At 35.8% G+C, this 99508-nt stretch carries 82 protein-coding genes and 4 pseudogenes; 43 read left to right on the top strand and 43 right to left on the bottom strand.

Going from position 1 to position 99508, the window contains the following annotated elements; genetic code table 11:
* Both B9T35_RS15250 and B9T35_RS15255 read right to left on the bottom strand, forming a co-directional pair.
* A pseudogene (locus B9T35_RS15250) lies at window positions 1-159 on the bottom strand (IS5/IS1182 family transposase); the annotation flags it as partial.
* Window positions 160-224: 65 nt separating this feature from the next.
* Window positions 225-1430 (bottom strand): annotated as a pseudogene (locus tag B9T35_RS15255) (phage late control D family protein); the annotation flags it as partial.
* Window positions 1431-2188: 758 nt separating this feature from the next.
* Here B9T35_RS15255 and mutS point away from each other — a divergent pair.
* The 4 genes from mutS to B9T35_RS15275 all read left to right on the top strand — a co-directional run bounded on the left by mutS (window position 2189) and on the right by B9T35_RS15275 (window position 7221).
* Window positions 2189-4843, top strand: coding sequence for a DNA mismatch repair protein MutS (gene mutS, locus B9T35_RS15260; RefSeq protein ID WP_086191956.1), 2655 nt, complete (start codon window positions 2189-2191; stop codon window positions 4841-4843).
* Between the two features lie 366 nt (window positions 4844-5209).
* The gene (fdxA, locus tag B9T35_RS15265) at window positions 5210-5533 is read left to right on the top strand and encodes a ferredoxin FdxA (protein ID WP_086191957.1); all 324 of its coding nucleotides are present in this window, start codon (window positions 5210-5212) and stop codon (window positions 5531-5533) included.
* A gap of 136 nt (window positions 5534-5669) precedes the next feature.
* The gene (locus B9T35_RS15270; protein ID WP_086191958.1) at window positions 5670-6389 is read left to right on the top strand and encodes a D-Ala-D-Ala carboxypeptidase family metallohydrolase; all 720 of its coding nucleotides are present in this window, start codon (window positions 5670-5672) and stop codon (window positions 6387-6389) included.
* Window positions 6390-6555: 166 nt separating this feature from the next.
* On the top strand, window positions 6556-7221 hold the full coding sequence (locus B9T35_RS15275; protein WP_086191959.1) for an O-methyltransferase: 666 nt from the start codon (window positions 6556-6558) through the stop codon (window positions 7219-7221).
* A 363-nt stretch (window positions 7222-7584) separates the two neighbouring features.
* Here B9T35_RS15275 and B9T35_RS15280 read toward each other — a convergent pair whose 3' ends face one another.
* From B9T35_RS15280 to B9T35_RS15295, 4 genes are all read right to left on the bottom strand, one after another.
* Window positions 7585-8427, bottom strand: coding sequence for a universal stress protein (locus B9T35_RS15280; protein WP_086191960.1), 843 nt, complete (start codon window positions 8425-8427; stop codon window positions 7585-7587).
* A 131-nt stretch (window positions 8428-8558) separates the two neighbouring features.
* Entirely contained in the window at window positions 8559-9176 is a 618-nt protein-coding gene (locus B9T35_RS15285; RefSeq protein WP_086191961.1) for an acyltransferase, read from the bottom strand.
* On the bottom strand, window positions 9169-9765 hold the full coding sequence (locus B9T35_RS15290) for an IMPACT family protein (RefSeq protein ID WP_086191962.1): 597 nt from the start codon (window positions 9763-9765) through the stop codon (window positions 9169-9171). Before B9T35_RS15290 ends, B9T35_RS15285 begins: the two co-directional genes overlap by 8 nt.
* Window positions 9766-9881: 116 nt before the next feature.
* A complete protein-coding gene (locus B9T35_RS15295) occupies window positions 9882-13754 on the bottom strand; it encodes a GA-like domain-containing protein (RefSeq protein WP_086191963.1) in 3873 nt (1290 codons plus the stop codon).
* Between the two features lie 631 nt (window positions 13755-14385).
* Between B9T35_RS15295 and B9T35_RS15300 the strand changes: the two genes are divergently transcribed.
* Together B9T35_RS15300 and B9T35_RS15305 are read left to right on the top strand one after the other, a co-directional pair.
* Entirely contained in the window at window positions 14386-14781 is a 396-nt protein-coding gene (locus B9T35_RS15300; RefSeq protein ID WP_086191964.1) for a transposase family protein, read from the top strand.
* 21 nt (window positions 14782-14802) lie between these two features.
* Window positions 14803-15198: pseudogene (locus tag B9T35_RS15305) on the top strand (transposase); the annotation flags it as partial.
* Between the two features lie 575 nt (window positions 15199-15773).
* Here B9T35_RS15305 and B9T35_RS15315 read toward each other — a convergent pair.
* Entirely contained in the window at window positions 15774-17981 is a 2208-nt protein-coding gene (locus B9T35_RS15315) for a TonB-dependent receptor (RefSeq protein ID WP_086191966.1), read from the bottom strand.
* A gap of 381 nt (window positions 17982-18362) precedes the next feature.
* On the opposite strand from B9T35_RS15315, the gene B9T35_RS15320 reads away from it, so the two are divergent.
* Window positions 18363-19379, top strand: coding sequence for an AI-2E family transporter (locus B9T35_RS15320; RefSeq protein ID WP_086191967.1), 1017 nt, complete (start codon window positions 18363-18365; stop codon window positions 19377-19379).
* Between the two features lie 63 nt (window positions 19380-19442).
* A complete protein-coding gene (locus tag B9T35_RS15325) occupies window positions 19443-19715 on the top strand; it encodes a hypothetical protein (protein ID WP_086191968.1) in 273 nt (90 codons plus the stop codon).
* Window positions 19716-19799: 84 nt separating this feature from the next.
* Here the strand turns inward: B9T35_RS15325 and B9T35_RS15330 are convergent, their stop codons facing one another.
* The gene (locus B9T35_RS15330) at window positions 19800-21503 is read right to left on the bottom strand and encodes an AMP-binding protein (RefSeq protein ID WP_086191969.1); all 1704 of its coding nucleotides are present in this window, start codon (window positions 21501-21503) and stop codon (window positions 19800-19802) included.
* A gap of 551 nt (window positions 21504-22054) precedes the next feature.
* Here B9T35_RS15330 and B9T35_RS15335 point away from each other — a divergent pair.
* Window positions 22055-22255 (top strand): annotated as a pseudogene (locus B9T35_RS15335) (enoyl-CoA hydratase); the annotation flags it as partial.
* An 80-nt stretch (window positions 22256-22335) separates the two neighbouring features.
* Here the strand turns inward: B9T35_RS15335 and rapA are convergent.
* Together rapA and B9T35_RS15345 are read right to left on the bottom strand one after the other, a co-directional pair.
* The gene (rapA, locus tag B9T35_RS15340) at window positions 22336-25173 is read right to left on the bottom strand and encodes an RNA polymerase-associated protein RapA (RefSeq protein WP_086191971.1); all 2838 of its coding nucleotides are present in this window, start codon (window positions 25171-25173) and stop codon (window positions 22336-22338) included.
* Window positions 25174-25316: 143 nt separating this feature from the next.
* Window positions 25317-25961: an RluA family pseudouridine synthase gene (locus B9T35_RS15345; RefSeq protein ID WP_086191972.1), complete on the bottom strand. Its 645-nt coding sequence runs from the start codon at window positions 25959-25961 to the stop codon at window positions 25317-25319.
* A 294-nt stretch (window positions 25962-26255) separates the two neighbouring features.
* Between B9T35_RS15345 and B9T35_RS15350 the strand changes: the two genes are divergently transcribed.
* Together B9T35_RS15350 and B9T35_RS15355 are read left to right on the top strand one after the other, a co-directional pair.
* Window positions 26256-26957 (top strand): hypothetical protein, encoded by a 702-nt coding sequence (locus tag B9T35_RS15350; protein WP_086191973.1) that lies wholly within the window; start codon window positions 26256-26258, stop codon window positions 26955-26957.
* Between the two features lie 148 nt (window positions 26958-27105).
* Window positions 27106-27900, top strand: coding sequence for an APH(3') family aminoglycoside O-phosphotransferase (locus B9T35_RS15355; protein ID WP_086191974.1), 795 nt, complete (start codon window positions 27106-27108; stop codon window positions 27898-27900).
* A gap of 130 nt (window positions 27901-28030) precedes the next feature.
* On the opposite strand, the gene B9T35_RS15360 is transcribed toward B9T35_RS15355, so the two are convergent.
* The 4 genes from B9T35_RS15360 to B9T35_RS15375 all read right to left on the bottom strand — a co-directional run bounded on the left by B9T35_RS15360 (window position 28031) and on the right by B9T35_RS15375 (window position 31137).
* Entirely contained in the window at window positions 28031-28447 is a 417-nt protein-coding gene (locus tag B9T35_RS15360; protein ID WP_086191975.1) for a GlcG/HbpS family heme-binding protein, read from the bottom strand.
* Window positions 28448-28535: 88 nt separating this feature from the next.
* Window positions 28536-29840 carry a glutamate-1-semialdehyde 2,1-aminomutase gene (gene hemL / locus B9T35_RS15365; RefSeq protein WP_086191976.1) on the bottom strand — a complete coding sequence of 435 codons (1305 nt, stop codon included), beginning with the start codon at window positions 29838-29840 and terminating at the stop codon, window positions 28536-28538.
* Between the two features lie 153 nt (window positions 29841-29993).
* Window positions 29994-30620 (bottom strand): thiamine phosphate synthase, encoded by a 627-nt coding sequence (gene thiE, locus B9T35_RS15370; RefSeq protein WP_086191977.1) that lies wholly within the window; start codon window positions 30618-30620, stop codon window positions 29994-29996.
* A gap of 133 nt (window positions 30621-30753) precedes the next feature.
* Entirely contained in the window at window positions 30754-31137 is a 384-nt protein-coding gene (locus B9T35_RS15375) for a DUF962 domain-containing protein (protein ID WP_086191978.1), read from the bottom strand.
* Window positions 31138-31384: 247 nt separating this feature from the next.
* Here B9T35_RS15375 and B9T35_RS15380 point away from each other — a divergent pair, with 247 nt between their 5' ends.
* Window positions 31385-32845: a CYTH domain-containing protein gene (locus B9T35_RS15380; RefSeq protein WP_086191979.1), complete on the top strand. Its 1461-nt coding sequence runs from the start codon at window positions 31385-31387 to the stop codon at window positions 32843-32845.
* A gap of 119 nt (window positions 32846-32964) precedes the next feature.
* On the opposite strand, the gene B9T35_RS15385 is transcribed toward B9T35_RS15380, so the two are convergent.
* Together B9T35_RS15385 and B9T35_RS15390 are read right to left on the bottom strand one after the other, a co-directional pair.
* Window positions 32965-34668: an ATP-binding cassette domain-containing protein gene (locus tag B9T35_RS15385; RefSeq protein ID WP_086191980.1), complete on the bottom strand. Its 1704-nt coding sequence runs from the start codon at window positions 34666-34668 to the stop codon at window positions 32965-32967.
* A 148-nt stretch (window positions 34669-34816) separates the two neighbouring features.
* A complete protein-coding gene (locus tag B9T35_RS15390; RefSeq protein ID WP_086191981.1) occupies window positions 34817-35449 on the bottom strand; it encodes a hypothetical protein in 633 nt (210 codons plus the stop codon).
* Between the two features lie 96 nt (window positions 35450-35545).
* Here B9T35_RS15390 and B9T35_RS15395 point away from each other — a divergent pair, with 96 nt between their 5' ends.
* The 3 genes from B9T35_RS15395 (at window position 35546) to B9T35_RS15405 (ending at window position 37577) form a co-directional block, all read left to right on the top strand.
* Entirely contained in the window at window positions 35546-35920 is a 375-nt protein-coding gene (locus B9T35_RS15395; protein ID WP_086191982.1) for a DUF3144 domain-containing protein, read from the top strand.
* A gap of 54 nt (window positions 35921-35974) precedes the next feature.
* Window positions 35975-36373 (top strand): DUF3144 domain-containing protein, encoded by a 399-nt coding sequence (locus B9T35_RS15400; protein WP_086191983.1) that lies wholly within the window; start codon window positions 35975-35977, stop codon window positions 36371-36373.
* A gap of 139 nt (window positions 36374-36512) precedes the next feature.
* Window positions 36513-37577, top strand: coding sequence for an amidohydrolase family protein (locus tag B9T35_RS15405; RefSeq protein WP_086191984.1), 1065 nt, complete (start codon window positions 36513-36515; stop codon window positions 37575-37577).
* A 182-nt stretch (window positions 37578-37759) separates the two neighbouring features.
* Here B9T35_RS15405 and B9T35_RS15410 read toward each other — a convergent pair whose 3' ends face one another.
* Together B9T35_RS15410 and B9T35_RS15415 are read right to left on the bottom strand one after the other, a co-directional pair.
* Complete coding sequence (locus B9T35_RS15410) at window positions 37760-40525, bottom strand: M16 family metallopeptidase (protein WP_086191985.1); 2766 nt, start codon at window positions 40523-40525, stop codon at window positions 37760-37762.
* A gap of 172 nt (window positions 40526-40697) precedes the next feature.
* On the bottom strand, window positions 40698-41519 hold the full coding sequence (locus B9T35_RS15415) for a sulfite exporter TauE/SafE family protein (protein ID WP_086191986.1): 822 nt from the start codon (window positions 41517-41519) through the stop codon (window positions 40698-40700).
* Window positions 41520-41611: 92 nt separating this feature from the next.
* Between B9T35_RS15415 and B9T35_RS15420 the strand changes: the two genes are divergently transcribed.
* Window positions 41612-42382 carry an AraC family transcriptional regulator gene (locus tag B9T35_RS15420; protein WP_086192031.1) on the top strand — a complete coding sequence of 257 codons (771 nt, stop codon included), beginning with the start codon at window positions 41612-41614 and terminating at the stop codon, window positions 42380-42382.
* A 292-nt stretch (window positions 42383-42674) separates the two neighbouring features.
* Here the strand turns inward: B9T35_RS15420 and B9T35_RS15425 are convergent, their stop codons facing one another.
* Together B9T35_RS15425 and B9T35_RS15430 are read right to left on the bottom strand one after the other, a co-directional pair.
* Complete coding sequence (locus B9T35_RS15425; RefSeq protein WP_086191987.1) at window positions 42675-43496, bottom strand: PhzF family phenazine biosynthesis protein; 822 nt, start codon at window positions 43494-43496, stop codon at window positions 42675-42677.
* A 175-nt stretch (window positions 43497-43671) separates the two neighbouring features.
* The gene (locus tag B9T35_RS15430) at window positions 43672-45063 is read right to left on the bottom strand and encodes an L-cystine transporter (RefSeq protein ID WP_086191988.1); all 1392 of its coding nucleotides are present in this window, start codon (window positions 45061-45063) and stop codon (window positions 43672-43674) included.
* A 233-nt stretch (window positions 45064-45296) separates the two neighbouring features.
* Here B9T35_RS15430 and B9T35_RS15435 point away from each other — a divergent pair, with 233 nt between their 5' ends.
* Both B9T35_RS15435 and B9T35_RS15440 read left to right on the top strand, forming a co-directional pair.
* Window positions 45297-45878, top strand: a complete 582-nt coding sequence (locus B9T35_RS15435) for a flavin reductase family protein (RefSeq protein WP_086192032.1) — start codon at window positions 45297-45299, stop codon at window positions 45876-45878.
* A gap of 155 nt (window positions 45879-46033) precedes the next feature.
* A complete protein-coding gene (locus tag B9T35_RS15440; RefSeq protein ID WP_086191989.1) occupies window positions 46034-47203 on the top strand; it encodes a YbfB/YjiJ family MFS transporter in 1170 nt (389 codons plus the stop codon).
* A 99-nt stretch (window positions 47204-47302) separates the two neighbouring features.
* Here the strand turns inward: B9T35_RS15440 and B9T35_RS15445 are convergent, their stop codons facing one another.
* Both B9T35_RS15445 and icd read right to left on the bottom strand, forming a co-directional pair.
* The gene (locus tag B9T35_RS15445) at window positions 47303-49537 is read right to left on the bottom strand and encodes an NADP-dependent isocitrate dehydrogenase (RefSeq protein WP_086191990.1); all 2235 of its coding nucleotides are present in this window, start codon (window positions 49535-49537) and stop codon (window positions 47303-47305) included.
* Between the two features lie 403 nt (window positions 49538-49940).
* Window positions 49941-51194 carry an NADP-dependent isocitrate dehydrogenase gene (icd, locus tag B9T35_RS15450; protein ID WP_086191991.1) on the bottom strand — a complete coding sequence of 418 codons (1254 nt, stop codon included), beginning with the start codon at window positions 51192-51194 and terminating at the stop codon, window positions 49941-49943.
* A 201-nt stretch (window positions 51195-51395) separates the two neighbouring features.
* On the opposite strand from icd, the gene B9T35_RS15455 reads away from it, so the two are divergent.
* Window positions 51396-52184 carry a pseudouridine synthase gene (locus B9T35_RS15455; RefSeq protein ID WP_086191992.1) on the top strand — a complete coding sequence of 263 codons (789 nt, stop codon included), beginning with the start codon at window positions 51396-51398 and terminating at the stop codon, window positions 52182-52184.
* A 3-nt stretch (window positions 52185-52187) separates the two neighbouring features.
* Here the strand turns inward: B9T35_RS15455 and B9T35_RS15460 are convergent, their stop codons facing one another.
* Both B9T35_RS15460 and B9T35_RS15465 read right to left on the bottom strand, forming a co-directional pair.
* The gene (locus B9T35_RS15460) at window positions 52188-53561 is read right to left on the bottom strand and encodes a heavy metal sensor histidine kinase (RefSeq protein ID WP_086191993.1); all 1374 of its coding nucleotides are present in this window, start codon (window positions 53559-53561) and stop codon (window positions 52188-52190) included.
* Window positions 53558-54229 (bottom strand): heavy metal response regulator transcription factor, encoded by a 672-nt coding sequence (locus tag B9T35_RS15465; protein WP_086191994.1) that lies wholly within the window; start codon window positions 54227-54229, stop codon window positions 53558-53560. The genes B9T35_RS15460 and B9T35_RS15465 overlap by 4 nt, the downstream gene beginning before the upstream one ends.
* 120 nt (window positions 54230-54349) lie before the next feature.
* Between B9T35_RS15465 and B9T35_RS15470 the strand changes: the two genes are divergently transcribed.
* Both B9T35_RS15470 and uraH read left to right on the top strand, forming a co-directional pair.
* Window positions 54350-54832, top strand: a complete 483-nt coding sequence (locus tag B9T35_RS15470) for a GlcG/HbpS family heme-binding protein (RefSeq protein ID WP_086191995.1) — start codon at window positions 54350-54352, stop codon at window positions 54830-54832.
* Window positions 54833-54847: 15 nt separating this feature from the next.
* On the top strand, window positions 54848-55246 hold the full coding sequence (uraH, locus tag B9T35_RS15475) for a hydroxyisourate hydrolase (RefSeq protein WP_086191996.1): 399 nt from the start codon (window positions 54848-54850) through the stop codon (window positions 55244-55246).
* Window positions 55247-55322: 76 nt separating this feature from the next.
* On the opposite strand, the gene B9T35_RS15480 is transcribed toward uraH, so the two are convergent.
* A complete protein-coding gene (locus B9T35_RS15480; protein WP_086191997.1) occupies window positions 55323-57026 on the bottom strand; it encodes a M61 family metallopeptidase in 1704 nt (567 codons plus the stop codon).
* Between the two features lie 183 nt (window positions 57027-57209).
* Here B9T35_RS15480 and B9T35_RS15485 point away from each other — a divergent pair, with 183 nt between their 5' ends.
* The 4 genes from B9T35_RS15485 (at window position 57210) to B9T35_RS15500 (ending at window position 62083) form a co-directional block, all read left to right on the top strand.
* Window positions 57210-58478, top strand: a complete 1269-nt coding sequence (locus tag B9T35_RS15485) for a D-alanyl-D-alanine carboxypeptidase PBP6B (RefSeq protein WP_171264303.1) — start codon at window positions 57210-57212, stop codon at window positions 58476-58478.
* A gap of 149 nt (window positions 58479-58627) precedes the next feature.
* Window positions 58628-59914: an NAD(P)/FAD-dependent oxidoreductase gene (locus B9T35_RS15490; RefSeq protein ID WP_086191999.1), complete on the top strand. Its 1287-nt coding sequence runs from the start codon at window positions 58628-58630 to the stop codon at window positions 59912-59914.
* Window positions 59915-60051: 137 nt separating this feature from the next.
* Entirely contained in the window at window positions 60052-60534 is a 483-nt protein-coding gene (locus tag B9T35_RS15495) for an FKBP-type peptidyl-prolyl cis-trans isomerase (RefSeq protein WP_086192000.1), read from the top strand.
* A 109-nt stretch (window positions 60535-60643) separates the two neighbouring features.
* The gene (locus tag B9T35_RS15500) at window positions 60644-62083 is read left to right on the top strand and encodes a cryptochrome/photolyase family protein (RefSeq protein WP_086192001.1); all 1440 of its coding nucleotides are present in this window, start codon (window positions 60644-60646) and stop codon (window positions 62081-62083) included.
* 2 nt (window positions 62084-62085) lie between these two features.
* Here the strand turns inward: B9T35_RS15500 and B9T35_RS15505 are convergent, their stop codons facing one another.
* The gene (locus tag B9T35_RS15505; protein ID WP_086192002.1) at window positions 62086-62709 is read right to left on the bottom strand and encodes a metal-dependent hydrolase; all 624 of its coding nucleotides are present in this window, start codon (window positions 62707-62709) and stop codon (window positions 62086-62088) included.
* A gap of 27 nt (window positions 62710-62736) precedes the next feature.
* On the bottom strand, window positions 62737-63516 hold the full coding sequence (yaaA, locus tag B9T35_RS15510) for a peroxide stress protein YaaA (RefSeq protein WP_086192003.1): 780 nt from the start codon (window positions 63514-63516) through the stop codon (window positions 62737-62739).
* Between the two features lie 124 nt (window positions 63517-63640).
* On the opposite strand from yaaA, the gene B9T35_RS15515 reads away from it, so the two are divergent.
* Window positions 63641-64273 (top strand): alpha/beta hydrolase, encoded by a 633-nt coding sequence (locus B9T35_RS15515; RefSeq protein ID WP_086192004.1) that lies wholly within the window; start codon window positions 63641-63643, stop codon window positions 64271-64273.
* A gap of 311 nt (window positions 64274-64584) precedes the next feature.
* On the opposite strand, the gene rtcR is transcribed toward B9T35_RS15515, so the two are convergent.
* Window positions 64585-66195: an RNA repair transcriptional activator RtcR gene (gene rtcR / locus B9T35_RS15520; RefSeq protein WP_086192005.1), complete on the bottom strand. Its 1611-nt coding sequence runs from the start codon at window positions 66193-66195 to the stop codon at window positions 64585-64587.
* Window positions 66196-66427: 232 nt separating this feature from the next.
* On the opposite strand from rtcR, the gene B9T35_RS15525 reads away from it, so the two are divergent.
* The 7 genes from B9T35_RS15525 to rtcA all read left to right on the top strand — a co-directional run bounded on the left by B9T35_RS15525 (window position 66428) and on the right by rtcA (window position 72458).
* A complete protein-coding gene (locus B9T35_RS15525; protein ID WP_086192006.1) occupies window positions 66428-67405 on the top strand; it encodes a ribonuclease Z in 978 nt (325 codons plus the stop codon).
* A 206-nt stretch (window positions 67406-67611) separates the two neighbouring features.
* Window positions 67612-67875, top strand: a complete 264-nt coding sequence (locus tag B9T35_RS15530) for a hypothetical protein (protein WP_086192007.1) — start codon at window positions 67612-67614, stop codon at window positions 67873-67875.
* A gap of 763 nt (window positions 67876-68638) precedes the next feature.
* The gene (locus B9T35_RS15535) at window positions 68639-69901 is read left to right on the top strand and encodes an RtcB family protein (RefSeq protein ID WP_086192033.1); all 1263 of its coding nucleotides are present in this window, start codon (window positions 68639-68641) and stop codon (window positions 69899-69901) included.
* A 3-nt stretch (window positions 69902-69904) separates the two neighbouring features.
* Window positions 69905-70465, top strand: a complete 561-nt coding sequence (locus B9T35_RS15540) for a hypothetical protein (RefSeq protein WP_086192008.1) — start codon at window positions 69905-69907, stop codon at window positions 70463-70465.
* Window positions 70462-70923, top strand: a complete 462-nt coding sequence (locus B9T35_RS15545) for a DIP1984 family protein (protein WP_086192009.1) — start codon at window positions 70462-70464, stop codon at window positions 70921-70923. The genes B9T35_RS15540 and B9T35_RS15545 overlap by 4 nt, the downstream gene beginning before the upstream one ends.
* Window positions 70924-71167: 244 nt before the next feature.
* Window positions 71168-71422 (top strand): CPCC family cysteine-rich protein, encoded by a 255-nt coding sequence (locus tag B9T35_RS15550; protein WP_086192010.1) that lies wholly within the window; start codon window positions 71168-71170, stop codon window positions 71420-71422.
* Window positions 71423-71426: 4 nt separating this feature from the next.
* Window positions 71427-72458: an RNA 3'-terminal phosphate cyclase gene (gene rtcA / locus B9T35_RS15555; RefSeq protein WP_086192034.1), complete on the top strand. Its 1032-nt coding sequence runs from the start codon at window positions 71427-71429 to the stop codon at window positions 72456-72458.
* 154 nt (window positions 72459-72612) lie between these two features.
* Here rtcA and B9T35_RS15560 read toward each other — a convergent pair whose 3' ends face one another.
* The 4 genes from B9T35_RS15560 to pheA all read right to left on the bottom strand — a co-directional run bounded on the left by B9T35_RS15560 (window position 72613) and on the right by pheA (window position 77204).
* On the bottom strand, window positions 72613-73194 hold the full coding sequence (locus tag B9T35_RS15560; RefSeq protein ID WP_086192011.1) for a GAD-like domain-containing protein: 582 nt from the start codon (window positions 73192-73194) through the stop codon (window positions 72613-72615).
* A 28-nt stretch (window positions 73195-73222) separates the two neighbouring features.
* Window positions 73223-73594: a hypothetical protein gene (locus B9T35_RS15565; RefSeq protein WP_086192012.1), complete on the bottom strand. Its 372-nt coding sequence runs from the start codon at window positions 73592-73594 to the stop codon at window positions 73223-73225.
* A 207-nt stretch (window positions 73595-73801) separates the two neighbouring features.
* Window positions 73802-76048, bottom strand: a complete 2247-nt coding sequence (locus tag B9T35_RS15570; RefSeq protein WP_086192013.1) for a bifunctional prephenate dehydrogenase/3-phosphoshikimate 1-carboxyvinyltransferase — start codon at window positions 76046-76048, stop codon at window positions 73802-73804.
* Window positions 76049-76094: 46 nt separating this feature from the next.
* On the bottom strand, window positions 76095-77204 hold the full coding sequence (gene pheA / locus B9T35_RS15575) for a prephenate dehydratase (protein ID WP_086192014.1): 1110 nt from the start codon (window positions 77202-77204) through the stop codon (window positions 76095-76097).
* Between the two features lie 269 nt (window positions 77205-77473).
* Here pheA and B9T35_RS15580 point away from each other — a divergent pair, with 269 nt between their 5' ends.
* Window positions 77474-77992 carry a DJ-1/PfpI family protein gene (locus B9T35_RS15580; RefSeq protein ID WP_086192015.1) on the top strand — a complete coding sequence of 173 codons (519 nt, stop codon included), beginning with the start codon at window positions 77474-77476 and terminating at the stop codon, window positions 77990-77992.
* A gap of 162 nt (window positions 77993-78154) precedes the next feature.
* Here B9T35_RS15580 and B9T35_RS15585 read toward each other — a convergent pair whose 3' ends face one another.
* A complete protein-coding gene (locus B9T35_RS15585) occupies window positions 78155-79297 on the bottom strand; it encodes an acyl-CoA dehydrogenase family protein (protein WP_086192016.1) in 1143 nt (380 codons plus the stop codon).
* Window positions 79298-79542: 245 nt separating this feature from the next.
* Window positions 79543-80889: a dicarboxylate/amino acid:cation symporter gene (locus B9T35_RS15590; protein WP_086192035.1), complete on the bottom strand. Its 1347-nt coding sequence runs from the start codon at window positions 80887-80889 to the stop codon at window positions 79543-79545.
* A 431-nt stretch (window positions 80890-81320) separates the two neighbouring features.
* Between B9T35_RS15590 and B9T35_RS15595 the strand changes: the two genes are divergently transcribed.
* Window positions 81321-82325, top strand: coding sequence for a glycosyl transferase family protein (locus B9T35_RS15595; protein WP_086192036.1), 1005 nt, complete (start codon window positions 81321-81323; stop codon window positions 82323-82325).
* A 73-nt stretch (window positions 82326-82398) separates the two neighbouring features.
* Here B9T35_RS15595 and B9T35_RS15600 read toward each other — a convergent pair whose 3' ends face one another.
* From B9T35_RS15600 to B9T35_RS15610, 3 genes are all read right to left on the bottom strand, one after another.
* Window positions 82399-82800: a hypothetical protein gene (locus B9T35_RS15600; RefSeq protein WP_086192017.1), complete on the bottom strand. Its 402-nt coding sequence runs from the start codon at window positions 82798-82800 to the stop codon at window positions 82399-82401.
* A gap of 214 nt (window positions 82801-83014) precedes the next feature.
* Complete coding sequence (locus B9T35_RS15605; RefSeq protein WP_086192018.1) at window positions 83015-83281, bottom strand: YeaC family protein; 267 nt, start codon at window positions 83279-83281, stop codon at window positions 83015-83017.
* A gap of 2 nt (window positions 83282-83283) precedes the next feature.
* Complete coding sequence (locus B9T35_RS15610) at window positions 83284-84189, bottom strand: NAD(+) kinase (protein WP_086192019.1); 906 nt, start codon at window positions 84187-84189, stop codon at window positions 83284-83286.
* Between the two features lie 186 nt (window positions 84190-84375).
* Between B9T35_RS15610 and mrcB the strand changes: the two genes are divergently transcribed.
* Window positions 84376-86775 (top strand): penicillin-binding protein 1B, encoded by a 2400-nt coding sequence (gene mrcB / locus B9T35_RS15615; protein ID WP_086192020.1) that lies wholly within the window; start codon window positions 84376-84378, stop codon window positions 86773-86775.
* Between the two features lie 35 nt (window positions 86776-86810).
* Window positions 86811-87368, top strand: a complete 558-nt coding sequence (locus B9T35_RS15620) for a tetratricopeptide repeat protein (protein ID WP_416202454.1) — start codon at window positions 86811-86813, stop codon at window positions 87366-87368.
* Between the two features lie 90 nt (window positions 87369-87458).
* On the opposite strand, the gene B9T35_RS15625 is transcribed toward B9T35_RS15620, so the two are convergent.
* Complete coding sequence (locus tag B9T35_RS15625) at window positions 87459-88358, bottom strand: NUDIX domain-containing protein (RefSeq protein WP_086192022.1); 900 nt, start codon at window positions 88356-88358, stop codon at window positions 87459-87461.
* 141 nt (window positions 88359-88499) lie between these two features.
* Here B9T35_RS15625 and hemP point away from each other — a divergent pair, with 141 nt between their 5' ends.
* Window positions 88500-88670, top strand: coding sequence for a hemin uptake protein HemP (hemP, locus tag B9T35_RS15630; RefSeq protein WP_086192023.1), 171 nt, complete (start codon window positions 88500-88502; stop codon window positions 88668-88670).
* 154 nt (window positions 88671-88824) lie between these two features.
* Here the strand turns inward: hemP and B9T35_RS15635 are convergent, their stop codons facing one another.
* Complete coding sequence (locus B9T35_RS15635) at window positions 88825-90582, bottom strand: GspE/PulE family protein (protein WP_086192024.1); 1758 nt, start codon at window positions 90580-90582, stop codon at window positions 88825-88827.
* Window positions 90583-90761: 179 nt separating this feature from the next.
* Entirely contained in the window at window positions 90762-92030 is a 1269-nt protein-coding gene (locus B9T35_RS15640; RefSeq protein ID WP_086192025.1) for a hypothetical protein, read from the bottom strand.
* Between the two features lie 569 nt (window positions 92031-92599).
* Here B9T35_RS15640 and B9T35_RS15645 point away from each other — a divergent pair.
* On the top strand, window positions 92600-93661 hold the full coding sequence (locus B9T35_RS15645) for a hypothetical protein (RefSeq protein WP_086192026.1): 1062 nt from the start codon (window positions 92600-92602) through the stop codon (window positions 93659-93661).
* 121 nt (window positions 93662-93782) lie between these two features.
* Here the strand turns inward: B9T35_RS15645 and tsaA are convergent, their stop codons facing one another.
* Window positions 93783-94508: a tRNA (N6-threonylcarbamoyladenosine(37)-N6)-methyltransferase TrmO gene (tsaA, locus tag B9T35_RS15650; protein ID WP_171264304.1), complete on the bottom strand. Its 726-nt coding sequence runs from the start codon at window positions 94506-94508 to the stop codon at window positions 93783-93785.
* A 105-nt stretch (window positions 94509-94613) separates the two neighbouring features.
* Between tsaA and B9T35_RS15655 the strand changes: the two genes are divergently transcribed.
* Entirely contained in the window at window positions 94614-95393 is a 780-nt protein-coding gene (locus B9T35_RS15655) for a ferredoxin--NADP reductase (RefSeq protein ID WP_086192027.1), read from the top strand.
* 362 nt (window positions 95394-95755) lie between these two features.
* On the opposite strand, the gene B9T35_RS15660 is transcribed toward B9T35_RS15655, so the two are convergent.
* Window positions 95756-96385, bottom strand: coding sequence for a cation transporter (locus tag B9T35_RS15660; protein WP_086192028.1), 630 nt, complete (start codon window positions 96383-96385; stop codon window positions 95756-95758).
* Between the two features lie 77 nt (window positions 96386-96462).
* Here B9T35_RS15660 and B9T35_RS15665 point away from each other — a divergent pair, with 77 nt between their 5' ends.
* The 3 genes from B9T35_RS15665 to B9T35_RS15675 all read left to right on the top strand — a co-directional run bounded on the left by B9T35_RS15665 (window position 96463) and on the right by B9T35_RS15675 (window position 98602).
* The gene (locus B9T35_RS15665; protein ID WP_086192038.1) at window positions 96463-96867 is read left to right on the top strand and encodes a Cd(II)/Pb(II)-responsive transcriptional regulator; all 405 of its coding nucleotides are present in this window, start codon (window positions 96463-96465) and stop codon (window positions 96865-96867) included.
* Window positions 96868-96949: 82 nt separating this feature from the next.
* Complete coding sequence (gene yegQ / locus B9T35_RS15670; protein ID WP_086192029.1) at window positions 96950-98335, top strand: tRNA 5-hydroxyuridine modification protein YegQ; 1386 nt, start codon at window positions 96950-96952, stop codon at window positions 98333-98335.
* A gap of 15 nt (window positions 98336-98350) precedes the next feature.
* A complete protein-coding gene (locus tag B9T35_RS15675) occupies window positions 98351-98602 on the top strand; it encodes a YfhL family 4Fe-4S dicluster ferredoxin (protein ID WP_086192030.1) in 252 nt (83 codons plus the stop codon).
* Window positions 98603-99243: 641 nt separating this feature from the next.
* On the opposite strand, the gene B9T35_RS15680 is transcribed toward B9T35_RS15675, so the two are convergent.
* Window positions 99244-99508 (bottom strand): FAD-dependent oxidoreductase (locus B9T35_RS15680; protein WP_171264302.1); only part of this gene is annotated, 265 nt, incomplete at its 5' end.

The raw sequence follows: 99508 nt of genomic DNA on the forward strand, positions 1-99508 counted from the left end.
ATCGGAGTAGGTTTGATTTCGACCTTTTTTGCCTTGTGATTGTGCATACCACTGTGTCTTTGGATTAAACCAAATGGAAATATTGCCTCGGTTAATTAAGGCTTGATTATAGGAGGACCAATTGGTTGTACGATAAATTTTAGGTATAGGCTTATTCATTTTGAAATTATATTGCTGAATAAGCCTTCCATGCTAGATTTGTGCAACAAAGCCGTTCTGGCTTGCCACTGACTTTGGCTTAAAAGTTGATTAACCTGATCTGTCAGATCTTTTGGTAAATTGTTTTGATTATAAAAAGACTTAGAAATAACTAAAAATTCTTTATCAGATCCACTATGTTGATCAATTTCAGGGTGGTCTTTAAATTCAAACCAATATCCGACTTGAATATCACGGACTGTACTTTTTGCAACGAATTTCTTCGCTTGAGTATCAAAATAACTTTTCCAATTTTTATTCAATTTTTCAATTTGCTTATTATTCGATGCTGTTACGCCATCTTCACCTTTCAGGTCTTGTATCCAAGCTGGACTCACATTCCATGCCTGCTCTAAACCTAAGCTCACATTGTCATAATTTTCACTGTGCTTATGCTTACTATGAATAGTTCCACTACCTTCCTCTTGTACTAAAGCATCAGCCTGCCACCGTTGCACATGAACAGCGGTTGATTGCAAAGAACGCTTTCCAATAAAACTGGTAATGCTGTCTTGTTTTTCTGTAGCACTCGAACGATGGTAGCGGATATTTCGACGAGTCAGTGCTTGAAATTGGTTATTGTTATCAATCAATCTTAATTTTTGTGGTTGAATTTCAGCTGTCACATTCAGTACAAAAAGTACAGCTTCATCAATAAGCCAATTAATTCCTTCGCTACGCATTAAGCGTGTTAAAAAGTCAAAATCTGTTTCATTCATTTGCATTACAAATGGACGAACATCGTAATTATTTTGTAAACCTGCTAAATCTAAACTTAAACTCGCCGCTAGAATTGAACTCCTTTCTTGCCATTCACTGAAGAGTGTTTGAATAATTTCAACCACAGATTTATTCATGAATACTCGACTATTGCGACGCTTATGCCACAATGACGTAGGATCTTCTAAAATAAATTTATATAAAGTTAATGATCCATCACTTTGTCCCTGACTTGCTTCTGTAATAATTCCTGTTGTTCTAAAAAGTAGACCTTTATCTGTAACTTGATCAATTGAAGCTTGGCAACCAATGAATTTTTTTAATGATATTGTTGCATCAGTAGATAGACAAATGAGCTCAATTCTCAATCCTTTATTTAGGCTATGCTGACCATCAATGCGTTGCAGAAATACTTGGCTATTTAAAGTAGCATTCGAGAATTGAATATGAATTGCACGTTTTTGTGCTGACAAGCCTAGTTGCTCTAAAGCGGATTGAATATTATTAAGCATTTTTATGACCAATATTTATTAGAAAAATAATTTAAAAAACAAAGAATAAAATGTATCAATTTTTTAATATTAGATAAATTATAATATTAACCACGTACAATTTTCAATCAAAAGTTGAATGAAAACTTTTAAAATATTAAAAATCTCAACCTTAAATTATTAATATTTGTTTAAAATCAAATATTTAATAAATTTTATATATCAAATATTCATTAAAAACCTATTTTCAAACAACGTCATTAGATGAAATTGAAAAATGTGGAAGTTATTACAATAAAAGCCAAACAGCTATACCTTATCAAAAGTGTTGAGTTATTTATAGAATTTACAATGAGCGTTTGATATTTCTTGGAAAGAGCCAAGAACTAGTAATAAGTTCACAAGCTATTCAAGCATTATTTTTTGCTTGATGATGTTTACAATAAGGACATAACGAAAATATCGAGTCTCTGCCAAACAATGCATCAAGAATTTATGATTACATTTTAGTTTCCATAGAAAAATTTAGATAAAATAAATGTAATTTTTAAGTAAGTATTCTTTATCTTAAAAACTTTTTTTACTACACCTAAATTTGCTAGTATTAGCCTTCAAAGAAATGATGTTAATGAGTCATATTGTCTCAATCATTTTGATACAACATCTTTTATATATTTTTTGAACATTTAACATCGTTCCTTTGAATAAACAATGAAACTGGTTAATAACCAAAATTTTATTCATTTATATTTTTTGTTAAAACATAAGGGTTTAACACAATGCATATGCAAGAAATCACGGCTGATCTCTCCTCTCATACGCCGATGATGCAACAATTTTTAAAAATAAAAATGCAGCATCCTGATTCTTTATTATTTTATCGAATGGGTGATTTCTACGAGCTATTTTTTGATGATGCACGTAAAGCAACAAAACTATTGGGCATTACACTCACGCATCGTGGTAAAGCCGATGGTGAACCTATTCCAATGGCAGGCGTGCCTTATCATGCCGCAGAAGGGTATATAGCACGTCTTGTAAAAATGGGCGAAGCTGTGGTGATCTGTGAACAAGTCGGTGAAGTGACTGGTAAAGGTCCTGTAGAACGTGCTGTTGTGCGAATTATTACACCGGGAACTTTAACAGATGATGCTTTGCTCACAGCGCATCAAAGTTCAAATTTAGTAGCGCTATGTTTCCAACAAAATCAAATTGGTATAGCCCTGCTTGATTTAAGTGCAGGTATTTTCAAAGTTCAGCAACAAGAGTTTAAAACTGAACAACTTGCAATTGAATTATCACGTTTAATGCCAAGTGAACTTTTAGTTGATGAAAATATTGTTGATCCTAATATTATTGAGCAAATTAAAAAACAAATTGATTGTCCGATTACCAAGCGACCGAATGTCGATTTCAACCTCAATAATGCACAAAAAACCTTATGTGATCAGTTTGCAGTATCTACCCTTTCAGGCTTCGGGATTGATCATTTACCTTTAGCCAAAGCTGCTGCAGCAGCACTCATCCACTATGCCAAAGAAACGCAAAAAACAGCTTTACCGCATATACGCTCGATTAAATTAGAACAAAGTAGTGACTTTATTGCACTAGACCCTGTCACTCGTCGTAATTTAGAAATCATTGAGCCTTTATTTGAGCACGGTACATCATTATTTTCTTTAATCAATGACTGCCAAACTGCAATGGGCGGACGCTTACTCAGTCGTACGCTGATGCAACCGATTCGTGATACTGCATTATTAGAAAATCGCTTAGATGCAATTGATGCTTTACTTAAAGGCTATCATGAGTCTCCTGTTCGGTTAGTTCTGAAAGAAATTGGTGATATTGAACGTGTTCTCAGCCGTATTGCATTAGGCAGTGCCCGTCCCCGTGATTTAGTTCAGTTACGCCAAGCATGTGCAAAAATCCCCTTTTTACGTCATGCAATTCAACCGATTATTCATGCAAAACAATCAAAACTTATTCAAGAATTAAATGAAGAGTTGGGTGATTTTAATGGTTTGCATCAACATTTAATATCTGCAATTGTCGATAATCCGCCTGTATTACTGCGTGATGGTAATGTTATTGCAGAAGGTTTTGATGATGAGTTAGACGAGCTACGTAAAATTCGTGATCATGCAGGTCAATTCCTGATTGATCTAGAAATTCAAGAACGTGAACGTACAGGCGTTAATACTTTAAAAATCGGCTATAACCGTGTCAGTGGCTATTATATTGAATTAACCCGTGCTCAAGCGGAACAAGCACCTGATCATTATATTCGTCGTCAAACATTAAAAAATGCTGAACGTTATATCACCCCAGAATTAAAATCATTTGAGGATAAAGTCCTATCAAGTGAATCTCGTGCTCTCGCACGTGAAAAAATGTTGTTTGAAAAATTGCTTGAACAGCTTCGTGCTGATATAGGTAATTTGCAAATGATGAGCAGTGCGATTGCTCAAATTGATTTGGTGGTGAACTTTGCTCATCAAGCACGTTTAAAAAATTGGGCACGACCTGAATATAGCCCTGAAATAGGAATACAAATCATAGCAGGTCGCCATCCTGTGGTTGAAGCACTGATTAAAACCCCATATACCCCGAATGATACGCATCTTGATTTTAACCATCGTATGGCGATTATTACAGGTCCCAATATGGGCGGTAAATCAACGTTCATGCGCCAAACAGCGTTGATCAGCCTTCTAGCATATTGCGGTTGTTTTGTTCCGGCTCAATCAGTCAAACTTGGACCGATTGACCGTATTTTTACCCGTATTGGTTCAGCAGATGATTTATCTTCTGGCAAATCAACCTTTATGGTGGAAATGACGGAGACATCGCAAATTTTGCATCATGCGACCAACCAATCATTAGTATTGATGGATGAAGTTGGACGAGGAACCAGTACCTATGATGGTTTATCTTTAGCTTGGGCATGCGTACTCGATTTAACCAAACGTATCAAATGCTTATGTTTATTTGCCACACATTACTTTGAATTAACAGAATTAAGCAAAGAAACAGCAATTGATAATTACCATGTGACAGCCAAAGAATTGAATGGTAATTTAATTTTATTGCATAAAGTTCAACAAGGTCCAGCAAGTCAAAGTCATGGTTTACAGGTTGCTAAACTTGCGGGAATCCCAGCAAGTGTGATTAAAGAAGCGCAAAAGCGTTTACGTATTTTGGAAAAGCAACAGCAGCAGCAATTGCAATCTGTGGTGCAAAATGATTTATTCGCGGAAGTACAACTTGAGCCTGAACTTATTGAATCAGAAATGATTGAAACTATTGTCGAAATTGAGAAAGCTTCACCTGTATTAGATGCACTGGCTGATTTAGATGTCGATGATCTGACGCCTCGCCAAGCATTGGAACAATTGTATCAACTTAAGCAACTTTTAAAAATCAAAGCCTAAATAGATAGGATCTAAGTCCGTCATATAAATACAGACTTAGATCCTATTTTTATTGTTATTTAGTTCCGTAAACATTTTTTATTTAAAACTTGTGCTATTTCTAAATTATAAAAAAAGATAAGCTTATTACACATTCGACAACAATCTTGTCTAAACAAAGACGGTTACATCTTACACGGTCTAAATAGAGTCTCAATTTCATAAAAAATGCAAAATCCATCACATTTTCAAACATGCAAGTATAAATAAAATTGATTCAGTAGGATCATCTATATTAAATATCAATAAAAGGAATTGTTAGTTGCACGGGTTTTCCCTAAAATACAGCATTATTCATTAGAACCGTATTTTTAGGTAGCTGACGCCATGACCTTTGTTGTCACTGAAAATTGTATTAAGTGTAAATATCAAGACTGCGTAGAAGTTTGCCCTGTCGACTGCTTCTATGAAGGCCCTAACTTTCTTGTCATCAACCCAGATGAATGTATTGACTGTGCATTGTGTGAACCTGAATGCCCTGCAAATGCAATTTTCTCAGAAGATGAGTTACCAGAAGGCCAGGAAGTCTTTATTGATCTCAATACCGAACTTTCACAGAAATGGCCGAATATCACGCAAATTGGTGATCAACCTGCTGATCGTGAAGAATGGAATGGCAAACCAGATAAGCTTCAGTATTTAGAAAAATAATATTGGAAAAGATCAGCTTATGCTGATCTTTTCTTTTGTTCCGCACTTAAAACGTACATTTTTTTGCAATTTATACTAAATTCATCCTTAAATTTAGACTAGAATAAATCGTTATTTATATCAGCACATATTTAAAATGAAAGATATTTTGAAGAGTTTACTGACTCTCAGTGTAATTCCGCTGGTGATGATTGGATGTACCTCTTCCCCTCAAAAAGGTAAAACTATTTCGACACCCAATGGTCATCGAATTTTTATTCCACAAGAAAAAATTGCAATAGAACATCCGATTCCACAAAAAGTAATGCCTAATTCATATCGAAATTGGTTAATTGACATCGATAACCAAGCACGTGCGCGTGATTATGAACGTTTTTTAGAAAAAAATAGTGTCGGAAATATTATTCCCAGTTTTGAATTATTTAGAACAGCGCGTGACTGGGATAAATGTGGTAAATCAGAATACATGATTCCAAGCAGTGAAATATGGAGCAACCAAGTTCCGACTTTAAAAGTTTTTAAATATTTAGTTGCTTCTAAAGTGCTCACTGATTTTACCGTAACTTCGGTGTACCGAGATTTGCCGTTGAATCAATGTGCAGGTGGTGCAGGTTCTTCACGTCACTTATTTAATTCAGCCATTGATTTTCGTATTGGCCCTGTCAATCCACAACCTGAAGATTATGCTTATATTGAAAATACCAAATTTAGACTATGTCAGTTTTGGGCTCAATATGGTCAAAGTTTAAACATGGGATTAGGGCTCTATGCTTCGGGTCAAATTCATATTGATACGCAAGGTTACCGTACATGGGGACCTGATTTAAGTCGAAATAGCTCGATGTGTCATTTTTAATCAATACATTATTATTTCAAGAGGTCATCAGACCTCTTTTTTATATCTTTCATTTATAAAAAACTGAATATAAAATACACATCAATCCATACTAAAATTGCACTCTATTCTGAAAAGTTTACAATACACATAACGTAAATCAAGTGACATTATTTAGGTAATTAATATGCAACAAATGTGGTCAGACATCGATGCTTATATCGAGGCACATTTAATCCCAGAAGATCCAATTCTTACACAAACTTTAAAAAATACGGAAGATAAAGGCTTTCCTGACCACTTAGCCGTTGCTGCCAATCAGGGCATGCTTTTACAAATGCTCATTCAAATGAATAAATGTAAACGTGTCTTAGAGTTAGGCACATTTGCTGCATATAGCACCATGTGGCTTGCTCGTGCATTGCCTGAAGATGGTTATATTCTAACCATTGAAGGTCGTGATACGCATGCTGCTTTAGGTCAAGAAAATATCGACAATGCTAAACTACCACAGACAATCGATCTTAAAGTGGGTCCTGCCGCTGATATCTTAAAAGCACTTCCTAAAGATTTTGAAGCTTTTGATTTTATTTTCATCGATGCCGATAAACAAAGTTATCCTGAATACTTAGAGTTAAGTCTTGGTCTTTCACATTCAGGTACCATTATTGTGCTCGATAATGTCATTCGTGCAGGTGATATTTTAGATGATAAAAATCATAAACCGAGTATCGAAGGTATTCGTGATATGTATAAACTGATGCAAAATCATCCAAAAATTTTATCAAGCACGGCTTTACAAACCATCGGCAGTAAGGGTCATGATGGTTTCGCGATTGCGATTGTGAAATAAATCATCAACAAAATAGTGTAATTTTCATCTAAATAAACCTCTATTTTTATAGAGGTTTATTTTTAATCACCGTTCATTTCCTGTACATGAGTTTTAATTCACTTTTTTCTAAAGTTATCCCCTGAACTTGTTTGTATAATTGTGGATAACTCTAGTATTACTAATTAACCTACTGAAATTGTATCATTTTTATTAAGAGGTTATTTTTTGCTCTGTCATTTTAAAGATTGATTCACAATCTCTTGCTTTTATAAAAGCAAGACTTTTGCATATAAAATTTAAATTTTATTGATAAAAATGCCATAAATTTTTATCTTCATCGCATTTTTATTTTTGTGATATAAATCACAATTAAAGCATCGGTTATTTCACAACTAACAGTGGCACAGTTGCATTACGAAAGATACTTGTTGTGACACTACCCAAGAAAAATTGATGAATTTTACTGTGACTAAATGCACCCAATACAATTAACTGAATTTGATGCTGTTGTTGGTAATCCAATATATTTTCAGCGACATCACCATAACGATATTCAACTACAACATCAAAACCCGCTTCTCTTAAAAAAAGTGAAGGCTGATTTAAAATTTCAGGATTATCTCCAACATAAAGTAAATGGCACTGTAACTGTCTCAATAAATCACTTTTTGCCACACGCTGTAGCATGTCTTTACAAGTCGGCGAATATTCGTATGCAAAAATAAATCGTGTCGGTGGCTTAAAGGTTTCTCCTACCGTTAACACTGTGCATTTCGCACCTCGGATAAAATTTTCTACATTACTGCCTATGGATTTATTCTTTTCTGCTGAACGCTCACCAACACGACCAATCACAACAAAATCATTGTCTCGCAAAGCACTAAAACTCTGCTCGAGAAAATCACCTTTTTCTTGAATATGACTCGGTGTAATTCCATATTTTTCTTGAATCATCTCAGAAATATGAGTTAGCAGATTATTACTATAATCCAAAGCCAATTCACTTTGCTTTTGCTCTAATTCTGCTAACTCTTTCAGTAACATAGCATTACTTTCAAAGCCAATCACACCACTAATTTCACCTAAATGATAACTCGCAGGATAATAATCAAGTACTTGTAACAGTACCAATTCTCGTTGAGTTTTATGTGCAATCCAAGCTGCCGCTTCTGCTAAAGCGTTGATGCAAGGTGATGAATCAATACAAGCAATAACACGGTTCATTTTAGCCTCTCTTTGGCATTACAGCCCTAGGTCTATTTGTTATTTTTAAACTAGCATAAGTTTTTTCTGCTTTGAACTGCTTTATGTAATTCATTCCATAAATAAATTAAGTATTTGTACAGAATGTAAAATTAGTCACGATAACGAATCATTTTTGCAGGATTTCCTACCACAATTTCTCTTTCCAATACATCTTTCGTTACCATACTATTCATGCCCACGACAGCATGCGCACCTATTTTAACGCCATCTTTAATACCTACATGCGCGCCTAACCAAACATCTTTTTCTATTTCAATCCCTTTAGAACTCACAGGCTGTTGATAAATCGGTTGCGCTAAATCCATACCATGGTCAAAGGCGTATAAATGGCAGTAAGCGGCAATACGGACCTGATTATGTAATTTTATACCTGCTCGTCCACCATCTAAAATACAGTGATGATTAATTGCGACTTCATTACCAATCTCCAATGGACCATGCAAGGTACAATCGGCAGCAATAAAAGAATTGTCGCCAATCGTAATTTTGCGTCCAGGCTCTGCAAAAATATGTGCTAAAGGTGAAATAAAACAATTTTCACCAATTTCAACCGTTTCCATACTCATTAAATAAGCTTGATATTCCTTTTGCCACTCTTCTGCCCAGACACGATTTTTCAGTTTTAATGACCAATACAACCACGGCATATAATTTAAACGATGCTTATGTTGTTCACGATATTTTAATAAAGGGTCTTGTTCAGTCATTTTCTTCTTCCATAATTTTTAACTGTTCACGCCCTCGAGTAACATCTTGAATTCTTAAGGCTAAAGGTTGAATTTGATGGATCTGTAATTTTGCATTAATTTTAACGCCATCTGCCATATATTCTTCATTATATTCGACTTGTTGTTGGTTGAGCTCATATTGAAAAATTGCCCATTCGTTAAATTGGCAAGCAAACTGTATTTCTTTTTTTTCAATCAATTCAATTTTTTCAGCCAAGAGCAAACACTGCCCTGCACAACCACCATAGGCTCGAACCAAACCACCTGTACCCAGTTTTATTCCACCATACCAACGATTTACCAGAACAATGGTATTGGTTAATTCATTGCCTTCAATTGTCGCCAATATGGGTCGCCCTGCTGTCCCTGAAGGCTCACCATCATCATTAAAGCGAACATTATGCCCAATTTTCCATGCCCAACATTGATGTGTTGTAGTTATATCTAAATGCTTTTCTAGAAATGCCTTTACTTGTTGCTCATTTTCTACAGGCGCAGAAATTGCTTGAAAACGACTTTTTTTAATGTCTTCTTCAAAGGTGGTCTCGTTAACAAGTGTGAATGGCATAATGGTGATAAAACTTTAAAACTGAATACTTTTTTATTATAGCTTGGAAATGAACATTGAGTTACCCATAAAAAACCCTAAGCAAGCTTAGGGTTTTTTATTAATGGAGTTTTAAATTAGAACAGAAGCTGTTTGTTTTGAATTAAATCATCTAGTGTAAAACTGGTATTTTGATTGGTTAATACAAGTAATGGATTAGAATTAAATGTCGTTTTATCTCCATCCATATCGAGACTCACAATTGCAAGTTTATTAATAGCATCATATTTAACAGAAACATAGTCGCTAATATTTATAGCAGTTACATTTTGTCCAACAAGCAAAGCAGAAATATTAATTTTATCAGCTTCTGCATCCGTTAAAGTATTTCCCACATGGAAGTCTTCCCATGTATCAATACCATTCCCACCTGTTTTATCTGCAGCATTAAGTAGCGTATATATTGCTGTATCAGAACCTGCGCCACCATTTAAGTAATCATTACCAGCACCACCAGTCAAGGTATCATTACCCTTTCCACCACGGAGGATATCATTACCACTCCCCCCTTTCAGATTATCATCACCATCAAAGCCATATAATCGCTGGTTGGTCGTGGCTAATGAAAAATCTAAGTTATTCCCGGTAGCATCACCATAATGAATATAACTACTACCACCATCTAATAAGCCAGGTAAAACACCTAAATTTAATAAATGCCCTTTATCCGCAGTTGCAGTCAAACCATTTGAATCTGTCGCAGAGACTTCCATACTACCTAACAAAGAAACATCCAATATTGCACCTAAACCTTTAGCACTAAGTTTTACTGATGCTAGAAACTCATTAAGAACTAAGTTATCAATGGTTCCGCCATTAATAGATTCAATAATCAATGTTGAACTAGCACCAATTAAACCTGCAATACCTGAGTTATCACCACTCCCTGTACCAATTTTTAAACCAAGCTCAGTTAATAATGCTGCATTATAGGTAAAAGTTGGAAGCGTTAAGACACCAATACCAGCATTTGCATATAACTTCACAGATTGAATATTATTATTGGCATCTACCGCCAATAAAGGTTGTTGATCCAGCACAATCAAACCCGCAACATCTGCTCCAATGAGCCCTAATAAGCTAGAGTCTTTAATAGCTACCACTGGTTTTACATTGCCTGTTACAACAGATTCAATTGTTAAATCAAACGCTGTGGATAAAGGACTTTCTTGCCCCGCTGCATCTGAAGCTTTAGCTGTAAATTTGTGGTTTCCAAGACCTAATGGAGAACTCACCTGATATGACCATGAACCAAATGCATCAGCCACAACTGTTGCTATCGGTAGTGCACCATTATCTAGGTAAATAGAAACAGTACTTCCTGCCTCAGCCGATCCATATAATTTAGGAGTAGCATCATCAGTTGTAACTCCTGACTCTATTTTGCCTATGATTGCCCCCATATCATCATAAGCAAAATTAATTGTAGGTGCTAAAGGTGCTGTCACATCTGGCACGAATGAACCATTTCCAGCCAAAACATGTATTAAATTTGCTGCATCATTCCCTGCGATATCTTGAATGACACCATTAAGATTATTATTGATATCTGGATCAGTATAATTCACTCGGACTTTCTGACCCGCAACAATTGGATTAGCAAAACCAAGAATCACTCTATTATCGACCACATCTATTGATGTAGGGATAACAGAAATACCATCTATAGTAATAGCAAATTTACCCACTAATGGTTTATTTACCCTGTCTAAGGCTTCATCATAATTCAAAATCAAGCTCGTCCCCAATTCATCAACAATTGCATTAATAAATTCTGGTGCTTTCGTATCAGGAGATGGAATCTCAATGTCAAGCAATGCATCGAGACGACCTTGGAAGCCCGTTTTCACATCACCATCGATTAATTGACTCACCTCAGCTTGTGCATCGGCTTTGGCTTGGATCGCATCTGCAAGCGCTTGGGTCAAGAGTGTGTGTTCAGCTTGGCTAATAATGTTGTCTTGTTTTGCCTCGTTTAAGGCTTGATCTGCATCTGCATAGGCTTTTTCTGCCGCAGCAACTAAATCGGCAATCTGTTGTTCAAGCGTGTCATCTATGCCGTTGTTGTTGCCATCCGTCACTGCCGGAATCTCAATGTCAAGCAATGCATCGAGACGACCTTGGAAGCCCGTTTTCACATCACCATCGATTAATTGACTCACCTCAGCTTGTGCATCGGCTTTGGCTTGGATCGCATCTGCAAGCGCTTGGGTCAAGAGTGTGTGTTCAGCTTGGCTAATAATGTTGTCTTGTTTTGCCTCGTTTAAGGCTTGATCTGCATCTGCATAGGCTTTTTCTGCCGCAGCAACTAAATCTGCAATCTGTTGTTCAAGCGTGTCATCTATGCCGTTGTTGTTGCCATCCGTTACCGCAGGAATCTCAATGTCAAGCAATGCATCGAGACGACCTTGGAAGCCCGTTTTAACATCACCATCGATTAATTGACTCACCTCAGCTTGTGCATCGGCTTTGGCTTGGATCGCATCTGCAAGCGCTTGGGTCAAGAGTGTGTGTTCAGCTTGGCTAATAATGTTGTCTTGTTTTGCCTCGTTTAAGGCTTGATCTGCATCTGCATAGGCTTTTTCTGCCGCGGCAACTATACCTATGATAGTATCAATATTATTTGGTTCTGTGATTGTTGAGCCGTTATTTTCAACTATAGTACTTGGTAAATCGAATGCATCGTTGCCTGCTATATCTTGAATAGCATTTATATCATTACCACTCGTTGGATCCGTATAACCCACAATTACTGTTTGCCCGCTATAGATCACAGGGTTAAAACTGAGGATAACATCTCTACCTTCTATACGTACTTCACTTGGTGTAGCAAGTTGACCATTGAGCATCACACTAAAGTCTGATGCTTGAGGTAAATGGGTTCCATCTAAGGCTTCGTTGTAGTGGAGAATCAATTGACCTGTTGCATTCACTTCTGCATTAAGAAAGAGTGGACTTAATGTATCTAAATTACCTGAGTTACCATTACCCCCTCCCAAGTCACCAACAGTAATATCTTTATTGGTCTGATTATTAGACTCATCGGTAACAATAACTTTTATTATATCATCTTCTTTAATAGGGTCTTTTAATATAATTTCTACTTTACCTTCAGCATCAATTACCCCTTCTCCAATTATATTTCCATTTTTATCTAAGACTTGTACCTTACTTCTGGGTTCATTTGATAAAACAATAATAGTATTTTCATCAATCACATTTACATCTACAATTGGTGCTGTCACATCACCAACTGTAATATTTTGTTCAGTCTTATTTCCAGCATCATCCGTGACAATAATTTTAATGGTTTCACCATCTTTAAGCGATCTATTAAGATCTACTATTAAATCACCTGCTTGATTTAAATGCCCTGTTCCAATTATAGAACCCAATTGATCAGTTACTGATATTTGTCCAGACTCATCTGATGTTATTTTAATATGTAATGCATCTTGAATACTTACTGAAATCACTGGTGGAGTTGAATCTTGATTTTGATTGGTATTATCTGAACTAGATCCACTATTTCCTACAGCAACAGCTACACCAATTAAACCTGCACCACCAGCAACCCACGCTGCCCATGTAGGAACAGTTGAAGTTGTAGCAGACACCTCAGATGCAATATAATTTTGAAAATTATCTATACCTAAATAATCAATCTTAGTTACTAAGCCTGCTTCATTTAGCTCTGCTAATTTTAATAAAAAATAATCACCATTTACTGTTTCAATTGCAATTTCTTGTGGAAACTTAGAATTAAAATAATTTTCTATTACAACTTTTTCACCATTATTTAATACAACTTCCAAATTGTTATCCACACGAACAATTTTAGAAATATCTTCTTTATTTACATTTATTTTATAAATAGCATGATGGTTTAATGCGGTCTCTGGGTTCAAGTTAATTGCCGAACCTTTTTCATATACTTTTAAATTATCCATTTTAAACCCAACCTATTTATTATGTTATCAACAATAAGATAAATAAATGAGATGGGTTTCACAAGCATCTAATATTACAAGATAATAAGCACAATTTTTTAATTTAAATATTTTATATAGCCATTCTAAATGATCAAAATTAAAATAATTATAAATATGCAAACAAAATCACACTTAATTAAAAATAACAACAATATACACATGTATATAATTTATATATTTAAAACAACTTAATTATCATATTTTTTAAATAAAATCACAATTATTTATCAATAATACTTATTTAAGTATTATTGATAAATAAAATAATTATTATAATTAATAAATATATTTGAATCATGACGCCAAATATTCTACAGAATCAATAAAGATAAAAAATTAGTTATTAATAACAGTACCTTATGTTATTAAATTTTTTATCATTCAAAAGTTTTATTTCATATTTTTATTAAAAAAATTCTCATGCTTTAATCTTTTTGTAGATTTTCTTATATATTGTTTATGTAAATATTTCTTACTTTAATCTTGTAATTCACAAAAATAATAGATAACTTGCATAACTCACAAAATGTACGGTTATTTGTTGCATTTTTGAGCTCAAACTTTTTAATATTTCATGCATAATTTATGCATGAAATATATCGATATACATAAGATGACAGATGCTCAGTTTAAAAGACTCACAGGCATTTCTTGGTCTATCTATAAATTGATGATTGAGATTCTAAATGCTCATTCTGCATCAACAGGTCGCCCCCCAACACTGACTAAAGAAAACCAATTATTGCTTTGTCTAAGTTATTGGCGTGAGTATCGCACTCTATTCCATGTTGGAATGACCTATGCTGTTTCAGAATCAACAGCTTCAAGAATTGTTCGCGATACCGAAGATCACTTAATCAAATCTAAACAATTCAATTTACCGAAAAAAACACCGAATGGCAGTGCTTTAGATTGGGATGTTGTGATCGTAGATGCAACGGAGATAGCCGTACAACGCCCTAAAAAAACAGAAAAAAAGCTATAGTGGTAAGAAAAGACCCATACGTTTAAAGTACAAGCCATTATTCATTATAAAACACAACAAATTCTCAGTTTATGTATGAGTAAAGGAGCAGTTCATGATTTTGAATTGTTCAAAAGAAATCTACATTTAATCCCTAAAGATTCCTTTGTATTGGCAGATAAAGGCTATCAAGGGATCTATGATATTTATGAAAGAAGTTTAATTTCGATTAAAGCAAAACGAGGTTGTAAGTTAGATCCAGAATTAAAAAAATACAATCGAGAAATCAATAAAAGAAGAATAGGTGTGGAGCATGTATTTGGTGTGTTGAAGACCTTTAGAATACTTTCGGAGCGTTATAGAAATAGAGGTAAAAGACTGGGTTTAAGATTCAATTTGATTGCTGGAATTTACAACATGGAATTGAGTGAAAAGTGAATTATGCAAGAGGTCTATTGATGAATAAATAAAAAATCATTATAGTTGTAAAGTTTTAATTCAAATTTTGATAAATAATATATTTATATTATTTAGTTATATTTAATAATAAAATTACAACTTATCTAAAATGTGATGTATTTTGCAATAAATATAAAATCCTACCAAAGTAAACTCAAAATAATACAATTTTGTTTTAAATTTCATCAAAATAATACTATAATTGTCATATTTCAATAATGATTATCATTTATGATTATTCTTAACTTGAATTTAGACTCAATCTGGGAGAATTTTATGGCTAATATCATATTTAAATTTATACTTATTGCATTTTCCTTACTTTCTATAATAAGTATAGGGCTTGGTATTTATTGCATTGATAAGATTATTTTATCTATAGGGTTTTTATTTATTATTGCTACGACTCTACTTTTTTTAGAGTATAAGCAAAATCGTTTATCTCCTTTTATTTAAATAAATGCTTCTTTAAAAAAATCAACCTAGTGAATACTTTCAAACTACATGTATTTAAAAAGCCTAATCAAAACGATTAGACTTTAAATTTTTCGATATTAGAAATAGTAATTCATTCGAAATAAATAATTTCTTGGTGTACCTGGCATGGAAGCCGATCTCCAATAATCGTCATTTGCGACATTATTGACTGCAAAACTTGCACTCCAATCATCATTTTTATAGCCCAATGCTGCATCAATACGATCAAAACCTGCTGTTTGAATTTTATTGTCCAAATTTGAGTATGAGTTTCCAACGTAAGTATATCCAATTTCTGTATAGAAATTTTCTTGTGGAAGATATCTTAAAAAGATATTTCCCGTATGTTTTGCAACATATGCTAAATGCTTGCCAACATTTTCAGGCTTTGCTTTATCTTCTTTTACAGTTGCATCTGTATATCCGTAACCACCACGTACATATACATTTTCAAATACTTTACCAATAAAACTAAGCTCACCACCTTTTGACTGATGCTCACCAGAAACTGCGTAATAGTCGGGTTGATTTTCAGGATCAGGACGATAACGAATATTTTTTTTACGAATATCGAATACAGATAGTTGCGTATTGAGTTTACCGTCAAACCAATCACTTTTTACGCCTATTTCATATTGATGATTATATTGAGGATCAGCATCAAAAACACTGATATCAGTATTTGCAGAGACAGCATTTAAGTTTGCTCGCCCACCAAATGGTGCAAAGCTTTTACTATAAGAGACATAAAAACTTTGATCTTCTGTTGGCTGCCAAACTAGACCTGCATTAGGACTAAATGTCTCATCATCAATACTCCTTTTATAATTACTGTTATCTGGTTTTAATAATTTATTGGTCGTCGCTGTTTCGTAATAATCATATCGTCCACCTAGCATAATTTTAAATTGATCATTTAAACTTACTAAATCTTGAAGAAAAAATGCATAGTTTGTTCCTTCATTATAATTATGCTGATTGATTTTTAAGTTTTTATTAGGATCACGCGTGTTATACCGCTCTCCTGTAATAGGGTCTACATATCCATTAATTGACTGGCCTTTATCTGAACCATTTGCATATGTATTTGCGAGCTTTGGTTCACGCTGTTCATATACCCAATCTGTACCCAACATTAAGTTATGCTTGATTGATCCTGTATTAAATTCGCCTTTAATATCAAAAGTATTTGATGTGGTTTTATTTGATGTTTCCTGCCAATAATAAATTTGACTAACATATCCTTTTGGAGTCGTGCACGCCTTTCCTTCAAAAGTTTTACCATCTAGACCACAATATGTCCCTGAATAGAAGTGATCAAAATTTTGATAGGCTTCACGATAACTTGCAGCCCAATGAAATTCCCATCCTGGAGCATATTCATATTTTAAGTCTGTTCTGAGTACCTCAGATTCGTCATAGATATAATCACCACTTTGAGCAAAACCCATCTTTATTGACGTACCTGTAGGTAAATTATCAAACGTGGGTCCACGATCAGGTGTACGATCAATTTTGTCGTATGTATATTGTGTCGTCCATATTAAGTTTTGATCATCATTACGATAAGTAAAACTCGGGGAAATCATTTCAACTTTGGAACCAATACCCTCTCTAAAACTATTCGAATCACCTATTTCTCCAGTCAAACGAACTGCAACATTGTCATTTATCGCTCGATTAATATCTACAGTACCACCAATGTTTTCATAAGAACCTGTATATATTCCAACTGAGCTTTTAGAATCAAAATTAGCAAACTTACTCACCATATTAATAACGCCACCACCTGCGCTACGACCATATAATACTGAAGCTGGACCTTTTAAAATTTCGATACGTTCAATATTTGCGGTACTACGGCGTACCTGACCACTTTCACGAATACCATCACGATAAATATCACTTGAGTCAGAATCAAAGCCGCGCAGCATAATTCCATCTTCACGCGTATCGTATGTTGTGGTTACCCCAGGAGTTCCCTGTAACATAACGCTTAAATCATTAGAACCATAAAGTTTATATTTTGATACATCAATCGTATCAATAGTTTGAGGAATATCTTTTTTATCTAAGCCATTGCGTGTGACATTTGCTTTTTTATAATCTACATAAGTCTTTAATGGATCGCCTTCATCCATTGCCTCAATCACCAAAGTAGAAAGTACAGCTGTTTTCCGTTCTGTATCCTTTGTTGTATTCATATCTGCAAATGTAGTGACAGGTATAAAAAGTGATCCTGCAGTAGACATCATTAAAAAGAGAGAATTTTTTTGAAAATTCATAATAAAATCGATAATCTAAGTGATAATAATTCTCATACATTTTATTCACTAATTACATAAAATCAACAATTATGGAGAGATTATGAATAGTTTTTACATATCAAATTAATCGTTATAATCTATGAATACGATTTAATATTAGATAAAAGTCTTAAATTTTATAAATAATGCACAATAAAACACATGTATTTAAAGTCTTATATTTTTAGCAGTACTTTATTTAACTTTAAATAAAGCTAAAGTAGTTGATAAAAAAGCTTCAACTTAATCAAAAAAATTATCCTATTTAAGTAAAAGAAGCCTAAAATAAAATCTTAAAGTTGAGATCTTAAATAAGACTCTAACCAAGAAAATTTTAAATTATTCATCATTGGACTCGCGATGAAATTATTGAATGAAAAACAAAGTATTATCGCAAGTTATTTGTTAATGCTCATTTTTTTAGCATTATTAATTCCGCTACATCTCCTTGCGAGCTTCTTTGCAGGCTTTGTTATTTTTGAAATTATTAATAGTTTAGGCACACTCACTGAAAAATATATAGATGGTCAGCGTGCACGCATCACGATTAGTGTTGTTCTTGGAATTATCATTGTTGCTTTTATTACTTTGGCAATTACAGGCTTAATTAGCTTCGTACAACATGATTTACAAGGCAGTGGTGTCAGTGCGATTAGCGATCAAATTGATGATGCTTTGCAAACACTGCAACAACAAATTGTGCAATATATTCCGAGTTTTATCCCATACAGTTTAACTGAACTTAAAGATCAAACATTTACTTTTATCAAAGACAACCTTTCAATCTTAAAAAATACGGGTACTGATGTATTACATAATTTAGCGACCATGTTGATTGCGATGATTATTGGAATATTGGTGTCATTAAATCAATTACATCGCGATTCTAATCAACCTGTTTTTAAGAAAGCTTTGGTTAAACGGATTGAAAATCTTTCTATTTCTTTTAAAAATGTCGTGTTCGCTCAAATTAAAATTTCAGCGATTAATACTGTATTATTTATCATATTTGCCCATATCGCCCTACCTATCTTTGGTATTCATTTACCCTTTGCCAAAACGTTAACGATTTTGACATTTGTCTTTGGCTTAATTCCGATTGTAGGTAACTTAGTTTCCAATACAATTATTGTGATTACAGGATTAACTATTTCTGTGACTACAGCAGGTATTGCATTGGTTTATCTAATTTTAATTCATAAATTAGAATACTTCATAAATGCTAAAATTATTGGCACTAAAATCCATGCCAAGTCTTGGGAAGTGTTACTTGCTATGCTCATTTTTGAGTCTATTTTTGGCTTAGCAGGTTTGATTGTTGCACCGATTTTTTATGCTTACATAAAGCTTGAATTAAAAGAAGCAGAGATGATCTAAAATTAACCAATTCAAGTAAAATATGGAAATGAGGTGAAAGTACATATTGACCAACGACACCTCATGAATGAGGTCCAAAAAATATTGAATAGAGAATGGGATCCTATTGAAGTTGCAGATGTTTTAGATGATGAATATGATTGCTATTGCGCTCCAATCACCCAGATCTTAGATAATATTCATACTCAACCTGATGATTTATTCAAATATTTAGAAAATATTGAAATAGAGCAAATGAAACTTACACATCAGGTAGAGCAACGTCTGACACATCGAACAAATACTGTAGAAAAACTCTGGAAGTTACATATTTCATTATCAAAAAATAATCATTAAAAAAACCATCTATTTACGCAATAAACTTCTACTAAAAAGCTCCTTTCGGAGCTTTTTTCATTATTATATTTTCTTCTAAATTGGCTACTCCCAAATCACTTGTTTATTTTGTTTACTCCACGCATCAAGATTTTGCTCATAACGTGCTTCAATTTTATTTCGTTTAATTTTCATCGTTGGAGTAAGCATGTCATTCTCCATTGTCCACGGATGATTAATCACCACTAAAAAACCTAGTTTTTCATGTGATTCAAGTTCTTGATTAATATCATTTCTTAATGCTTGCAATGCTGTATCAATATCCTCTGTTTTTGGATCATGCTTAAGCTTATTTCTAATCTCTTCCGCCAACATAATAAATGCAACAGGCTGTGGCTGACTGCCACCACCAATACAAACTGATTCAATTAATTCGTGATTCCCTAGTTTTTGTTCAATCGGTACTGGCATCACATATTTGCCTTTTGAGGTTTTAAATATATCTTTAATACGACCTGTGATTTTTAGACAGCCAGTTGCATCAATTTCGCCCATATCACCCGTTCTTAAATAATGATCTTCGGTTAAATCCTCAGCCGTTTTTTCTGGATTTTTATAATATCCCAACATTGTTCCTGGGCTTTTTACTAAAATTTCACCATTCTCATCAATCTTACATTCCACACCAGGTTGGGTATGCCCAATATAACCACTCAAATACTGCCCTTGTCGTGTCGCATGTGAATAACCACTATTTTCCGTCATGCCATAAACTTCAAGTAATTCTAAGCCTAAATTCCGATACCATTTAATAATATCAATAGGCAGTGGTGCGGAAGCAGTGAGCGCAAATCGAACATGATTTAATCCTAATTTAGTCAATAATTTCCTTTTAACTAATTTCCCAACCACTGGAATTTTAAAAACGACATTTTGAATATGTAGTGGAATTTTCTCATTGATCCCTTGATAAAATTTTGTCCATAGACGTGGCACAGAGAAAAATATTGTCGGTTTAGCTCGATTTAAATCATCAATGAAGGTATCCAGTGAGTTTGCAAAATAGACTGTAAACCCTGCAATTAATGATGATGATTCTATAAAAACGCGTTCCGCCACATGTGCAAGAGGTAAATAAGACAAGGTGCGTTCTGCCGCAGTTACCTTATACGTTGCTTTCAATTCACTTGCGCCTGCCAATAGAGTTGAAAAACTTTGCATAACACCTTTGGGTAAGCCTGTACTTCCAGAAGTATAGACGATCGTTGCTAAATCATCAGCATGAGGTAAATTCGGATTTTCAAGTGGTGGAGTTTGAGCGATGATGTCATCCCATAATGGTGCATCAAAATCAGGAGATAATGCTAAGCGTATACAAGGCAAATCAGCAGGAATAACTTTACTCACTTCATTCCAACTGTCACCTTTCCCATCAAGCTTTCCGATAAATAATAGTTGGCTATCACTATGATTAAGTACGTGTAAAGCACCTTCTACATTCAAAGTAGAATATAAAGGAACGGATACATGCCCTGCCATCCAAATGGCTAAATCTGCCATAATCCAATGTGCGCTGTTTTTACCATAAATCGCAATTTTACTTTTATCAGCCAAATTCAGTGACTTTAAATAATGTGTCATACGGCGGACTTGTTCTCCAACCTCTCGCCACGTATAGCTAATCACTTCTCCATTAGATAAAGGTTGAATCAAATAATCTTTATTCGGTGAGCTTTTTTCCCAATGTAGTAGGTAATGAACATGTGTCGCTAAAAATTGGTTCGGTTCTGTTTGTTTTAAATGATCCATATACTCACCCTATCATCCTAATACATTGCTAAAGTTTATTTTTGTTTACTATTTATACTCTATATTACTCATACCATAACAATTTCATAAATCAAGCAAAAAATAAAGTTCATAAATCAATCATTTTAGATCTTGTTTCATGCAGAAAAATTCTTTATACAAATAGAATGGGATTGTATTTACTCAATTGAGAATTCAACTCGCACCAATTTTTTAACATTTAAAAACCAAGAAATATGAGGCTTAACTTTTTCTTCGAGAAGAAAAAATTAAAAAACTTCTGAAAACTCCATACAAGATATTGATTTAAACTATTGATATAAAATATTTAAAATACGCTACAGAATAAAAACTTTAATAAACTCAAGCTCACTCATCATCATCATATTCAAGATATTTTATGGATCGTCTTATGAATGAGCAACAGAATTACAAGGATGGTAATCATGCTAAATTGTCTCGAATTTCCACATCCACAATTAAATGCTCTTTTAGAACAAGGTGTCCTCACCCTTTCTATCCAACGTCCTGAAGCTAGAAATGCACTGAATGCTGAACTGCAAGCCAGACATATCGCAGCACTTCCTTCAGCAGCACTAAAAACCATTAAATCGCAAATGAAACATCATTTAGAACACGTGATTGAATGTATTGATCACGAAGCAAAAATTGTCGCACAGCGCATTAAATCTCCTGAAATGCTTGAAGCAGTCATGGCGTTTTTACAAAAGAGAGCGCCTGATTTCACTTAATTTAATTAAAATAATGATTTTTAATTGCGCATAAAAAAGCTCCCGAAGGAGCTTTAAATTTAACAATGGATCAGCCCAAATTATGGTTTAACCACAACTAGTAGTTGAATTGCTTCAGGAGTTACGGATAAACCATTCAAGAGGTCAAGACCTTCTCTTTGAAATTTCTGTAAGCGTTCAATTTCATCTGCACGAATACTTGGATTGAATTGCTTTAAGTAGGTTAAACGGTCAATTTCATATTGCCATTTGCTGCCATAGATTTCTTTGGCTTGCTGTTTAAGCTCAGGCAAAGCACCTTTCGCAATATCTAAAGCTTGGTTATAACGCTGTTCAACCACTTCACGACGTGCTTTTACCACTTGACGGCAACTGTTGCTGTCTAAATGATGTAAATACGGTTTAATGATTTCAGGATCAAGTTTTAACGATAAATCTTGACCCGTTTCAGTCAATAACACACGAATCAATTGCGTTGGAAGACTTGATGGTAAATTCAATGCTTTTGGCGCAACTACATCCACTTTAAACCAAACTTCTAACAAGACTGAACCTTGTTTCAAAGCATTGGTTTTAAGAATAGCAACGTTAGTACTACCAAAAGATTGGGTACGAATCATTTCCATCACACTTTCTGTGAAAGGATGTTCTAAAGTGATGTATTGTGCATCATCACGAATCTGCGCTTGGTCACGATAGAATGTAACGGTCATCCCTTCTTCATCAATATCCAAGCCTTGAACTTGCATTTGATCAGTTGGTTTAATAATTACAGTACCATTGCTTTGTTCATCAAAATCAATATTTGTTGACGCCATAAAGCGCTTCATAAACATGGGTAATGTTGTATTGTCGTCATAGTCTTCAAGCGCTTGTACAATTTCTTGCGCTACGATTGGACGACATGAATTATATTCAAGCAAACGGTCACGCCCTGCTTGTAATTCATTTTCCAGTGCTTGACGTTGTACATTCACCGCTTCAAGTAAATCTTCAAACTCCTGACCTTTATCAGCCAACAAACATTCTTTTAAATCAAGAATAAAGTTTTCTTGTAAAGTTTGTGCTGTCGGTGAGATATTGCTAAAGATATTTAACGCTTCGTTATACCAACGGAACATACGTTCTTGAGCCGTACCCAAAAGATAAGGAACATGAATTTGAATACGATTTTCTTGACCAATACGGTCTAAACGACCAATACGTTGTTCCAATACATCTGGATTTGCAGGCAAATCAAACAAAATTAAGTCTGATGCAAATTGGAAATTACGACCTTCTGAACCAATTTCAGAACATAGTAAAATCTGTGCACCATAAGAATCTTCTGCAAAATATGCAGCAGCTTGGTCACGTTCCAACAGGCTCATGCCTTCATGGAACATCGCAGTACGAATACCCGCATGGATACGTAACGCATTTTCTAAAGCTTCAACCACTGGACCACTACGTGCAATCAATAACACTTTTTTGTGTTTCAATTGACTACGAAGCATTTCCATAATCCATGATACACGTGGATCTGTTTCCATCCAAGCACCATCTAACTGTGCTTCTTCAGGCCACATTTGTTCACGCAACTTACCATCTTTAGACCAATTTGCAGGTGCTGGTAATGGTGCTGGTTGGCAGTCACGACCTGGGAACCCTTGAATTGCTTCACGAGTATTACGGAATAACACACGACCTGTACCATGACGGTCTAATAATTCATGAATTGCACGGAAACGTTGTTCAGGCTCATCATCAATTTTATGACCTAATAATTTCTCGACAGCTTCAAAATGTTCAGCTTCAAGTGGCAAATCAGACATCAACGCTTCTGCAATTTTTGCAGTGTGATGATATTGCTCTTCTTCATCCAAGAAACGATCAAGCGCGCTGAAACGCTGTGGATCCAGTAAACGTAAACGTGCAAAATGGCTTTCTACACCCAATTGTTCAGGCGTTGCAGTGAGTAATAAAACGCCTGCTGTTTTTTCTGCTAATTCTTCTACTAAGTCGTAACGATCGTTACCGCCTTCTTCTTCAGACCACATCAAATGATGTGCTTCATCGACCACGAGAAGATCAAAACCAGCTTCAATGGCTTGCTCACGCAAATCATCATGGTCAATCATCAAATCAACAGAGGCAATAATACATTGCTCAGTCAAGAATGGATTTTGTTCAGGATCATGTTCTTTAATGGATGCTGTACGGGTTAAATCGAACAGTGAGAATTGCAAATTGAAACGGCGACGCATTTCAATCATCCACTGATATTGCAGTGAATCTGGAACCAAAATCAAAATACGTTCAGAACGACCCGTTTTCAACTGTTGATGGATGATCAAACCTGCTTCAATGGTTTTACCTAAACCTACTTCATCAGCAAGTAAAACACGTGGTGCAAAACGCTTACCGACTTCATGTGCGATATAAAGCTGATGTGGAATTAGACCCACACGCGCACCGATCATGCCACGTAAAGGACTATTCTGCATATTGGCTTGCATTTGCATCGCTTCAATACGCAAGTCATACCATTCTTTATAATCAATTTGGCTTGCAAGCAAACGATCAAGCGGTTTAGAAAGCTGAATCGATGCTCCGATACGTGTTTCATTTAAAGCTTTACGTTCTTCCGTACCATCTTCTAAAGTACGAATCACGTTATAACGAATCACGCCATTACGATCATCAAATGATTCAACAATCCAAGCTTTACCTTCTTGATCTTGGACTTCATCTTTGACATTAAAGACAATTCGAGACAAAGGTGCATTGTTACGAGCATAGACACGCGTTTCATCACTTTTAGGAAATAAGATACTGATTGAACGTTCATCAACATCAATCAACACACCTAGTCCAAGTTCAGTTTCTGTATCTGACAACCAACGTTGACCTATAGCAAATTGTTGCAATTTTTCCACCTTCATCTCAAATTAGGACTGAAAAACGGATGTTCAAATTAGGAGAATATTTGAACAAAGTTTAACGCCATTTAGCAATATATTTTGACATAAAGCACACTAAAAAATGTACTTTTTTTCATCTTCATTTCGAATCGTTTAATCTAGAATGGAACTGAGCTAATACACTCAATTTGTTCATCAGTTTGGGGATGAAAGAAACCGAGGCGTTCTGCATGCAAGCAAAGACGTGACATAAGCTGTTGTTCTTCAAGTGATGCATATAAGGTATCGCCCACAATTGGATGACCTAAATATTGCATGTGTACACGCAGTTGATGTGAACGACCCGTCACAGGTGTTAATTCAACACGCGTTACAGGCTGACCTTGAATTTCTAAATGCTCTAACACATACCAATGTGTCACGGCTGGTTTACGATCTGTGGGATCTGCAACATGTAACGGCGGGTGTTCAGGATCATAAACAACAGGCACATCAACAGTACCTTCACCCTCTAAATAACCAACTACAAGGGCTTGATAGGTTTTAAGCGTTTCACGTTCTTGAAATTGACGTGAAATACTTTTTTGACCAAATTTAGTTAAACCAAAAATGAGGATACCAGATGTATCGCGATCTAAGCGATGAATAAGGAGTGTATTAGGTTCTATTTCTAATAAGCGATTGATGACACAATCTTGTAAATTTTCTGTTTTACCCGGTACAGTTAATAAGCCTGCGGGTTTGTGGATCACCATAAAATCTTCGTCACGATGTATCAGGTGTTCGGTTAGAAAATTACTCAAAGCTCAGTTCCGATGATCGTACAAACAAGCACGCAATGATAAGAATCTTGGCATTAAATTACAATGAATATTTTGATTATTTGCCAGTATTCCTCGGCTTTTTCACAGCGAATATTTATTCTTATCTGTCTTTGCTCATATTATAAATTTTGATGTTGCAATATCGTCAAAATAGACAGCAATTCAATAAAGTGCTTGTAGCCAAATAGAGACTTAAACTTGATACTTTTCAAACTTAACATTAAACCGCTTAAATGCTATAAAGAAGGATGAATTGATTAAAGAGTATAATAAATGCTTCATAAATTTAAGAAATCTATCCTTGGGGCTGTGATTACAAGTTCTACAATTTTAACAGGTTGTGCAACAGCAACGCTTTTAGACAAAGACAGTGGCATCAGCACACATAACGTGCAAAGTACTTTAGTGGACGATACTGTGATTGCTTTTGGCAAACCTGTTCAGACTGTAGCAGGCTTACCCGCTGATAGTATTGTTATTGCTGGGCAAAAAAACAGTTATGTACTCACTCAAGGTGGCGCACGATTTGCAAAACTTATCTCAACACTTGATCCTAAAAATATTCAAATTACCAAAGAACTTTCTTTTTATTCTGCAAAAAATGATGGGCATTTTTCTGGTTCATTACCTCTTGCCTTTGTCAAACTTTCAGAAGATGTGAGCAAAGCAGATCGTGAATTCTTTATTGAAAATGGTGCTGAAGAATGTACGACATCCAGTGATCAACGATTAAAAGCTCAACGCTTTTGCTTTAACATCAAACTTGCAGGAGTTGTTTATCCTGTAGCAAGTAACAGTTCAACTTTAAAAGCGTTGAGTAAACCTTATCAAGTCAAAATTTATACGACCGAACAAGTAAAGGACTATTCTAAAGCCAGCGGAAAAACAGCAGATAAATTGATGTTATTCCCTTTTGCTGTAGCCTTTGATGTGGTCACATTACCTTTCCAAGCAGTGTACAAAATTTTTGATTAATTATGATTATGTTAAGCTTGATTGCTCATAATGAGCAATCAAGCTATTAATGAATTTTCTATGTTCCATCCTTAGCTGTTTCTACTCATCTCTTTCAAGGATGAACAATGGCTTTATTGAAAAAACATAATAAAAGAGACCAAAACATTTGAATCCATCATTTTTACCGTCATCCATTCAACAATTTATTGGGAATAATCCGCTTTATAAAAATAAAATTGGACAATCGCCTTCTGATGTCTATAGTTTCACAAAAAATAATGAACTTTTTTATCTTAAAAGCTCTGAACCAATTTTTGCGGATACAACTTATAGCGTACTTCGGGAAGCAAAAGTTTTAGAGTGGGTAAATCCAAAAATCAATGTGCCTGAATTGGTGTTGATGGAAGAAAATCAGCAATATCAATATATGATGACCAAAGCGATTTCAGCTCGTCCTATTGTAGACTTGGACATTTCAGCGGAAACAGTTATTTCAATTTACACTGAAGCATTAAAACAACTACAAGCTATTCCAATTCAAAACTGCCCTTTTATCTCAAATTTAGACTATCGATTAAAAGAAGCGAAATATTTGCTTGATCATCATCTGATTGAAGAAGTTGATTGGGATGATGTTGATATGAATTTATGGGGAAACTATAAAACCCATGCAGAGCTTTACAACGATTTAATCGAGAATAAGCAGAAAATTATTGAAGATTTGATCTTTTCTCATGGAGATATTACGGATACCAATATTTTTCTTGATGATAAAGATGAAATTATATTTTTAGATGTAGGTCGGGCAGGAATTGCAGATCGTTTTGTTGATATCACCTTTATCGAACGTTGTTTAAGAGAAGATTGCTCGCCACAAGATGCTCAAACATTTTTAAAGCATCTACCTCAAGATGATCCATTTAAACGTAATTATTTTCTAAAACTTGATGAACTGAATTAAATCAGCTCATCAATCTATTATTCAATCAATAATTTGCATAAGGATGCACAACCTGTTTCTATCATCAAAAATAAATCAAAAGAGGTTGTACAAGAAGCCTAATCGTTCAATAAACAAGATGAATAATGACTTACTTTTCTTGAGCTAAAAAAGCCTGAATCGCATGTTGTGCAATTTCAGCATCTTCAAAAGATTGAACACCCGAAACCCCAACAGCACCAACCAATTGATCTTGATACATAATCGGTTCTCCACCTTCTAACATGCCATTTAATGTCGAAATAGATAAAAAGCCAAAACGACCATTTTTAAGCATGTCTTCATATAATTTTGACGAGCGACGACTAATTGCAGAACATTTGGCTTTTTCTAAAGATATATTGGCTGTCAGTGGAGCAGCACCATCCATACGCTTCATGGTCAATAAATTACCCGTTTCATCTACAATTGAAATACTGACGTTAAATGCATGCTCTGTCGCATATTGTTGTGCTTGATTTAATAAAAACTCTGCATCAGCTAAAGTTAAATAATGTTTAGTTTTCATAAAAACCTCCTTGATTTATTGTAAAAATTAGTCGTAAAAAAAGCCCGTAGCATAACCACTACGAGCTTTAGTTTAGTTGATTTTTACTTTATTTACTGTGCATTTCTGCAAAAGTTTCTTTTGCCATTTGAATGGTAAATGCGATGTCTTCATCACTGTGTGCACTTGAAATAAAACCTGCTTCAAATGCTGATGGAGCAAGGTTTACACCACGACTGAGCATGCCATGGAAAAATTTACGGAAAGCATTCACATCACATTTCAACATAGAATCGAAGCTCGTAATATCTTCCTGATCTGTGAAATATAAACCAAACATTCCACCGACTTGTTGCGTTTTAAATGGAATACCCGCTTCATCCGCAGTCGCTTGCAACCCAATCAAAAGCTTCGCTAATTGTGCTGTTAACTGATCATAAAAACCATCAGCACGTAAATGTTTAAACATTTCAATGCCTGCACGCATTGCCAATGGATTACCCGACAATGTACCTGCTTGATATACTTTACCCAGCGGTGCAATACATTCCATCACTTCACGTTTACCACCAAAAGCACCTACAGGTAAGCCTGCACCAATAATTTTACCCAAAGTGGTTAAATCGGGTTTCACATTATAATGTGCTTGAGCACCGCCTAAACCAACACGGAAACCAGTCATCACTTCATCAATGATGAAAACTGAACCATTTTCATCGCATACATCACGAATGGCTTGAAGGAAACCATCAATCGGTTTCACCAAGTTCATATTGCCTGCAACAGGTTCAACAATCACACCTGCAATCTCTGAACCAAATTTTGCAAAACATTCTTTTAGTGTCGCAATATCATTATACGGAAGCGTTAAAGTATGCTTGGCAAAATCAGCAGGAACACCTGCAGAGGTCGCCTCACCTTCACCATTGGTCAGCATCCCTGAACCTGCTTTGACTAAAAGCGAATCAGAATGACCGTGGTAACAGCCTTCAAATTTTACAATTTTGTCACGCCCTGTATAACCGCGTGCAAGACGAATCGCCGTCATGGTTGCTTCTGTTCCAGAATTAGTCATTCGTACCAATTCAATCGAAGGCATAATTTCACAAATAATATCTGCAAGCGTCGTTTCATGAACGGTTGGTGCACCAAAGCTCAAACCATCGACGGCTGCATCTTGTACTGCTTTAATAATGGCAGGATGTGCATGCCCAAGAATCATAGGCCCCCATGAACCAACATAATCCACATAACGTTTACCATCGACATCATATAAATATGCACCTTTGGCTTTTTCAATAAAGACAGGTGTTCCACCCACACCATTAAACGCACGTACTGGAGAATTCACGCCACCTGGAATATGTTTACTGGCCTGTTTAAACAATTGCTCTTGCTTTGGAGATAAGCTCATGAATTCTCTCTACTCAAATAAAAATAGTTAATCAATAGATCCTCTTGCATAAAGCTTTTTATTTCTGCCAACGCTTAATAGAAGTAGGAACGAAATAAAGAGATTTTGAATACTTATGCAAGAAGCCTAATAAAACATTAAAAAATACAAAAACTACAATGTAGCAGTTTGCTCAAATAAGTCAGTCCAAGCATTCAGACGATCTGGAATTGCATTCATTGGCAGTCCCAATATATCACTGATCACGGCACAAAGATCAGCACCTGCCTCAATCACTTCTTTTGAATTTTCAACTGTTAATCCACCAATTGCGCAAATCGGAACATTCAATTGAGTTTTGGCTTGTTTTAGAGTTTCTAAACCAATATGACCTGCTTCAGGTTTAGTTTCAGTCGCATAGATTGCACCGAAAGCAACATAAGTTGCACCTTCAGCAATCGCTTTCTCTGCCAATTCAATAGAATTCGCACATGTGCTACCAATCACAACACCTTGTGGTAATCGTGCGACAGCATCTGCGATTGAACCATCAGTTTGACCCAAATGCACCCCTAAGCCATATTTTTCTGCAAGTTCTAAGTCATCATTAATCACAAAAGGAACTCGATATTCGGCACACATCGCCTTCATATATTCAACTTCATAGTACTGATCTTCTTTGGCAACTTTTTTACGGCGGTACTGTAAAATAGCAACTTCGCGTGTTGCCATTGCACCTTCTAATTTAGCCAGTAAAAGTTCTAAAGGATCATCATTGGTAATTAAATATAAGCCACGCATTAAGTTATCCATCAAAAAAACTGATCTATTATAAGCAAATACAAAAGTATAAAGTTGTTATAATTTTTATATGATCTATACAATTTAAAAAGCCTAAAATCATTTTAGGCTTTTTAAATTCATTACAAATATATTAACTCTCAATTTTGTCAAATTGACGATCTTTCAAGCTTAGATTCCCACGGATAATATCCGACAGCATTCGCCAATCTGAAATAAAGCTATATAAAGGTTGTTTAAAACTGGCTGGCTTATTTTTTTCAAAGACAAAATGCCCCACCCAAGCACAGGCATAGCCAGAAACTAAACCATATACAACATATTTTGCTTTACGTTGTCGAATAGCTTTACTAAAAAAATAAATACCCACACTACTTCCCACCGCATGTAAACGGCGACTGGTAATATCGCGATGTTCAGTCAGATAAAAACGGTAAAATTCTGAATAATTTTTTATAGGCAACTGGAACTGTGGCTCTGGAACTAACTCTTGCTTCGGTTCAACATGTGCATTCATGATTATTTTCCTCATTTTTATTCATCACTCAACTCACAATAATGCAGTTTGTGATGAAATAAAAGTCAAATCAAAATAACTCATTTAAAAGTCAATACAGATCAATTGAATTAGAAAAATTTCTAGCACAGAGAGTTGGCTGAATTACGCTACAATACTCAAGCTGTATAAATAAAATGGAATACCTCCTTTTATTCATTTTATTATTATTTTTATACGTGAAATTTAGTTTTTTTAGGATTTAATCATGGTTGAAGTTGAATTAAAATTTCAGATTCCTGAAGCTCGACGCAATGCAATACTTAAAGCAATAGATCCAAAAAAATCTGAGATTATTCAATTACAAGCAAAATATTACGATACTGAAGACCGTCAGCTTGCTCAACATGGTGTTGCCCTTCGCCAAAGACTTGAGGGAACCCGTTGGATTCAAACTTTAAAAGCTGCTGGTAAAAGTCATTTACACCGTTTCGAAGACAACATTGAGTTGGGTGAATTAGAACAAGCACCAACATTAGACATGACTCATTATCAAAATAACCCTGAAGCTTTGGCTATTTTAAACAATGCTTTGACCAATTCCACGCAAGCACTGAATCTTCGATTTGAAACTGATATCCAACGTACATGCCGTGTTATTCAATTTGAAGATGCTGAAATTGAAATTAGTTTAGATATTGGCGAGGTTCGTACAGATTCGGCACGTCAAGAAATTCATGAAGTTGAATTTGAATTGAAAAGTGGTTCTGTCCAGTCTTTATTGGCATTTAGTTTTGAATGGGTTAAAAAATATCAATTGTGGTTAGATGTTCGGAGCAAAGCTGAATTTGGGAATCTTTTAATCACGCAGCAAAAAGTCAGCCCTGCTCAATTGACCAAAGAAATACAATTTAATAAAAAGGATTCAGCTGATTTAAATTTGCGTTTATTGGTCGCAAATCAACTGCAACATTTACTTCCGAATATTGCAGCGATCTCTGCTCAAGTTGCAGAACCTGAGCATATTCAACAAGCTCAAACGGCATTACACCATTTACATTTATCCTTGTCTTTATTTAAAGATTGGACCGATGTAAAGCCGGATAAATGGGCGCATCAACTGTCTGCATTTGAAAGTCATTTTAAAAATTTACAGTATTTCGAACATATGCAAAAAACTTTAGGGGCTTTATTACAAAATCCTAAAACGGCTGAAAGCTTAGATAAAGATATTTTATATGCAAAAGAGAAACTGAATAACTTAGTTAAATCAACGCAAAATGTTCAGCATTATCTTGAATTATTAATGTTTAGCTTAAGAACATCTGAAAAATCACCCGCACATGATTTAAAGTGGTTTGCTCAAAATACTCTGCAAACTCAATATAAGCTATTACAGGAAAGCTTAAATAAAGCCGATCTTGCTGACTTTGAAAGCTTGGATGAGTTAGCACTGCGTTTAAATGAACTGAAATTTAGTTTCCCTATTTTAACCAGTATTTATGATGTAAAAAACCTTCAAAAATATGGGAAGTCTTTAAATGATGCACAGCAAGCATCTGAACAATACCAAGTGTTAACCTCTTCGTCTTCATATTTGCAACAGACGGATTTGGAAGCCAGTGATTGGTTTGCTTTAGGATGGCTCACAGCGAAACAAGAAGTTTATGCAGAACAATTATTGGAAGCGACTGAACAATTTTTAGTGAGTCGTAAATTTTTGAAGTAATTTATTTCTTAAATAAAGAATGATGAATAGACTTCTTGAATAAGATCTTTTATGCAAGAAGTCTAATATTTAAACAATCCAATGCTACTAAAATATCTATATCGAATTTAATCCTAGAATCAGTCATTCGTTTGCTTTTGTTCTAGAATCAATTGATCAAAATCAATGATCTCATCCGCAAAGTTCTTCGTATATTGTGCATGAGAAATCATAAAAATCGTCTCAACTTTTGCTCGAATCAATGCCATCAATTGCATACTGGTTTGTTCATCTAAAGCTGCTGTTGGTTCATCCATAATTAAAAATTTAGGTTGTTTTAATAAAACTCGAATCATACTAATCCGTTGTTTTTCACCCCCTGAAAAACTTTTATATACGTTTTGCAGGTCATCATCTAAAGTTAGATTATTCTTTCTGAGCAAATTCAGAAGATTAAATTGCCCTAACCATTGTTCTAGTTCTAAATCTGTATATGTAAAACGACTATTGTGGATTAAGTTTTGACGTAATGTACCTGAATAAATAATGGGCAACTGGCTGACCACTGCAATTTCCTGAAAAATCGTCTCTGAGAATTGCTGACTAATATCAATATTTTTATAGAATAATTGCCCTTGAGAGATATGTTCTAAGCCAATTAAATAATTAATAAAACTTGTTTTTCCAATGCCTGTTTGCCCCATTGCCACATAGCATTTCCCCTGTTCTATCGTAAAATTAAAATTGAAAATACAGTTCTTACCTAAATAGAATTGTGCATTTTTAAATTGGTAAAAGACTATACGCTGTTCGATAGATTCATGCTTTGTCTGCGCCTGATCAATCTGAAAATATTCACTAAATTTTTTAACAGCAATAAAATCCCCCTTCAAACGAATAATACTTTGTGAGACCAAGAGTAAAGGCATAGTTAATGCGACAATATAGGTACTAATTAAGACAAAATCACCCGTCGTTACCTGATTTTTCCCAAATAAATACACAGTAAACAGCATAAAAACCAAAAGAAAAATACCAACAAACAAAATTTGAATAAACATATAAAAATTTAATTTTCGGTGATTTTTAATGACCTCTTTGCCATATTTTTGAACATTTTTGCCAAATATTTCCATTTCATAATCTAAAGCACCATTAACACGAATATCATAATTAGACTGAACTTTTTCAATAAAAAATTGATTAATTCCATTATGGGCATCATATAAATCTGTAAAAATATCATTACTTTTTAAGGTGATAAAAATATTAATCAGAAAGGTGATCAGTGCAAATAACATGAAATACAAAGCAAAATTTAAGTTAATACTTTGTGATAACACCCAAACCATAAATATAATTTGAAGAAAAATAGGGATGAGAATAAACAAAACGGTATAAGTAATTTGGGAAAATGCATGCGCACCTCGCCAAATATCAGTATTCAACACACCTGTTTCAATTTTTTTCTGCTCTGTGAAACTCAATTTAAAATAATTTTCGAGCCCTTTATAGACTAAGCCTGTCTCAATTTGAGTTGTAAAGAAAGCACTCACAATATTCTGAATTTGATTAAATATATGCATGAGCAACCAACCTAATGCATAAGCAATCGCAAGAAAATATAAATTTTGCCAATTTAGAAGGTTTTCGATACTGACTTGAGTTGAACTATTGGTTGCAATATTCACAATTTCTTTTAATACATAAGGCAATCCTACTGACAATAACGTATAAAAAATCAATATCGTAAAGAGTACACTCATATCCCGCAAAGGATGCTGATACCTTTTTTTCACCAGTGCCCATACATCAAAATAGGGTTTTAATCTTTTAAAAAACATAAGCTACGCTATTTCTTAATTTTTAAATTATTTTGATATAAATTTTAACTTTCGTTCAATTATTAGACTATTGTTATTTTGTTTAAACCATCCAAACAGTGAATCTTTTTCTCAAATAAAGATTCACTGTTATATACCGCTAGAAAACTTAACGGTTTTTCCCAAAAACTTTCCACGTTTCATTCTCTGCCAATGGATCACTATAACTATCATTGCGTTGCTTGCGTGGTTTCTCTCGAGCATCTACTAATTCAAAATCAGCTTCAGTGCTAAGTACAATACCATTCACATAAAATCGAGTCCGCGTATATTCACTATCGCCATGCTGAAACACATAGGTTCTTAAATCAATAAACTCACGATGTGCCACCAATGCAGCTGTATCATCACTATTTAACCAGTGCGCCATCGCTGTAATCTGCTCAGGTTCAAATTGCCCGCATTTGTCCACTAAGCTCGCAATTCCTCGAAAGGTTTTAGATTCCTTCGCTCGTGTTTTATTAATACGAATACGATCGACATGAAAGAAAAATAACGGCAAGTTTAAATGACTGGGTAAATGAATTTCATCTAAAGCCTCATCTTCCATAAACGGTTGAAATAAATCTTGTGCTCTTTCGATTAAACCCGTCCATTGCTTATAATATTCAGCAACTTGTTGTTTAGAACCATAATAAATAGGAAGCCCTTCTACATTTGCAAGTTCTACAGGTGGCCAAATATTTTGACGAAGTAAAGCAATATCACTTTTTAAACTTTGTACTGCAATTGCATCTTGCATGGTCAATCCCTGAAATATTTAATATAGATATGCTTAGGCTATTTTGGAGTATGCTATAGTTCTATTTGTTAAACAAGCTAATGAAAGGATAAACGCATGTCTCAGGATAATGATGAGTTAGTATCAGATGAGCAATTCTACGAACGCGCGGATGAGTTCATCCATTTAGCCAACGAATTTGCAGATTCAGAAAATTTAGATTCACCTTTAACACCCGTTGTTCCAGGTCAAGTCAGCGCATCATTTATGTATGCCAATGCCCGTTATAGTGTTTGGTTGTCTGCGTGTTCTTATAAATCTGCGGAAGACTTCAAGAAGGATAAACAAGTCATCCATGATTATTATTTAGAACAATTTAAATTGATGCTTGAAGATAATCTTGAAGAATATCACGAAAATTTTGAAACCTACTTCCCTCAGTCAGATGAAGATGACATCAAGCCTGATAATGAAGTAAAGCGTTTCGTTTAAGCGACGCTTTGCCTATAATAGCAATCAATTGAAGTAATATTTGTGGAAAAAGTCATGTCTCAGAAAATCGATGCTACCGATGTCACCGAAGAAGAAGCTTTAAATGCTGTTTTTTTTGAGCGTGCTGACGAATTTATCAAACAAGCAAACGAATTTTGCCGTCCACCGAAAGGGCAAAAATCTGATCCTGCTGAATTACGTGGTCAAGTGAGTGCAGCAATGCTATTTGGTACTGCTCGCTTTAATACTTGGGTTGCTGCCAATACATTTAAAGATGGCAATGAAATGCGCGAATCTAAGCAACAAGTCACTTCATATATTCTTCAGCAATTTCAAATGATGCTTGAAGATAACTATGATGAATATTGCGAACAGTTTGAAAACTATTTACGTTTCCGTAAAAATGAAGATTTCCATGCACATAAGCACGATGGACATGATCATAACCACTAAATCAGACATGATTTAATCAAGCCCTTCGGGGCTTTTTTTATATCCAACAGAAATACTTTTTTACCAAAGCACTATTAAAAATAAAACCCAATTACAGTATGTTAAATATAAGACATGCAGAAAATAAAATGGAAGAATAATGCAAAATTTAGGATTTGCGCTGATTGACCCACACATTCACCAGTGGGATCCCTATCACACGCCACATGCCGCTGCACTCGCAGTCAAACTTCTAGGTAAACATCCTTATCTTCTAGATAAAATGGTCCGTCTGGTTAAATCCAAAGACCTTATTGATACCGTTGGACTCACTACGCATATCACCGCTCCTTATCTACCGAGTGATTATAAAAAAGATATCGGTCATTATGCGGTCGAACAAGTGGTTCATATAGAAGCAAGTTGGGCAGGTCATAAAGGTAAAGGTGTAATTGGCGAAACTGAATTTATTGAATCATTACCCTTTAATAATGAAACGGTGCAACTTGGTGGTATCGTTGCAACTGCAGATCCAACGAATAGTAACTTTAAAAAGATTTTAAAGTTACATCAAAAAGCGTCTAAAAAGTTACGTGGTATTCGTCGCATGGCGGCAGTACATGAAGATAAAGGGATTCATGCATGGGCTGATGAACCCCATTTATATAGCAATAAAAAATTTCTCAAAGGCTTTGAACAACTGGCTTTGCATCATTTAAGTTTTGATGCATGGGTTTATTCAACGCAAATTCCAGATGTCATTCAATTGGCGAAGCAATTTCCTGAAACCTCTATTGTCTTAGACCATTTGGGTACGCCTGCGGGTTTATTTGGCAAAGTAGGACAAAATACAGGACTAACTCAAACAGCGAGAGAGAATATTTTCTATCAATGGCAGGACTACATTGCTGAGCTTGCAACATGTCCCAATGTATACACGAAAATGTCTGGCTTATTCATGCCTATACTTGGGCATCAATTCCATCAGAAAAAACAACAAGCTTCAAAGCAGGAAATTATAGATTTAGTTGCACCACTGATTACCCACGCTTTGGATAGTTTTGGAACCTATCGCGTCATGTTTGCTTCTAACTTTCCTATGGACAGTGTCAGCACATCTCTCGTCAATATTATTGATGCTTTTAGTGATATTGTGAACGAATATGATGATGACGCATTAAAACGTGTCTTTCACCACAATGCAAAACAGTTTTATCGTTTATAAATATTAAAATAAAAGCAGGAGTCTTGTATCAGTTTTAAACCTTTTTAAGACTCCGAATTTAGCTTCATTCTTAAAGGACGAGACTCTTCTATTTTTATAAAACAAAAGCCACACAATGTGTGTGGCTTTTGCACAAAGTTTTATTCATTCAAATGAATAAAACTTGCAACAATCATTCTGAATTACTTTTGAGCTTGACCATATTGATCTGCCATCACTTCAACCAATTGCTCAGGTTTGATGTATTTTTTAATCACAGCATTCACATCAGCTATGGTTAATTTGGCAAACTCTTGATCACGTACTGCACGACTGTCCATTTTTTTATTACGCTCAAGTTGACTATTCAGCATTCGATGAATCATACGTTCGTCTTCAAGTGAAGTTACTCGTTTTTTCAAAATATTGGCTTTTGCTGCTTCAAGCTCTTGCTCAGTAACACCCTTACTAATTAATTCACTTAGCACCTTATGCACAATTTGCGAAACTTGATCAGATTTTCCTGCGGTGTAATTGGCTTCAATCATCAATGCGCCAACATCATTAAATGAATCAAGATTTAAATTACTGCCAAAACCATAAACCAATGCATTTTTTTCACGTAATTCTTGCCCTAAACGTGAAGACAATTGCGAATCACCCAAAATATAACTAAACACAATTAATGCTGCTGCATCAGCATTATCCATACCAACAGGTAAAGTTAATAAGCCTTGGTAACTACCAAACTCACGTTGTTCTGCTAAGGCATGTACTTTTTTTGCTTGATACTCATGATGTTCAGAGGCTATTCGTTGATACGGTTGCTTGGCTTTCCATGAAGCAAATTCAGTATTTAATAATTTCAAAATATTTTTAGGCTCGTATTGTCCTGTGATGGCAATTTGCGCATGATCCATGGCAAAGAAGTTTTTATATAAATCTTTGACTTGATCTACAGTCGCTGCTTGAATTTGTTTTTTTGATAATTCAGGTTCGAAATGATAGCGTAAATCACCTGGTTGATAAGTTTCAATCAAACGTGCAATAGTCAGTGAAGATACGGTTTCGGGTTCGGTATAAGGACGATCTAAACTTGAAAGGCTTTGTAATTTAATCAAATCAAATTGTGATTGTTCAAATTTAGGATTTTTCATTACTTCTACAATATATTTAAAGAAGTCTTCAAAATTTTCTTTTTTCGCGACAATCTGAATGGTCATACCATTATCTGCCGCATCAGCCGTTGCGATACCACCCGCTTCAATCGATTTATCTGCAATATTTTGCAAACTGTATTTATCAGAAGCTCTGAGCAATAGATAAGCCGTAAAATCGATGATTTCACTTTTGTTAAATAAAGATTCTGCCGTACCAAAATTTACATTGATGGTGGCATAAGTTTTATCATCACGTGTTGTTGTTGGGAATAAAGCATATTGCATCCCATTTTTTAACGTTCCACGCTGAATTTTCTTTTCTGTTGCATCTAAATATTGCTTGGATTTTTCAACATATTGAGCAACTTCTGCTTTATACACACTCGCATCTTTTAACGGTTCGGCTTTTTCAGCTTGCTGATCTAAAGTCTTTGGTTTTTCTTTTGTCTGTTTTTGCTCTAACGCTTTTTTCTGGTCTTCAGGTGTCGGTTGAATATCTCCGACAATTCGATGCTCAGGTATTAAAAAGTTTTTCAGCGTTTGATTGGTTTCAGCTAAAGATAAATCTTGAATGGCTTTTTGATCTGTAAAATATTGCGACCAATTACCATTTGACGATACGACATAGTCACTCAACATTGAGCCAACCGCAGCAGCATTACTGAACATTGTATCTTGGCTATTTTTAACCAAATTTTTAACTCGTTTTAATTCAGAATCATCAAAGTCTTTATTTTTTTCAACACCTGAAATGAGTGAACTTTCAATTTTATTTGGATCATTTGAAGGTGCATAAATTGCTCCCATAAAGACCAAATTAAAATCTTTATCTAACCATGTGGTTGATTGCACATTGGTTGCAATGCCTGTTTCCACCATATTTGAATATAGATGACCACTGGGTTGTAACGTATATAAATAAGGGGATAGAGCCAATGCAGGCTGAATTTTATCATTTTTACCATTCATATAAATATGAAATTTAGCCAAATCACTTCCCTTTTGCACCATGAAGTTTCTATTTTTAATATTTGCAGAATCTAACAACGGAACTTGAGCTTGCGTAGGAACAGGACGCGCAGGAATTGAACTGAAATTTTGATCAATTTGTTTTAAGACTTCTGCTTTATCAAATTTCCCCGAAATTACCATGACTGCATTATTAGGTGCATACCAAGCGCGATAAAATTTATTCAATTCATCCATTTTAATAGATTTTAATTCGACCAAATCACCAATCGGTAAACGACCTAAATATTGATTGCCATAGGCAGATTTCCACATTTGATCCATCAATACAGCAAAAGGTTGATCCATACGAACTTCACGTTCACGCATGACAATATTGATTTCTGAAGGAACAAATTTTTCCTGTAAAACCAATTTATCCATACGTTCAGCTTCAAGATAAATCACTTGATCTAATGCGGTCTTTTCAGGTCTTACGATATTGGTATATTTGGTCGAGTAATAATCTGTACTCGCATTGGTCATTAAAGTGTATTGATCCAAACGGCGTTGGAACTCTTCCCCTTTAACATTCTGTGTACCCTTAAATGCCAAATGTTCCAGTAAATGCGCAAGTCCACCTTTACCTTGTGGATCATTCAATGAACCCGTCAAATAGACTGTATTTACAAAAACTTTGCTCTCTTTATCATTTGGAGCAAGTAACACTCGAAAACCATTATCTAACTTATATTCTTCAATATTATGTTCAGATTTCACTAAAATGGTTTGTGCCAAAGTTGAAGCACTAATACCGATTAAACAAAGAGAAAGGCTAAGTTTTTTCAACCGCATGAGCATAGTATGTCCAGAATTTTATAAGAAATTTTTAAAACGTTATAAGCCAGTTATCTTAAAAAATAATGAAATAATTAAATAGTAGAGTTTTGAAAAAATAGCCGTTTATTTCAACGACTTTTGTACAAAAACAATCAAGATTAAAAAAATTGACCCAAATATTTCGGTAAAATATTTAATTCAGAACAATACTGATAAAGACCAAACACAATAAAAAAATGTATCCTCTTTCATGTAATTGATTAGATAGTTTTCCAACAAATTTCAAACCCATTTTCATGCCTAGAAAACCACCTAAAACCAAGCAAATTAAAGCAGGATAATAAAAATAAGCAATGAAACCTGAACCGAGATGAATCGGATTGACCCAATAGCCCACGATATAAGTTGCACATCCAGCAACAGCAACTGGAACACTTAAAGGATTCGCCAAAGCAACTGCCGCTCGCATATCTAAACCACAACGTCGAAATAAGGGCACTGTCATCACACTTCCCCCAACACCCAATGCTGCAGCAATTGCCCCAATCAAAAAACCGCCATAACTTTGCTCTGTTTTATACAATAATCGAATCTTTTTTTGCATCGGTCGCGCTGAAGTTTTTACTTGCCGTTTCATGCAATCTAAGATTGTAATGAGCAGATATATCACAAAAATCCATTTTAAAATTTCAGCACTGATGAAAAATGATAAAGCTGTTCCGATAACAGCTCCAAATGCAATCCAATAGACCAGTGGAATAAGATATTTCGTTCGTATTTTGCCATTTTTATGCTGTTGATATGTCGCCAAACCCGCATTCATGATCATCAATAATAATGAAGTCGCGATTGCACTTTTGAAAGCATATTGATAGGCCAAAGTATCAACCACAGCATGATAACGAATCACACTATAAACCAAAGGTACAACGACAAAGCCACCAGCAAAACCAAATAAAATGGTTAGTACACCACTTAAGATACCCGCACAAATTAAAACTAAATAAAGTTCCACACGTATTTATCCTTTAAATAAATACAGTTTAATGTTAAAAAATTGAGTTAAATTTGTTAGATTCCGCTTTCAACTACTCAAATCAGACAGATATGCAGCAAGTTTCTATCCATAGCGTCGAACATCTTGAGCAAAAAATAATTGCTATCTCGACACGATATGAAAAATATTATGTTTTAGACATACATAGCCATGAACGTGCGCAATTACTCTACGGTGCTACAGGTGTTATTCATATTGAAACACCACATGGTAACTGGATTATTCCCCCAGAACGTGCCGTTTGGATTCCACCGAATATTCTGCATAAATTGACGATGTTTTCTGTAAACACCTGTAGTCTTTACATTTTGTCGGATACACTGCCACGTGAGTCTAGCCAATGCGAAGTCTTATCTATCTCTCCCTTGCTACGTCAATTGCTACTCAAAGCTCCCCATTTGACTGCACCCTTTTCAAAACATGATGAGCTGATTTTTGATTTGATTTTATGTGAATTGAAAATCGCAGATGCGATTCAACTACACCTGCCTTTGCCTGAAAATAAAAGACTTTTAGCACTCTGCCAAAACTTTATACGCGCACCCAATATTCATTTATCACCTGAAGAAATCGCAAAGCAATTGAATCTAAGCGAACGGCATTTTAGTCGCCTATTTAAAAACGAAGTAGGGCTTTCTTTTTCTAAATGGCGGCAACAGGTATGTGTGTTACTCAGTCTAGAAAAAATCATGCAAGGTCAATCTATTCAACATATTGCTTATGATTATGGTTTTAAAAACCCTGCTGCTTTTAGCACCCTATTTCATCGTATTTTAGGTGTGAGTCCATCTCGGTATTTTCAAAATAAGACCCTATCTTAAAAAGTGTTCTCCATTTTTTGAATGTGCTTTTTGGATGAGATCAACAAAATTAAAATTTAAAGGCTAAAGTGCTGCTTCATGCAGACCAAGCATTGTCCATTGCTTAGGCCGACTCAAAATATACTGTCTGATGTGTCAAATCGGTTTTATTTGAATAGTTAAAATAAAACCTATTTCCACGACAAAATATTTATATGCTCCATATGCAATGAAGCACTTTATACTGAAAGCTTAGAAAGTTTAGCCTATAGCTGATGTACTGATCTATTAAAATTAAAAACGATATTGCAGATTAAATCTCAATTTCAGCTTGCATATACAACTTTGCATATCCTGAAATTTCAATACGCTCATTCTCTAATATTTGACAATAAAGCTCACCACCTCGTTTTGAAGCTTGGTAAGCGAGGATATTATTTTTTGCTAACTTTTCTGCCCAAAGAGGTGCAATTCCTGTATGGATCGAACCCGTAACAGGATCTTCATCTATCCCATTCGCAGGTGCAAAATAACGAGAAATACAATCATAATTTTCTGAATTTGATGTAATCGCAACATCTAAAGTATGCGCATCTGAAGTAATCGCAGTGCGTATTTTTCCAAGTTGCTTTAATAAGGCTAAATTTGGCTGCTCATCTAAGACATCTTGTACAGTTTCATATTCAATAATATACGCTTGAGCATTCAAATAAACATTCTTAAACGGCTTCGTAAATGCTTGATTGAGAAGTTCAGGATATTCATCTACTTTGACAGCACGACGGATGGGGAAATTCATCACAATCTTTCCATCTTCTTCTTGGCTTACAACAAAAATGCCTAAATTTTTAACATGAAATTGAATCTTTTTTAATTGAGTAAAATCTTTAAATAAAACAAAGCTACTCGCCAAAGTAGCATGTCCACAAAAATCAACTTCTGTAGTGGGCGTAAACCAACGAATTTCATAATTTTCAGCATCTATTGGCTTAACAAAAGCAGTTTCTGATAATTGGTTTTCAAGTGCAATATTTTGCATTAAGGCTTCATCTAACCACTCATCTACAACTAAAACAGCCGCAGGATTTCCTTTAAATAATGCTTTGCTAAAAGCATCAACTTGATACATTTTCATGATGAATGTTCCTTAATTTTAAATCTATTTTACCGTATTAAAATTTTAGGTACAGATACACTAAAATTATTAAAATGGTTACAGAAGTTTTTTTTGACAAGAAACCAACTGAATAAAATAATGCACTCAAAATGAGTGCATCTATAAAGCCAATCGTATATTTAATTGTTTAGTTTCAGCTATGCTTTAACTCTTCATGTTCGTCTGATTGCATAATCGTTTGATCTGTCTGCCCCATCAATTGACTGGTGACCATTCCTGCTGCCATTGAACCATCAACATTTAAAGCAGTACGCCCCATATCAATAAGTGGCTCAATAGAAATCAATAAAGCCACTAATGTTACGGGTAAACCCATAATTGGCAACACAATTAAAGCTGCAAAAGTTGCCCCACCACCAACACCTGCCACCCCAATTGAACTCAGTGTCACAACACACACTAGAGTGATAATCCATACAGGATCTAAAGGATTAATTCCTACTGTAGGCGCGACCATCACAGCGAGCATTGCAGGATATAAGCCTGCACAACCATTCTGACCAATCGTCGTACCAAAAGATGCTGCAAAACTTGCAATAGATTCTGGAATACCTAAACGGCGTGTTTGGGCTTCAATACTCAAAGGGATACTGGCAGCACTTGAACGACTGGTAAATGCAAAGGTTAAAACGGGTAATACTTTTTTAAAGAACCGAATGGGACTGACACCCGTTAAAATCAATACAATTGCATGTACAGCAAACATGATGGCTAAGCCCAAATAGGACGCCACCAAAAAACCACCTAAATTGATAATATCAGCAGCTTTTGAACTTGCGACTACTTTAGTAATTAAGGCAAAAACTCCATACGGTGTTAATGTCATTACCAAACGAACTAGCTTCATTACCCATGCTTGTAAAGTCTCAATTGCAACAACAATTCTTTGCCCTTTTTCAGCATCATCTTTAATTAAGTTGATTCCTGCAATACCCAACAATGTGGCAAAGATCACTACACTAATAATCGACGTTGGATGTGCCCCTGTAAGCTCCATGAATGGATTGCTTGGTAAAAATGATAAGAATAAATCGGGAACGCTTAAATCAGTCACCTTACCAATATAATCGGTATGAATCGCATCTAAGCGTGCAGTTTCCTGTGTGCCTTGTACCAAACCAGCAGCACTTAAACCAAATAAATTCGTAACAAATACCCCCACTAAAGCTGCTATAGCCGTCGTGATCAGTAACGTTCCAATGGTAAAAAAACTAATCTTTCCTAAAGATGAGGCATTATGCAGTTTAATGACCGCACCTAAAATTGAAACCAAAACCAATGGCATCACCACCATTTGTAAAAGTTTCACATAGCCATTTCCAACAAGATTAAACCATTGAATAGATTCATCTAAAACGGTTGCAGTTGAACCATAAACCAAATGTAGACCCAATCCAAAAACCACACCCATACACAAGCCTGCAAATACTTTTTTCGATAGACTCCAATCAGTCTTACGGGTTTGCATCAGCAATATGATTAAGGCAATGAATATCGTGATATTCAGGATTAATGGGTAGTTCATTGGCTTTCCAAAAATTTTGTTATATAAATTATAAGACAATAGCGATCAGCGAGACAGTCTTTATCATTTTTGTAGATATTGTTGCTTATTTTTCGACATCTTTTATCTATATAAAAAACAAAATGATATCGGCTTAATCCATAAATCAGCTAAACTTTTTCTAAAAAGTGCTAAAGCATTACCGTATATATCAAATGAATGTTTATTAAAGAGATGCTTATTACATGAATAAAATGAATGCGCATATTCAAACGGTTGAGTTAGCAAAAGCTTATCGTTTATTAAATCATGGACTGACTGTTTTAGTTTCTGCAAAATATGAGCAAGAAATCAATGTCATGTCAGCAGCATGGGCATGTGCTTTAGAACTTGTTCCTGCTAAAGTTTCTGTCGTTCTAGATAAAAGTACTAAAACTCGACAATTGATTGAGCAATCAGGTTACTTTGTATTGCAAGTTCCAACACTCAAACAATTAAAACTGGTTCAACAACTGGGTTCAATTAGCCAATTTGATGATCCTGATAAATTAGCACATTGTCATGCGCCACTTTTTCAGTTTAATGGTTATGACTTACCTGTTGTTGAAGGTTGTGCAGCTTGGCTAATTTGCGAACTGATTCCTGAACCACACAATCAACAAGTACATGATTTATTTATAGGCAAAGTTGTTGCAGCTTTTGCTGACGATCGTGTATTTAGAGATGGACATTGGTATTACCATGAAGTTGGGTCTGAATGGAAAAGTTTGCATCATGTTGCAGGTGGTCATTACTACACCATTGGTGATGTAGTCGATGCCAATCTTTTAGAATAATACCCAATCTCTCCAATTCTATATTGCATTTTTTATTTGAATATTCCACAAATAAATAGTGATTATTGATTGCATTCTAGATTTTTTCACTTTAATGTCATTTGGTCAAAAAGAGTTCAGCACCATGAATTTAATACCTTATAAAAGTGAATAGGATGTTCTCCAATAAAGTTAAACTCAGCCTTTTTCTTTGTCTTAGCATGTGCTTAGGCATTGGGATTTTACGATTTTCCTATACGGCTTTGCTTCCATCGACACGTGAAGCCTTTGCTTGGTCTGCAAATTTTGCAAGTATTTTAAGTAGTGCCAATTTATTGGGTTATTTAATCGGTGCATTCTGGGCAATGCGTCTTCCCCAAAATAAAAAGATAACGATCTTTATTCAAATGGCTGCATTTATAGGAAGTATCAGCTTACTCAGTTGTGCATTTGCAAGCTTTAGTGAATCTTGGTATGTCTTTTGGCGTGTACTTTCAGGCATCAGTGGGGGCTTACTCATGATTTTATCACCGAGTGTTGTCGCTCAGTGTTGTGAGTTAAAAGACCGCTTAACCATTAACTTTATTGGCTTCAGTGGTATAGGCATCGGTGTATTAGTCGCAACGCTGTTTATGCCCTATTTAGATCTAATTTCGGTACAAACAGCATGGATGATATTATTTGGCTTTGCTCTCTGCATCAGCCTGATACTAAGCATCTTGCTCAAACAATTTAAAAAACAACTCATAGATCTATCTGGAAATAATATTAAACACGCTCCAATCACTGGACTATTTGTAAGTGTACTCATTGTTTATGCATGTAGTGCTTTTGCTTATGTGCCGCACTCTTTATTTTGGATTGATTATTTAAGCAATACGCTACATTTGAATTTATTTTTCATCAACTTAAATTGGATTTTGTATGGTCTAGGCAGTGCTTTAGGTGCATTCACTGCTTATTTATTGGCAAGAAAATTCGGTAATTTCACCGCACTTAAAATTTTATACAGCTTATATGTCGTGGCTATTTTAATTGCAGTGTTAGAAATAAGTCCGCTTTTTACATTCGTCTCATCTTTTTTTACAGGCATGTTGAACCCTGCTGTGGTTTTCCTCACATCCTATACAATTTTACAACTCTATACTGTTTCTTATAAAAAGCTATGGAGTATTGCAACGCTTTGTTTTGCAATCACTCAGCTGATTGGTGGTTTAAGTTTTAGCACCTTACAACATTTTGGTGTGAGTTATCATCAACAATTTTTATTGGCTGCTTTTATGTTGTTCTTGGGAGCGTTACAGTTTTTTTTGTATATTTCTTTTGCAAAAAAAAGTGTGAATTAATGTTAGTAAATTTTTATCTTTAAAAATTACAAACAAAAAAAGGTCGGTGCATATACACCGACCTTTAATCATACTAAACCTGACTTAATCAGTTTTGTATTAAGCTTCTGCTGTGAGCGCTGCGTTGAGTGTAGCACTCGGACGCATAACAGCATTTACTTTAGCTTGATCAACAGCGTAATAACCACCAATATCAACTGGCTTACCTTGTACGGCTGCAAGTTCAGCGATAATTTTCTGTTCATTTTCAGCTAATGTCTTCGCAAGCGAAGCAAACTTCATTTTCAACTCAGCATCTTCATCCTGAGCAGCAAGTTCCTCAGCCCAATACTTCGCTAAATAGAAATGACTACCACGGTTATCAAGCTCACCTGTACGACGTGATGGAGACTTGTCGTTATCTAACAACTTACCAGTCGCTTGATCTAAAGTTTTCGCCAACAATTTCGCACGTGCATTGTTTTCTTTAATGCCCATTTCTTCTAAAGAAACAGCAAGCGCCATGAACTCACCTAGTGAATCCCAACGTAAGTGATTTTCTTCGACTAACTGCTGAACGTGTTTCGGAGCCGAACCACCCGCACCAGTTTCGTACATACCACCACCTGCCATTAAAGGCACGATCGACAACATTTTCGCTGAAGTACCCAATTCCATAATTGGGAACAAATCAGTTAAATAGTCACGCAGGATGTTACCCGTTACAGAAATCGTATCAAGACCACGCGCTACACGTTCAAGTGTGTAACGCATTGCACGTACTTGTGACATGATTTGAATATCAAGACCAGTCGTATCATGATCTTTCAAGTATTTTTCAACTTTCTTGATTAATTCATTTTCATGCGGACGGTACGGGTCAAGCCAGAAGATTGCAGGCATACCTGAGTTACGTGCACGTGTTACTGCAAGTTTTACCCAGTCACGAATTGGCGCATCTTTCACCTGACACATACGCCAGATATCGCCTTCCTCAACGTTTTGTGACATTAACACTTCACCAGTTTCAATATCAGTGATGTTTGCAACACCTGCTGCTGGTACTTCAAATGTTTTGTCGTGTGAACCGTATTCTTCAGCTTTTTGAGCCATCAAACCAACGTTAGGCACAGTACCCATGGTTTTTGGATCAAAATTACCATTCCATTTACAGAAATTAATCATTTCTTGGTAAATACGTGCAAATGTAGATTCAGGCATTACAGCTTTACAATCGTACGGTTTGCCATCAGCGCCCCACATTTTACCGCCACCACGAATCATTGCAGGCATTGAAGCATCTACAATCACGTCATTTGGTGAATGGAAATTAGTAATACCTTTCGCAGAATCGACCATTGCAAGTGCAGGACGGTGTTCTTGGCATGCGTGAAGATCTTCGATAATTTCTTCACGAAGAGACGTCGGCAAAGTTGCGATTTTTTCGTAAAGACCAGACATACCGTTATTTACGTTAATGCCTAACTCATCGAATAATTTACCATGCTTTTCAAATGCGTCTTTGTAGTAAATTTTCACACAGTGACCGAATACGATCGGATGTGAAACTTTCATCATGGTCGCTTTTACGTGTAAAGAGAACAAAATGCCCGCTTCACGGCAATCTTCAAGTTCTTTTTCGTAGAAGTCACACAGTGCTTGCTTACTCATGAACATTGAATCGATGATTTCACCATCCTTTAATGCCACTTTTGGCTTAAGAACGATTGTTTCACCATTTTTAGTGATCAATTCCATTTTCACGTTACGAGCACGATCAAGTGTCATTGATTTTTCGCCATGGTAGAAGTCACCTTCTTCCATATGTGACACATGAGTCTGTGACCACTGTTTCCACTCGCTCATTGAATGCGGGTGTTTTTTAACATAATTCTTCACTGCAGCAGGTGCACGACGATCAGAGTTACCTTCACGTAACACTGGATTCACAGCCGAACCTAGACATTTGCTATAGCGTGCTTTTATCACCTTTTCTTCTTCAGTTGCCGGATTTTCTGGATAATCAGGAATCGCATAGCCTTTCGACTGAAGTTCCTTAATACATGCAGTTAGCTGGCCAACAGAAGCACTGATATTTGGGAGTTTGATAATGTTGGTATCTGGATCTTGCGTAAGACGACCTAGCTCTGCGAGTGTGTCGGGAACTTTTTGTTCGTCGCTTAAGTAATCCGTAAATTCTGCAAGCACACGTGATGCTACAGAAATATCAGTTTTGATGATCTCGACGCCAGCAGGCTTAGTAAAGGTCTCAATGATCGGCAGTAGCGAGTAAGTCGCCAACAATGGCGCCTCATCGGTCAGTGTGTAAATGATTGTTGACTTTCCACCAGCCATATATAGCCCCTTGCGTTGAATTGAGTTGTTTAGGAGATGAGATTATGACTCAACCCCTGCGAACCGATTTGCTTGTATAAAACATTGAGAGTATCGACTCTCCTTGCATTTCAGTCAACGTAAGATCTGTGATAACGACATTTCGTCAGAAAATGATGCATAGCAAATATTGATATTCTATTAAAAACTGCCTTTTGAAGAAAAGATTACACTCATTTTTATAGAGCAACAGCATTTAATGATTTTCGAACTACATTTCATCACATTGCTTATTCTATAAAAAATCAACGTAATTATTTTATAAATAAAATAGCTTTTAGGGTGGTAACTACCATTTTAAGCCATTAAATACTAAATAACAAAACCCGCAACTCGTGCGGGTTTTCAATTGAACAAATGACAACTAATCCATATGTTTAATAATCGCTGTGCCAAACTCAGAACAACGTAAAAGCGTTGCACCCGGCATTAAACGCTCAAAGTCATAAGTCACTGTCTTCGCTTCAATCGCACCTGATACCCCCTTAATAATCAAGTCAGCAGCCTCAGTCCACCCCATATCACGAAGCATCATTTCCGCAGAAAGGATGATTGAGCCTGGGTTTACTTTATCTTGACCTGCATATTTAGGTGCAGTTCCGTGCGTTGCTTCATAAACAGCAATTGCACCACCAATATTTGCCCCCGGTGCAATACCAATACCACCAACTTCTGCCGCAAGCGCATCAGAAATATAGTCACCGTTCAAATTTAGCGTTGCAATGACTGAATATTCCGCAGGACGCATCAAAATTTGTTGTAAGAATGCATCTGCAATCACATCTTTAATAACGATATCTTTACCTGTTTTAGGGTTTTTAATTTTAACCCACGGACCACCATCAATCAGTTCACCACCGAAACGATCCAGAGCAAGCTCATAGCCCCACTCTTTAAATGCACCTTCGGTATATTTCATGATGTTACCTTTATGAACTAAAGTCACGGAAGGTTTATCATTATCAATCGCAAATTGAATTGCTTTACGCACTAAACGTTGTGTACCTTCTTTCGATACAGGTTTAATCCCAATACCACAATTTTCTTCGAAACGGATCTTCGTTACACCCATTTCTTCTTTTAGAAATTTAATGACTTTTTTCGCTTCTGGAGAATCCGCTTTCCACTCAATTCCTGCATAAATATCTTCAGAGTTTTCACGGAAGATAACCATATCCGTCAATTCAGGATGATGCACTGGTGAAGGAACACCTTCAAACCAACGTACTGGACGCACGCAGACATAAAGGTCTAATTCTTGGCGTAAAGCAACGTTTAAAGAGCGAATACCACCACCTACTGGGGTTGTTAATGGGCCTTTAATCGATACAACATATTCACGAAGTGCTTCGAATGTTTCCTCTGGCATATACGTGCCATAAATTTTATCTGCTTTTTCGCCACAATAGACTTCCATCCACTCAATTGAACGTTTACCGCTATAGGCTTTTTGAATCGCAGCATCGACAACAACTTTCATGACAGGTGTAATATCAATACCAATGCCATCACCTTCAATGAAAGGAATAATAGGATGATTGGGTACATTCAGTGACAAGTCAGCATTAACTGTAATTTTGGTACCATCCACAGGTACGATGATCTTCTTATAACCCATTGTTCAACTGCTCCCTATTGTTATTCTAGCTTGCGAATTTAAAAAATAATTGCCATTAGGCAATACTTTCAACGCGTCTTAACGCATAATACTTTAATCGAGATTCAGTGTTTTTGAGATTTATATGGGAAATAACAACATTTCTCAATAAAATAAGACACGTTGTTTTTGCATTTATATTGATTGAAGAAGCCATTTTTTATGAAAATCGTCATCCTGAACAAACCCTATGACGTTCTCTCCCAGTTTCGTGAAGATGAAAAACACTTAACTGTGTCGCACTTTATCCAAGACCGTACGCTCAGAATTGCAGGTCGTTTGGATATGGACTCAGAAGGTTTAATATTTTTAACCGATCACGGTGGTTTAAATCAGTTTATTACCAATCCTGCCAATAAAAAGTTTAAAACTTATTTAGTGCAAGTAGAAGGTGATATTACTGAAGAAGCCTTAGAGAAGTTACGCAAAGGTGTAGAACTTAACGATGGTCTCACTTTACCTGCCCAAGCAAGTAAAGTCGATGAACCTGAATGGTTATGGGAACGTAATCCACCTGTTCGTTTCCGCGCATCTGTACCGACATCTTGGGTTGAAATTCAAATTTGTGAAGGTCGTAATCGCCAAGTACGTCGTATGACTTCTTTTGTCGGTTTTCCAACATTACGTTTAATTCGTACTAAAATTGGTGCAATTGATTTAGTTCAACTGGGTCTACAACCTGGTGATCAAAAAACAATTGAGCCTTTATTGTATCCAGATTTTAAAGATGTTCCTGCTGAAGAGCCTTATCGTTCACGTTCTTATGTGAAAAAACCAGGCGGTACGGGTGGGAAACCGATGAATCAAAAGAAAAAGGATGGTACGCCTAAAAAAACAGGCACCAAACGAATTTGGCAGATGGACGAAAGTGAAAAACCGCAACGTCGTACCAATGGTACAACACGACCAAATACCAAAGCACCACGTGGTCGTGGACGTAATGGTCGTTAAAATTTAGTTTTGTGGAAAACTCAAATGAAATACAATGCCTTGCGCAGAGTTTTCAACCTGAGTTTCGCCTTGATGTAAATTCATAATCGATTGCACGATGGCTAAGCCCAAACCACCCGTTTGGGCTTTTTCATGTCTACTCTCTGCAACTTGATAAAAACGATCAAATAAAAATTTTAAATGTTGTTCTCCGACAAAAATGCCATAGCTCAATACAGATATTTCAATTTTTGAATTTTGTTGATGCACTTGAATACCAATCAAGCCATTCTCCTGACCATAATCAATTGCATTAATAATTAAATTAGACAATGCTCTTTTTAATAGATCAACATTGGCATGAATAATTAAATCATCAGGAATTGATATTTTAAAAACCATACCCTTTTCTTCTGCAAGAAAGGAAAAATAATCAAATAACTCTGAGAATAATACTTTTAAATCTAAATCACTCTTTTCCAATAGATATTCTTTTTGTTCTGAACGAGCAATAAATAACATATTCTCAATCATCTGAGTCAAACGCTCGTATTCCTCTAAATGCGAATAGAGCAAATTTTCTAAATCTTCTTTTTGTCTCGATTGGGATAAAGCGATTTGAGTTTGCCCAATAAGATTATTTAAAGGTGTTCGAAGCTCATGCGCTATATCTTCAGAAAACTGTGCAAGTTGTTCATAATTCGTCTGAATCTTATCTAACATTTCATTCATTGCTTGGCTTAATTGAATAACTTCCCAACCATTTAACGGCGTCTGAATTCTATGCGAAAGCTGTTGAGTATTAATTTGACGAGTTTCTAAAGTGAGTTTTTTCATCGAACGTAAAAAATAATGTCCAATCCACCATCCCAAAATACTTGATATTAAAATACCGAGTAAGCTATTAAAAAATAACTTCCACATATAGTTTTTTAGAATACTGTATGCTTCATTGAGTTGCTTACCCGCAATCAATTGATATTGTTGACCGTCAAAATATATCGTTTGATATGCCAACCGCATTTTTTGATGTTCTTTTTGATCATTCAAAAATTCTATTTTATTTGAATCATTGATTGTAGGTAACTGAATATCTAAAGGGTTAATATCAATAAAAGTCTGCGTCTTATTCTTTAAGACAAGTAAGCTATCTTCTTCTCCCAACATATTTTCATACAGTTTAGGATGTTTAACCAAGATTTGGAAAGTCGCCTTATCTTCTAAAAAGAGTTCAATCCGTTGTATTCGAGCTTGTAAAGCTTGATCTTGTTGTTGATACAAGATCTGTTGCATATTTTGATATGACAATAAAGCAATACTCAAAAAAACCATACAAGAAATCAGGCTAAATGCCAAACTAATTCGCGTACCCAAACTCATATTATGAATGAGCTTCATTCTTCTATATCCAATTTATATCCCATACCTCGAATGGTCTGAATCAATTTAGGATTAAAATGATCATCTACTTTGGCACGTAAACGGCGAATTGCGACATCAACAACATTGGTATCTGTTTCAAAATTAATATTCCAGACCAATGAAGCAATTTGAGTCCGTGTTAATACCTCACCTTGATGTTGCATCAATAGTTGCAATAAAATAAATTCTTTAGCGGTTAAATCAATTTTTTGATGATCCCGAAAAACCTCGTGGCTCAAACGATTTAAGCGCAAGTTTGCAATTTGATAAGATTCCACATCAGGCTTAGGTACTCGCCTTAATAAACTTTTAATACGTGCAAGTAATTCAATATAAGAAAATGGTTTGACCAAATAGTCATCTGCACCCAACTCTAAACCTTTCACTCGATCTAAAACATGATCTTTTGCAGTAAGCATTAAGACAGGGATTTTTGAAAAGGTTCTTAAGGTTTCTAAAACTTGCCAGCCATTCAGCTTAGGTAACATCACATCAAGAATCACCAAATCAAAATTTTGATTTTGTAGTTGTGACAATGCCTCAATGCCATCACTTGCAATCTCACTTTGATATCCAGATTCATTTAATCCCTTTGCTAAAAACTGAGCAATTTTGGATTCATCTTCAACGATTAAAATATTCATAGGCTATTTTAACGCTTATTTAGATGCTGCAAGATTACAAAACCGTAATCTGATTGTCATCACTTGGTTGAGCATTATTGCTTAATCTAGCTGTAATCCATACAGCTGAAGTTTGAAGCAATGATAAAAATCGCCACGCTATTTACCAGCGCCTGTTTACTGAGTCAAATCGGACATGCTGAATTAAAAACAGAATATGTGATGAATTTAGAGTTTGCCAACTCACTTGCCAGCAATGTGATGAAAGCTTGTCAGAGTCAAACAAAGGCTGCTGCAGTCGTTGTTCTTGATCAAGGTGGCAATGTGATGGCTAGTCAGCGTCATGAAACAGTTGGTATTCATAATTTAATCGCTGCACAACGTAAAGCTTTCACAGCCTATTCGAGTAAAACAAGCACCCTTGATTTTATGCGTAATGCACAGAAAAACCCTGATGCGCAAAATCTCAACACACTACCAGAGTTATTACTACTGGGTGGTGGTGTTCCCGTTATTTATAAAAATCAAATTTTAGGTGCCGTTGGTGTCGCAGGTTCTGGTGGATCTGAACAAGATCATCAATGTGCAAAAACTGGTATTGAAAACACGTTAAAACAATTTTAATCAAAGGAATCCCACATGAAAAATCTTTTAATTGGCACATTATTCAGCACTTTAGCAACAGTATCTTTTGCACAGAATCCAATCAGCGTGCATGTACTTAATTTACAAGATGGACTGCCATCACCACATGTTAAAGTCACATTAGAAGAACAGAAAAATGGAAAATGGACTCAACTTTCTCAATCTGAAACGAATGAGCAAGGTCGTGTCACTGCTTTATATCCTGAAAATATGAAGCTTGAAAAAGGCACTTATAAAGTAACCTTTAAAACAGGTGATTGGTTTAAAGCACATCAACAAAAATCATTTTTCCCAGAAGTCCCTGTTATTTTTGAAGTTGATGGATCAGTTGAACATTACCATATTCCACTTTTGCTTAGCCCATATGGTTATTCAACGTATCGTGGGAATTAATATTCCAATTTTAAGCTTTAATCAAAATAATAAAAAAACCGATGTATCAACATCGGTTTTTTATTAACCATCAAAATTAAGCTTTCAACCACTTCTCAACTTTAGCTTGATCTTCAACTTTCAATTCAATAGTGGTTAAATCACTTTGACCACCCTGAACTTCAAATTGCATCAACTCATCGCGGCGGAAAGCATGAACCGTAAAAGCACCCTGCTGTTTCGCATATTCATTCAATAATTTTTCAGATGCTTTCACACCATCAATAGCAACAACTGTATCATTTGCAGATAAGCCAGCTTTCACTGCAACGCTATCTCGACGTGTGTGTTGAACAAGTACACCTTCAGGTTTATCTACAACTTTTAAACCAAATGGCAAAGCTTTTTCATTTTTCAATGTATAGCTTAAACCGAACTCTGGGAATAATTGATCTAAAGGCAATTCATCTGTGGTGTTAATCAAATGATTAATTTGTTCCAGCCAATCATCGCCAGTCAGTTCTTTGCATAAATCAAAAATCGTCCGCTCACTAACTTGCATACCATTTTGCGCATTTTCATATAAACGGCGCATTAAGGCATCCAAACTTGAACCTTTAAGTCTTAAGCCTAAATCTAAACAAAGTGCAACTAAGCTCCCTTTGTTGTAATAGCTTGTACCTGCATTATTTGAATTTTCATCTTGACGGTAAAATTTCACCCATGCATCAAAACTGGATTCAGCAACGGTTTGAATTTCACGACCTGGATTTTGCAAATAACGATCAATTTGAGATTTAAGTAATTTCAAATATGAATCCTGAGAAATCACATTACTACGAAGTAAAATCAAATCATCATAATAAGAAGTGAAACCTTCAAAGATCCATAATAAAGATGTATAGCTTTCTTTATCTAAATCATAATTTACAAAATTTTCTGGGCGAATAAATTTCACCAACCATGAATGAAAATATTCATGGCTACATAAGCCTAAGAATCGTTGATAATCTACAGATGGTTCAGTTGGTTCATTCGCTTTAGGTAAGTCATCACGTGGTGTAATTAAACTGGTACTGTTCGGATGCTCTAAACCTCCATAACTATTGCCCGTCGCCATGGTCATAAAGGTATAGTTTTTAAATGGTGCCGAACCAAACATTGAAATTTCTGTCGCACAGATTTTTTCAATATCTTGCTTCATGCGTTCAGCATTCATTGTATGTTTACCTGAAACAACAAATTCATGCGGGATGCCATTGGCTTCAAAACTAAAGCGTGTTTGATCTGCCAATTCAAAAGGACTGTCAATCAGTTGCGCATAGTTTTTCGCTTTTAAAGTATGGCGACCTTTCACCAGACTCTTATTTTCTAAGCCCGTCGCCAATTGAAAGTGTTTCAACTCATTTGGCAGAAAAACTTCAACTTCTACAGGTGCTTCTTCTTGCCCTTCAAGTGCCAAGCAAGCACATGCAGGATTCACATATAAACGTGTTTGATCCACATAAGCGCCACGCACAGACAAATCATAGGCATAAACATCGTATTCAACCGTAATCAACTCATGATCAGTATTAAATAATCGCCATTTATTTTTTTCAAATTTGCTAATTTGTAGCAAACGCCCTGCTTCATCATATGCTTTAACTGCTTCGATATGCTTAGAAAATTCACGTAACAAATAGCTGCCTGGAATCCAAGTTGGTAGCCATAAGACTTGTGTTGGATTCGCGACAAAACGTAAAGTGACATGAACAAGATGTTGACGGTAATCGTCGAATTCAATCTGATAATGCAACATAATTCGTATTCAAAAAAGTTAGAGAGATAAATTACCAATTAGATTAGCATTTTTTTACAAAGTCATGCTGAGTTAGTCGCATTTGTCTACAATTCTGACTAGCGAAGAGAAAAAAAAAGGCATAGCATGCGCAATGTTTCACGCATTCAGCGCCACCGGATCGGCTTTAAAGGTATTCCCCTGTTGAAAATTTTCATTTATGTCCTCGCGTTACTGAGCTTTTCGTGCTCTACCCTTGTTAATGCTGCTTTACTCAATATTAATCCGCTTACAGTTGAAGCTGAGTCTTGGACTATTTTAGATCCGCAATCGGGACAAACCATTGCCGAATATAATAGTCATGCACAACGCGCTCCTGCATCTTTAACCAAAATGATGGTTGCTTATATTGCTTTAAAAGAAATTAAAGCTGGGCATTTACGTAAAGATGAAGTGCTCACTGCAACACCTGTGGTTAATATGGTGCAGTGGGATGAATCTCAAATGTATCTTAAACCTGGTGAACAAATTTCGATTGATCACTTGCTTGCAGGTTTAGTGGTGATGTCTGCAAATGATGCAGCTGTGACCTTAGCGGAACGTATTTCAGGAAGTGTTCCCGCTTTTGTTGAGCGTATGAATAAAGAAGCTCAAGCTTTAGGCATGCAAGATACACACTTTACCAATCCCGCAGGTATTACCATGCCTGAGCATTTTTCTTCTGCGCATGACTTAGCACGTTTAGGTCAAGCAGTTACCAGTGAAACACCTGACTATCTAAATTACTCAAAACAGCCTAATTTTAGTTATAAGCAACGTTTTCATCGGGCAACCAACTGGGTTTTAAAAGAAGACACAAGTGTTGACGGCTTAAAAACAGGTTTTACCAAAGCAGCAGGATATAATTTAGCTTTAACAGCACATCGTCCAACAGGTTTAGAAGAATCACCTGATCGTCGCTTAATCGTGGTTGTTATGGGAACAAAAAGTGCGGCAAAGCGTGCTGAAGTTGCCTATAAACTATTAAATTTGGCTTATGCTTATACACGTGATGAAGTTGCGATTAAAGATAGACAACTCATTGCCGAGCTTCCTGTTGTTCAATCCACTTTAAAAATGTTTAAAGTTGAAGCCAAAAAACCGCAAATTGTGACGACATCTTTGTATAACAATCCCATCCCTGTGGATTTGATGAGTTTTGATAATATCAATCATAAAGTCATGCTAACTCAAGCCAATGGATTAGTTTCTGTTGTAGAACCACTGCAAGATACCCAAACACATCTGAATGTAGAACTCAACGTTTCATCACTCACTGCACCACTTGAAAAAATGATGCATCTTGCTAAAGTCAATGTCTATCAAAATGATCAATTGATTCAAAGTTTTGATATTGAAGATGAAGTACATATAGAACAAGCAAGCTGGTTTGAACGCTTAATCATGTGGCTTAAAACAATTTTTAATTTCTGATGAAACAATCATCTCAATTATAAAAACCAACTATTTTGCTTAGTTTTATTGTAAAACTGTAACTTGTTAAACAATAAAGCTTTATTTTGACAACTGGGATGGCATATTAATGTCATCCCATTTTTTATAAAAACAAATTAGGTCAAAATATGTCAAAACCTCATCATATCGTCATTGTCGGTGGTGGCGCAGGCGGTTTAGAGTTAGCAACTCAACTTGGTGATACCTTCGGTAAATCAAAAAAAGCCAAAATCACATTGGTTGATCAAAAGCTTACGCATATTTGGAAACCACTATTGCATGAAATCGCTGCGGGCACGATGAATCCCACTGATGAAGAAACCAATTATTATGCACATGCTGCTAAACATGATTATGAGTTTGTTTTAGGTCGTTTAGAAGATGTTCAAAGCCAACAAAAAGAAGTACAGCTCAGTAAAACCCAATCCTCAAAATATGATGCTTCAGGCGAGTTATTTAACCTGCATTATGACACGCTTATTTTAGCAGTTGGCTCAGTATCTAATGATTTCAATACACCAGGTGTCAAAGAGTTTTGCCATTATTTAGACAGTCGTCAACAAGCTGAAATTTTCCAACAAGATTTATTGCATTTATATTTAGATGCACAAAATAAAAATGTTGAGCGTAATTTACAAATTGCCATTATCGGTGCAGGTGCGACGGGTGTAGAACTTTCAGCTGAATTGGTTGAAGCCAAACAAAATTTCTATAAATATGGTCTAAATAAAATCAACCCAAACAATGTCAAAATTTCACTCGTTGAAGGTGCAAATCGTATTTTACCTGCTCTCTCTGAAAAAATTGCAGAACATGCAACGAAGCAATTGGAACGAATGAAAATAGATGTACTGACTGCGAAACGTGTTGAAAAAGTCGATGCCGAAAAAATCTATTTCACAGATGGTACAAGTATTCATGCCGAACTAAAAGTATGGGCAGCTGGTATAAAAACACCTGATGTTATTGCAAATTTAAAAGGTTTTGAGAAAGATCGAATGGGTCGTCTTGATGTTTATGCAACTTTGCAAACTAAGTCTGATCCTAATATTTTTGCTTTTGGTGATTGTGCACATTGTATTCTAGATGCAAGAGAAGCTGCACTTGGTCCTCGTGCTCAAGTTGCAAGCCAGCAAGCCAACTTCTTAGTGGATGCGATGCAAGCACGTATCAATGGCAAACAACAACCCATGTTCCAATTCTCAGACAAAGGCTCTTTGGTCTCTCTGAGTAAGAATAAAGCGGTTGGTGAATTGCTCGGACAGGTCAATGTTCAAGGCTTTGTTGCGAAATCGATGTATGTTTCTTTGTACCGTATGCATCAAGCCACAATTTATGGTTATGCACATGCGGGCTTACTCACTGCCAAAGATTTTGTTACACGGAAAATCACACCAAAGATAAAATTGCATTGAAATTTGGGAATATGCCCCTATAAAGTATAAAACGTCGTAAAAACGTAAGAAAATACGGTTTTTTGAATGAAATCATTCTACAAATGCCGCATTTCAATTTATGATGTCCTCTTAGAAAATTTGAATGGATCAGTAACATGACTGCTATTGCACATAACTCTGTAGTTTCTTTCAACTACAAATTAACGAATGCAGAGGGTGAAACTCTCGACCAATCTCAAGGTGAGCCGCTTGCTTATTTGCATGGTGCAGGTAACATCATCCCTGGTTTAGAAAAAGCATTATTAGGCAAAACTGTTGGTGAAAAATTCACTGTAAACGTTCCTGCTGCTGAAGGTTATGGCGAATATAATCCTGACCTAGTTCAAGAAGTTCCTGCGCAAATGTTCCAAGGCGTAGACAACATCGAAGCGGGCATGCAATTCCAAGCTCAAACTGATGATGGCGTTCAAATCGTAACTGTTAAAGCAATTGAAGGCGACAACATTCTTGTTGATGCTAACTTCCCACTTGCTGGTCAAGATTTAACATTTGATGTTGAAATCGTTGAAATCCGTGAAGCTTCTCCTGAAGAATTAGAACACGGTCATGTACATGGTGCAGGTGGTCATCACCACTAAGATCATTTGATCTAATAAAAGGCAAAGTATTTTTACTTTGCCTTTTTTATGGGTTATTTTTACGATATTTTAAGTGACCACTATTTAGATACTTGGATTATTTGGCGACGTGCAACAATTTCAATTGATTTGGTTTAGACAAGATTTACGCTTACAAGATCATGCAGCGTTGTGGCATGCAACGACAGCAGGACAAACCATTGCCGTTGTGATTCTTTCACCTGAACAATGGCAATTGCACGATGATGCACCCATTAAAATTGATTTTTATTTGCGTCAACTACAACAACTCAAACAAAATTTAGACTCTCTCAATATTCCTCTGATCATTGAAATTATTCCCCTTTGGAAAAATATCCCTCAATTTATTCAGAAACTATGTTTAGATTTCAATATTACCGATGTACACGCCAATATTGAACTGGGTCAAAATGAATTAACACGTGATGCAAGTATTCAACAATTATTAAACCAGAGTCACAAAGAACTACAACTTTATCATGACCGTACTTTATTTCCTGTAGCCACGATTCGTAATAAAAGTAATCTACCTTATCAAGTGTTTGGTGCCTTTAAAAAGCAATGTTATGAACATCTGAGCATTTCTCTCCCACAATGCTTTCCGCAGCCTGAAGTCCAAAAACAAATCAACATTAAATTCCCTCAGTATCATTCTAAAATTCCAAATATTGAAGAATTATATGAGATGAGTGTTACTCAAAACCAACGTGATTTATGGCAAGTTAGTGAAGCTCATGCCCTGCAATATTTAGATGATTTTATAGAAAATAAAGTAAGCAGCTATCAAAAAGAAAGAGACTTTCCAAATTTAAATGGGACCAGTCAACTCTCTGCTTATTTAAATATTGGTATTCTTTCTATTCGACAATGTATTCAAGCTTTATTTCGTCATCAGCAAGGTCAGTTTCACATTGATAATGAAGGGCAACAAACTTGGCTAGATGAGTTGCTATGGCGAGAGTTCTATCAACATATTTTATTCGATTTTCCAAAAGTTTCTAAGCATCTTCCTTTTAAAGACAATACTCAAAAAATCCAATGGCGACATGCACCTGAAGATTTAATTGCATGGCAACAAGGTCAAACAGGTATTCCTATTGTTGATGCAGGCATGCGTCAACTGCTTTCTACAGGTTGGATGCACAATAGAGTCCGTATGATTGTTGCCATGTTTTTATGTAAAAATCTGCTTATTGATTGGCGTTTAGGCGAACAATGGTTTATGCAACATTTGATCGATGGTGATTTAGCGGCCAATAATGGTGGATGGCAATGGTGTGCTTCAACAGGAACGGATTCTGTACCCTATTTTCGAATATTCAACCCTGTTAGCCAATCGCAAAAATTTGATATGGGTGGTGACTATATTCGTCGCTGGGTTCCTGAATTAATCCATTTAGATGCAAAAATGATTCATGAACCTTATGCTAAAAATCCAAATTTACAATTGAATTATCCAAAGCCGATGGTAGACTTAAAAGCGAGTCGTATTAGAGCAATTGAGGCTTTCAAAAGGATTTCACTATAATTTTAAGCATTAACTGATGTTAAATTATGCTTCGCTTTTTTTTCAAAGTTTTCTCTAAAATATTTAGTCTGATAAAGGGGTTGCATTGCATAAAAATAGTGCAGTACTTCTGCCCTTTTAATTTTATAAATACTGGGTTCAACCCATGAGTATTCTTGTTGAATTTGCTGTTCATATTCTGCAAATCTGTTTGAATCACTGCCTAAAATCGCTAAATCAATATCCAACAAATAATTCAAATCAGAATCTAAAGATGGCTGATGTTTTTTAGTCGCAACAATCCACCAATAAACTTTAGGAATTTGAGCTTGATCAACTATTTCAGTGCAAAGCTTTTTCATTAATTCAGCACTCTGCTCTTCATTATCCGAAACTTTAGGGTCGTAGATAACATCATGAAACCAAATTGCGAGTTCGACAGCAATAGGATCTTGGAGCTGATGTTTGATTTGATGAAATAATTGAAGACATTCAACAATATGCTGAACAGTATGATAATGCCTTTCGGGTTCTGTATAAGCACTTAAAAGTATTGAATAAATTGATGTATTTTTGTCATGAGTTAATGACAATTTGATAGCAAATTGTTCCCAATACATTTGAAATTGATCAATATATTTTTGCATTGGAAACAACCTCATCAATGATTCAAATTAAGTGACTTGTTCATCTCGTTTAAATACCAACTCACCTTTGAGTGAGCTTTCAGCATCAAAATAATAACCACTTATATTAAATGATTTTAAATCTTCTGCCTTTTCCAATTTGTTTTCAATGATGTAACGAGCCATTAAACCACGCGCTTTTTTTGCATAAAAACTGATGACTTTATATTGACCATTTTTCTGATCAAGGAATACAGGTTTAATAATTTCAGCCTGAATTTTACTTTCTTTGACCGACTTATAATATTCATCTGATGAAATATTCACCAACAATTCTAATTCAAACTGTTTTAAATCATCATTAATTAAATGAGTAATGATCTCTCCCCAAAACTCATACAAATTATGACCACGTAAATTGGCTAATTTTGTCCCCATTTCTAAACGATAAGGCATCATTAAATCTAGTGGGCGTAATAATCCATATAAACCTGAAAGCATTCGCAAATGTTTTTGGGCAAATTGAATATCTTCATCTTTTAAATGATAAGCATCCAAACCCGTATAAACATCGCCTTTAAATGCAAAAATTGCCTGTCGAGCATTGGCAAAATTAAAATCAGCATTCCAATCATGAAAGCGACCAACATTTAAAGTAGCAATTTTTTCACTAACACTCATTAATTTGGAGATTTCAGAAGCAGATAATTTACGACTTAGGTCTATAAGCTGTTGAGATTGGTCTAGCAGTCTTGGTAAAGTATGCAAATCAGTAGGAAGTGCAGATTCATAATCTAAAGTCTTAGCAGGGGAAATTAAGGCGAGCATGGTCTTCCTGATCAAAAAATAATTAATCAAACTATAACAGTCGGTTTATTTTAATGCCAATTCGTGTTTTCTGTGAGCATAATCGGTAAACTATAGCGCTTCCCTGCCATCTATCGTTTAAATTATGTCCGATCATCTGTTCATTCAAGGTCCTGTGGGCAAAGTTGAAGTCTTTGTTGACTATCCACAGGGCGAAGTAAAAGGATTTGCTGTCGTTTGTCATCCTCATCCCCTTCAGGGTGGAACACCTCAACATAAAGTCCCTGCATTACTTGCGCAAATTCTTGTTGAACAGGGATGTATTGTTTATCGTCCAAGTTTCCGTGGCTCAGGTCAAAGTGAAGGTATTCACGATGAAGGCTTTGGCGAAAGTGATGATATTTTAGCGGTGATTCAACACGTTCGTCTATTACACAAAGGTCTATCTTTTTATGTCGGTGGATTTAGTTTCGGCGCACATGTTATGGCAAAAGCTTATCATGCTCTACCTGATGAAATTAAACCGAAACAAGTGATTTTATGTGGTCTTCCAACCGCAACAGTCGATGGCATACGAAATTATGTAACACCTGAAATTAAGGGTGATATTTTATTTGTTCATGGTGAAGCAGATCCAACGACATTGTTGTCGGATATGTTGGCTTGGGCTAAACCACAGCGTCATCTCGTTACCGTTTTACCAGGTGCCAACCACTTCTTTACAGGTTATTTAAAACAATTACGAATTGCGATTGCACGGTTTTTATTGGTGCCTTAATCGAATTTAAAAGATACGAAGATCGTATAATAAATGAAGACTAAATTAAGATTTAGCCTTCATTTTTTTAAATCAATATAAGGGTCTTTTGATATTTCATAATGTTCAGCAAATACAAATACACGCTCATTTAAACGAATTTTTAAAATATCTTCTAAATCTAGAGCTGTATCAATATAATAAACAGTATTAGAAATTTAAAATAACAACACTGATAATACTCGTCATTAACGACGCACTCCGAGTAAACAACGTGCACCAATCAAAATTGTACTGCTGTAAATCATCTATTTTTAGATACAAGCACCTGACTAAACATGGCTCATAATATCCGCCCAGATTAAACCGAATTTTGCCAAATACTTTTTGACACGATCACTGTCATTGGTACTTTGTCTTTGCTCACGGGACACTGAAAACAAACGACGACCTGCATCTGCCATAGACTTAGATTTTCGACATATATCAATCACACCTTCCAGTTGAATACGGTCAAACTCATCCAGTTCAGCGATCTGTTCAAGGCTTAAAATATTGGTTAACTGAGAAAATCCTTGCTTCGATTGTTTTGATGGCTGAATGTGCCAGATGTTTTTTAAACGCTGAATTTCAGAATTCACCTCACTTAAACCAATCCGTTCACGATCAGCCAATGTCGCCATTCGGGTCACACTTGCGGTTAAATCGCGAAAGTTCCCCTGCCAGATCGCCTCTGAGGATTGTGCAAAGTCCAAATATTTTTGCAAGGCATCACTATGAAAACGTAATTGACGCTGATGTACATTGGCAAAGCGCTGTAATTCAAATTCAATATTGGGTGCTAAGTCTTCACTACGATCTTTTAAATTGGGCAAAAAGAACGTCCACGTGTTTAAACGTGCCCATAAATCTTCTCGAAATCGTCCTGCCTGAACTTCTTCACGTAAATCTTTATTGGTTCCTGCAATTAATTGAAAATCTGCTTGAACTTCTTTATCACTCCCAACAGGAAAAAATAACTGATCTTCCAATGCTTTTAACAACATTGCCTGTTCATCCAGTCCCAACTCAGCAATTTCATCTAGAAATAAAATGCCCTGATCAGCACTTTTTAAATAACCTGTACGTGCAGATACCGCACCTGTAAAAGCACCTTTACTGTGTCCAAATAATGTGGACATGGTACTGTCCCCGACCAACGTGGCACAGTTCACATCAATAAAACGCCCAGTGAGATGAAACTTTTCTTTTTTTAACTCATAAATCTGTTTGGCTAAATGTGACTTTCCAACGCCCGTCGCTCCCATAATTAAAATCGGTGCTTTTGAGCGGATTGCAACCAATTCAACTTCTTGAATCAGCTGATTAAATCCTTTATTTTTCGTCGCAATATTGGCTTTGAGTTGTTGCCAATTTTCTGTTTTTTCATTTTCAAAGCGTTGTGTCAAAGCTGCATAACGGGATAAATCTAAATCAATAATCCGATATTCACCTTCAGGTTGCTGCTTTCCTGTTGGAGAACTTTGAATGAGTTTTGCAGGCAAATAATGGGCATCAATCAATAAATACCAACAGATTTGTGCAACATGTGTTCCTGTGGTGATATGCAATAAATATTGATTATTTTCTGTATCAAAAGCATAGGATTTTACAAAGTCGTAGAGTGCGCCATACATATCGGAAAAATCCCACGCATCACGGATATTGACTTTTTGGCTGATCATTTGAGTATGCGGTGAAAGCTGCTGTGCATCTTTTTTTAAAAATTCAAATAATCCTGCATTACGGCGATCATGCAAAAGTACCAATTCATCTATGATTAAATCTTCGTGCATCAGTAAACTCATGGTCGGACGCCAGCGCTGCCACCGTTCAGGGTTTTTACCCTGATCCAGCGTAGAACCAACAAAACCGATAACCACTGTTTTTTTAGAATTTTGCATACTTTCTATATAGTTTTATAGTTTCAATTTAAAATAATATAACCAATATCATGCAAGGCATGAAAGACATTTACAGTTTTATCTTCAATATATAAAATGATGACCGTATATTTCTGCAATAAGTCTTTTTTCTTCTCACACCATCACAGTCTGATACGGCTTTTATCTGATGGATCTTTATTCTATTTTTATTTTAAAACAATCACATACTTAAAATTAGGTTTTATTTCCCATGTTACAGTTTACATTTTTAGGGACATCCTCAGGTGTTCCTACACTCACACGCAACGTATCAGGTTTAGCCATACAGCATAACAATAGTAAAGAATGGATTCTGATTGATGCAGGTGAAGGCACACAGCACCGCATTCAACAGGCAAAACTTTCCTTACAGAATTTAAAAGCAATTTGCATTACCCATGTACACGGCGATCATTGTTATGGTTTAGTCGGTTTGCTTGCCAGTGCAGGTATGGGCGCACGCAAAGAACCATTAATCGTGATCGCACCCAAAGAAATTCAGCAATGGTTTGAAGTGACTTGCCAACTGACTGATTTATATCTGCCTTATTCAGTTGAATTTATAGATGTAGGTACATTAACTCATGCTGTTCAGGTGAATGACGAGATTCAAATTTCAACCATTGCCTTACATCACCGTGTAGCAAGTTATGCCTTTGCCATTGAGGCAACACAGCAACATAAAAAACTCAATCTTGAATTATTAAATACCTTACAAATCCCGAAAGGAAAATTATGGGGAGATTTACAACAAGGTAAAAGTGTGGAATGGAACGATCAAGTTGTTGATAGTAAATCTGTTATTAATATTACAACACTACACATCAAAGCCATTGTTTCAGGTGATAATGATCAACCTGAATTGTTAAAAGCGGCATGTGAAAATGTGCATGTTCTGATTCATGAAAGTACCTACAATCAGGCAACTTTAGAGAAAGTGGGTGCAGCACCCATGCACAGTTCGGCAAAAATGGTGGCTGAATTTGCTCAATCTGTAAGTTTACCGAATTTAATTCTGACCCACTTTAGCCCACGCTACCATCATGAAAATGGCATGGCTGAATTAAAACAGGAGGCTCAGCAGTTTTATCATGGGCAATTATTTATGGCGAATGATTTTGATTGTTATGAATTAAATGTGAATGGTGAATTATCACAAATTCACTTTGCTAAACCCAAGGAAAAGTAATTTTCCCAATATTTATTTAGCAGACTTCTTGTATAAAGCCTTCCCTTACAAAACAGTATTTTTCAGCTTTGTAGAGGCAAAATAAAAATACTTGTTAATACTTCTTCAAGAGGTCTAACAATGTGCTTGTTAAAAAATATATAGCCTGCTAGTTTAATGTCTCAACTTAAAACGATAGACAGGTGTCAGTCTTTAAAACGCAAGTTATGTCTATCAAAGTCACCGTTAAAGACAACAATCTCGATCTTGCTTTAGAACAATTAAGAATCAAAAAATACTATTTACACACCAATCATTGGTATAAGAAGTGCCAAAGCTATCAAGACAAGCCCCTCAGCTTAAAACGTAAGAAAAGGGAAATGAAACTTTTAATTGGCCATAGCCAAATATTAGAGGATGACCCACTTGCCCTTCGCCTTAAAATTCACGTTGAAGAACAGTATCAAGCTTTAGAAATAGATCCTACATAAATCACTCAATAGTTTTAAAAATTATCCAACTTTCAATATCCGTGTACGACTAACATGGATATTGAAATATAAAGTAAAAAAAATGAAATGAAATAAAAGTGAAGTTCATCATCTCGCAAGCTATTTAGAATGTATTTCTGAAGCAGATAAGCAAATTAGAGAGTTTTTAATCACCGCTGACTATATTCGATATGATGATAATTTAGATGTAAAAACCAATTTTTAAAAAAACTACCCACATTTAAAAAAATATAAGTTAATCACAGAACAGATTTCACTTGAGCAATTAGAAAGTCATATATTTCCTAATTTTTTATTGTGTAATACCATTTTACCGACACAAAAATTAGACGATAAAAAGGCCTTCCTCACATTCCGTATACTTGACTATATAGCACAATGTTGTGAATACCGATTTCCCAGCAATCCGATGTACTTTCTAAAGTGTCATTTTCCAGATAGTGAAATAAATTATTAGTGGCGAAAAATATGCAATAAGCATACCCCAATAGAATATATCTATATATATTTAAATATATATATAGATATAAATTAAATACAAAATCTTTATTAAATATAATCCATAATATATTATAAACTTTATAAAATAATATTATTCAATAACTTAAATTGATAAATATCAAAAACACAAAACTTGGCACACTCTCTGCAATATACATAACATACATCATGTGATGTATAAAAATATCACCTGTCTGCAAACGCTTGGCAGGCAGGTTTAGAAAAGGATAAAGCAATGACCATGTCAATTATTGAACAAATCGAAAAACAAGCTGAAAATGAGCGAGCTTATAACATCATTCAGGATGAAAAAGGTGTCCCAATTAAAATGTGGACAAAGGGCGTTCCTGTCGATGAAAAATCTAAAGATCAACTATTAAGAACAGCGCAAATGCCATTTATTTATAAATGGATGGCGGTCATGCCAGACGTACATTTTGGCTTAGGTGCAACCATTGGAAGCGTGATTCCAACCAAAGGTGCAATTATTCCTGCTGCGGTCGGTGTGGATATTGGTTGTGGCATGATGGCAACACGTACCTCTTTAACCGCGTCGGATTTACCCGATAATTTGCACGGACTTCGTACCGAACTTGAACGCTTAATTCCACATGGAATGACCAAAACCCGTGGTGGTGGTCGTGATCGTGGTTCATGGGAAAACCCTGCTGAACGTGTCGATGCTGTTTGGGCAGAACTGGCCGCAGATTTTGATTTCATTTGTGCCAAGCATCCTCGTTTAAAAAACACCAATAATCGCAAACACTTGGGAACATTAGGAACAGGAAATCACTTTGTTGAAATCTGTTTAGATGAGCATCAACAGGTGTGGATTATGTTGCACTCAGGTTCTCGGGGTGTAGGAAATGCAATTGGTACCTATTTTATTGATCTTGCCCGCAAAGATATGCAGAAACATTTCATTAATTTGCCTGATAAAGATTTGGCTTATTTGCTTGAAGGAACAGAGCATTTTGATGATTATTGGTTTGCTGTGGGTTGGGCGCAGCGTTTTGCCATGAAAAACCGTGAGTTAATGATGGAGGCTGCCATTAAAGCACTTGGAATTATTGTGCCTAAACCATTCAATGCCAAACTTGAAGCAGTCAATTGTCATCATAATTATGTGGATAAAGAAGAGCATTTTGGACAGGAAGTGATGGTGACACGTAAAGGTGCAGTACGTGCCCGTTTGGGTGAGTATGGAATTATTCCGGGTTCGATGGGGGCAAAGTCTTTTATTGTTCGTGGTAAGGGAAATCAGGAATCATTTTGTTCTTGTTCGCATGGTGCAGGCCGTGTTTTAAGCCGTACTGCTGCAAAAAAACTGTTTACTGTGGAAGATCAGATTGCGCAGACTGAGGGTGTGGAATGTCGTAAAGATGCAGCGGTGATTGATGAAATTCCGTCTGCGTATAAACCGATTGAAGATGTGATGAAAGCGCAAAGTGATTTGGTGGAAGTGGTGTATACCTTACGTCAAGTCGTGTGTGTGAAGGGATGAAATATGGGTAATAAAATAAAATTCACTCTTAATGATTGGGAAAAAGAGCATCAGGAAAAAATATTTTTCTTGAATCTTGATTTAGGTGCTGAAATACACTGGTTTTTTACACAAGCATTAGAAGCAATGAAACATTCATTGTTTCTACCTGCATGTATTTCTTTTATTCATGGAATTGAAGCATCTATACGGGTGACATATTCCAAGCAATTAAAATCATCAACATATACATTGAATAATTTCAACGATGTGCCAACATTAAGCAACTCTTTACTAAAAAAAGCCCAAAATATTGGAATACCTATTAATTTTTTTAAATTACCCAATGAAGCAGATTTTGAACAAAACTTAATTTCTAAGAAACCAAATCTAAAATATGTAGAAATAGTTAGAGTTAGACATAATCTAGCACACGGTAATATTTTCGAATTTATCAATAAAGAACTTGGTGAAAATAATATGTTTTTCACACCAGAATGCTGTAAAGAATTAACAGAAAATTTATATGAAATTTCAAAAAATTGGTGTGTTGAACTATCTAAATTTAAAGAGAAAATAAAATGAAACTCGCAGAAGCACTCTTACTACGAAGCGATCAACAGAAAAAAATCGCTTCACTCAAACAACGTATCAATGCGAACGTATTGGTACAAGACGGTGATGAGCCATCGGAAGACCCAAATGAATTACTGCAACAAGTTTTTGCAGCTACACAGGAATCTCAAAAACTCGTTTATGCGATTCATCAAACCAATGCTTTGGCCAAGCTGAAAGATGGCCGTTCACTCCTTGAATTACTCACCCAACGGGATGAGTTAGTCGAACGGCATAAAATTTTAACTTCTGCCATTAGTAATACACACCGTGAGCCTGATCGTTATAGTTCACGAGAAATTAAATGGCATAAAGTCATTGCTGTATCCTCCCTGCAAAAACAGGCAGATGATATCAGTGCGAAATTACGTGATTTAAATGTTTTAATTCAAGCAAGTAATTGGCAAATAGATTTGCTTGAAATTTAAAAGTTTGATGTGTCTCGGCACATAAACCCTTTTGGACATACTGGGCGAGTATAAGATCCCCTACCTCCACAACACAGGATTGAAAATAATGTGCAGTGGCTTGCTAAGCGAGCGGGTCAGCTTAAAAATTTAAGCACACATCAACCCATCACTTTGCACAACTCAAACCTTTGTGAGAACAAAGTTATAACTCACTTGGCACTACCCTGTACTGACAGTATGTTCACTTTTTAGGATAAAAATAATGAATTACACATGCATTTGCTGTGAACACTTTACCCGTGACGAGCCACATAGCGGTTTTGATTATGAGATTTGTCCAATTTGTTTCTGGGAAGATGACTCTGTTCAAAATGCTTCTCCTAATTCATATTCAGGGGCCAATGCTGTTTCACTGAATGAAGCCAAAATGAACTATCAAAAATTTGGTGTGAGTGAATTAAGATTCTTGCAGTCTGTAAGAAAACCAAATAATTTACAAAAAAATGATGAAGAATAAATCAATGAATACATCCTTAAAAAACAAAACCATCCAGATTGATGGCTCCATTGGCGAAGGTGGAGGGCAAATCCTACGGACTGCCCTTTCCCTTTCCATGCTCACGGGTATTTCTTTTGAACTCATCAACATCCGTGCAGGGCGTAAAAAACCAGGGTTAATGCGTCAGCATCTGGTGTGTGTACAAGCCTCACAACGCATCAGCAATGCAATAGTTGAAGGTGCAGAACTACATTCCACCCGATTGTATTTTCAACCTCAGCAAGTACAATCAGGTCAGTATGATTTTCAAATTGGCTCTGCTGGAAGTACTATTTTGGTATTACAGACCCTACTTCCTGCATTGATGATGCAAGATCACGCCAGCCAAATCAGTATTCATGGCGGAACGCATAATCCAATGGCGCCGACGGCAGATTTTATTCAACAGTGCTTTTTGCCTGCAATTCAACAACTGGGGATTCAAGTCGATTTTAGTTGTGAACGTGCAGGGTTCTTTCCAATTGGTGCAGGTCAAATTAATGCCATGATTCATCCATGGTTGGAAAAATCAAAATGTACTCTTTTGCAGCGCGGAAAAATAAGTTCGATACACGCTTATGCGATTGCCCTCAATATTCCACAGGATATTGCAGAACGTGAATTACAAGTTTTAACCAGAAAACTTGAACTAACGGAATGTAAAAAACTTTATCTTCAAGGAATTAGTCAGGGTAATTCTGCTTTTGTCGTTTTAAAATATGAAAATCATCAACAGGTATTTTCTGCGCTGGGTGAAAAACGAAAAACAGCAGAAAGTGTTGCGAAGGAGCTAGCCAATGAAGTGAAAAGCTATATAAGTTCAGATGCTGTAGCCGATGAATACTTAGCTGATCAGTTGTTATTACCTTTAGCTTTGGGTAAAGGTGGTGAGTTTACGGCGCAAGTCATCAGCGAACATACCCGAACGCAGGCAGAAATGATTCAAAAGTTTTTGGATTGTAATATTACATTTGAGCCAATTGGTCATATTTTCAAAGTGAGTGTGGAAATTTAAAGGCATTCTTAAAATGCCTCCCTTTAAAGTGAATCTATTTAAAAAATAATTTTTTAAAATTTAGATAATTAAATCATTAGACATCTTGTACAAGTATTCATGTCCTTTTTCTATTCGGAAGGAAAATAAAATGCTTTCATGCAAGAAGTCTAATTTAGCTATCCATAGCCAATTGATATAAAAAGTCTAAATGCGTTGCGGCATCGCCTTTATCTAAATTTAAATCGTCTTTTCGACCACCTAACCTTAAAGCAGGCAAAAAACAATACATTTGATTATTTTTTAATTTCCCATATTTATCTTGTGCTTTTTCAAGCAAGGTCTTTTCTAAAAAAACGTCAATGATTTCATCACTACAAAGCCAATCATTAAAAAATTCACTCATTGACCAAACTGTCACATCAACTTCAGAAGTTTGAGCATCAATGAAGGAAATATCCTCATCTTCATCACTCAATTTACGGTAATAAAAAATCACACCAAATGCTGAAATAGCAATGGGTAAGCGTGTCATATCAGGTTCAGATTTCATTAACCAATCCCAAAGCACACTTTGGTAAAGCTCAGGATTGATAATTTGAATAAGACCATTACCATAAAAACCAAAACTGTGTATTTTCCACAACTCTAATAATGCTTCTGGTAAATGAGCTTTATATTTTTCAATAATGTCATCACTCACGCGATTTTCAATTTGATCTACTGGAAATTTATTTATAAATTCTTGTAATTGCATAACTCAATCCTAAAACAAGTAATTCGAATTAACTTTTCCATTCGAAAAAACTAAATGCATCATCTTCTTTCAATGTGTTTTCTACAGCATCAGCCAATTGCTTAATCACACTTTGTGTTGCAATTTTTTTAAACCAAACTTGTTCTTCATCTGCATGTGCTGAAATTTCACAAAGTAATGAGCCATCTTCTTCATTCAAACGACAACTCACGCCCAATGCAACAGGATGCTCTTCTACACTCACAGCAAGCTGATCTGCTGAATGGGTTGTCTCAGTTTTAAAACCATATTGAGAAAGTTGAGTAGACAATAAATCCGTCACATATTTCTGTGTGACGTGGCAGGCATTTACACCATGCTCATGGTTTTCACAGTTCGCTGTAAATTTTAATGTTCTCATTGCTTCATCCAAAAGGCTTTTTTCTTGTATGTTTGAGCATAAGCAATAAAAACAAAACAGCCAAGCAAAAGCTTGGCTGTTGTCGAACAAATATACAGATATTAGACCAATGATTGATTAGACTTCTGCATCTACCTTTTTATTTCTCTTATAAAAAGAAAAACTAAAAAACTATTCATCGTAATCCAAGATCTCTATTTAAAAGGCTTACTCACTGACTTGAATGGCAAGACCTGCTTGATTTGCCAATTGCGTAAATGTTGGGAAACTAGTCGCAACTGTTTCAGTTCCGATAATTTTAATTTCGCCTGATGTACGCAAACCTGCCATTGAAAAACTCATAGCAATACGATGATCGTGGTGTGATTCAATTTCACCACCTGTAAAGATGGTAGACCAATCACCTGATTTACCTTTACCTTCAATGATGACGCCATCATCTGTCGGAGTACAATCAATCCCCATGGTTTTTAAGCCATCTGCCATCACTTGAATACGATCAGATTCTTTCACACGAAGCTCAGCTGCGCCTGTCAAAATGGTTTGACCTTCTGCACATGCAGCAGCAATAAACAAAGATGGAAATTCATCAATCGCCAAAGGTACTTGATCTTCAGGCATATGAATGCCTTTTAAAGTACGACTACCGCGAATACGAATGTCTGCAATTGGTTCACCACCTGCAACACGTTCATTTTCAACCGTTAAATCTGCACCCATTTGTTTCAGAATTTCAATCACACCTGTACGTGTTGGATTAATTCCGACTGCTTCAAGAGTGACATCAGAACCTTCAGTAATGGCAGCACCAACCATAAAGAATGCAGCAGATGAAATATCTGAAGGAACTTGAATATCTGTTCCCACCAATTTACCGCCGCCTTGGAGTGAAATACGATTGCCTTCTGTTTTCACTTCATAACCAAATGCACGCAACATACGTTCAGAATGGTCACGTGTCGGTTCAGGTTCAGTTACAACGGTTTCACCATTTGCCCAAAGACCAGCAAGTAAAATACCTGATTTCACTTGAGCAGATGCCATTGGTAAATCATAGTGAATGCCTTGTAAATTTTGACTACCTGTAATCGAAATGGGTGGTGTACCACGTTCACCTGTAGTTTGAATTTGCGCACCCATTTCACGTAAAGGTTTTGCAATACGCTCCATTGGACGTTTAGACAGTGAGGCATCACCTGTCATCACAGAATCAAATTTCTGTGCAGATAACATGCCTGAAAGCAAACGCATCGATGTACCTGAATTGCCCATATACAACGATGTTTTCGGTGCTTTTAAGCCATGCATACCGACACCATGAATAGTCACTTCACCATTCTTTGGTCCTTCAATGCTGACGCCCATATCACGGAACGCTTGCAAGGTTGCAAGTGCATCTTCACCTTCAAGAAAGCCTGTCACATGCGTTGTACCTTCTGCAATCGCACCGAACATAATGGAACGATGTGACACTGATTTGTCACCCGGCACGGTAAATTTACCATTAAATGTATGAGATCCCGGCAAAATGCTAAATTGTTGTGTCACCTTATTCTTCTCCATCAAAGGTTTATTGGCGAGCATATGATTGAAATGCTGACGTGCCGCTTGTGCATGTCCGAGCAATCCCATCAAGGCTTGTGAATCTTCAGTTTCAATCAGTTGACGAATGATCGCAAGTTGACTTTCAAAACCATCCACTGCATTGAGTATGGCTTTTTTATTGGCAAAAAAGATGTCATGCCACATTTGTGGATCACTGGCAGCAATTCGGGAAAAATCCCGAAAACCACCCGCTGCATAACGAAAGATATCTAAATTATCTTCACGATTGGCCAGTTGTTCAACCAAGTTAAATGCCATCAGGTGCGGTAGATGGCTGGTATGCGCAAGCACTTCATCGTGCTTATCCACATCCATACAAATCACTTCTGCTTTCGCCGCTTGCCACAATTGAATCAGCTTTTCGACAGCCCAATCTGCACTGCTTGGTAAAGGCGTAAGGATGACTTTGTGATTAACAAATAAATCCACTTTACCTGCATGTACACCTGTATGTTCTGCCCCTGCAATCGGATGTCCCGGTACAAAACCTTCAGGAAGATCTTCACCATAAACTGCTTTTGCAGCATCAACCACATTACCTTTAGTACTACCCACATCAGTAATAATGGTTTTTCCTGACAAATAAGGTTGAATCGCTTCTAAAACTTTTTGTGTAGCACGCACAGGCAAAGCCAAAACAACCAGATCTGCATCTTGAACTGCATCAATCGGATTATGAAAACCTTCCGAAATTAAACCCAAAGCTTTGGCATCATCTAATGTTTTTTGCGAACGTGTAGACGCAACAATTGTTACTGCTAAATTTTCCGCAATCATCACACGAGCAAGGCTTGAACCAATCAACCCTAGCCCGATAAATGCAACTTTTTTAAATAGAGGTTGAGACATGATTATTGATAAACCCTTTTATAAACCTTTTATCGACAACCTTCTATTACAGAACAGCCACAGGGTAAGAACCGAGAACACGCACTTCTTTAACCAAAGGACGAATATCTTCAATCGCAGCTTTTACATTGTCTTGTTCAACATGACCTTCTAAATCAATAAAGAACACATAAGCCCATTTTTCAGGTAATGCAGGACGAGTTTCAATACTGGTCAAACTAATATTATGTTTCGCAAATGGCGCTAAAATTTCCAATAACGCCCCTGCACGGTCATGTGCAGACACCAATAATGAGGTTTTATCATTACCACTTTGTGGAATACGTTCACGACCAATCACTAAGAAACGTGTGGTATTTTCAGGATTATCTTCAATATTACTATGTAAAATTTCTAGATCATAAATGCTTGCCGCAACATCAGATGCAATTGCAGCAGAATGCCATTCATTACGAATACGACGTGCAGCTTCCGCATTTGAACTGAGTGCAACACGCTCTACACCTGGATAATGTGCATCTAACCAACCGCGACATTGCGCTAACGTTTGTTGATGTGCATAAATTTGTTTAATGCTATTTTTCTGAGTATTTGATGACACTAAAAACTGGTGATGAATACGCAATTCAACTTCACCAATCACATTTAAATGTGATGATTTAAAACAATCTAAAGTATGGTTAACCACACCTTCAGATGAGTTTTCAACAGGGACTAGACCATAATGTGCACTGCCAGCTTCCACTTCACGGAACACTTCATCAATGGTTGGCAATGGGCGGACCACTGCATCTTGACCAAAATGTTTGAGTACCGCTGAATGCGTATATGTGCCCACAGGACCTAAGAAAGCAATACTTTGTGGTGCTTCTAAAGCCAAACATGCTGACATGATTTCACGGAATAAACGCGCCATTGTGGTATCGGACAATGGTCCTTCATTACGTTCCATAACATTACGTAAAACTTGTGCTTCACGCTCAGGACGATAAAACAGTGGATTCTCTTCCGATGCAAATTTCGCTTTTGCAACCGCTTCTGCCAATCGGGCACGACGGTTAATAAGTTGCTGAATCTGTTGATCGACAGAATCAATATCTTCACGGATTTTAGAAAGGTCTAGAGAAGTCGTGGTGTTTTGATCATCGTTGATCATTGTTATGTCGCCCTATCGCAAAAACGGTATATTTAAACAGTATAACAATAGTTAGCTTTCAATTGTTACGCAATAAAGCTTTTCAATCTTTAGATTTAAAAATATACAACTAGACTAAACTTCCACACACTTCACATCGCTTATTTACACATCATCACGTTATATAGGAATGCTTTTACTTTTCATGACTCATCCGATACAAAGCAAATATAGTTTTTCCTATTGAAACCCGTAAGCTAAATAGATTGAAAATAATTTGAGCACGGATGATGAATAAACGAATCGCAGTTTTGGTCACACATGACTTCGAAGAGAATGAGTATCATCATCCTGTCGAAGCTTTTCGCGCTGCAAGCCATAGTGTCCGCAATATTGAAAAACAAGCGGGAAATATTGTTTATGGTCAGCAAAGACGTTCATCGGTCAGTATTGATTTAGGTATTGATGATATTTGTATTCATGATTTTGATGCATTGATGATTCCCGGTGGTGGTTCACCCGATTTTTTAAAAAAAGATGATCGTTTTATCAATTTCTTACAACAATTTGGAAATGCGCAAAAACCTATATTTTTATGTTGTTATAGCACGCAATTACTCATTCATGCCCGACTTGCGATTGGCAGAAGACTTAGCTCCGTAGACAATGTTGTATATGACTTAAAAAATGCGGGTGCGGTACTCTTTGATCGAGATGTGGTAAATGACAATAATCTTTATGTGACCTCTCGCTCGACACTCGAATTGCCAGTCTTTATTCATGAATGTTTAAATGTACTCAGAGCTTGATTAAATCTCTTGGAGAAATCAGCTTCTAATCAATATCTGTTTCATAATGGATATTCCCTCTCTTTTAGGGAGAAGCCATATTCAATATAGATTATATGAACTAGATATTCTCACTATAAAAAAGCCTTCTCAGTAGAAGGCTTTTTCTTTGATTTGTATCAATTATCGACCAATCATTCCACGAGCGACAATTTCTTTCATAATTTCGTTTGTTCCACCGTAAATACGTTGAATACGTGCATCTACAAAGAAACGTGAAATTGGATATTCAGTCATATAACCGTAACCACCAAATAATTGTAGCAGGCTATCAATAACTTTCATTTGCATATCTGAGCTAAAGCATTTTAATGCTGCTGCAGTTTCTACATCTAATTTACTTTCTTTATATAAAGCAAGGTTTTGGTTGTAAAAGGCGGCTGTTGCCAATTCATCAATTTTAGCTTGCGCCAAAACAAAACGTGTATTTTGGAAACTACCAATTTTTTGACCAAACGCTTGACGCTCTTGTACATATTGCGTAGTCACATCAATTGCTCCACGAATCGCACCCAATGCTGTTGCAGCAATTGCAGTACGTTCACGTGGCAATTCTTGCATTAAATAAGCAAAACCTTGTCCTGCATTTCCTAGCAATTGATTCGCTGGCACTTTCACATTATCAAAGAATAACTCAGAGGTATCTTGTGAATGTAAGCCAATTTTGTCCAGATTTGTGCCTTTTTTAAAGCCTTCTAAATGTGTATCAACCAAAAGTAATGACACACCTTTTGCACGTGCTTGAGGATCAGTTTTAGCAGCCAATACGACTAAATCTGCATGCTGACCATTTGAAATAAAGGTTTTTGAACCATTTAACAAATAATGATCACCATTTAAAATTGCAGATGAACGCATCCCTTGTAAGTCAGAACCTGCACCCGGTTCAGTCATACCAATTGCACCCACCACTTCACCAGATACCATTTTTGGTAACCAATGCTGCTTTTGTTCTTCTGTTGCAATATGCAGAATATAAGGTGCGGCAATTTCAGAGTGACAGGAAATTGCCGTTGAAAGTGCACCATAACCAGCACGTGCAGACTCTTCAATTAACATTAAAGAATATTCAGTCGGTACGCCGTAACCACCGTATTCCTCAGGTACATCTACACATAAGTAGCCATTTTCACCCAAGAGTGTCCAAACAGGGCGTGGCATTAAGCCTTCACGTTCCCATTTTTCATAGTGTGGAGCAATGTGCTCGCTCATAAAGCGTTTAAAATTATCACGGAAAAGTTCTAAATCTGCATCATACGCTAGCATTACTTATATTCCTTGTTACCGTTGTTGTTCGACTAATGTGTAGTTCCAACAATTCAGTTGTTTTAACGATGTCGTTTCATTTTAACTAACGACATCCTAATTAATTTTTTTGATTCTGTCATGATCCGATGAGGTCACTTTTTTAGGGCAATTCAGCCAATCTAGATATGTATAAATATACTAGAACCTTTATTCAACATATAAAAAAAGGAAGCCGAAGCTTCCTGATTCATTAACAATACAAATTAAACATGTGCTTGAGTATTTGCTTCCATCATTTTACGATCTACTTCTTCAGGATTGTTTAATGCTTCATTCAATTTAACGGTGTCTAGTTGCCCTACCCATTTTGCAACAACAATCGTTGCAAGTGAGTTACCAACAAGATTGGTTAAAGCACGTGCTTCAGACATGAAACGATCAATACCTAAAATCAGAGCCAAGCCTGCAACTGGAATATGCCCAACAGCAGACAATGTCGCAGCCATAACAATAAAGCCAGAGCCTGTTACGCCTGCAGCACCTTTAGACGAAATTAAAAGGACAACTAGCAAAGTAATTTGATGTGAAACATCAAGTTGCGTATTGGTTGCTTGGGCAATAAAGATGGCTGCCATAGTCAAATAAATAGAAGTACCATCTAAGTTAAATGAATAACCCGTTGGAATAACCAAACCAACAACTGACTTTTCACAACCTGCGATTTCAAGCTTTTTCAACATTCGAGGCAATACAGACTCTGAAGATGAAGTACCCAGTACAATCAATAATTCTTCACGAATCATGCGGATCATTTTTAAAATACTGAAACCACAAATTCGGCTAATTGTTCCTAAAACAAGGAAAATAAACAATAAACATGTGATATAGAAGCAAATAATCAATTGACCTAATTGTGCAAGACTCCCAATTCCATATTTACCAATCGTAAATGCCATTGCACCAAATGCACCAATCGGTGCAAGTTTCATAATCATATTCACAATGTTAAAGAACACTTGTGCAATTTGATCAATAAACTTCAATACAGGTTTACCTGCATCACCTAGTTTATGTAGTGCAAATCCGAATAAAATCGCAAACAATAAGACTTGAAGAATTTCACCTTCAGCAAATGCGCCGACCACAGTATTCGGAATAATATTCATGAAGAAATCGAGCGTCGACTGCGATGCCCCAGATTCCACATACTTCGAAATACCTGAGGTATCTAAAGTTGCAGCATCAATATTCATGCCTACACCCGGTTTCGCAATATTAATGACCAATAAGCCAATTAATAATGCGATGGTGGATACAATTTCAAAATAAAGTAAAGCAATACCACCTGTCTTACCCACAGATTTCATACTTTCCATACCCGCGATACCACTCACCACGGTACAGAAAATCACAGGCGCAATAATCATCTTAATCAGGCGAATAAATGCATCACCTAATGGTTTTAATTGTTCACCTAAACCTGGAATACTTTTTTTAACACCATCAACAATTTCAGTTGAACTCGGGAAAAAGTGCCCCACTAACACACCAGCAATAATTGCAATAATCACTTGAAAATAGAGTGATTTATATAAAGGTTTTTTAGCCATAATCATAACTTCTTCACATATTTCCGCATTTAGAAATATCCAGTTTTTTGCATATTCAAATAAAAATACACAGCCCTTGAATCCCTTGATGTAACAAGAGACAAGATTTTTAAATATAAAAATCCGCTTTAGAGAGAAATCTCTAAAAGTTTCACCACGAGTTCAGCTTATTACTTTCGGATTTAGTCAAAATTATTCATGTGAATAATTTCAAATAAATATGCAACAGGAGATTGAATAAATGAATAATTTTACGTCCTGTTCAGTTTAATCAACTTTTTCTTGTACGACTTCCTTGATTTGTTAAATATGCTTAAAAATAAGCCACTACATTATTAGACATTAGTCGAAGTATAATCTTCTTAGTTAATTCATATATGTTTTGTGTCATAGTGTATTTAAGCTTTTCTTCTGGTTTTTCGTCGCCTGTTATGAGTACAAAACGCAATCTATATAAAGATTTTGAACATCCTTTTGCACAATACGTCCGTATTGTTGGAAAAGGTAAAAATGGCGCTAGATCATTAACTTATGATGAAGCCTATCAAGCTTTTTCCATGATTTTAAAAAATGAAGTCTTAGATGTTCAACTCGGTGCTTTTTTAATGCTTCTTCGGGTGAAAGAAGAGTCAGTAGATGAGTTAACGGGATTTGTCCAAGCGACCAAAGACCAATTGAGTTTTCAACCCTTACAGATTGATTTAGATTGGTCATCTTATGCAGGTAAGCGCAAACATTATCCGTGGTTTTTATTGTCTGCGCTCACCTTAGCAAAACACGGCTATAAAATAGTGATGCATGGCGCTTCTGGACACACCATCAACCGTATGTACACCGAACAAGTCTTGGAATACCTAGGTTTTAAAATCTGTCAAAATGAAGATGAAGTCGCTGAACAACTCACATTACACAATTTCGCTTATTTACCTTTAGATGTGATTTCTCCAGTTTTAAGCGACTGTATCGATTTACGGAATGTGATGGGTTTACGCTCGCCTATTCATACATTGGCACGTTTAATTAATCCCTTTAATGCCAAAGCCACAATGCAAGCAATTTTTCATCCTGCATATCGCAGTTCGCACCAACAAGCTGCATTTCAATTGGGTTATCAAAACAGTGCTGTGATTAAAGGTGAAGGGGGTGAATTTGAACGTAATCCAGATGCCAAAACCTTAATTTGTGGAATCAAAGATGGTGAATGTTATGAACATGAACTTCCTAAACTTACCGAGAACCGCAGCCCAGTTGAAGAGGAATTAGATTTAGCCATCTTTAAATCTGTATGGGACGGCGACCAAAAGCATGAATATGGAGAAATCGCCATCACAGAAACTATGGGAATTGCTTTATATACTATGGGCATTTCTGGTACGTATCAGGATGCAATGCTTAAAGCACAAACACTGTGGGATACACGTTTTCAATTATTTTGAATAATTGAAAATTAAAACTACCTAAATCATTAGGTAGTTTTAATAGATATTCAGACATTTTTATTTAAGATATTTACGGAAGAATAAAATAAAAATCAGGCCAATAAGGCCATGCCTGACCAGAAGAGTGCATATTTTTGAGTTTCAAACGATCTCCATTTTGAATAGTGATCTGATTATACGATCCTGATAAATAAGCATCCTTTTTCTTCCCGATTAAATCGATACAATATTTTTGATCTTTATTTATCTTTTGAGAGGCATCCATTGCTGTCGAATTTTGAATATCAATACCAATCATCAACATCGGAAAGCCATCATTTTTAATAGATGTTTCCTGCTTGGTGGGAGTTTGAAATTTTGAACTAGGAATAACAACAACGTCTATTTCACATATCATTGGCTTTTCAGCAAAAGTAGCCGTTGAACAATAAGATGAAAGTACAACTAAAATAGAATAAAAATAACGTTTCATATCAATTCTCATTTTTTATTCTTATTCGATTTTACATCCCTCAAATCGTTTTTTAAGAGAAATAAAGGGCTTTATTTACATGCATGCAGAATATCAAGTATTTCAATTTAATTTTTGACTTGACCTAATGGATAGAACTTATTGATATTTGATAAAGTAAGGCTTTTACTCAAGCCTTACTTCCACTTTTTAGAGAACTGATCAAGTTGAACACTTAAACGAAACGAATCGGTTTAAATTCAGGCTCAGGTACATGAGAATCACATTCTTCATCTTCCTCTTTATACCCTTTATCAATATACCCAGTACGTTCTTTTGCAGAAACATTCTCGTGTTCCCACGCAATCACTGCTTGCATACTAATTTGACGTTGTTCAGCTGTTAAAGCAATACCATTTGGCCACTTACCGATTTCAACGGCTGTCTTTAAACGCTCAACAATATCCGCGTCTAAAACAGAAAGCATTTGTTCAATATTCATGGTCAATCCTGCTGTTGAAAAGAGTCAAAATCTTGATTCCACCCCAATTTAGTACGACAAGCCATATAAAAGTCATAACCGGGTGGATGTAATAACATAAGTTTGAACGGATGTTTGCGAATATGCAAATAATCACCCACATTTAAAGAAACACTGTGTTGACCGTCAGCACTAACCATGGGTAATACACGGTTTTCACGAATTTTTATTTTTATTTCGCTTTGACCACCTACCACAATCGGGCGAGATGACAAGGTATGTGGATGCATCGGCACCAACGCAATCGCATCCATACTTGGATGTAAGATTGGACCACCACCTGACAAAGCATAGGCTGTAGAGCCTGTCGGAGTCGAAACGATTAAACCATCACTGTGTTGACGATAAACATATTGCCCATCAATATTTAATTCAAAATCAATCATATGAACCGATCTACCTGAATGCAGTACCACATCATTCAACGCAATAGCATCATAAATCGTTTCATTATTGGTGCGGACTTCCATTTCTAATAAGAAACGGCGCTCTAACTGGAACTCGCCTTTTAAAACCTGATCTAGCTTAAAGATCACTTCTGTTGGCGTAATATCGGTTAAAAAACCTAAACGCCCACGGTTCACCCCAATCACAGGTGTATTGTATTTAACCAAAGCACGTGCGGCATGTAATAAAGAACCATCACCACCGACAACAATCACCAAATCAACCACTTCACCCAACAGATGTCGACTGACAGTTTGAGTATTGCTATAAGGAACCAGTTTCGCTGTTTCTGTATCAAAAACAGGATGTAAGCCTAAACTCAAAATATGATCATGAATCAGACTTAAAGTCTCAATAACAGAAGATTTATCAGGTCTTCCTATGAGTCCAATATTTCGAAACGTCTTTGGTGAAATTTGCACAGTATGCTATGACTCCACAGGTATTAGGCTATATAATAGCATTATCAAAATTATTTTTAAAAAGCATTCAGTAAGCAATTTACTGTAGTTTTACCTTTTAATTCATTTATTTCACAGTTTAATTATTGCAAATTTGCGAAAAGCTTCGCATGATTAACAAAAATAATCAGGGTCTTATCTTTATATATGAAGTCTGAACGTGGTATTGGCTTAATTGCATTAATTTTTTCTATTTTGGTAATTGCTGCATTTCTAGCATTTAGTATTTATCTTATTCGGTTAGATAATAGTATTCGTGATAAATTTGAAGGAAATCGTTGGGATATTCCTGCTAAGGTATTCGCACGTCCGCTTGAAGTTTATGCCAATGCACCTGTTTCTCAAGCTGAATTTGAACAGGAACTCAAACTTCTAGGCTATAAAAATGGTGAAAGTTATGCCAAATCAGGCAACTATGTTGCTCAACCCAATTCACTGTATGTACATACTCGTGGTTTTGATTATGGCGATAGCGTAGACCCTGAACAAGTTTTACAAGTGTCTTTTAGCAATGATCAAGTGGTTGATGTAAAAGCAACAAAACCCTCTAGTACTGGTATGGCACGTTTAGAACCGATGTTGATTGGAGGGATCTACCCTCAACATAATGAAGATCGTGTGCTGATTAAATTAAACAAAGTACCGAAACCACTCATTGAGGCTTTAATTGCGACAGAAGATCGTAACTTTTACCATCATCATGGTATCTCGGTGAGAGGTACAGCCCGTGCTTTAGTGAGTAATGTAACGGGTGGTAAGCGTCAAGGTGGTTCAACACTGACCCAACAATTGGTTAAAAATTTCTTTTTAACCCCTGAAAAAACCTTAAAACGTAAAGTAAATGAAGCCCTGATGGCTTTTTTGCTTGAATTTCATTATAGCAAAGATGAAATTTTAGAAGCTTATTTAAATGAAGTGAATTTGGGTCAAAGCGGCAACTATTCAGTTAATGGTTATGGTCTGGCATCTCAATTCTATTTTGGTTTACCGTTACGTGAATTGAATATTGCGCAACAAGCCTATTTAGTGGGTTTAGTGCAAGGTCCAACGCTTTATAATCCGTGGAAAAATCCTGAAGGTGCTAAAAAACGTCGTGATGTTGTGCTACATAACATGTTGGTGATGAATTATTTAACTCAAGAACAATATGAAAAAGAAATTGCACGCCCTTTAAATATTGTAGATAAACCAACCATTGGCACGGCTCGTTTCCCTGATTTTCTTGACATTGTTCGTCGCCAATTAAAAACTGAATATCAAGAATCTGATTTAACCAATCAAGGTCTACGTATCTTCACAACTTTAGATCCTATTGCACAAACTAAAGTACAAACCAGTTTCCGTGAAACAGTTTCTCGTTTAACCAAAGCAAACCCTGCTCGTCTCAAAGATTTGCAAGGTGCTGTATTGGTGACTCATCCTGAAAATGGTGAACTAATAGCAGCTGTTGGTTCCACTCAAGATTTTACAGGTTTTAACCGTACCATTGATGCCAAACGTCAAGTTGGCTCTTTGCTTAAACCCGTTATTTACTTAAGTGCGATTGAATCTGGACGCTACAATTGGGCAAGCCAAGTTGAAGATAGTCCAATTAGCATTCCAATAGATGGCAATAAATCATGGACACCTAAAAACTACAGCGGTGGTGGTCATGGCTATGTGCCAATGGTACAAGCTTTAGCAAATTCATATAATTTGGCAGCAGTACGTGTTGGACAAGAGTTTGGTATTTCTACATTTAGCAATAATTTAACCAAATTTGGTGTGACGTCTAACATCCCTAAATACCCTGCAATTTTCCTAGGCGCAGTGGATATGTCACCGATGGAAATGACCAGTATTTATGGTAATTTCGCGACTGGTGGTTTTAAATATCCAACCAAAGCCATTCGTTCAGTTGTAGATTCACAAGGTCGTCTTTTAGAACGTTTTGGTTTAAATGTTCAACAAACCATCGACCCTTCTGCTGCTTATATTTTAAATTATGGTTTGCAACAAGTGATGTCTGCAGGTACAGGCAAATCAGCTTATAGTGTATTACCCGCTGACCTTAAACTCGCAGGAAAATCTGGAACAACCAATGATACACGTGACTCATGGTTTGCAGGATATTCAGGCAATAACTTAGCTGTTGTATGGCTCGGTCTAGACGACAATAAAGTCACTGGTCTAACGGGTTCATCAGGTGCACTTCCTGTTTGGATTAATGTAATGAAACAGTTGCGTCAAAAGCCTGTGAATTTAAATCAAACAGACAATGTACAATGGCAATGGATTGATAGTGCGACAGGTAATTTATCTGCGCAAGGCTGTGAAGGTGCAATGTATATTCCACTGTTGCGTAATACTGTGCCAAATCGAGCAACAGCTTGCGGTATGCCACATTATCAAGTTGAACCAACTTACATGCCTGATACGCAAAATAACGCCTCTCAACCTAGTTCTAACGATAGTATAGAAAACTATATCCGCGATAGCGAAAGTGATATGCAACAAGACCTAGATTCTAATGGTCGTGTTATTTCCAGTGGTAGTTATCAAAATTAGTGATCAAAACTAACGTTTAAATGTGAGTGTCTATGTTGTTTAAGCACATCATTGTGATGGTTGGATTAGTTGGTTTAGTCGGGTGTCAATCACTCCCGACTCAGACCAATGCCCCAAAGAAAAAAGAAGAGCCTGTACAGGAAAAACCTCAAGGTGTTAAAACGCCTGATGGAATTAAGATCACACCTTATGATCGTCCTGAAATTAAGCGTGAACCTCTTCAAGTCATTGTGCCTCAGCAAAAAGCGCCTGCTCAAAAATTCAATGATGGTCAGGGACTACCTGTTTTTAAACAGTTGATGCAACAAGCTCAATCTGCCTTAAAACAAGGACAGTGGGACAATGCAGAAAAATTTGCCTTACAAGCACAACGTCTTGCCCCGCAATCGGCTGAAACTTTTTTATATTTGGCTTTAATTGCCAATCATAAAAACCAAGCAGCCAACGCTGAATCACTTGCACGGCGCGGATTAAGCTATGCTCAATCAAATGCTATGCGAAAACAGCTTTGGCTGACGATTTTAAAAGCAGGGCAAACTCAAAAAAACAATCAAACGATTCAAGAAGCACAGGCTCGATTAAAATCACTTTAACTTGAATTTTGATGATGATTAATAATTAAAAAAATAACGACTTTGAACTCATATTGCTTCAAAGTCGTATCTCACACATCTATTCACATCTTAAAAGCTACGAATACCTGCAATACCGTAGGCATGGTGTTGCTGAGCTATTTCTAAATCTTCTGGTTTTAATCCACCCAATGCAAACACAGGTATATCACAGGTTTCAGCCAATTCTTGAAAGCTTTCCCACCCGAGAGCAGCTGTATTCGGATGGGTTTCCGTGCTTTGTACAGGACTTAATAAAATAGCATCAACCCCCAATTGCTGCGCATGTTGTACAGAGACAGCATCATGGCAGGCAGCAATACAGCGAATGCCCACAGGTAATTGACCTTTTTTGAAAGACATCAATTGGTTTTGCTTAATGTGTACTGCTGAAATATGTTGTTGCTGAACGGTAGAAAGTAATTTCCAATGTTCTATATTTAAAATTAAATGATTCAACTGATCATCAGAATATTGTTCAAATTCTACTGAATTAAATTCAGCTATTTCAGTACGCCAATACAACAAAGTATCTTCTGACAAATATTTTAATTGATCTAAATCATGAGAAATTTTGATGTAATGTTGCCACATCAATCGTTGAATAATCGCTTGATTGGCTTTTGGAAAGTTCAAATGTTGTAATTTTTCTCGGCTATACCATGTCCACGGCTTTTGAATGCTCGATAAAGACTCGGTTGTTGCGTAAGCATGGAATAAATGTAAATTCACTTGAATATCATCATAGTCATGCTGAATCACATCAAAAGTATGCCATTGCTGAATACCTATTCCTACCTCTTCAAATACTTCACGACGACACGCTTGCTCAGGGCTTTCACTCGCTTCTACTTTTCCGCCAGGAAACTCATATTTATTGCCTTGATGCTGATCGGCTGTACGCCACCCGACTAAAACTTTTCCGTGATAAAAAATCAATGCAATTGCAACATGTATAGATGGTTTAGACATAACAAAACTTATGAAAGACTTTTACAGAGTGTAAGCAAAATATTATTTTTTGAAAATGATAAAAATTATCGTTGACAGGTCTATTCGATAATGATTATCATTTAAATCACTAGGTAAACACCCCACTCGGAGCAATAAAAAATGAACGCACCTTTTAGCTTATTTACACGTAATACTGATGTCGCACATTCTTTACCAATGTTACATTCAAACAATCTTTTTGCATTAGGTCGTGAGATTCGCATTATGCATGCTGGTGAGGAATACCGCCTACGCTTAACACGTAATAACCGTCTCATTCTAACCAAATAATAAGAAGAAAAACTGACAAAATAAAAAACGTGGGAACAAGCAGTATGAATCAGCGCATACTGCTTTTTAATATTTATCCTATCTTAAAATAAAATGATCCGTATGTTATAAGAAACTATGATTCACACGATCATTTCATGCTTATTTGACTCTATTAATTTAAAGGAACAACACGCAGTACTTCTTCTAAAGTTGTTAAACCTGCAATGACTTTACGTGCCCCGACAATACGTAATGGCTCAACACCTTCTTTCTTTGCTTGCTCACGCAATTCATCTAAAGTCGCACCTGCACTGATCTTTTGCTTAGACTCCAAACTGACAGGCATGAACTCATAGATGCCTACACGCCCTTTATAGCCTGTTTGACGGCACTCTTCACAACCTACAGCTTTAAACACAAAATCAGGCATCTGAATTGCATAATCAAAAGTTAAATGCTTCCACTCTTGATCATTAATAAACGTTTCTTGCTTACAATGTGGACAAAGTTTACGGACTAAACGCTGTGCCAAAACACCTAAAATAGTTGCTGCAGTTAAAAAGGGTTGCACACCTAAATCATGCAAGCGAGTCAGACTAGAAGGTGCATCATTGGTATGCAGTGTAGATAAAACCAAATGACCTGTTAATGCGGCTTGAATAGCCATATTTGCAGTATCTTGGTCACGAATTTCCCCGACCATAATAATATCGGGATCTTGGCGCATGAGCGCACGAATACCATCGGCAAAACCTAAATCAATACCTTGATTCACCTGCATTTGGTTAAAGCTAGGTTCAAGCATTTCAATTGGATCTTCAATGGTACAAACATTCACTTGATCCGTAGCAAGCTGTTTTAAAGATGAATAAAGTGTTGTGGTTTTTCCTGAACCGGTTGGCCCCGTCACTAAAATAATGCCGTTACTGTGTTGAGTTAAAGTCTGCCAATCTTTCAACAGTTGTTGATCAAAACCCAATTGCTGAAAACTTCTGACCAAAACTTCTGGATCAAAAATTCGCATCACTAATTTTTCACCAAAGGCCGTCGGTAAGGTGGATAAACGTAATTCTGTTTCTTGTCCTTTTGGTGTCCGTGTTTTTAAGCGCCCATCTTGGGGTTTACGCTTTTCTGCAACGTTCATACGCCCTAAAATTTTAATTCGAGAGATCACAGCGGTAAGTGTATTTGCAGGCATATTATAAATAGTGTGCAATACACCATCGATACGGAAACGAACCTTACCATTTTCTTTGCGTGGTTCTAGATGTATATCACTTGCGCCTTGTTCAAAGGCAAATTGCAGTACCCAGTCAACTAATTTCACAATATGCTGATCATTGGCATCTGGATTTTGCGTATCCCCAAGTTGTAAAAGTGCTTCTACACCTTTATTTTCACGGTCGTATGTTCCCGATTTTTGTGAATTACTGACAGCACGACTGACTTGATAGTATTCAATGAGATAGCGTTGCAACTGATCAGGATTTAAAAATACTCGTACAATTTTTTTGGGACTTAAACTACGCTCTAAGTTATGTACCCAGTCTGAAAGATAAGGCTGATCTGTTCCAATTAAAATAGTATCCGCAGACACTTCTACCGCAAGTATGCGATTTCTTAAGGCAAATTCTTGTGACATGACATTGGTTAAAGCAGCGACATCCGCCTTCAAAGGATCAATCACATAAAAAGGAATTTCTGTTTTTTCAGCTAACCATTGGCATAAAATGGTCAAGGTTAATCTGTGCTGTGGTTGTTTTTGATCACTCAGATTAAAATGTGCAATCCATTGTAAAGGATGCCATTTTAATTGTTCTCTTTGTCTATGCGTTGTTTGAACCAATAATTTATCACGCTCGGAAATACGATTGTCTTTTAATAATTGTTCTAAACACCAAGTTGTATCAATTTCAAAATTAAACTGCATTGTTATGTCCCCAATCATGAAAACATGATAGCAAAATATTTTTAGCAATAATGATGTTTAGCCTGTATTTTCGCTTCAAAATATAGGCAGTCACAAAAATGAATCCAATTTCTAACTTCAAATAAATGACACTTTTTATACACTTAGCCTTTTAATTATTTAGATTTCATATAAAACACTTAAAACTGATACTTCAACCCTAAACGGTTTTGTAAAAAAGTCTGTTCACTCCGTGGAGAAGTTGCTACACCAAAAAAATTGGCAATACTCCATCCTTTTAAAGCACCCGATAAATTATAAAAACCATAAACCACATATTCAGATTGGTTCAATGCTTTTACATCATCAGAATCTTTCAAATTCATAAATGAATAATTCGCACCCAAATAGAGTTGATCATTCAATGGACCTTCTATAGCCATCATAAAGGCATTGCCTGCTCCTAAGTCTTGCGTACTGGTAAAAAAAGGTTGCGCAAAATAAGGACCAGAAGCGGTATAAATCATATACGGTGCAAACAAAGCGCCATTTAAATAACTATTTTTATTCGGATGAATATAGTTATATGCGGTTTTTAAAGTAACGCGATCCAATGGCTGAATGGCTAAAGAAATACCAACACCTTGATGGTCAACCTTTCCTGCATAGGATTTACCTTGATCTTTGGCATACATCATTTGTAGACCTAAATCGGGTTGATATTTATGATGTGACCATTGCACATGCCCTTCCACATAACCCAATTGGTTATAATCATTATAAGATTGATACCATGCTTGTGTTTTTATTATCTGCTGTGGCAGTTCAAAACTTTTTGCACCACCGAGTGACCACATTCCATCGGTTTCTATTTCAGTGCTATAACGTGATGTTTTAAAAAACTGGTCATCTGCATAGCTTTTAAAACGATCTAGCCATGTTGCACGAATATAATCATCTTTTTGTCCATAGCGAATATCTGCTGCACGAAATAAAGGAGGCATGACACGCCAATCATAATCTCCTAAAAAAGGCACATCTAAACTTTGTTGCCCAAGTTGTACTGACCAGTCGTTGACCTGCCAATTTAAATAAGCTTCAGCTAAACCATCTTTGTCATTCCTTAATTCTGATACTTCATTTTTACTCGGATCTTTATCGTCTAAACGCCACTGCCCTGCATAACTTACACCCGCTTTAAAGCCTTGCCACGATGCAGTTTCATACTTAAAAAATCCACCTGTAGTAATGGTATCTTGATTTAAATTTTTCTCAAAATAAGCATCATGCGTTGAATAATACAACGTGTTTAAACGACCTGAGACTGAGCCACAAACCAATGCATTGGCTAAACTTTCAGTTTCACACGCAGTGCTATACAGAAATAGCCCATTCACTTTTTGCTCTGCAACAACATAAGGTGAAAATAATAACCCTATCCCCAATAATGTAATGACTTGCTTTGACATATTTTTTCACTTAATAATGGACTTTTTGTATAAAGCCTTCTGCTTCAAGGAGAAGAGTAAATAGCTTTTTAATATTATGTAAGATGCCTAATTATATTTAAGATTGATACAATACTGATCCTAAAGCAATCTCCCAATAACTCGACAAATAATCAATTATATTATTCCAATGCGATGAATTTATTTTTAGGTATCTATCATTTCATTTTATATATTTTAGGCACCTTAAAACCTTTCTTATAAGCACTTTATCATTTTAGCGTAAAGATAAATATTGGCTACAGGTCAATAAATATATCAAAAATCAAGTTTACACTTGATCTCGCACCATAAAAATAAATATGCACGATTATGTCATCACAATGATTAGAAAAACTAAAAATAATATTAACCCATATTAAAATGTATCTTAAATATTTTTAATCTAAACAATCCAATCATTTTAAATTTACTTAACCATTTAAATTTATTCATTTTATTTTTAAAACAGCTTGCGAATTAATCAAATCACATATAATATTAAAAATGTGAAAAACATCACACTTTAAAATAAAAAGACGATTTAGACTATGAAAAAATCACCTATATATCTAGCTTTAATTACTTCACTTACTTTAACTGCTTGCGGTGGCGGTAGTGACAATAATTCATCTTCAAATACAAGTGGCAATAGTGCTAATCCAGCAAATAATATAGAAGAAACCGCTTCAGTAAATAATAATTACAATACTGAAACATCAAAAGATATTCAACAATGGTATTCATATTCAAATGAGAGTGGTGAAAGTCTAAGCTTTATAAAAAATACAATAACTATTGAAAATGACAAGCAATATACTAAAAGTGTAGGTTTAGGAAATACTAGAAATAGCATTGATCCTGTCTATTTTACAAAGTCCTTTGTCTATCAAAGCAATGCTGTTGAACATCCTGAATACGGTACTCAAACAGCTGCCATTCTGAATGCAAATGCCAATGAATGGAAAGTTCAGCCTTATTCAAATAACCCAAATGCAAATGATCTCACGTTTACGAAAAAAATTAGGACTATTGATTTATCCGGTTCAAATATGCTTGAGACTATTTTCTTTGATGCGATATATGCCTATCAAAATACAGCAAAAGCATCAGCAAAAAATGCTATAGGTAGCGCGATGTATAATTTTTTAGCAACCCATGCGGAATCACAATTTCCAGAAGGTTCTAAATGTTATGTGGTATTAAATGAATCAGCGAATGTTCCTTTTATTAAAGTTGATAAAAGTATTCTTGCTCAGACAGATAGCGATAGTTTTAATCTAGAAAAATGGGAAGACTATAAAACCCAAGCAACAACATTCTATGTAAAAATGAACAATATTGAAGGCTATTTTGAACCTGATGCAAATAATAAAACCTACTATGGCTTAGTCAATTATAATGGTTATAAGCGTTTTGCAGAATATTATTCAAGTGGAATGATCTATGATGGTGAAGCCCAAATTAAAGAATTAGAAAATGATTTATCATACTATCAAGATAATGAATTAAAATTTAATCAAAGCTTGCTCAATCATTTAAAAAACAATTACTGTGAGTATTATAATAATGTTGCATCCAATGCAATCAAAACTCGCTATATTCCACTTTAACTCGAACAATCCTATAACTGACTATTCATAGCCTTTTTATTTACCCCTAAAAAGACAAATAAAAAGGCATTATATAAACAGTCGAATCTTTTCTACGACTTAGATAGATTACAATCCAGTTTTATTCATATAGCAATTCTTGTAGTTCCTGTATTTCTATTGAATCAGTCAAAACTTTAAATTTTATATTTAAATTTGCAAAATTCATTCCATATATTCGTTCATGATCATCTTGATAAGCAGGTCTAGGATCTAATGACAGTACCTGTTCTAGCTCATTGATACATTGTTCATCAATTTTTTGAGATTCAAGTAAATTCTGTTTATGTTGTGCTGCAATTTCAGTCCAAATCACCTGCATTCTTTCGGGTTCTAGCTGTGCATAAGCACTTTTTGCACCATCCACCTTATCTGAATAATGAATATAGGGTTTAATATCGACAATTGGTGTACCATCTAATAAATCACTCCCTGTGACATAAACTCGAACAGATTTTCCAACTTTTTTAACTTCTTTTAACTGAACGACAGACAAACCAATCGGTGAAGGTCGATACATACTTCGTGTTGCAAATACACCTATTTTCTTATTTCCACCTAAACGCGGTGGTCGCACCTGTGCTCGAAATTTTATACTATCTTGTTGATTTTTATTATTATGGAACTGCCAAACCAACCATAAATGACTAAATTCCTCAATTCCTTCAAATGCTAAGATATCATTATATGGAGCGACCATTTCAACATAAGATTCAATTTGAACCAAATTGGGTTGGCGTGGGATACCAAATTTTTCCTTATACGGAGAGTGCATATAACCAATAATAGGCAAGCGAAGTTCAGTCATAATCACTTTTTCTGATAAGCTCAATTAAATATATTCAGTTTATAGAGAATGATTTTAGATTAGAATAGTAAGTTGTTCTAATTTGATAATTTATTGAGACCTTTAATGGCTGCTTTCAACGTCGAAAAGATTACTCACGTGCACCACTGGAATGACACATTATTCAGTTTTAAAACGACACGTGATACTGCGTTACGTTATAAAAATGGTCAATTTGTGATGATTGGACTTGAAGTCAATGGTAAGCCTTTAATGCGTGCTTATTCTATTGCTAGTGCTAACTACGAAGAAGAGTTAGAGTTTTTCTCAATTAAAGTACAAGATGGTCCATTAACTTCTATTTTACAAAAAGTAAAAGTTGGTGATGACATCTTAGTTTCAAGAAAGCCAACAGGTACTTTGGTTCATGATGATTTAAACCCAGGTAAAAATTTATACCTTCTTTCATCAGGAACAGGTCTTGCTCCATTTTTAGCCACTATTCGTGACCCTGAAACCTATGAACGTTATGAAAAAGTGATTGTTGTTCATGGCACTCGTTTCATTTCTGAATTGGCTTATCAAGATTTAATTTTAGATGAACTTCCAAACCACGAATTTTTCCAAGAATTGGGTATTCGTGAGAAATTGGTATATTACCCAACGGTGACTCGTGAAGACTTCCGTAATCAAGGTCGTGTAACGACTGCGATTGAATCTGGTGAATTGTTTGAAAAAATTGGTTTAGAGCGTTTCAACCCTGAAGTTGACCGTGCAATGCTATGTGGTAGTCCTGCTTTCCTTAAAGATGTTGCAGTACTTTTAGATCAACATGGTCTAAAAGAATCACCACGTATGGGTGAACTTGGCGATTACGTGATTGAACGTGCATTTGTTGAAAAGTAAGTTTGATATTTTTATAAAATGAATAAAAAACCGAGGTTGATGCCTCGGTTTTTTTATTTAAATTTTTGTCTAAAGCTCTGTACTGTAGACAACATCTAAAAATAGAAAATATTTTTCCATTTGACGCTAGCTTCTAAGTTACTTAATTAAATTTTACTCATTGATAGTTATATTTTTTCTAATTTTTTTATGATTTTTATACTCTACTTTATTTTATTTATTAGATATACCTTTAAAAATATTATAACTCAGCAAAATGAGAAAACTAAAAAGTTAGACTTATTTTACTTTTCTTCATAGAATCTCTGACAATTTATCTGATCAAGGATAAAATAAAGTTTTATAAAATAAATCTATAAGTTTTAATTACTGGATAATACTCTATTCTCTCTGCGTTCTTGCATTGCTTTTTGAATTACCTGATAACCTGCCGTTAAACCGAGTGTTGCCATCACCAGTGCGACCAATAAATCTGGAATTAAACTACCTGTTCCAAAGACACCCACAGCAGCGAGAATTACCGCAACATTACCAATCGCATCATTACGACTGCATAACCATACAGATTGCATATTGGAATCACCATCACGGAAAGCATAAAGCACGACTGCGGCAATCACATTAGCAATCAAAGCCAATACACCAATTGCACCCATGGTAATCGCTTCAGGTGGAATACCTTGCGTATAAGCATAGGCTGTTTTACCAATCACGACTAAACCAAATACAGCCATGGTTGCACCTTTCACCAAAGCTACAGTTGCACGCCAATATAAACTTGCACCTAACACTGCAAGCGAAATACCATAGTTCAAAGCATCACCAAAGAAATCCAGTGAATCTGCCCATAATGCTGAAGAATGTGCATAAGCTCCACCAATTAGTTCAACAAAAAACATCGCTAGATTAATCACCAAAGCAATCCATAATGCTGTTCTAAATTTACTGTTTGGTTTTGGTGCTACGGGTTCATGACTGCAAGAACATGCCATTTGCATTCTCCTGTTAATGTATTATTCTTATTCAAAACTATGGACTAACTCCAAGGTCAAGCGGTACGATAAAAATGATTCAACATTATTTAATCAGTGATTTAGCTAAAAAAACTCAACTGAGTACAGATACCATTCGTTTTTATGAAAAGAAACAGCTCATTCAGCCCAGTTTTCGAGCAGAAAATAATTATCGTTATTACAATGATGAAGCACTGAAACGCTTAATTTTCATTAAACGCTGTCGTGCATTAGATATGACATTGCATGAAATCACACAATTATTGGAAAAAACTCAGCATCCAGAACTTGGATGTAAAATTATTGATCAATTGATTGAAGAACATATTCAACATGTAGAAAGCAAAATTAAGGAACTATCTTCCTTTAAAATACAATTACAAGAACTACGTCAATCTTGTTCTTCTACTACAACGATAAATCAGTGCCAAATCGTTAAAAAATTGGAAATGAATCACTAAAACCCGACCTTTTTACTAGGTTGAATATAATTTTCAAACACATACAATAAAACCATATTTTTTTTATGCCTTTATTTGAATCATGAGCATTTCCCACGTTACTGAGCTTTTATCCCCTGCTGGATCACTCAAAAATATGCGTTATGCATTTGCGTATGGTGCAGATGCTGTTTATGCGGGTCAACCACGTTATAGCTTACGTGTTCGTAACAATGCTTTTGATCATGACAATTTAAAAATTGGGATTGCTGAAGCACATGCTTTAGGCAAAAAATTCTATGTGGTCGTGAACATTCAACCCCATAACAGTAAACTGAAAAACTTCATTCGTGACCTTGAACCTGTGGTCGCCATGCAACCTGATGCATTCATCATGTCAGACCCTGGTTTAATCATGATGGTTCGTGAGTGCTTTCCAAATGTTTCTATCCATTTATCTGTACAAGCCAATGCAGTGAATTGGGCAACCGTGAAGTTCTGGAAAAATATGGGTTTAACTCGTGTGATTTTGTCACGTGAATTATCTTTACAGGAAATTGAAGAAATTAAACACAATGTTCCTGATATGGAAATTGAAGTTTTCGTACATGGCGCACTCTGTATGGCTTATTCTGGTCGTTGCTTACTTTCAGGTTATATGAATAAACGTGATGCAAATCAAGGCGCTTGCACCAATGCTTGTCGCTGGGAATATAAAATTCACAAAGCAGTAGAAGATGTGTCTGGGGATGTCATTCCAGTTCAATCACTGGAGACAGTGCCTTGCTGTAACAATAAAGATGCCGACGAGCAACAACACCAATATGACGAACCGGTTTTATTACAAAGAAATGATGAAGATATGTTTGCTGCAGAAGAAGATGAACATGGCACCTACTTCATGAATTCAAAAGATTTACGTGCTGTTCAGCATGTTGACCAACTGACGAAAATGGGTGTTCATTCACTGAAAATTGAAGGTCGAACCAAGTCATACTTTTACTGTGCACGCACTGCACAAATTTATCGAAAAGCCATAGATGATGCTCAGTCAGGTCAACCCTTTGATGCATCGCTAACCACTCAGTTAGATGGTTTAGCAAACCGTGGTTATACCGAAGGCTTTTTGCGTCGCCATGTGCATAGTGATTATCAAAACTACGAAACTGGTTCTTCTCGTTTTGATCATCAACAATTTTGTGGTGAGGTTTTAGAGCGTGTTGGTGAATATATAAAAATTGATGTGAAAAATTATTTTTCCGTTAGTGACTCACTTGAGCTCATGACCCCATCAGGCAATATTACATTCACACTCACTGAAATATTAGATCAGAAAGGTAATTCAATTACTGAAGCAAAAGGTTCAGGTCATATTGTCAATATCCCGATACCCGCCGATGTAGACATGAATTATGCCCTGCTGATTCGCAACTTACCCAAATCCACCATCAATATTTCAGCGCCTTCATTGGCTTATATTGTCGCGTAGGCAAAGGAAATAAATATGGCTTTAATGATTACTGAGCAATGTATCAACTGTGATATGTGCGTTCCCGAATGCCCTAACCAAGCGATCTTTGAAGGTGAAAAAGTCTATGAAATTGATGTCGAACGCTGTACTGAGTGTGTCGGATTTTATGAGCATCAAACCTGTATCGATGTCTGTCCGATTGAATGCGTCGTTCCTGATCCCAAACATCAAGAAAGCAAAGAGCAGCTTATGACGAAATTTCATTATCTTAGTTTATTTGGATGATGAAATATCATCACGCAACGTCTTACATAAAGCCTTTTATTTCTCCTTTATTGGAAAAATAAAGAATTCTTAAAGAATGATTCGAGATATCTAATTTTTGGTATACATTTTGCTTTATTACACTTAAACAAAATAACAGTGAAGAATAACAATAAATAAAAAAGAACTGAGTAGGTTCGTCTAAGCCACTCATTTCACGTAAAAGGGGTAAAACAATAAAATCAAAGACAAAAAGCCAGAGTATTTGGGGATACTCTGGCTTTTTCTTTATCTAAATCTATGAACCATTGCAAAGTTATACATCTAATGCTTTTTTGATATAACTTTTTTCTGCACCATTGTTGTGTAGCGATTGTAATTTCATCTCTTTGTGGTGCAGTGAGAAAGTAATAATTCATCGCATCTATGACTAAAGCAAAGAATATTTAACATGCTATATGAAATCTTTTTTATCTCTTTTCAATAGAAGGTAATGAATACTTAAATAACGTGTCAAAATCTCATAAAAAAAGGAATTGAATTCTTAGCAAATTCAACTCCTATAAAAGGGAGAATACAACTTTATCTATTTAAAACCTAAGTATGTAAAAGCACTTAGGTTTTACTGTATAACTCTATGAATTACTGACCTGATCGATAAATTACTGACCTGATCGCATCATATAATCGAAAGCAGACAAAGAAGCTTTAGCACCTTCACCAGCAGCAATAATAATTTGCTTGTATGGCACAGTGGTACAGTCACCTGCAGCAAATACACCTTTTACATTGGTTTCATTACGATCGTTCACCAAAATCTCATTGCGGTTTGAAAGTTCAACAGCAGTGCCTTTTAAGAAATCTGTATTTGGCAATAAACCAATTTGTACAAAGATCCCCGCAAGCTCAACAGTATGCTCTACATCA

It is taken from the genome of Acinetobacter sp. ANC 3832 (assembly GCF_002135415.1).
Classification (GTDB): domain Bacteria; phylum Pseudomonadota; class Gammaproteobacteria; order Pseudomonadales; family Moraxellaceae; genus Acinetobacter.

Bases quoted from the DNA above. Each gene is read 5' to 3' on its own strand.
- mutS (WP_086191956.1), top strand. From the start codon at position 2,189: ATGCATATGCAAGAAATCACGGCTGATCTCTCCTCTCATACGCCGATG.
- fdxA (WP_086191957.1), top strand. From the start codon at position 5,210: ATGACCTTTGTTGTCACTGAAAATTGTATTAAGTGTAAATATCAAGAC.
- B9T35_RS15270 (WP_086191958.1), top strand. From the start codon at position 5,670: ATGAAAGATATTTTGAAGAGTTTACTGACTCTCAGTGTAATTCCGCTG.
- B9T35_RS15275 (WP_086191959.1), top strand. From the start codon at position 6,556: ATGCAACAAATGTGGTCAGACATCGATGCTTATATCGAGGCACATTTA.
- B9T35_RS15280 (WP_086191960.1), bottom strand. From the start codon at position 8,427: ATGAACCGTGTTATTGCTTGTATTGATTCATCACCTTGCATCAACGCT.
- B9T35_RS15285 (WP_086191961.1), bottom strand. From the start codon at position 9,176: ATGACTGAACAAGACCCTTTATTAAAATATCGTGAACAACATAAGCAT.
- B9T35_RS15290 (WP_086191962.1), bottom strand. From the start codon at position 9,765: ATGCCATTCACACTTGTTAACGAGACCACCTTTGAAGAAGACATTAAA.
- B9T35_RS15295 (WP_086191963.1), bottom strand. From the start codon at position 13,754: ATGGATAATTTAAAAGTATATGAAAAAGGTTCGGCAATTAACTTGAAC.
- B9T35_RS15300 (WP_086191964.1), top strand. From the start codon at position 14,386: ATGAAATATATCGATATACATAAGATGACAGATGCTCAGTTTAAAAGA.
- B9T35_RS15315 (WP_086191966.1), bottom strand. From the start codon at position 17,981: ATGAATTTTCAAAAAAATTCTCTCTTTTTAATGATGTCTACTGCAGGA.
- B9T35_RS15320 (WP_086191967.1), top strand. From the start codon at position 18,363: ATGAAATTATTGAATGAAAAACAAAGTATTATCGCAAGTTATTTGTTA.
- B9T35_RS15325 (WP_086191968.1), top strand. From the start codon at position 19,443: ATGAATGAGGTCCAAAAAATATTGAATAGAGAATGGGATCCTATTGAA.
- B9T35_RS15330 (WP_086191969.1), bottom strand. From the start codon at position 21,503: ATGGATCATTTAAAACAAACAGAACCGAACCAATTTTTAGCGACACAT.
- B9T35_RS15350 (WP_086191973.1), top strand. From the start codon at position 26,256: ATGCTTCATAAATTTAAGAAATCTATCCTTGGGGCTGTGATTACAAGT.
- B9T35_RS15360 (WP_086191975.1), bottom strand. From the start codon at position 28,447: ATGAAAACTAAACATTATTTAACTTTAGCTGATGCAGAGTTTTTATTA.
- hemL (WP_086191976.1), bottom strand. From the start codon at position 29,840: ATGAGCTTATCTCCAAAGCAAGAGCAATTGTTTAAACAGGCCAGTAAA.
- thiE (WP_086191977.1), bottom strand. From the start codon at position 30,620: ATGCGTGGCTTATATTTAATTACCAATGATGATCCTTTAGAACTTTTA.
- B9T35_RS15375 (WP_086191978.1), bottom strand. From the start codon at position 31,137: ATGAATGCACATGTTGAACCGAAGCAAGAGTTAGTTCCAGAGCCACAG.
- B9T35_RS15380 (WP_086191979.1), top strand. From the start codon at position 31,385: ATGGTTGAAGTTGAATTAAAATTTCAGATTCCTGAAGCTCGACGCAAT.
- B9T35_RS15385 (WP_086191980.1), bottom strand. From the start codon at position 34,668: ATGTTTTTTAAAAGATTAAAACCCTATTTTGATGTATGGGCACTGGTG.
- B9T35_RS15390 (WP_086191981.1), bottom strand. From the start codon at position 35,449: ATGCAAGATGCAATTGCAGTACAAAGTTTAAAAAGTGATATTGCTTTA.
- B9T35_RS15395 (WP_086191982.1), top strand. From the start codon at position 35,546: ATGTCTCAGGATAATGATGAGTTAGTATCAGATGAGCAATTCTACGAA.
- B9T35_RS15400 (WP_086191983.1), top strand. From the start codon at position 35,975: ATGTCTCAGAAAATCGATGCTACCGATGTCACCGAAGAAGAAGCTTTA.
- B9T35_RS15405 (WP_086191984.1), top strand. From the start codon at position 36,513: ATGCAAAATTTAGGATTTGCGCTGATTGACCCACACATTCACCAGTGG.
- B9T35_RS15410 (WP_086191985.1), bottom strand. From the start codon at position 40,525: ATGCTCATGCGGTTGAAAAAACTTAGCCTTTCTCTTTGTTTAATCGGT.
- B9T35_RS15420 (WP_086192031.1), top strand. From the start codon at position 41,612: ATGCAGCAAGTTTCTATCCATAGCGTCGAACATCTTGAGCAAAAAATA.
- B9T35_RS15425 (WP_086191987.1), bottom strand. From the start codon at position 43,496: ATGAAAATGTATCAAGTTGATGCTTTTAGCAAAGCATTATTTAAAGGA.
- B9T35_RS15430 (WP_086191988.1), bottom strand. From the start codon at position 45,063: ATGAACTACCCATTAATCCTGAATATCACGATATTCATTGCCTTAATC.
- B9T35_RS15435 (WP_086192032.1), top strand. From the start codon at position 45,297: ATGAATGCGCATATTCAAACGGTTGAGTTAGCAAAAGCTTATCGTTTA.
- B9T35_RS15440 (WP_086191989.1), top strand. From the start codon at position 46,034: ATGTTCTCCAATAAAGTTAAACTCAGCCTTTTTCTTTGTCTTAGCATG.
- B9T35_RS15445 (WP_086191990.1), bottom strand. From the start codon at position 49,537: ATGGCTGGTGGAAAGTCAACAATCATTTACACACTGACCGATGAGGCG.
- icd (WP_086191991.1), bottom strand. From the start codon at position 51,194: ATGGGTTATAAGAAGATCATCGTACCTGTGGATGGTACCAAAATTACA.
- B9T35_RS15455 (WP_086191992.1), top strand. From the start codon at position 51,396: ATGAAAATCGTCATCCTGAACAAACCCTATGACGTTCTCTCCCAGTTT.
- B9T35_RS15460 (WP_086191993.1), bottom strand. From the start codon at position 53,561: ATGAAGCTCATTCATAATATGAGTTTGGGTACGCGAATTAGTTTGGCA.
- B9T35_RS15465 (WP_086191994.1), bottom strand. From the start codon at position 54,229: ATGAATATTTTAATCGTTGAAGATGAATCCAAAATTGCTCAGTTTTTA.
- B9T35_RS15470 (WP_086191995.1), top strand. From the start codon at position 54,350: ATGATAAAAATCGCCACGCTATTTACCAGCGCCTGTTTACTGAGTCAA.
- uraH (WP_086191996.1), top strand. From the start codon at position 54,848: ATGAAAAATCTTTTAATTGGCACATTATTCAGCACTTTAGCAACAGTA.
- B9T35_RS15480 (WP_086191997.1), bottom strand. From the start codon at position 57,026: ATGTTGCATTATCAGATTGAATTCGACGATTACCGTCAACATCTTGTT.
- B9T35_RS15490 (WP_086191999.1), top strand. From the start codon at position 58,628: ATGTCAAAACCTCATCATATCGTCATTGTCGGTGGTGGCGCAGGCGGT.
- B9T35_RS15495 (WP_086192000.1), top strand. From the start codon at position 60,052: ATGACTGCTATTGCACATAACTCTGTAGTTTCTTTCAACTACAAATTA.
- B9T35_RS15505 (WP_086192002.1), bottom strand. From the start codon at position 62,709: ATGCAAAAATATATTGATCAATTTCAAATGTATTGGGAACAATTTGCT.
- yaaA (WP_086192003.1), bottom strand. From the start codon at position 63,516: ATGCTCGCCTTAATTTCCCCTGCTAAGACTTTAGATTATGAATCTGCA.
- B9T35_RS15515 (WP_086192004.1), top strand. From the start codon at position 63,641: ATGTCCGATCATCTGTTCATTCAAGGTCCTGTGGGCAAAGTTGAAGTC.
- rtcR (WP_086192005.1), bottom strand. From the start codon at position 66,195: ATGCAAAATTCTAAAAAAACAGTGGTTATCGGTTTTGTTGGTTCTACG.
- B9T35_RS15525 (WP_086192006.1), top strand. From the start codon at position 66,428: ATGTTACAGTTTACATTTTTAGGGACATCCTCAGGTGTTCCTACACTC.
- B9T35_RS15530 (WP_086192007.1), top strand. From the start codon at position 67,612: ATGTCTATCAAAGTCACCGTTAAAGACAACAATCTCGATCTTGCTTTA.
- B9T35_RS15535 (WP_086192033.1), top strand. From the start codon at position 68,639: ATGTCAATTATTGAACAAATCGAAAAACAAGCTGAAAATGAGCGAGCT.
- B9T35_RS15540 (WP_086192008.1), top strand. From the start codon at position 69,905: ATGGGTAATAAAATAAAATTCACTCTTAATGATTGGGAAAAAGAGCAT.
- B9T35_RS15545 (WP_086192009.1), top strand. From the start codon at position 70,462: ATGAAACTCGCAGAAGCACTCTTACTACGAAGCGATCAACAGAAAAAA.
- B9T35_RS15550 (WP_086192010.1), top strand. From the start codon at position 71,168: ATGAATTACACATGCATTTGCTGTGAACACTTTACCCGTGACGAGCCA.
- rtcA (WP_086192034.1), top strand. From the start codon at position 71,427: ATGAATACATCCTTAAAAAACAAAACCATCCAGATTGATGGCTCCATT.
- B9T35_RS15560 (WP_086192011.1), bottom strand. From the start codon at position 73,194: ATGCAATTACAAGAATTTATAAATAAATTTCCAGTAGATCAAATTGAA.
- B9T35_RS15565 (WP_086192012.1), bottom strand. From the start codon at position 73,594: ATGAGAACATTAAAATTTACAGCGAACTGTGAAAACCATGAGCATGGT.
- B9T35_RS15570 (WP_086192013.1), bottom strand. From the start codon at position 76,048: ATGTCTCAACCTCTATTTAAAAAAGTTGCATTTATCGGGCTAGGGTTG.
- pheA (WP_086192014.1), bottom strand. From the start codon at position 77,204: ATGATCAACGATGATCAAAACACCACGACTTCTCTAGACCTTTCTAAA.
- B9T35_RS15580 (WP_086192015.1), top strand. From the start codon at position 77,474: ATGAATAAACGAATCGCAGTTTTGGTCACACATGACTTCGAAGAGAAT.
- B9T35_RS15585 (WP_086192016.1), bottom strand. From the start codon at position 79,297: ATGCTAGCGTATGATGCAGATTTAGAACTTTTCCGTGATAATTTTAAA.
- B9T35_RS15590 (WP_086192035.1), bottom strand. From the start codon at position 80,889: ATGGCTAAAAAACCTTTATATAAATCACTCTATTTTCAAGTGATTATT.
- B9T35_RS15595 (WP_086192036.1), top strand. From the start codon at position 81,321: ATGAGTACAAAACGCAATCTATATAAAGATTTTGAACATCCTTTTGCA.
- B9T35_RS15600 (WP_086192017.1), bottom strand. From the start codon at position 82,800: ATGAAACGTTATTTTTATTCTATTTTAGTTGTACTTTCATCTTATTGT.
- B9T35_RS15605 (WP_086192018.1), bottom strand. From the start codon at position 83,281: ATGAATATTGAACAAATGCTTTCTGTTTTAGACGCGGATATTGTTGAG.
- mrcB (WP_086192020.1), top strand. From the start codon at position 84,376: ATGAAGTCTGAACGTGGTATTGGCTTAATTGCATTAATTTTTTCTATT.
- B9T35_RS15625 (WP_086192022.1), bottom strand. From the start codon at position 88,358: ATGTCTAAACCATCTATACATGTTGCAATTGCATTGATTTTTTATCAC.
- hemP (WP_086192023.1), top strand. From the start codon at position 88,500: ATGAACGCACCTTTTAGCTTATTTACACGTAATACTGATGTCGCACAT.
- B9T35_RS15635 (WP_086192024.1), bottom strand. From the start codon at position 90,582: ATGCAGTTTAATTTTGAAATTGATACAACTTGGTGTTTAGAACAATTA.
- B9T35_RS15640 (WP_086192025.1), bottom strand. From the start codon at position 92,030: ATGTCAAAGCAAGTCATTACATTATTGGGGATAGGGTTATTATTTTCA.
- B9T35_RS15645 (WP_086192026.1), top strand. From the start codon at position 92,600: ATGAAAAAATCACCTATATATCTAGCTTTAATTACTTCACTTACTTTA.
- tsaA (WP_171264304.1), bottom strand. From the start codon at position 94,508: ATGACTGAACTTCGCTTGCCTATTATTGGTTATATGCACTCTCCGTAT.
- B9T35_RS15655 (WP_086192027.1), top strand. From the start codon at position 94,614: ATGGCTGCTTTCAACGTCGAAAAGATTACTCACGTGCACCACTGGAAT.
- B9T35_RS15660 (WP_086192028.1), bottom strand. From the start codon at position 96,385: ATGGCATGTTCTTGCAGTCATGAACCCGTAGCACCAAAACCAAACAGT.
- yegQ (WP_086192029.1), top strand. From the start codon at position 96,950: ATGAGCATTTCCCACGTTACTGAGCTTTTATCCCCTGCTGGATCACTC.
- B9T35_RS15675 (WP_086192030.1), top strand. From the start codon at position 98,351: ATGGCTTTAATGATTACTGAGCAATGTATCAACTGTGATATGTGCGTT.